The sequence below is a fragment of the Acidobacteriota bacterium genome, assembly GCA_039028635.1.
Lineage (GTDB): Bacteria > Acidobacteriota > Thermoanaerobaculia > Multivoradales > JBCCEF01 > JBCCEF01.
Map to the genome: position 1 here is coordinate 115343 of JBCCHV010000002.1, position 93807 is coordinate 209149.

The window sequence follows — 93807 nt, forward strand, 5'->3', positions numbered from 1 at the left end:
GCCTCGGCCACCGCCGGTGGCGCCACCGCGACCAGGAGAAAGAACGCTGCGAGGGTGTCGAGTCTTGGCAGTTTCATGGTCGTTGAGAGCTTCCTCGGGAGTCGCTGCGGTTGTCGTTCAGGGCGTGAAACCCACCGACCGGCGAATCCTTGCGGTGAGACCTGGAGAAAACTCGCCGGGAGGGTGGCGCCGGCACTGCTAGCATGACCGGCGAACCTGGGGGAAACGGAGCGGGATCCATGGAGCACGACGAGGCGGCGCGCCAAAACCTGATCGCGGGCAAGCTCAGCGGTCCGGCCTACTCGCAGGAGGCGATCGAGGAAGCCCTGCCGGTGGTCTACGGCGAGCTCAAGCGTCTCGCGGCCCACTTCTTGCGCGGCGAGAGGCGGGACAACTCGCTGGTCACCACCGAGCTGGTGCACGAGGCCTACATGCGCATCTTCACCGGCGAAGAGGTCTCCTTCACCGACCGCAAGCACTTCTTCTCCACTGCCGCCATGTCGATGCGGCGCATCCTGGTCGACCGGGCGCGGCGGCGCAGCGCCTCGAAGCGCATTCCCCGAGAGATGATCTCGCCGATCGACGCCGCCTTCGATGCCGCCGAGGAGCCGGACCTCGAGGTGCTGGCCCTCGACCGCGCCCTCGACCAGCTCGGCCGCATCGATCCGCGCCAAGCGCAGATCGTCGAGCTGCGCTACTTCGGCGGCCTGACCGAGAACGAAGTCTGCAAGATTCTCGATCTTTCCCGCGCCACCGTGTCGCGCCAGATGGTCGCTGCCAAGCTGTGGCTCAAACGACAGATGCGGGCGACCTGAGATGGACACCACCGAACCGGTCCCGTCGGCGGATCTCGCGCGCCACCGGCGCATCGCCCAGATCGTCGCCGAAGCCCTCGAGCGCCACGCCGACGAGCGCTACGCCTTTCTCGACCAGGCCTGCGGCGACGACCTCGAAATGCGCGCCGAGGTCGAGGATCTGCTCGATCAGGCCACCGAGGACCTCGAAGATCCCACCCAGTCGACGGACGTCTTCGCCTACCTCGAGCAGTCCTTCCAGGAGCCCGCCGACGCCTATCCCAGCGAGATCGGCAACTACCGCATCGTCGAGCCCTTGGGCAGCGGTGGCATGGGCGCGGTCTTCCTCGCCGAGCAATCGCAACCGGTCAAACGCCAGGTGGCCCTCAAGCTGATGCACGCCAGCCTGCGCAGCCCGCGCGCCCTCGGCCGCTTCGAGGCCGAGCGCAACGCCCTCGCCCGCATCGCCCACCCCAACGTGGCGCAGCTCTACGAAGCCGGGACCACCGACGATGGCTTCCCCTTCTTCGCCATGGAGCACATCCCCCAGGGCGAGCCGATCACACGCTTCTGCGACGCCGAGAAGCTCTCCATCGAAGACCGCCTCGAGCTCTTCATCGCCGTCTGCCGTGGAGTGCACAGCGCCCATCAGAAGGGCGTGCTGCACCGTGACCTCAAGCCCGGCAATGTCTTGGTGACCAAGCTCGAGGACGGCCGCGCCATTCCCAAGGTGATCGACTTCGGCCTCGCCAAGGCGATCGGCGACCTGCGGTTGACGGACGAGACTCAGCTCACCGCTCTCCACGCCATTGGAACACCCGCCTACATGAGCCCCGAGGCTCGCTTGGCGGTGCAGGATGTCGACACCCGCTCCGACGTCTATTCCCTCGGCGTCATGCTCTTCGAGCTCCTCACCGGCGTCCGCCCGAGCGATGGCGAGGGGGGTTCGCGGGAAGAATCGGTCAAGCAGCGCCGACCGAGCAACCGGGTGACCCGCCTCGATGGCGAGCAAAGCCGCGACATCGCCGCCGAGCGTCGGCTCGAGCAGCGCGAGCTGCCGAAGCGCCTGCGCGGCGACCTCGACTGGATTGTGGTCAAGGCGCTGGCCGACGAGCCGGAGCGCCGTTACGCTTCCGCCGCTGAGCTGGCGGCGGACCTGCAGCGTCATCTCGATGCCGAGCCCATCATCGCCCGGCCACCGAGCGCCGGCTACCGCTTCGGAAAGTTCTTCCAGCGACACAGAGTGGCGGCGGTGGCGGCGACGCTGGTGCTGGCCGCCCTGGTCGGCGGCTTCATCGCCACTTCCCTCGCCCTGGTGCGGGCGCGCCAAGCGGAGGCCGAGGCGCGGCGCTCGCAAACCGAATCTCAGCAAGTCTCCGAGTTCCTGACCGGGCTGTTCCAGGTCTCCGATCCGGGCCGCGAGCGTGGCAGTGAGGTGACCGCCCGGGAGCTCCTCGACGAAGGTGCCGCCCGGATTCGCGAAGATCTCGACGATCAGCCCTTGGTGCAGGCTCGGCTGATGCGCACCATCGGCGACGTCTACGTCCGCCTCGGCCTCTACGAACCCGCCAGCACCATCCTGACGGACGCCGTGGGCGTCCTCCGCAACCTGCCCGATCCGCCCCGCCTCGAGCTCGCCGAGACCCTCCAGTCGCTGGGCTACAGCCATGAGAAACAGGCCGACCTCGAAACCGCCGAGGCGGAGATTCGCAGGTCTCTCGAGATGCTCACCGGCGACGACCGCGACAGCGGACTGCTGCGCGCCGAGGGCCACCGCATCCTGGGAGTGATTTTCAACAGCGCCGGGCGCTACGAACAGGCGGTGGAGCAGTTCCGCCTGGCTCTCGACCTCTGGCGCCAGCTCGCCGTCGACGACCTCGAGATCGCCAAGGAGCTCTCGAACCTCGGTCTCGCCGAGCTTCGCCTCGGGCAGTACCCACAAGCCCAAAGTCGCCTCGAAGAGTCGGTGGCGCGCTGGCAAGCGAGCGGTGGAGACGAGTTTCTCTCCGCCAACGCCTGGACCAACCTGGGGCTCGCCCACTATCGCCAGCGCCACCTCGACGAGGCCCTCGCCGCCCATCGGCGAGCCCTCACCATCCGCGAGAAATGGCTCGAGGACGACCATCCCGACCTCGCCGGAAGCCTCTACAGCGTCGGCACCATGCTCGCCGAAACCGGCGACCACGCCGGCGCTCTGGATCACATCGGACGCGCCACCGGCATCCTCGAAGCCACCCTCGGTAGCCAGCATCCCAACGTCGCCGCCGCCTACGAGGGCATGGCGGTGATGAACCACTCCTACCTCGGCGACCTCGACGCCGCCGAGCGCCTCTACCGCAAGGTTCTGACCATTCGCGAAGCCATCGCTCCGGGCCACCCGGACCTCGCGGCCACTCTGCGGCGTCTGGGGGACGTCTACGTGCAACGCCAGAGCTACGGCCAGGCGCGGCCGATTCTCGAACGCTCCCTGCGCATCCGGCGTGCCGCCCTCGACGCCGACCATCCCCACATCGCCGAAAGCCTCGGCGCCCTCGGATCCCTCGACCTCGCCACCGGCCGCCTACCGCAAGCGGAGACCGCCCTGCGCCAGGCACTGGCCATCCACGAGGCCAAGTCGAGCCCCGAGGACCCGGAGTTCGGCTTGACGGTGCTCAACCTGGCGCGGGTCCTGACCCAGAATGGGACGCCCGGCGAGGCGCGTCCGCTCTACGACCGCGCCATCGAGATGATGGCCGACATCGAGCCACTGGAGGGCGAGCTGGCCGAAGCTCAACAAGAGCGCGAAGCCCTACGCTGAGCCGAACCAAGCCGGCAGATCGAAGAGAACGAAAGCCACCTGAGCGCAGGCATGCCTGCATTTGAGTGCTACCATGCCTGCATGGCTAGGCAACTCACCATTCGCAGGGTTCCCGACGAGGTCGCCGAGAGCCTCGCCACCCTCAGTCGGACGAAGGGCCAAAGCATCAACACCATCGTGCTGCAGATCCTGCAGGAAGCGGTGGGTCATGACGAGCGACGAAAGCGCTTGCTGCGCTACGCAACCTGGACCGAGGACGAGGCCGACGAGTTTGCGCAGCTTGTCGCGCACCAGCGCACTATCGAGAGCCGCGACTGGGAATGACACCGTGACTCTGATGCTCGACACTTCTGCCTACATCGGACTGCGCCGAGGTCACCCGCTCGTTCTCGATGCGATGGCAGAAGCATCGAACATTCTTCTGCCCACCACGGTGCTGGGCGAGCTCGAGGCAGGCTTCGAGCTCGCCGCCCGCTCGGCAGAGAATCGCGCCGCCCTCGAAGACTTCCTGGCGGAGCCCTTCGTTGCGATTCGACCGATCACTCGGCAGGTCGCTCAGCAGTACGGCAAGCTGTTCGCGGCCCTGCGGAGGGCCGGCACTCCGATTCCCCTCAACGACGTCTGGATCGCCGCCGCCAGCGTCGTGGCCGGCGCTCGGCTCCTCACCTTCGACCACCACTTCGAGAGGATTTCAGGTCTCGACCTGAGACGCCTGAAAGCGGACGAATAGTCGACCTCGTTGGAGGCTAATCAGTCCCCTTCGGCGGTCGTGCGCCTTCACGCTCCCTCGACCTCCTGGTCCGGCGTCTCGATGCCGAGGCGCGCGTCGTCCTTCGGCGGTGGGACCCAGCCGCGCTCGGTGGAATCGTGGCGCTCGGCGGCGCGATCCGCTTTCATGAGATCGAACAACTCACCGGCCCGCGCCCGGGCGACATCGATATAGCTTCGGTCGACACCGCCCTCGAGCCAGCGTTCGCGCAGCGACTCGAGCATGCCGCGATCGTGCTGGCGGAAGGAGCGTGCCTGGCGCTCGGCCTTGAAGGGATGGGTGCCGAGCTCGATCAGGGCAAGACGGCCGGCGGAGGTCGCGGCCTCGAAGAGCTCCTGCACGACCTGGTGCGCCCCGGCCTGCTCGAGCTCGTAGACGTGATGGCGATCCACCGCCCGGGCGATGATGCGGCAGTTTGGGTGGTGGCGGGCAACGTGCTCGACGAGCAGGGTCTGGCGCTCGCGGTCATCGAGGGCCGCCACGAACAGCCGCGCTTCGTCGGCACCGGCGGCGTGCAGCAGGTCGGGGCGGGTGGCGTCACCGTAGTAGGTCTTGAGACCGATCTGGCGCCACAGGTCGATCAGCGCCGGATCGTGGTCGAGAACCACCACCCGGTAGCCGTTGGTGATCAACATGCGGCTGACCACCTCGCCGAAGCGCCCGACGCCGGTGACGACGGCGGTTCCCTGCTCGTCGATCTCGTCCGCGTCCCGCTCCGTCTCGTCGTCGCTGCGCGGCGCGATCAGCTTCTCGTAGAGGATGAACAGCAGCGGCGTCAGCAGCATGGTGATCGCCACCACCAGAGTGAGAATCTGGGTCACCGCCGGCGCCAGCACCCCGGCCCCCTCGGCGAATCCGAACAGCACGAAGGCGAACTCGCCGGCCTGGGCCAAGGCGAGGGCGAAGAGCCAGCGCACCTTGCCGCGCAGCCCGAAGGAGCGCGCCAGCAGGAGCAGGATCACCAGCTTGACCACCATCAGAGCGAGGGCGGCACCGAAGATCCGAACCGGTTGCCCGAAGAGGAGCTCGAAATCGATGCCGGCACCGACGGAGATGAAGAACAAACCGAGGAGCAGCCCCTTGAAGGGCGCGATGTCGCTTTCGAGCTCGTGACGGTACTCGCTACCGGAGAGCACCACGCCGGCGAGGAAGGTGCCGAGGGCCGGCGACAGGCCGACCCGGTCCATCGCCAGGGCGATGCCCACCACCAGCAGCAGCGCCGCGGCGGTGAAGATCTCGCGCAGCCGCGATTCGGCGATGAAGCGGAAGGTCGGGCGCATCAGGAACCGCCCGGCGAGGATGATCGCCGCGATCACTCCGAGAATCGCCAGGGTCTGGAGCCACGCCGGCAGCCCCTCGAGCCCCCCACCATGGTGACCGGCGGCCTCGCCGTGGGCCCCACTGCCGACGGCGAGCAGCGGCATCAGGGCGAGCATCGGAATGACCGCGATGTCCTGGAACAGCAGCACCGAAAAGGCCGACTGCCCCGCCGGAGCCTTCATCCAGCCCTTTTCTTCGAGGGTCTGGAGCACGATGGCCGTCGAGGACAGGGCGAGAACCATCGCCACCGCCAAGGCGCTGCGCCACGGCAGCTCGAAGGCGAGGGCCACGCCAAACAGCAAAAGGGTCGTGCCCACCACCTGCAGGCCCCCCAATCCGAGGAGCTTGGTGCGCATGCGCCAGAGCATGGCGGGCCGCAGCTCGAGGCCCACCAGAAAGAGCATCATCACGACGCCGAACTCGGCGAAGTGCTTGACCTCCTTGGTTTCGGCTCCGACCAATCCGAGCACTGGCCCGATGACGATGCCGGCGAGCAGATAGCCGAGCACCGAGCCCAGGCCGAGACGCTTGGCGATCGGCACCGCCACCACCGCCGCCAGCAGGTAGAGAGAGGCGTCGCTGAGAAACTCCATCAGACGGCTCCCGCGGCCGGAGTGATGAGCTCGTCGAGGCCATCCGAGAGGGTCAAGCGGTCGGCAGCACCGGCGACATCGAGGCGATCGTCGGCCAGCGCATCGAGTAGTCGCTGGTAGTCGCGGACGTGCTCATCGAGGCGCTGTTCATCGCGCGCATGGCCGGCGGCGAAGAGAGCAAAGGGCGGCAGATAGCGCATCCGGCAGAGGTACATGGTCTGCTCGAAGGGCGCGAACAGCTCGCGCAGCTCGAAACGGTTGACGCCGGTGCGGCAGTACACCTCGCGCCGCCCGCCGGTGGTCACCGCGCTGACGAAGAGCTTGCCCTCGAGGGCCCGACCCTCGGATCCATAGGCGAAGCCGTACTCAAGCACCAGATCCTGCCACTCCTTGAGAATCGCCGGACTGGAGTACCAGTAGACCGGATGGTGAAAGACCAGGACGTCGTGCTCCCGCAGGCGTTCCTGCTCGCGCTCGACGTCGATCTCGAAGGTCGGATACTCGGCATAGAGGTCGACGAAGGTCACTGCCGGATGCCGCTGCGGAACCTCCGCCAGCACCACATTCGCCTCCGAGCGATCCGTCCGTGGGTGGGCAAACAACACCAGGATCTTCTTCATCCGCTCCTTCCCCAGCACCAGTCATCGAAGATTTCTAACGAAGCCCGACAACCGGCAGAGGGCAGAACGAATTCCAGCGACCGTCGAAAGACCGCTATCGACAAAGGTTATTGGCAGGCCTTCGCGGACGCCGGCCGAAGCGGAGTGGAGCCTCAGCCCCGGGTTCTCTGACCGCGACGCATCTGAGTCGCCGACCAGCCCCCGGTGTCGCCACTCTCGAAGCCGTCGGCGAAGATCACCGACATCCGCAGCTCGAAGAGGGTCGAGCCATCGGTCGCGAAGAGACGGCCTTCCCGGTCCTCCCCGAAGGCCTGCACACCGGACAAGCTGATCGGGAGCAGAGTGCTGCTCCAGGTGCCGCCGCCGTTGTCGGCGGCCCACAGATTTCCGCTGCAGAAGTCACCGTAGATGTAGCGCCCGACCAAGGGCGGAGCCGCCGGTCCGCGGTAGACATAGCCGCCGGTGATCGAGCAATCGCCGTTCGACTGGTCGTAGTCGAAGGCCGGCGCGGTGTAGGCGGAATCGAAACACGACGGCGTGGTGGCGGGGCAATCCGAGTTGATCGGGTCCGGATCGAAGCAGCTCAGCCCTTCCATCACTCGCCAACCATAGTTCTGTCCACCGCCGGCGGCCGCCGGCTGATAGTTGACCTCTTCGCGCTCGTTCTGCCCGACATCGGCGATGTAGAGGTCGCCGTTGGCGCGATCGAAGCTGAAGCGCCAGGGCTGTCGCAGCCCCAAGGCCCAGACCTCCGCCCGCGGCTCGTTGACGCCGCCAAAGGGATTGTCGACGGGAATCCCATGGTAGGGCGGCGTGTCGACGTTTTGATCGACATCGAGACGCAACAGCTTGCCCTGCAGGGTATCGGCGCGCTGCGCTTTGCATTCGGGATCGGTCTGCGGTCCACCGTCCCCCAGGCCGACGTAGAGGAAACCGTCCGGCCCGAAGCCAATCTGACCGCCGCGGTGGATGTCCGTCTCTTGATCGACGACCAACAGAATGCGACCGCTCGTGGGATCGGCGACATCCGGGTCGCCCACCGACACGCGATAGCGGGCGACCACCGAATCGTCGCCGGCATCGGAGTAGTGAACGAAGAAGAATCCCGGATTCGGGTAGTCCGGATGAAAGGCGATGCTCTTGATACCGCCCTCGAAGCCGCCACCCATCAAACCGCCGATGTCGAGAAAGGTGGTGGGCGCGCTGGCGCGATCCCATACCAGGATCCGCCCCCCCTGCTGGGCGAGAAAGAGGCGCTCGTCGCCGGCATGGACGATGTCCACGAGGACCGTCAACGAGGGCAAGACGGACACCAGCTCGAGGCTGCCGAAGCCCCCCGCCAGACCGAGGCCGGGAAGCCCGAGCAGCAGTGAGAAAACCAGTCCGGCGGCCAGCCCCGTCGAAATCTGCTTGCGCATCCCGTGCTCCCCCGAGAATCGGCCCCTTTTCTCAGCCTATCAAGGCATAGACATGCACCGATTCCTGGGCTGGTGTGATCCGCGCTGCCTCAGGACACCGTCGCCGGCACCCAAACCGAGACCACCGCACTGTGATGCCCGGTGTGATGGTTCGAGAAGGCGACGTGGGAGAGCAAAGCCCGCTCGAGCGAAACACCGTTCAAGGTGTCGCGAACGAAGTCGTAGAGGCCCTCGTAGTTGTCGCCGGTGTCCTGCGTGTGCCGCTGCCAGCCAGAGCCGTTTCCCGCCCGATCTGGCAGCTCACCGTCGTACCAGAAGAGCACGCCGCGGGCGCTGCCGTCCTCCTGGTTCGAGGTCGCCAGCTTGACGCTCGCCGTCCGACTCGCCGCGAGCTGATTGGCCTTTCCGTGGAGCTCGACCAGAACCGAGTCGAGGCTACTGTCGCCGAAGGCTTTGTAAGTCCATGGCATGTTCTTCTCTCCTCCGAAGCTAAGTTTCGAGCCAGCAGGATTGACCGTGACTGTCGGCAGTACAGGTCCAAACCGGCAAGCGGAACCAGCCCCCACGACGGGCCAGAACGTCCGACAGCTTGACCCCGATCTTGGGCAGTCGCTTGCACAGGCTGCCGTTGTAGGAGTTCCAGAAGTCGCTGTTCGGCGTGTAGCCGAGGCCGACTCCGTTTTCGCCGCAAGGTCCCCAGCTGACCTGCGTGAAGTTGATGATGGCGAAGATCGAGGGTGCCACCGCCTGATAGAGAGAAAGCTCATACTGGTCGGCAGCGATTTCCTTCTCCTTCGAGCTGACGCTGCCCGAGGCCTCACCGACCAGCCCATAGAAGGCCTCGAGCTTGCCCCAGTCCTTGGCGATCGGCAGGTAGAGATTGCTGCTCTCCTCGACGATCGAGTCGATGAAGTTCGACAGATCCGTCTCGAGCTCATCGAGCTCGCCGGAGACTCCACCCTGACCGAGATGCTGGGAGATGGCCATCATCATGCCGACGGTGACCCGCAAGACCGTGAACTCGGGTCCGGCGAAGATCAGCAGATTGGCCAGGGTCGAGATCAGCCAGCTATCGCCCGAGCCTTTGGACTCGAGAGTGTTCTTGGCGATGTCATAGCGCGACTGGAACTCGGCCGCGATCGAGTTGGCGTTGATGTGCGCCTGGGTCTGGTAGTTGAAGAGGTCGACCAGGTAAGAGAGCTCCTTCTTGATCTGGTTCTGAACCGCGTGCCAAGCGCTCTTCAGGCCAGCCGGCCATTCCTGCGGAGGCTTCAGACCGGAGACGAACACCAGCAGATTGGTCGGCGCGTACTTCGACGGGTCGAGATACGCCTCGCGCACCGGAACCTCCACCGCATACTTGGCCTGCAGCTGCTGGTTGAGGTTCTTGTAGGCCGTCGCCGAATCGCCGCTGAACGGTGGATAGGGCGCCATCGCCCCGGCGGTCACCAGCTCGTAGATCCGAGCGCCGGCGGAGGGAGCCTCCGCCGCCGGATGCCACACGGTGATGGCCGCCACCGGATCGGTGCTGACCTTGGTGTGGTAGTTGCTCATCGAAATGCGGGCATTGAGCGCCACCGGCAAGGGCAGGCCGTCCAGGTAATTCGCCACCTGGCCATAGATCTCGTCGGAGGACTCACCGGCCTGCCAGGTTTCCTGGATCCATCCGGAGCCAGTCGGCACTGCGGACGGAATCTCGCCGTCGTACCAGAGCACCACCCCGCGGGCGTCCCCGTCATGGGAATCGGAAGTCCCGAGCTTGGCGCTCGTCGACTGGGCCGATGACAGAGTCCTCATCGTCTGGTCGAGATCCTGCAGCACATCGCCGATCTCGCCGTGGGTCGAGCTGCGGAAGGTCCAGGCCATAGCATCCTCCTCACCAATGAAGTTTTCGATCGACCGCAGAGGTTGTCCGCGCGCAAGGGGGCGATTCGATGCCGCCCTCGCCCCGAAGTGACGACCTCGGGCGGGGCATTTCAAGGCCCCGGTGGAGCTTCAGCAGAATGGAATCAAAGCACTGAAATAAAGGGGCTTATCGATCTTCAAGACTACAGAATGCACTGCATCGACGAATCGCAGCTGGAGCCTTCTTGGCCCGCACCCTGCACCTCGACCGATCTGCTACGGCGGAGCCGAGGAATCGAGCAAGGCCTCGGGTCGAGCTCGCAGATCGAGGCCGCGGTGGGAGCCGCGCTCCCGACCACGAAAAAAAGCCCGCCGATGAGAGCGGGCTTTCGATCCTTCCGATATGGGCCTCGCGCCAGACCGATATCGGTCTCGCACGATGCCCCGAGAGCTTAGACGAGATCGAACCGGTCGAGGTGCATGACCTTCTCCCAGGCGGCGACGAAGTCGCCGACGAACTGCTCTTCCGAGTCGTCGCTGGCGTAGACCTCGGCCAGCCCGCGGAGCTGGGAGTTCGACCCGAAGAGCAAGTCGACGCGGGTTCCGGTCCAGCGGATCGCGCCACTGCTGCGGTCCTTGCCCTCGAAGACGCCCTCGGTCGGAGAGGGCTGCCAATCGATCCCCATGTCGAGCAGGTTGACGAAGAAGTCCCGGCTGAGGGTCTCGGGCCGATCGGTGAAGACGCCGTGGCGAGCCCGTCCGGTGTTGGCGTTCAGCGAGCGCAAACCGCCGACCAGGGCCGTCATCTCCGGCGCCGTCAGGTTGAGCATGAAAGCGCGCTCCACCAGCAGCTCCTCCGGCGACCGCCCGTGACCATTGGCGAGGTAGTTGCGGAAGCCATCCGCCGTCGGCTCGAGCACGGCGAAGGATTCGACATCGGTGTGGTCCTGGGAGGCGTCGGTGCGCCCCGGAGCGAAAGCCACCTTCACGGCGTGACCGGCCTTCTCGGCGGCGGCTTCGACGGCGGCACTGCCGCCGAGGACGATGATGTCGGCCAGCGAGACCCCCTTGCCGTTGCTCTGCGCGGCGTTGAAGTCGGATCGAATCCGCTCCAAGGTGGCGAGGACGCCGGTCAGCCTCGCCGGATCGTTGACCGCCCAGTCTTTTTGCGGCGCCAGGCGCAGACGGCCGCCATTGGCCCCACCGCGCTTGTCGGTACCGCGGAAGCTCGCCGCCGCCGCCCAGGCGGTGGACACGAGATCGGCGATCGAGAGTCCTGAAGCCAAGATCTTGGCCTTGAGGTCGGCAATGTCCTGGTCGCCGATCAGACTGTGGTCGATGGCCGGGATCGGGTCTTGCCAGAGCTGCGCCTCGCTCGGAACCTCGGGCCCCAAGTAGCGGGACTGCGGCCCCAGGTCGCGGTGGGTGAGCTTGAACCAGGCCTTGGCGAAGGCGTCGGCGAACTGGTCCGGGTTCTCGTGGAAACGCTTCGAAATCGGCCCGTAGATGGGGTCGAAGCGCAGCGCGAGATCGGTGGTCAGCATCATCGGTGCATGCTTTTTGGTGGGATCCTGGGCATCCGGCACGGTGCCGGCGCCACCGGCGTCCTTGGGCCGCCACTGAGTCGCTCCGGCCGGGCTCTGGTACTGCTCCCATTCGAACTCGAAAAGATTGTCGAAGAAAGCGTTGTCCCACTTCGCCGGGGCGTCGGTCCAGGCACCTTCGAGGCCGCTGGTGATGGTGTCGCTGCCGGCACCGCTGCCGAAGTTGTTCTTCCAACCCAGACCCTGTTCCTCGATGCTGCCACCCTCGGGCTCGGGACCGACATGATCGTCCGGGTTCGCCGCACCGTGAGCCTTGCCAAAGGTGTGGCCGCCGGCGATCAAGGCCACCGTTTCCTCGTCGTTCATCGCCATGCGGGCGAAGGTCTCGCGAATGTCGTGGGCCGCCGCGAGCGGGTCGGGATGGCCGTTGGGGCCCTCCGGGTTGACGTAGATCAAACCCATCTGAACCGCCGCCAGCGGCGTCTCGAGCTGGCGCTCGCCGCTGTAGCGCTCGTCTCCCAACCAGGTGCCCTCCGGTCCCCAGTAGATGCCGTCCTCGGGCTGCCAGACGTCGGCCCGGCCGCCGGCGAAGCCGAAGGTCTTGAAGCCCATCGATTCGAGGGCGCAGTTGCCGGTGAAAACCATCAAGTCGGCCCAGGAGATCTTGCGCCCGTACTTCTGCTTGATCGGCCACAGCAACCGTCGCGCCTTGTCGAGATTGGCGTTGTCCGGCCAGCTATTGAGGGGCGCGAAGCGCAGTGTGCCGGCGGAGGCGCCGCCGCGCCCATCGTGGATGCGATAGGTCCCGGCGCTGTGCCAAGCCATACGGATGAACAGCGGTCCATAGTGACCGTAGTCGGCCGGCCACCACTCCTGCGACGCCGTCATCAAGGCGAAGAGGTCTCGCCGCAGGGCCGCGAGGTCGAGGCTCTCGAACTCGGCGGCATAGTCGAACGCCTCTCCCATCGGGTCGGCCAGGGCAGAGCCCTGATGCAGGATGCTCAGGTCGACCTGGTTCGGCCACCACTCCTGATTGGACCAGGTCGGAACGACTTCGGGACGCTGCGATTCACCGGAAAAGGGACATCCACCGACAGCTTCAGCCATGGCTCTCTCCTACGGGGTTCGGTCGAGCCGATGCCGGGATCGGCTCGACCTCTTCCCGCTCGTCGTTAGTGCTTCAGAAAAGGAGCCGTCAGCTCCGAGGTGCCGGGCGCTTCAATCCGCAGTGGAAGTCGATCGGCACTCGGGGCAGCGACCCCAATAAATCACTTCGGCCTCGTCGATCTCGAAACCCGAGTCGTCGGCGGCGTGCAGGCACGGCGCGCTGCCGATGGCGCAGTCGACGTCCTCCACCCGGCCACAGGAGCGGCAGATCAGGTGGTGGTGGTTGTCACCCACCCGGTCTTCGTAGCGCGTCGGCGAGCCCGAGGGCTCGATTCGCCGCAGCAAACCCTTGTCCACCAACGCGCCGAGGGCGTTGTACACCGACTGTCGAGAAATCACCCCGATCTCGTCGCGCACGGCCCGGGCGATGTCGTCCGCCGTCCCATGGGGCCGTTTGACCACCGCCGCCAGCACCGCGAGGCGCTGAGCGGTGACCTGTAGACCGTGCTTTCGCAGGACAGTGGAGAAGTCTCGAGGCATGACCATAGACTAGAACAAATTATGGATACTGTCAAAAATAGGATCACATACATCCAACCTTGAAACCCCGGCCGGGGGCCCGCCCGCCGATCCCACCGCGCGGTGGTGAAAGTCGATCCGAAGCGGTATGGTGACGCCATCCCCGCCGCAGCAAGCCCCCGGGGTGCTCCTTGGTTGCATCGACCCACCGAATTTCGGCGAACTAGCTGTCAGCCATGAAAAAACTCTTGCGCACCGCCGCCTTTTTTCTCGTTCTGATGCTGCTCGCCCTCGCCGCCTGGCAGGTGCGCGGCTGGCTCGCCCGCCCCCCCGAGGTGGAGGTGGTCGACGTCGTAGAGCGGGATGTCCGCCGGGTGCTCGCCCTCACCGGCCGCATCCGGCCCGAGAAGAGCAACCAGATGATTCCGGCGGTGCGGGCGCGGCTGCTCGATCTCACCCGGGAAGAAGGCCAAGCGGTGCGCACCGGTGAAGTGCTGGCGCGCCTCGACGACCGCCAGGCCCGAGCCGACCTGGCCCAGGCGCAGTCGGTCCTGCGGCGCGACCAGGACGAGCTCGACCAGCGCCGCCGAGATCTCGAGCGGGCCACGGCGCTGGCCGGCGAGCATCTCCTGCCGACCAGCGACCTCGAAGCGGCCCGCCTGGCGGCGGCGCGCAGCCAGCGGCGGGTCGAAGAGGGCGGCGAGGTGCTCGCCGAGCTCACGGCGCGCCTCGACGACTACGTCCTCAGATCGCCCCTCGATGGCTTCGTTCTCGAGCGACCGGTCGACCCGGGCCAGGTGGTGGGCCCGACGGACGTCCTCTACGAGCTGGCCACGGCGAGCGATCCCGAGGTCGAAATGGAGGTCGACGAGCGCTACTTGGGAGAGATCGTGCTCGGACAGGCTGCCCTGGTGGCTCCCCTCGGCCGGCACAGCGAGCCCTGGCCGGCCGAGATCTCCTATATCGGTCGTCGTATCGACCGCCTGAGCGGCGCCGCCATCGTGCGCCTGAAGTTTGCCGGCGAGCCCCCCGACCTGCCGGTCGGGCTGACCCTCGACGCCAACCTCGCCATCGCTGAGCATCCAGGAGCTCTGACGGTGCCGCGAGCAGCGGTCTCGGGAATCGGTGGCGAGGCCTGGGTCTTGGTGGTCGAGGACGGCCAGACCCGCCGGCGAGCGGTCGAGGTGATCGATTGGCCCGCCCCCGAGATCGTGGTGCGGTCGGGCCTGCGATCCGGCGAGCGCATCGTGCTCGACCCCCGGCAGATCACCGCCGGGACCGAGGTGCGGGCCACCCTCGTGGATCCCAGCGCAGGCGCACCCGAAGCAGGATCCTGAAACCGTGCCCTTCGAGATCAAGGTCGCCGTTCGATACCTCGCCAGCAGCCGGCTCCAGACCCTCCTGATCCTCGCCGGCGTGGCTGTCGGCATCGTGGCCTTCACCTTCATGGCCGCCCTCATCAACGGCCTGGAGATCAGCCTGACCAACGACGTCATCGGCAATATCGCCCACGTCACCCTCGAGCCTCCGGAGGAGCAGCCAAGACAGTTGCAGAAGGCCGGTGATCTGCTCACCCTGCTCGCCGTCCAGCGCAGCAACGAGCGGCGCGCCAAGCTCGCCGGATGGCGGCCCCTGGTGGAGCGCATCGAGGCCCGGCCGGAAGTCCTGGCGGTGGCCCCCCAGGTCGAAGGCAACGGCTTTTTCCAACGCGGCGAGAAGGTCATGCCGGTCGGCATCAACGGCCTCGAGCCGGGCCGCGAGTCGGCGATCCTCGACCTCGAAGGCGGATTGGTCCGAGGCTCCCTGGCGTTGGCTCCCGGCGACGTGCTGATCGGCGTGGCGCTGGCGGAAGAGCTCGGCGTCACCACCGGCCAACGCCTGCGCCTGACCAGCGAGCGCGACCGCCAGCGCACCCTCACGGTGCGCGGCCTGTTCGATGTCGGCAGCGCCAGCGTCAACGAGCGCCTGGCCTTCGTCGAGCTGCGCACGGCGCAGAGCCTGCTCGAGCTCGAGGGCAACGTCACCGGCATCGCCCTCAAGATGCGCGACATCTATGGCGCTCCGGACCTCGCCCGTGAGCTGGCGGCGGCGACCGGTCTCGAAGCGCGCGACTGGATCGCCCAGAATCAACGTCTCCAAGGAGCCATCCGGTCGCAGGGCAGCACCGGCTCGATGATCAAGTTCTTCAGCCTCCTGACCATCCTCATCGGCATCGCCAGCGTGCTGTTGCTGGCCGCCGTCCGACGCCGCTCGGAGATCGGCATCCTGCGCAGCATGGGGGTCAGCCGAACCTCGATTCGGCGGATTTTTCAGCTCCAGGGCTTCCTCATCGGCCTGCTGGGATCCGGCATCGGTGCCGCCGGAGGCTGGCTGTTCTGCATCTTTCTGCTCACCATCAGCCGTCAGCCGGACGGTTCGACGACCTTCCCCGTCGACCCCGCCCTCGGCGAGTACGGCACCGCCATCACCCTGGCGACCCTGGCGGGCCTCTTCGCCGCCATCCTGCCGGCCCGCGCCGCCGCCAAGGTGGATCCGGTCGAGGTGATCCAGCAGTGAGCCGGGGCCCATCGGAGACGGCCGAGGGGCTCGTTCTGCGGGCCCGCGGGATCGAGAAGACCTTCGTCGACGGGGACGTCGAGACGCACGTGCTCCACGGCATCGACCTCGACCTCGAACGCGGCTCCTTCGTCGCTTTGATGGGCCCCAGCGGCAGCGGCAAGAGCACCCTGCTCTCGATCCTCGGCACGCTCCTCCAGCCCTCCGCCGGCCGCATCGAGATCGACCAGCAGAACGTCCTCGAGCTGTCCGAGAAGCGGCTCACCGAGTTCCGCAACCGCAGCCTCGGCTTCGTCTTTCAGTACCACCACCTGCTGCCCGACTTCACCGCCCTCGAGAACGTCGTCTTCCCCTCCTATGTCATCCACGGTCGGGAGACTCCCGCGGCCCGCCAACGGGGTCGTGAGCTGCTCGACCGGGTCGGCCTCAGCGAGCGCGCCACCTACCGCTCCACCAAGCTCTCCGGCGGCCAGAAACAGCGCGTCGCCATCGCCCGCGCCCTGATGAACCGGCCGCCCCTCATCCTCGCCGACGAGCCCACCGGCAACCTCGATCGCGAGACCACCTGGCAGATCGTCGCCCTGCTGCAGGAGATCGCCAGCGAAGAGCGCACCACCTTCCTGGTCAGCACCCACGACCCGGAGATCGCGGCGCGCTGCGACCGTACCGTCCAGGTGGTCGATGGTCTGATCGATGAAGGGTTGGTGGGCTAGCCCGAGCTTCAGGCGGGAGCTGCTTGATCCTCCGCCGCCTCGGGGGCGGACCCGTCACGGCGCAGGCGCGCCAATCCTTCGAGAGCCGCCGTGTAGGCGACCGGGATCAACACCAGGGTGACCAAGGTCGAAGCGAGCAGTCCGCCGATCACCACCCGCGCCAACGAGGCCTGGATCTCGCCGCCCACGCCGAGACCGAGGGACAGGGGAATCAGTCCGAGGACGGTGGTGGCGGTGGTCATCAGAATCGGCCGCAGGCGCAGGCGCCCGCCCTCGATCACCGCCTCGACCACCGCCAGGCGACGCTCGCGCCGCAACAGGTTGATGGTGTCCACCAGCACGATGGCGTTGTTGACCACGATGCCGATCAGCATCACCAGCCCCATCACGCTCTGCAGGTTGAGGGTGGTGCCGGTCAGCAACAGGGTCGGCACCACGCCGATCAACGCCACCGGCACGGCGAGCATGACGATCAGGGGATCGAGGAAGCGCTCGAACTGGGCGGCCATCAACATGTAGACCAGGGCCAGCGCCATCAGAATGGCGATCACGAAGTCGCGGCGAGCCGCCTGCTGCTCTTCGAACTGGCCACCGAAATAGAGAGAGAAACCACGCGGCAGGGCGAGATCCTCGAGCGCCCGCTGCACCCCCGCCATGGCGTCGCCCAGGGCGACCCCGCTTTCCAAACCCGCGGTCAGGTAGGTCACCCGCTGCCCGTCGACACGGTCGATCTCCACCGGCCCGCGGCCGCGCTCGCGACGCACCAAGGTGGAGAGCGGCACCATCGCGCCGCTCGGGCCGCGCAGGGCGACACCGGCGAGGTCATCCACCGCCAAGCGGTCCTGCGGCCGCAGCCGCACCGTGATCGGGAACTCGTCGCCCTGCTCGCGAAAGCGTCCGGCCTGAGCCCCGGCGACGCTCGCCAGCAGCACGCGGCCGACGTCGCGCACCGACAGGTCGAGCTGAGCAATGCGCTCGCGATCGAGGATCAGGCGCTCTTCGGGCTGGCCCTGGCGCCGACTGACCCGCACCCCGGAAAGACCGACGACGGACTCCAGGCGCCGCCGGATCTCGGCTGCCAGGCGATCCGCCCGCTCGAGATCCCAGCCGCGCAGCTCGAGCTCGATCGCCTCGCCACCACCCCCGGAGCTGAACACCCGGTTGAGCATCCACAGCCCCTGCTGCGCCTGGACATCGAGCTCACCGCCGGGCACCGTGCCCTCGACCTCCCGACGCACCCGATCCGCCAGCTCACTGCTCGAGATCGAGCGCTCCGACTGAGGCGCCAGCTTGAGCTCGACGGCGGCGTTGCCGCCCCGGATCTCAGTGGACGACAAATGCACCTCGCTCGCCGGCACCACCCGCCGCACGCGATCCTCCAGCTCGTCGACGTAAGAGCGCACCACGGCGATGTTGGTGCCGCGGGCCATTTCGATCTCGATGTCGAGCTCGTCGGCATCGGTCTGGGGCGCCAGCTCCACCGGAATCAGCGGCCAGCCGGCGAGGGCCAAGGCCAGCAGCCCAGCGGTGGCCCCGAAGACCAGGCGACGGCGCTCGATGGCACCCGCCAAGCGCGCCGTGTACCAGCCCTCCAGGCGCTGCAGAAAACCGGCGCGCCGCTTCGTCGCCCCCCGCCGCACCAAGCGCGAAGCCAGCACCGGTACCAGGGTCAGGGCGACGAGCAGGGAGCAGGCGAGGGCAAAGACCACCACCAGGGCGAGGGCCTGGAAAAGCGCCCCGCTGGTGGTGCGAGCAAACACCACCGGCAGAAAGATGACGCAGGTGGTCAGGGTCGAGGCAACGATGGCACCGGCCACCTCACGACTGCCCTGGCGGGCCGCCTCGGCGCCGGTGAGTCGCTCTTCCTCGCGCTTTCGCACGATGCTCTCGAGCACCACGATGGCGTTGTCGACGATCAGCCCGACACCCAGGGCGAGGCCGCCGAAGGTCATCTGGTTCAAGGACAGGCCGGCGAAGAACAGCAGGGCGAAGGTGGCGATCACCGAAATCGGAATCGACAGCGTGATGATCACCGTGCTCGAGCCGGAACGGAGGAAGAAGTAGAGCACCAGGACCGCCAGCAGCGAGCCCCACAGAGCCGAGCTCTGCACGTTGCCGATCGACTGGCGGATGAAGTCGCTCTGGTCCACCACCACCGTCAGGTGAACGTCGCCGCGGTCGCGGTTGATGCGCTCCACCTCGCGCCGGGCGACCGCCGCCACAGCCACCGTGTTGGCGCCACTCTGCTTCTGAATGCCGACGCTGATCGCCGGCACGCCGTTCATCTCCACCATGTAGCCGACGTCTTCGTAGCCGTCGGTCACCTGCGCCACATCGCGCACTCGCACCGGTCGACCCTGCGGCCGGGTGATCACCGTGCGGGCGATCTCTTCCAGGGACCGGTACTCCCCCAATGCCCGGATGTAGAGATCGTCGAAGCCGCTCTTCACCGTGCCGGTGGGAAAGGTGACGTTGTCCCGCGCCAGGGCGGCCTGCACATCGAGGGGCGTCAGTCCGGCGGCCCGCAGGCGATCGCGATCGAGCTCGACGCGGATCTCGCGATAAACGCCGCCGCGGAGCTGAATCGCACCGACCCCCGGAATCTGCTCGAAACGCCGCGCCAGGTCGTCCTCGATGATGCGCGTCAGGGCCTCGAGATCGCGGGTCGAGGTGACCGCCAGGCTAACCACCTCGACGCGATCGAGGTCGAGCTTGAAAATCTCCGGTGCCTCCGCCTCCACCGGCCAGTCCTCACGCAGGCCATCGAGGGCCGCCCGCAAATCGTTGGCCGCCTCGTCGAGGGAGGTGCCACGGGCGAACTCCAGCCGCACCCGCGATCGTCCCTCTTCCGACTGACTGGTGATGCGCTCCAGATTGGGAAGGCCGGCCACGGCGTTCTCGATCGGATCGGTGATGATCTGCTCGATCTCCTGGGGGCCGACATTTGGATAACCCACCCGCACCGTGAGTTGGGTGAACTCCACCTTCGGCAGCAGATCGAGCGGCAGGCTGCGGAAGGACACCAGGCCGAGCACGATGACGATCAAAAAGACCATCGCGGTGGCCACCGGACGCCGGATGCAGAGATCGCTGATCGCGGCCATCAGCGAGCCTTTCCGAGGCGCATCTCGCCGTCCTGGCCAGAATCCACCATCGGCCGAGTGGTCATCACCCGCTGGCTCCGGTGAATTTTCATGGCGCCGGACCGCCGGCGTTCGCGCCCGCCGAGGCACCGCTGCCGGCATCGGAGGGCTCCCCCGCCTTCAGAACGCGAATCACCTCGTCCTCGCTGGCAGGGATCTCGGCCCCCAGCGCCGCCGCGACCCGCTGCTGCTTGGCGAGAAAGTCCTCCAGCAAGTCTTCCCGCTGCAGCTCCTGGAGCTGGCGCACCCGCTGCCAGGAAGTGGGTCGAACCCGAGCCCGAGCCATCGCCGAGCCGGCTTCCCTCGCGGCCGAGCCTCCTTCTCCGACCTCGGCACCCTCACCGCCGGTGGCGTCTTCCGCCTGCTGCCACAGCATCTGCTGACCGAGGGTCACCACCCACTCGCCGGCGGCGAGACCCGCGACCCCCACCTCACCTCCACCCTCGGCCAGGACCCGGGCCGGCCGGAAGACCACTCGACGCACCCGCTCGTCGGGCTCCAGATCCGCCGGTGACACTCCCTCCGCAGGCGCCACCAGACCCTGCGATTCCAGCACCGAGAAGATGCCCTGCTGGCCCGATGCGGGCTCCTCCCACAGGGCGCTGGCCGGCACCAGCGTCGCCGGAGCGCTTTCGCCATAGAAGATCCGCACCGTCACGAACATGCCGGGTCGCAACCACGCCGGCGGATCGTCGAGATCGATCTCGCCGACGGTGGTGAAGCTCTCCTCGGCGAGGAACGGCGACACCCGCGACAGGCGCGCGGTCAACGGGCCGGTCCCGCTCGGCACTGCGTCCTCGTCCGTCACCACTTCGACCGGCATGCCAGCCTCCACCCGGCCGAGCATCGCCTCGGTGAGCGGCACCTCGACCCGCATCTCGTCGAGATTGCCGACCAAGAAGAGCACCGAGCCCGAATCCACCCGCTGCCCGACCTCGACCTGGCGCTGGCCGACGCGACCGGCCACCGGCGCCCGCACCACCGTCTTGGTGAGGGCGGAGCGACGCTCTTCGGCGGTGGCGCGCGCCTGATCGACCCGCGCTGCCGCCTGGGCGGCGCTCGCTTCGAGGGCGCCGAGCTGGGCCTCCGCCACCTCGAGGTTCTGAACGCTCACCAGGTCCTCGGCGGCCAGGGCCCGAGTGCGCCGCACCCGAGCCTCGATCTCCACCACCCGCGCCCGCGCCTCGGCCAGCGATGCCTCCGCCAGGCGCACGTCCGCTTCGGCCTGGCGCAAGCGCTCACGGAGCTCGTCGCCCTGCAGTCGAACCAGCGGCTGACCACGGCCCACGGAGTCCCCGCTGCGCACCAAGACCTCGACCACCGATCCGGCCACCTCGGGCCGAATCGCCACCTGGTTGTCTGCCCGCACCAACCCGTTCACCGTCGCCTGCAGAGGCAGTCGCCCCTGTCGGGCCTCCACCGCCTCCACCAACGGCGGCCGGCGCTCCGGCCGCGCCTCCGGAGCGGCTCCGCAGGCCGAGAGCAAAAGCAACGAGAGCAAACCGCCGCTGGCCGCGACAGCAAGGCGAAGCGGCCCAGCGGAGCGCACGAACGAAGGGGACGAGAACAGCCTCGAGGGAAGGGTTGGTCGCGACATCACCAGCAGCGTATCAACCGTCTTTGACGACGAGGTCACCGCCCCCCGCATCGCCAGCGACCACCTCCCTCACGCGCTCGTTCGCCACCGTCGAGCCCGCGACAGCGCGCCCGGCGGAGGCCGAACCGGGTCATTTCACCGAGCCCGACGGCCGACTCACCGAGTCCGCCAGAACGAAGATCGAGGGTCCGCGTAGGCCGAGAGCAAGGAGACCTCGAACGATGAAACGAAAAATCTGCTGGATCGCAGCACTCCTCGGCCTCGCCGCCGGTCACCTGCAGGCGGGCGAGTTTCTGATCGATGACTTCGTCGACGGCAACCTGGAGGCCCAGCCGGGACTCTCCTGGGTGGTGATCGCCGACGATGCGATTGGCGGCGGAAGCCAGGCCGAGCTCGCGGTCGTTCCCCGAGCTTCGGGCCATACCTTGAAGCTGGTCGGCAAGCTGGGCCAGCCGCCCAAGGGTTTCCCGGTGAGCTTCCTGGGACTGTGGACCGCCGTCGACGACGAGGGCCGGTCTTTCGACTTGTCGGCCTTTCAGGGGATTCGCATGCGCGCCCGGGGCCAAGGCGGCGGACTGACCGTGGGCGTCCGGGGCAGCGCCTCGCCGATGAACTACGTGGCCGCCGTCGAGATCGGCCCGGAGTGGACCGAGCTCGAGGTGCCGTTTTCGAAGCTTCGCGGCCAGATCCCGAGTGCTTCCGACGACGGCTGGACTCCCGAAGACATCGCCTGGGTCGGACTCTCCTTCCAAGGAGCGCCGGAAGCCGAGGTCCGCCTCGAGCTCGACCGCATCGCCTTCTACGCAGAGAGCAAGGCGGCGAAGCCGACTCCCTCACCGGCTCGTAGCGCCACCTCTGCGGTGGTCAAGACGAAGCTAGTCGAACCGGACTCCTTGCGCCGACTGGCCTGGAAGAGCCTGGCGCAGGAAGAGGCCGGTGACGATCTGCGCGGCGGCTCCCTCCCAGACGCCCGGGCCGTCGACTGGGCTCTCGACGGAGAAGAGCGACTCTGGATCCGCGTTCGCCTGGCCAACGCTCCGCCCCAGAACGCCTTCGGCGTCAACGTGGCCCTGGAGACCAGCGGCGACCCCGACGACGGCATGCCCTGGTGGGGCAGCAACAGCTCTTTTCGCTTCGATCACTTGGTGACGGCCTACCTCTCCCGCGGCGACGGCTACTGGCAAGGCGTCTGCGGCCTCTCGGGCTTCGCGCAGGTCCAGCAGGGCAACATGACCGCCGAGAGCTCCGCCGTCGTCGCCAGCGTCGACCGCGAGCACCCAGCGCTCCTGGTGGGCATTCCCCGCGCCGACCTGCCCAAGAACGACTCCTTGCGCCTGATCGTCACCGTCGGCTCGGCGATGGTCAACAACGACGACATCCCCAACCAGGGCTCTCTGCAACTCGACCTGGCCGCCGTTTCGAAGCCTTAGCGGATAATGGGCACCATGCCCGCGACTGCAGGCGCCCGCGGCACGCGTCACCTCTTCTGGCTCTACGGGCTCTCGTGGCTGCCGTTCTTGATCGCCTACGGAGTCGCCCTCGGGCTGTCGCTCGACGTCGACTTCGAGCTCGCGGCCCTCGGCGCGCTGGCCAACGGGCTGCCCCCAGCCCTCCTCGGCTGGCCCGCCCTCCGGGCCAGCCGCATGCTGTCGAGGCGACGGCCTCCCCCGGCCGTCGCCTTCGCTCGCCATGTGGTCGCCGGCAGCCTCTACGTACTGGCTTCCGGGGTCGGGACCTGGCTGGTCTTCAAGCTCGTCCACCGCCTCCAATCGGGCGCCTGGCATTGGGCCCTCGGCGACACCCGGCCACTCTTCTGGCAGATGCTGATCTGCTCCCTGCTCTACCTCGTCTTGGCGGGATTCGGCCGCACCTGGGCGCTGGCGGATCGCCTGCGGGAAGAAGCGCAGCGCAGTGCCCGGGCGCGGGAGCTCGCGGCGCGCTCGGAGCTCAGCGCCCTGCGCTCCCGTCTCGACCCCCACTTCCTGTTCAACACCCTGCACTCGCTGCTCGCCCTGGTGCGCAGCGATCCGACGGCGGCGGAGGAAGCCCTCGAACGCTTCGGCGATCTCCTCCGCTACGTCCTGGCGACGCGAAGTCCCGAAGCCGAAGAGGTCCGCCTGGCGGAGGAGAAGGACTTCCTCGGCGATTACCTCGAGCTCGAGCGCCTGCGTCTCGGCGATCGCCTGCGCGTCGACGAGCACTTCGAGACCGCGGCCCTCGGCTGCCGGCTCCCCGCCTTCACCCTGCAACCGCTGGTCGAGAACGCAGTGCGCTACGCGGTGGCAGCGCGCAGCGAGGGTGGCAGGATCGAGATCCGCGCCGATCTCGCCGACTCCTGTCTGCGTCTCGAAGTGCGGGACGACGGACCCGGGGCACGGCCGGAGGCGGTCGCCGATGGCGGCCTGGGCATCGCCCTCGTCCGCGATCGACTGCAGGCTCTACACGGCGACGCAGCGGGACTCGAAGTCGAGACCGAGCCGGGAGCGGGTTTCCTGGTGCGGATTTGGTTGCCGAAGGTTGGCGACGAGGAGGTCGCCGGGCCATGAGGGTGGTGGTCGTCGAAGACGAGGTCCTCGCCCGCGAAGCCCTACGAGATCTCCTCGCCGAGCATGGCATCGCGCCCCTCGCCGAGGCCACCGATGGCCGCTCCGCCCTCGCAGCCATCGCTCGCTGGGCGCCGGACGTCGTCTTTCTCGACATTCGGCTGCCGGAGCTTTCCGGCCTCGAGGTCTTGGAAGGCGTCGAACCAGCGCAACGCCCACTGGTGGTTTTCACCACCGCCTATGATCGCTACGCGGTCACCGCCTTCGAGCTCGAAGCGGTGGACTACCTGGTCAAGCCCTTCGGCCGCAAGCGCTTCGCGGCAACCCTCGCCCGAGTCCGCGAGAAGCTGCGCCAAGGCAAGCCGACGGACCTCTCCGCAACCCTTCGCGAGGATCTCTTCGAGCGCCCCCGAAAACGCCTCTTCGCCCGCAAAGGCCGCGCCATCGTGCCGGTACCGGTCGACCAGATCGAGCTCATCTCCGGAGCCGACGACTACAGCCGCCTGTGCTGTGGCGATGAGAGTTACCTGGTGGCCCTCCGGCTGCGCGACCTCGAAGCGCAGCTCGATCCCGACCGCTTCCTGCGCATCCACCGCTCCCACCTGATCAACCTGGACCGAGTGGCCGAGATCCGACCCCGCGACTCTCATCGACTCGAGGTCATCCTGAGGTCCGGAGCCCGCGTCCCGGCCAGCCGCCAGGGCTCGGCCCGTCTGCGCGGCCGAATGCTCACCTAGCCCAGAGGCTCGTGACCTTTCTTGACAGTGAGAGAACTCACAATGCACACTGACCGCCAGGTGATTATGTGAGTCGATTGAGAACGTGTCGCTCTCGAGCATGGGCCGTGCGGTGGCTGTTCACCGCCGCGGCGGTACTTCCGCTCTTGGGCTTACTCTTCGCGGCCGGGCACGGACACGACCTCGCCCAGGGCGATGAAGAGCACTGCGCCGACTGCCACCTTCAGCAGGCCAAATGGCTGCCCGAAATCGGCACACCAGAGCTCGCCCTCGACAGCGCCTCTCAATCCCGTAGCACCGCAACCCACGAGCGAATCGCCCGCGACAGCCGGCACCTCCTCGAGCCGCTCCGCGGCCCTCCGACGCCCGCCTGAGCCAGAGCCCGTCCTCGATCGAACGCGTCCGACCAGGCACGGTTCCGCCGCCGCAGGCGAATCGCGCTTTCGCCATAGCGGTTGAGCCGATCCAGGCATCGGAGCTCGTCCGACCCGTAGAGAAATCGCGCCCGTAGTCAGTTCTGGGTTCGCACTCCGAACCGCCGGCACTGTTCTCCGGACCCTTGACGAGCAAGGTGGATCGCCTGTTTTTTCAGGTCCCCTTGACCAACCACATGAATGAGCTGCAATGGGGGAGTCTATGGAGCTGCCTCGATTTCCTGACCGCAACTACAGCACTGTCCTGCTCGCGCTGGTGCTGGGGATTTTCACCTTCGGATGCGAGCGCCAGATCCAGCCGCCGGCGGACGGGCTTCCGACGGTCGCCGGCGTGCCAACGAGCAACCTCGAAGCGGCCGCTGTCGCGGACTACGACCCGCAGGTCGACTACTTTCCGGACAAGGCGGTGTTCCGCCACGCGACTCAGATCGAGATCGAGTACCACCGCCATTACAAGGTCGCCAAGGCCGAGACCCTCGGCACCGGCGAGGAGTTCGAGTTCGTTCTCGTCCAGCGCGGAACCCCGATCCCCGACACCCGCCGGGACGTTCTGGTGGTGCAGGTTCCGGTGACTCGGTTCAGCCTGGGGACGTTCCGCTACGGTCGCGCCGCCGAGCTGCTCGCCGTCGTCGATCGCCTGGTGGGTTTCGGGAATCACACCCATGCGAGCGTCCCCGCCATCCTCGAGCTCTTCGAGTCCGGCAAGCTGAAGCGGAACTTCAATCTCGAGGCCATTGCCGAGCGCGGCACGGAGGCACACTTCGAGTGGTACTTCCCGGCCAGCCTGAGCCGCTCGGCGACCCACCGGCGGCTCGGAATCCCAGGCATCCCCATGGCGGAGCATCTCGAACCCACTCCCCTCGCTCGCGCCGAGTGGCTCAAGTTCTTCGCCCTGTTCTTCAACCAGGAGAAGGCGGCCGAGAAGGCCTTCGACGACATCGAACAGGCCTACGAGCAGGCGCGCCGAGCGCTCGCCCAGGTCGCTTCGAGACCCAAGGTTTTGGTCGGCGCCCCGGAGGACGATGGTTGGAGTCTCTACGGTGGCCGCAATCTCGCCGCCAAGATGATCGAGGATGCAGGCGGCCAGTACCTGGATGCGGACAACGATAGTGCTGAAACCAGCATCACCGTGCCGTTCGAAGCGGCGCTCGAGGGAGCGCGCGAAGCGGACGTCTGGCTTCTCGGGCCCGAGTTCTCGTTCGGCAACCGCCTCGAAGAGAAAACTCTGGACGACCCGCGGTTCGCCTTTGTGCCTGCCGTGCGCTCCGGGAGGGTCTTCGTGGGACACGCCGGCTACCCCGACGGCATCAATCCTTGGTGGGACTACGCCCTGGTGGAGCCCCATCTCGAGCTCTTGGACCTGATGGCGATCTTCCACCCCGAGACGCATGGGAATCGAGAGCTGCACTTCTATCGCAGGTTGGAGAGCAGCGAGGCAGGAGGAGGAGCGATCCGTGAGTGAGCAATCTTCGTCCGCTTCCACCCTCGCTCCCGCGACCCTCCGTCCCGAGAGGACGAGGCTCCTGCCATGGATGATCTTGCTCGGCGGGCTGACGCTCATTTTCTTTCTCGAGCTCGCCCTGGGTGTCGTCTGGATCCCCCTACGCGATGTCTTTTCAGTGCTCCTGGGCTTCGATGCCTCGGTGGATCGTTGGCATCGCATCGTGCTCGATTTCCGCCTGCCCCGAACTCTCACCGCCCTGACCGCCGGCTCCGCGCTGGGAGTGTGCGGTCTGCTCCTGCAGACGACCTTTCGCAATCCGCTCGCCGATCCCTGGTTTTTCGGTCTGGTCCACAGTGCCCGCCTGGGCGTCGCCCTGTTCGTGGTGATCTCGGGGTCCTTCGGCGGCACCGTGCTGGCGAGCCTCGGCTTGCTGTCGAACCTGGGGCTCGCCCTCTCGGCGGGCTTGGGCGCTCTGGCGATGACCTCTCTCCTGCTGGCTCTGGCTCCCCGAGTCGGCGCCGTAACCCTGCTGCTCAGCGGACTCATGCTGGGCCAGGCGGCCAGTGGCCTGGTCAGCGTTGTTCTGCACTTCACGTCGGAAGCTCAGTCGCGCGCCTTCACGCAGTGGAATGATGGCACCTTCGTGCACGTCGGGTTCTCACAGTGGAGTCTCCTGGCGTCGATCGTCGCCCTCGGCTTCGCCTGCACCGTCTTGCTCTCCAAACCACTGAACATCCTCCTGCTCGGGGAGAGCTATGCCCAGACCCTCGGCCTGGCGGTGGAGCGGATCCGGCGCGCCACGGTCGCCGTCGCGGCGGTTCTCGCCGGCGCGGTGACGGCATTCTGTGGTCCGGTGGCCTTCCTGGGGATTCTGGCGCCGCACCTCGCTCGGGTGCTCTTCCGAAGCGCGGATCATCGCGTCCTCCTACCGGCCTGCGCCTTGCTCGGCGCTGCCCTGGCAGCGCTGGCCGACCTCATCGTCCATCTGCCCTGGAGCCGACACTTTCTGCATCTCAATGCCATGCTGGGCCTGGTGGGCGGTCCGACCGTCGTGCTCCTCCTGCTTCGCGGCTACGGCCTGCGGGAGGCCTCATGAGCCGCGATGCGATCGCCCTCGACCGGCTGACCATCGGCTACCGCCTACCGCGGAACCAGGAGAAGCGAATCGCCTCGGATCTGGGACTGCGGGTGCCCGAAGGGCAGTTCACGGTCCTTCTGGGACCCAACGGCGCCGGCAAGTCGACGCTCTTGCGAACGGTGTGCGGGTTGCAGGAGCCGCTCGCAGGTCGCGTGCTCTTGGGGGGACGAGATCTCGCCGCCATCTCTCCTCGCCAGCGAGCCCGGACCCTCGGGGTCGTGCTCACGGAACGGGTCGATACCTGGGGATTGACGGTCTGGGATCTGGTCGCCCTCGGGCGGGCGCCGCATACTCGCTGGTCGGGCCGACTCGCGGACGACGATCACGCCGCGGTCACCAGAGCGCTGGTCGAAACGGACACCGACCAGTTCGCCCGGCGCAGGGTCTCTGAGCTCAGCGATGGTGAGAAACAGCGGGTGCTGGTCGCCCGAGCCCTCGCCCAAGAGCCGGCGGTGCTGGTGCTCGACGAGGTGACGGCGTTTCTCGATCTGGCTCGACGGGTCGAGATCATGCAGCTCCTGAGGAAGCTGGCACACTCCAGCGGCAAAACCCTTCTTCTCTCGACCCACGACCTCGACCTCGCGCTGCGCACGGCCGACCGCCTGTGGATGATCGATCGCCAGGGCCGAGTGCACGAGGGGTGCCCCGAAGATCTCGTGCTGGCCGGCTCCGTGGCGGAGGTGTTTCGGCACGAGGGGCTCGAGTACGACCCCGCCCTGGGCCGCTTCGAACTCGATCAAGGCAGCGGTGAGTGGATTCGCCTGGCGGGCGACGGCGTGGCCGCGCAATGGACCCAACACGCCCTCGAGCGCCGCGGTTTTCAGGTCGACCGCGAGGGCAGGAGCGATGCGGCTGCAGCCGTCGAGGTCACCCGAGAAGAGCCGCGCTGGCGCCTGACCTGTCGAGACCGAGTGTCCCGCCATTCAACCTTGGAGGAGCTGACATCCGAGCTCGAGGCCCAACTCGAGGCGGTGGTCGCTTGACGGAACCGCCGGCCGGGGACCGATCAGTGACGAGCCGGGGCCGTGCGTAGCGCTTCGAGCTCGAAGGCTTCGATAATCCTGGTCGCCGGGCCACTGCTCTTTTGATTGCCACCGATCACGAGCACGCGGTCTTCGACGAGGACAGCATCGGAATGACGCCGCGGAGTGATCTCGAGATCGAGTAGCTCGAGGCTTCCCGTGACGGTGTCGTAGCGGTGAACCGAGCTCATTTGCTGGTAGTCCCCGAAGATGTAGACCTCGGTTCCGACCGCGACGGCAGAGAAGGCGCTGAGGGCATAGGGGAGATCCTCGCGGCGCTGCCAGATTCCGCTTGCCGTGTCGAACACCAAGACGGAACGCAGAGCCGAGCCGTTGTAGCCGCCGATGGCGAAGAGCCGCTGTCCGACACTCACCACTTGCCCCTCACGGGGGAAGGGCATGTCCGCGAGTGATTCCCAGGCGGCCTCGCCCTGTCCGAGCTTGAAGGCCACCGCGGAGTAGGTACCCTGTTCCGTGAGCCCCCCAATCGCGTAGATGTCGCCCGCGACCTCGGTCATGCCGAGGGTCCGCAACGGCTCCGGAAGCGCCGGCATCTCCCGGAAGATTCCGCTCTCGAGGTCGAGCGTCTCGCAGGACGCCACTCGGAAACGCGACAGCCCGACCTGGGTTCGGCCTCCGCAGCTGACGAGAGAGCCCTCGAGCAGGACGGAGCCGTGATTCGCCCGCCGGTGCAGGCCGCTGGAGAAGTAGCTGGACTCGAGGGAAGTCGGGTCGACGCGCTCGATCAGGGACAACACCCCCGGATGCATGAAGTCCGGACCATTGCGACTCCCATTCGGCGCGCCGCCATGGACGTAGACCCAGCGACCGTCGGTGGCCGCACTGAGCCCGTAGCGCGGCACGAGCAGCTCGCCTCGTCCCACCGCCGAGCCTTCGGAAGAGTCCTTAGCCGCGGGAGAGTCGGCAGCTCCTGGCGAATCCGGAGAGGCTGCGCGAGCGAGCCAGGACTCGAGCTCGGTGCGGAGTGCTCGAGCTTTCCCCAAGAGGGCATGTCCACCGCTCTCGAAGACGACGACCCGGGCCTTTCGCCCGGCTTCGGTCCAGCGGGTCGCAAACTCGAGCGAGGCCGAAGGATGGACCCGCTCATCGTCCGCCCCATGCAGCAGGAGAACCGGAACCTCTGCCAGGCGCTCGACTACATTGACCGGCGATCGCGAGAAAAGAGCGGCCTCCCGATCCTGGGAGTAACCGGGGACCGACCGCGAGTAGATCTCCGAGTCCATTGCCGGACGGCGCGACGCGGTATCCGCCAGATCGAGGTCGCCGGCGATCAGGACCGCTGAGCGAAAAGGCGTCGGCGGTTCGAGTGCCCAGGCAGCGACGAGACCTCCCCGACTGAAACCGACGACATCGATGTGGTCGGCATCGACGAACGGCTGCGCCGCGAGCACCGCGGCCGCGGAACGCAGGTCCGATACATCGCCGGCACCGAGCTCTGGCTCACCCTCACTACCGCCCTCGCCGCGATACTCGAGGGCCAGAACAACCCGCCCGGCCTCGGCCATCATGAGCATGCGGATCGTGTCCAGAAAGCGCAGCTGACCCCACTGCCGATTTCCTCCCCGAGCGTAGACCACCGCCGGAAACGGCCCGGCCCCGGAAGGCCGAACGAGAAGTCCCCGCAGCCGCAGCGACTGAGAACGAAACTGCACCCGCTCGATGGATCCGCGTTGCCCCGAAAGCCAGCCGTCGAACTCCTCTTCGCTCCAAGCATTGGCCAGCTCTGCAGTCTCGTGGGGAGATGTCCCCGAGGCCATGAACTCGAGCCAGTCGGAACGACTTTCGAAAGGAGACTTCCAAGCCTCGCAGGATTCGAAGACCGGATCGCCTCCCTCGCTGGGCTGACAGGCACTGTCCGCGCTCACCGGCCGGACGCTGGCAGCCATCACAAGGGCGACAGCAATAGCCATGGTCAAAGAAAATCCAGGCCGCAAAGTTCCTGAAGATCGCAGGGCCGAATGGCTCCAAGCTTCCATGCTCCCCTCCTGCTCGCGTTTCGACCACGGTGCCGAGGCGACGAGCGAACGATCGCAGCGGCTGGTGGTCTTCCTTTCGGATGGTCTGCGAGAGACGAGAGCTCTGTCAACCGGTGCTGCCGATTCTCCTAGACCTCTTCGCGGCCCGCGATGTCTTCGTCCCAGAGGGCCGGGTTCTCGCCGATGAAGCGCGCCATGAGGTCCCGGCAGGCGGGGTCATCGAGGAGCACGACCTCGACGCCGTGCTGGCGCAGGAAGTCGAGGTTGCCCGGGAAGCTGTGGTCCTCCCCCACCACCACCCGCGGCACCCCGAACTGCACGATCGTCCCCGCACACATCATGCAGGGGCTGAGGGTGGTGTAGAGGGTCACTCCGTCGTAGCGCGCTCGCCGGCCGGCACTGCGAAAGCAATCCATCTCGCCGTGGGCCGTCGGGTCCCCGCGCTGCACCCGCTGGTTGTGACCGCGGGCGATGATCCGCCCCTCCTCCACCATCACCGCCCCGATCGGCAGGCCACCCTCGTCGTAGGACTTCTGCGCCTGCTCGAGGGCGGCCTGCATTCGTTCGTGGTCGAGTTGCTTCATCGTTCTTCGCGTCCAGAGTGATCGCTCTACCGCCACCGCAGAGGTGGCCCCTCTCGAAGTTCACGGCGCCAGCTTGCGCAGCTCGATGGCGCCGCTGAAGAATTCGAGATCGAGAGTACCTGCTCCGGAGCCGATCTGAAATCGGAAGCTCTTTTCGGTCCAATCCACCACACCGAAATCAAGAGCAAGCCGCTGGACCCAACGGAGCATCTCTTTCCTCGACCGGGAAGAGAGCCACCGAGGCGGCGAGCGGAGGCCAACTCCTCGCGCCAGCCTCTACAGGCTGAGCCCGTCCTTCGAGAGGCGTCTCCGCCGGCTCGATGGCCGAGTGAATCTCGGACCACAGATCGGTCTTCGGCTAGCCCGCCCTTCTCACGAGGTTTTCTGGCGAGAGGCCGTAGGTTCTTGAAGATGCAAGACATCCGTCGCTGCCACGACGACGCCGTACTCGACGTACTGCGAGGAGAGCAGGCGACGGATAACGCAGCAGATTCAGGGACATACGGACTCGCAGCGCAAAGCTGGTGAGAAGGGCGGGCTAGCGGTTCGGCAGAGACTCCAGAGTCTCGACGAGGTCGCGCAGAGACTGCAACCGCCGCCCACAGTCGGAGCACTCGGCCAGATGGCTCGCGACTTGGTCGCGGCTCGCCGTATCGAGGTCCCCTTCGAGGAACGCAGAGAGCAGCTCGACGCGGGGATGGATCATGGTTTCGGTCCTCCTCGCCCGGGCGTTCAAGCATCGTCGCAGCAGCGCTCGAGATCGGTGAAGCTGGAACTTCGAGATCCCCACCGAATAATCGAGCAGACGGGCGATCTCGCCATCGGAGGGCGGAAAGGGTTGGAAGCGAAACCGCAGGCGGGCCTCGAGGCCGCATCGCTCCCGAGGCCTTGCCGCGACCTCGGGAGCCGGAGACCTTAGTCGATCACTCGCACGACATCCAGCCACATGAAGGCGTTGTGGCTGCGGTAGACCCGGAAGTCCGACCCCCGGTTCTGACGGTTTCCGAAGTAGGCGTCGTTGACCGTGAAGGTGTGAGTCTTCCAGGTGTTGGTTCCCGTCATCGAAACGATGCCGCCGTTGCTGTAGGCACCGCCCGAGCCGTCATATTGCAGAAAGATGATGCCCGTCGCGTTGTCGAAGTAGGTGACCTCGATATCCACCGTCGGTCGGCTACCGCGCAGAGCGAAGGAGTCGTCGACTCGGAAGTACATGTAACGGTCACCAACGGCCGGATTGCGGATGCGACGGCAGTTACGTCCGCCCTTGTTGGCGCTCACGGTGTCGCCATCGGTGGGCTCCGGAGACGGCCGGCGGAGCTTGTCGATGACATCGTTGGTCCCCAGATTGAGGGTCGCGGTGGCGGGAGGAGAGGTCGAGCCCGAAACCGTGATCGTCTTGACCAAGGGCTCTCCGAACCAGGCCACGAACTCGCGGACCATCTGGAACTGCACCGAGTAGGTGCCCGGCGCCGAAGGGGCGGTCAGATTGAAGGTGAAGGTCTTCGGCCGGCTGCGGAAGATTCCGCCAAAGCGCGGGATCTCGTCGAGGCCGTCGTTGATCAGCACCCGAGTTGGCGAGAAGGGCGTCGTAAAGCCGTTGGGTTTGCGAATGCCGAGCTTGTAGTCCTTCGACGCTCGCCATTCGTCGGTGCCTTCATTGCGCACGATGACCGTGACACTGAAGGTCTGATTGGGACTGACCGTGGTCGGGACATTGCTCCACAGGATCTTCGCATCCCTTTCCGGGAGCCCCGTGAACTGACGTGCTCGGGTGGCGGTGCGGTCGATGTATTCGCGGGGATTGTTGCTGCTCGACCAGGAGTCCGTATTCGTTCCCGGGTTCGTGCCTTCGGGAGGCGAATGGATGAACGGCGGTCCCGGGTCCCCTTCGTACAGCCCCGTGCTCTCGCTGTACTCGTTCCAAGACTCGATCACCACGCGACGGATCGGGGGCGATCCGTTCATCGTATTGATCAACTGATTCCAGGCATTGTTGTAAGAGCTACCACCGTTGCGCGGCAAGAAGGTGGCATTGGGCGGCGGAATGTAGTTCTCGTTCCAGAATCCGGGCTTCAACATCGCCGTTTTCTTTCCCTGCCAGGTGATGGTGGCGAAGTGATTGTTGTTCGAGAACTGATGGAAGCGCTCATCGGTCCAACTCTGCATCTCGTCGTCCCAATGGGCCGTGTTGATCCAGTAAACCCCATTGTTGAAAACGGGATGAGCAGCACCATAGGCAGCCCGCAGGCGACTCTCGACGTCGTTGCGGGTCAGGCTGGTGGCGTTCTGGACACCGTGGTACTGAATCAAGTGCCAGTTGTTGATGATCAGCCGGCCATCGATCTGGGCGAGATAGGAGTCCGCGTGGGGGTCGGTGTTCTCGGCGAAGTACTGGTCATAGAAACGCTTGTAGTGATCGACCAGGGCGTTCTTGCCGCTGGCGGTGGCGAAGTTGATCGTCGCGCTCTTGAATCCCCAAGTCATGAAGCCGTCGAGGAAGACGGCGATCTTCGGGGGGTCGTAGCCTTCGGCCCGCAACTGAGCGTAGGCCCGGAACAGGTTGATCCTCTGCTGCTCGACCTCTGGAACGTCCATCAGCTCCACGTAGATGACGTCGAGGTTGGCATCCATCATGTCTTTGATTTGGCGCTTGAAGAAGGCGACGGAGCCATCCCAGTTCTGCCTTCCTTCGAGGGGCTGCCAAGCGCCGTTGGCTTGCCAATCGCCGGGCTGGGTATTGAACGGGGTGTACCAATGAAAGACGTGCGCGCCAATGAAGCGATCCGTCGAAGAGAAGGTCCTGCCCTGGGAGTAGAGATTCCCCTGGGCCTCGACTGACGGAACGACCAGCAGAACCAACAGCGCGACGAGCACTGCGAGGACGGCAGAGACGAAACCCAACTTGGCTTCCCGAGGCCTTCTTCGGCCGATCGCTGGAGTAGGTCCTGGGAAGGTGAGGCGATGGAGCTGATCCGTCATGGATCCACAGGTGGACATAACTTGCCTCCTACAATGTTTTGCGAACACTTGAGGTTGGCCAATGGCCGAACGAAGTGGGAACCAGCGTTACCCCTGACCCCCTGACAAGAAGATTTCCGAAGGCCGCCCCGACCGAAGTAGACGAGGGCGGAGAGTGGGTGGGTTTTCGACTCGCGAGCTCGAGCACGCCGAGCGATCCCAGCCGGCGCTGTTGGCAGGGCAGCAGCTTCACTGCCCCCCGAATCGCCCGGGCGGCATCGGAGCGGCCGGCGAGGACAACCCGCCGCCCCGATGCCGCCCACGTCGCTATCTGAGCGCGATTTCGCCGAAGGAGCGAATCAAGCGATCCCGCATGTCTCGCTGCTGCTGGAGAACACCTTGCTGCCGCTTGAGCCTCTCCCCCTGGGCCGCGCCGCGCGATCGCGCCTCGGCCGCCGTGGACGAGATCGGCAGGCCCGTGAATGCCCCTCGCACCCTCGGGTCGGCGGAATTCGGCTTGACGCCCTGCTCGGTGGCGGTCAGGAACCTCTCCTCGGCGGCGTGGAATCGCTGCAGTTTGGTGGCATCGTCGATCGACTGCTGGGTCTCACCGATCGCTTGATCGATCACGGTCAGCGAGTCTTTGGACACGTCGGCGAGATCGTCGACCGTCATCCCATCTCCGACGAGCTTCTGGATTCCAGAGTTGATCTTGAGGGCACGCTTCGAGAGCTTCAAGGCAACGCCAATAGGAGAGTTCTTGGGCACCAGCTTGATCGCCACGTCGATTGCGCCTTCCGCCAGTTGCTCCGGCGATGGCGTGGCAGCGAGGCCGTCGGGATCGACGAAACGGATCGGATTGTTGCTGGCATAGGAATACAAGTTCCATTCGCTCCGCGCCGGATCGACGTTGGCGAAGCGGCCCCAGCTGTGGACATAGCCCCGCGCCAGCATGTAGTGGCTGGCCCCGTGGAGGTCCTCCTCGTGGCCGGCGAATCGCGAGTGGAGATTCTGGGCGCCGGACTGGTTGGCCACGGAACCGTAGGGGTAGTAGTCCACAGCCCCGATCTGCTGCCCGATGACGTTGGTGAGGATGCGCGGCGTGCCCACGTGGTCTTGGTGGAAGAAGGTCTGAACTCCGCCGCGCTTGCGGGTGGCGATCAGGCCATTGGGGCCGTGGACGAAGTCCTCGACGAACTCCACGATCTCCCCGGGGTCGCTCGGCCCTCGGTAGGGACCGTAGCCAGTCGCTCGGTGCTCGCGAAGGATCGAGCCGTCCGTGTCACGAAGGGTCCAGAAGCGCTCGCCAGCCGTCACGTCCAGGCTCAGAATCCGAAAGTTCCCCGGACCATAGCCATAGAGAAACTCGGCGCCATCGGCGTGACGGTAGAAGCGGGTGACCATGTTGAGGCCATCATGGTCGAGGTCGAAGAATGGCGCCTCCGCCGGCCCCACCCGGTCGACATTCCCGGCCGCGTCGTAGAAGGTGTCTCGCGGCTCACCAACATTGCCGACCCGCCGATTCTTGCCGTCGATGTTGTGGTGGACGACGAAGCCGTCCCCGCGCTGGAGGCGGACCAGGTTGTCCTTGGCGTCGTACTGATACGCCTCCCAACGGGCAGCACTGCGGGCCGTGCCTCGGACCAACCGGCTGGCGGCGTCGTAGACATAGCGGTCGACACCGATCTTCCAAGTGTTGCCGGCGCCATCGTAGCCGTAGCTCCCGCTGTCGAAGCGCAGCGAACCACCGGCTCCATAGAAGCGAATCCTCCCCGGCCGCCGCATGCCATTGGTTCCCTGGTCGAGCAGGGTGTAGGCGTTGTTCGAGTAGTCGATGCGATCGAGCTGGAAGTTCGGGTGGTAGGTGTAGTCCGCCGAGATCCCAAGGCTGGAGCTGACCTGGACCGGAAGACGGTGATTCATCGTCCGGCTGACGGTGTGGGCCGGTGCCTGAATATCGGAGGGATCGTTGCAGTACCGAAGACCGTTCTGCGGCGTCGTGATGCACCTCGGATAGGTCTGGGAAATCACCTCGCCGAGGACGTTGTAGCTCCAGTCCTGCTCGAAGGTGTGCGCATAGCGTCCGAAGGGATTCTCAACGTGGAGCCACTGCAACTGCGTCGTGCGGCGGCTCAGGTTGCCGACCTTGCCGCGGTACTCATAGGTTTCGGAGATCGCCCAGTCGGTGGTGCCGAAATAGTTGTGGCGGATGGCCTCGACCATCTTGCCTTTCCGGAAGTTGGTCCCCTGGTTGGTGTCGGCCCAGACGAACTCCTCCCAAACCCGGGAGCCCTCGCGCTTGGAGAGCAGCCGGCCGTTGCCGTCGTAGTCATGGGTGATGGTGCGCAGGCCATCGAAGACCTGCCGAGGGTTGCCCAGGGCATCGGGCTGGAACGACAGAGTGCCAGCCGCCGCCGAGCCACCGATCTCGGGATGACGCTCCCAAGCCAGCAGCCCGCGGTCGTCCCAGCCGTACTGGCGCTCCTGGACGACGACGCCTGCGCTGTTCCTGCGCTTGGCCTTGAGCAGTTTGCCGTTGGGGTCGTAGAGGTTGATGACGGCGTAGCTCGGGTTCGAGACTCGGGTCGTACGGCCAAGGGCGTCGTAGCGGGTGGTGGTCGTCACCTCGCTGGAGCCGATCTGCGAGGTGCGAACCTCGACCGTCGAATCGATCTCGCGATTGCCGCGATACACCAGCACCTCTTCGCTACCGTCAGGACGCTGAATACGCCCCGGCCGACCGAAAGCGTCGTAATCCAGGTATTCGGTCGACTTCGCATCGTTGACATTCCCGGCCACCTGCACCGTCGACACCGAAGTGACCCGTCCGAGGACGTCGTACTGGGTCAGGCGCTCGGAATCGACATGGGTCGAAGCGCCCGTCGGACGGCTCTGGAACTCCCGTTTCAGGCGTCCGAAGAAATCGAAGACGAGCTTCTCGTCGGCGTAGGTGACACCGGCGAACCTGCGCGAAATGGTGACGTTGGCTTCACCACCGGCGGGATTGGCGTAGACGAAGACGGTGGCCGCCTCGCCCAGCGACGCCGCCGGCGCGATCCGAGTCGTCCTGCCGAGATTGTCGTAGAACCGGAAGGTAGCCTGGTCTGACGGGTTGTAGGTCGCCGTCGGCAGGCCGGTGTTGCGATCGATGTCCGCCCGGTAGCGGTACGGATAACCGCCGATGCGAGTCGACTTACGCTGCAAGTAGTCGTAACCGTGGGTGAACACGAACCGGTTGGTGCCATTGGTCCCATTGGTATTGCAGGTACCGGATCCGAGCGCGCCGTTCTCGCCGCCGGCGACGACCTCGAGGACCGGCAGGCCGGCGTCCTTGCCCTCGACCGTGCCGCGAATGTACTTGGTCACCAGATCGAAGCTGCCATTGGCCTGGGAGCTTTTGCGACGGCGAGTGCACTCGATGCTGCCCTGGTCGTCGAACTTGAATCGGGTGTTGTACGTCAAGCCACCGTCGGTGCGAATCTTGGAAGTGTAGGGAGTGAGGATCCAAGGCGAGTCGGGATCCGGAAGGTAGCTCGACGGTGTGCCGACATCGAGGTAGCCGGTCGTCGGGCTCTCGGACAGGGTGGTGCCGGTGACGCTGTAGCCGGTGTAGTGATCGACCTCCCGGACACCGCCATTGAAATCGTCGAGGATCTCGACGCGACGCGTGTGGCCCGCGCCATCGTGCCCGGTGCGCCGCTCCTCGCGGTAGCGGTTGCCGTCATCGAGGTAGATCGTCCGTTCGCGAACCCTCACCGGATTGATCTGGAAGCACTGGGACGGATCGCGCTGGATCAGAAGGGTCGAGCAGGTGCGCCACTCCATGGCGTAGCGAACGTACTTCTCCCGAACCCTGGTGCAGCTTCCACCGCAGTCGAAGACCTGTTCGGAAAGGAACAGATAGTCGCTGTCGCTGCTGCCGATCCTGGTGCTCTTGGTAAATGGAAGCCCGGAATCCGTGACCTGCCAAGAGCCGATCGGGTCGAGCGAACCCGGAATCTTGGGACCAATCGTCACCGAGTGAAAGAACCGGTTCTTGGTGTAGCGCTCGGCAACCGTTGGAGCGGTGACATCGGTCTGCCGGTAGTCGGCGCGCCGGCAGTTTGGCCCGGAGTACTGGCTCGCTGGAATCAGTGGATGGAGCGAGCTCGAATACCTCCAGGTGGCGATCCTCGAGTTGTTTGGGCGCAGGTGCCGTTTCACGGTCAACCCGGTTCGGGTGTAGTGCGGCTCCGCCGTCGGATCATTGGACCAGACACACTCGGTGGGATGGCGCCAAGCGCCGTAGTCGTACTCGTACTTGCCTTGGGTGGGGAACTGAATACGCCGAACCCTGCCGCTGCGCAAGAAGTCCGAGTAGTAGCTGACGAAGTAGTCCTTGGAGCTAGGCACATTGATCCAGGTCAGCAGCGGCACCCGGATGTTCTCGGCAACGGAGCCCCAAACGCCGAGCGGATCGTGCGGCCGAGTTCGGGCGATGGTCTGGATCGAATAGTTGAAATCGTAGACCGCGGCGTTGCCGCCCCAGGCGGCGACGCGAACCTTGTCGACCAGCCGTCGCAGGTCGCCGAGCTCGTCGCCGTTGGGCAGAGTGAGCGGATTGGAAGGAGCCGCATCCCCACCGGCCCGCTGACCGTTTCCGAGATGGAAGTCGATGCGGTGGCCGCGGCCGGTGCTATCCGAAATATGCCACTGCTCGGTATTGCCGCTCTGCGAGTAGCTCACCTCGACCCGATTGTCGTAGTAGTCCCGCATCTCCTTGAAGCGCCAGCAGCCGGTCACCCCGCCACCGCAAGCCAGGGTTCCGAGAGCGCTGTTGGTCTTCTCGAACTCGGAGATCAGGCCCTCGGGATGGTCGACGAAGATGGTGTCGGCATCGATCTGCCGCAGCCTGAGGTGGCTCGAGTCCTTGCTGTAGCGAACCGGCCGGCTGACGGTGCCGGGATCTCGCCCAGCGAGCTTGTAGAGATAGTGCGACCCGCCGTCCGGCGACACGTAGAGCCAGCGCTCCCCGCCATCGAGGGCCGGATGTTGGCGGTTGGGCCAGGTGGCCTTCTCGAGATCGCTCAGGCCGTCCGGAGGATCGGGTGCGAAGAGCTTTCCGAAATGGACCTCCCATCCGACGCCCGCGTTGCTGCTGCGTTGCGGTAGCGAAGCGAGGACCTGCTGCTGGGTCACCGGCGCGTGATCCCAACCGTCCGAGTTGTGCGTCGCGCGCAGCTGATAGCGGATGTGAGGGCCGACGGTGAACACCTGCCCCAGCGGGATGCTGAGCATCACATTGCCATTGGCGGTGTTGATCGACTCCACGTCGCCGTCGGAGAGGAAGGTCTGCTCCGGCAAGGAGCCGCGCAACGAGGGGATCGTCTCGCCGGCGAGACCTCCAGCATCCGGCGGATCGGGTTGTGCCAACGCCGCTTCGATAGTTAGAGCCATCAGCAGAGAGGTGAACAGGACGTGGTGTAACGGGGCTCGGAACGACGACATGGAATCCTCCAAGTTTTCTTCGAAATCGAGTGACTCCCGTACGTATAAGAGCAAGGGAAGTGCCACCGACTGGAGACCAAAAACACCGAGTCCGGGCCTGTACCGCGACTCAAGAGTGAACGAAATCGTTCATTTCCCGATCGAAACCGTGCACACAGAACGATTTCGTGCACAATTTCGGCACGACAGTCTGCAGAGAACGAATTCGATCAGACATGGGGGCTGACCTCAGAAAGGCCGACGGCGATGAGTGAGACTCCGAGCTTCGACCACACCGAGACCGTGCCGCCGCCGGACTCGGAGCGAACCACACCGCACTCCGATGGACGCGAGGTGATTCGCGCCGCCATGGTGGATCGCTACGCCGTCCTCTCGCACCTCGGCAGTGGCGGCATGGGCTCGGTCTATGCCGCCTACGACCCCGATCTCGACCGCAAGGTGGCACTCAAGCTGGTGCGACGCGACCGCGGTAGCCATCGAGACCAGGAGCGCTTGCTGAGCGAAGCCCGCGCCCTGGCCCGGATGACCCATCCCAACGTCGTCCAGGTCTATGACGTCGGACTCCACGGCGACAGCGTCTTCTTCGCCATGGAGTTCGTCTCGGGCCTCAACCTGCGCCGCTGGCTGGCGGCCGAGACTCCCGGCTGGCGCCGGGTGGTGTCCCTCTTCCAGGGTGCCGGCCGCGGTCTCGCCGTCGCCCACGGGCGCGGCCTGATCCACCGCGATCTCAAGCCGGAAAACATCCTCGTAGGCGAGGACGGAGCGGCTCGAATCGCCGACTTCGGCCTGGTCAAGTGGACGGAGGAAGCGGGCACCGGCGTCGACACCGCGGCCGCCGCGGTGGACCCGAGGGGCAGCACCGAGCCGATGGGAACTCCGGGATACATGGCCCCCGAGGTCGCCGCCGGCGAGACCGCATCCGAGCTCTCCGACCAGTACGGCTTCTGTGTCGCCTTCCACGTGGCGCTCTACGGCGAGTATCCCAGCGCGCATCTCTCCGACGGCTCCACAGGACGAGCCTCGAAGCCTGCCCGCGGACTCGGTGCTCCTGCAGCAGCCGCGGTTCCAGCCGCCCTGAGAAAGATCCTGCGTCGTGGCCTGCAGACCGATCCCAGGGACCGCTACCCTTCAATGGACGCGCTCTTGCACGATCTGTCGCGGCTGGCGGGACGGCGGCGAAAAGCCCTGACCGCAGCCGGCATCGTCGTCTTGATCGGCCTGGCGGTGACCCCATGGCTGACCAGTGGGCCCCATCCGGCCGCGGCCTGCGAAGGTGGCGAGCAGAGATTCGCCGAAGTCTGGAACGGCGAGCGCCGGAGCGCTCTCGGCAAGACCTTCGAGGCCAGCACATCCTCCTTCGCCAGCGAGGCTTTCGACGGCGTCGTGAGGATCCTCGACGACTACCGATCGGAGTGGGTCGCCTCTTACCGCGACACCTGCCTCGCCACCCGGGCTCGCGGCGAGCAGTCGGAGCGCATGCTCGACCTTCGGATGCTCTGCCTCGAGCAGCGTCGCGAGGAGGTCGGCGCCCTGGTCGACCTGCTCCAGGCCGGCGGCGCCGACCTGGTCCCGGCGGCGGTCAAAGGCGGTGAGTCTCTACCGCACGTCGGCGCATGCGATGCCAATCCCGAGCTCGCCCTGCTCACTCCACTTCCCGAGGACGCGGAGCTACTGCACGAAATCGAGCAGTTCCAGCCGCGCCTGGCGCAACAGGAACTGCGTCAATCCATTGGTCGTCCGGTCGACCTGGAGGAGCTCGAGAGCCTCGCCGAGATTGCCGGCGACATCGGCTACCGACCGCTCCAGGCCCAAACGCGCAAGGCACTCGCCATTTCCCTGGCACAGCAGAAGGGGGACGTCGACGCCGCGGTCGAAACCCTCGAGCTGGCGCTCACCGACGCCATCGGAGGGGGCGACCGAGCCACCGCTGCGGTCCTCTACGGCCATCTCGCCGAGTACACCGGATACAACCAAGGAAACCCCGAGCGGGGCGAGTGGTGGGGCCGATTCGCCGACGAATCCCTGGCCGGACTGACGCCGGGGCACCAAAGCGAGCGCTTCAGCGTGCACTCCAGCCTCGGCCTGCTCGCCTGGACCCGCGGAGAGATGGCCCAGGCGCGCGGCCACTGGCGCCGGGCCCTCGACCACGGCGGAGAGGCCTACGGAGCGGACAGCCCACTGCTGGCCCAAACCCTCAACAATCTCGCCCTGGCGGCGGAGCAAGACGACGAGGCGATTCGCTATCTCGAGCGCGCTCTCGCCATCAAAGAGCAAGCCTACGGCAGCGAAATCCCGCTCCTCGCCAACACCCTCGTCAACCTCGGCGCCTGGAAAGCCCGCTCCGGGAGATACCGCGAGGTGCTTCCTCACACCACCAGAGCCATCTCGATCCTGGCCAAGGCCCACGGCCCGGACCACCCCAGCCTCGCCTATCCCCTGATCCTCGAAGGAGAGCTGCTCAACATCCTCGAACGGTACGACGAAGCAGTGGCTAAGCTCGAACGCGCTCGCCCCCTCGCCCACGGCTTCGGAGAGTCCCACCCGATGGCGATCCAGATCGACCTCGACCTCGCCGCCGCCAGCCTCGGCCAGCTTCGCCCAGAGCGGGCCCAGAAACACCTCGACCGGGCCGACGCCCTGACCAAGGACTTCCCGGACAGCAGCCCGATTCGCCTTGCCATCCCCCTACTCCAGGGGCAAACCGACCTGCTCCGCGGCAACTACGAGGCAGCCCTCACCGCCCTCGAGCAAGCCTGGTCCCTGGCGCATCAGCACGCCCACATGCGGCCACCGCTCTACGAAAGCATCCGCCTCCGCCTCGCCCTCGCCGAGTGCCACCTCGTCCTCGGCCAGCCCGACCGGGCACGCCCCCTCCTCGAGCAAGCCCTCGATCTCAGCACCCCCAATGGGCAGCTCAAAACCCTCACCGCCAAGGCCCGCTCCCTCCTCGCCCAGGCGGTTGAAGCGGCAAGCCCCAGCGCGCCCTCAAGCTAGCCCGCCAAGCTACCGAGGCAAGGCAGCCCACCCGCAAGAAACTCGGCTCGCAGATTGACGCCTGGCGCTCCAAGCACGTCGACGACTGACGGGAACGTCAGCCGACCGGCGGCCCACAACCGGCCGGATGAAAAGCCCTCCGACCACACAAACCTCCACACTTCTCAGCCGCGGCCGCGGCGCACCGAGTCAAGGAACTCGAAAGTACCAAGTCGGAATTCAGGTCGGCGGTCGCGGTTGATTCGAAGATCACATTCAGACCGGATCCATCGGCACGCCGACGTGCCGCGATCTGCCAATACGCGGCACGCGCCCACGAGATCCCAGTCCACGAGAGCGAACTCCGGCGACCGGAATCAGTGAGCCCTAGAAGCTGACCCTCAAGAAACTTCTCAAGCTCGGTTCCCCAAAATCTGTACTGCCGGTGTCTACCTCTTCAGTACCGATGAAATCTCGGCTCGCGGGACCTGTGCAGCGGTATCCCGCAATGCACACAACCGAAGCCGGCAAGACCCGAAGATCAGATCGCTCACTCTCTGAGCGCGCCCTCTACCTGCTCCATCGAGATCCCTGGCCATACCGATGACAAGAAAAATTCCAAGCCGAAGCCGGTCACCCCGAACGACCAGCATCGAGATTTCTTCGCGGGCGCATAAAGCCAACATGAAGATCATCGTTTTTTTGAATCGCTACGGCCACGCCACTTGGAGAGCTCCCGGCAACGGAAGATTCCTGTACGAATATTCCGTCCCTCTGCGGCGCCTGGAACTCGACCCAACACGCTCAAGGCTCCCGGCCGACATCGTTTTCCGCTTCGATGAGTCGAATCCCAACTCGATGATCCGAGAGATCAGCAATCCGGCGACCCTGACCATCTGCCTGGCGGACTCTGGCTTCGAGATGACCTCGCAGTGGTTTACAGACCAATGCCAGCAGGCCATCGAGGAACACGGCGGTGACATCGAACCCAACCTCCAGGGGGATCTGATCGGTCGCCAACTCTTCCTGGGCCTCTTGCAGTTCCTCGAACATCTCGGATCAATGACCCCGGATCTGGTCGATGGCCTGCTGCCATCGCTCCCCCAGCGCCAGTTTCAAATCGGACCCGCCACGCTCCCGCTCGACGACTTGCCACGAGCCGCGAACCTGCTCCATCGGTGGTGGGTCTTCGCGGACCAGATCTGTCGAGCTCTGCGGCACTCTTCTCTCGAGCTCGGCGGCCTCAGGCCGTGGCCGTCGCGAAAGTCCGACCAGCCTGCCGAAGAGATCCGTGGCAACCTCCTCAAGCTTCGAGCCCACTTGGCCGCCTCCATTCTCGAATGTCGGCCGACAAAATACTGGCAGGGCAGTTCCGAGCGACAATCTGTCCTCGACTATCACCAGAGCATCGCCCAGTGGGTCTACTACAACCTGGAGATGCGACCCTCTACCGAAGAGCTCCTCCACCTCAAGACGCCCTATCGAGAGGTTGGTGACCTCCTCTTCCGCTGTGAGGAGCCCAAGTCCTGGCGCCCTCGGCTCAGGCCATCGGTCGAGCCCTCCCGCTCCGACTGGGCACGAACTCGTTGCTTCAAGACCCGCCCAGCCTTCCTCCGGGCCGCCGCCGCCTTTCGCCAGAAAGACTCGAAAGAGCGCAGCAAGTTGCGCCGAATCCTCGGAGAGCAGTGGCGACTATTTCGGGACGCCGAGAGCTTCTTCCTCAAGAAGTTCGAGCTCCGGGAGTTCATGATCCTCAGCCGAGCCGCCGCCGAAGTCTCGCGTCAGCAGGCTTCCCTCCGCTCCGCGGCGATCAACGCACCGGCCATCGGCTTCATTCTGAGACACCTCCCATGGCCCTACTTGGGATTCTTGATCCTTGCCTTCCTATCGTGGGGAACTCTGGGGACAGCGCGACTCCTCGAACGCACTTCGACCACATCTGGAGCGGGCCTGGCCCTCGACATCGCCGAGGCGCTTTTTCTCATGCAGTACCTGGTGGTCTACGGCGGATTATCTGTCGTCACGGTAATGACATTTCGAAGATTCCGTCGCATCCACAGCCTATTCGAGCAAGCGCTACCCAATATCTTCGGCGGCATTTTGGTCGGCTACGTCCCCCTCTGCCTGACTGAAGAGATGTCGCGCATGCCCTTGACCATGAGCTGGCCGAAAATCCTATCCATCACGGCGATTCTGATCCTCCTGGCCTGCATGTATTTCATCGTCGAGGTTGCCAGTCAGGTCCGCCGACGGGGAGAGATGCTCCGCAAAGCAATGGCCTTATCGCTAATCGCCCTCGCCCAATCCTACGGCCTCGGCCTCATCGTCACCAGCACCTTGGGATCCGAGTACGTGATTCAATCCAACGATCTCAGCACTCAGAGCACTCCGCCTGCTCCATCCGAATACTCGAACATCAACTGCGATGGTCCGCTCGACTCCGTCGAGTGCATGGAGGAAGCGAATATTCTGCATCGCCTCCGGGTCATGACCCTGGGAAATCTCGAGATGGAGTTCATGCTGTTTCCCAAACTTCTATTGCTCTGGTTCAGCCTTGCTCTGTTCGTCGGCATCTTTGTCGAGTCCATGTCCAATCAACCGCGCCCAGCCCCCGAACGGTACTAGCGAGAGAAAGGGGAGATTTTGTCACTGCATCCGTCACTCCAGGACGCCGACTCACCCACGTCTCCGCGAACAGCTGCTACGGACAACCTCGCCTGGGTCTACGCGATGACTCCCCAGTGGCTGGCACAAGCCATGGCGTCAATTCGGGATGGCTCGCGCCAAGACGCATCAGCCGTCCGCAGTGAGCTGGCCGCCATCTGCCGCCTCTATGCCCAGCTCTTTCGCCTCAGCTCCGACTCGCTGGAGGCACTCGAAGAGAAGAAACGCCTCTTGGGGCTAGAGCTCTGTCTTGGCGAGGTCGCGGAGATCCACTTTCTGCCCCTAGGGGCGCGGAACCAGTTGGGATTCTCCTATCTCCGAACCACCCCCGGGGCATCCGCCCACCTCTTCTCATTCGAAACCTCGCAACTCCTGCCCGACCACCCTTGGCCAGCCATCGGCAACCAGCATCTTTCTCGCAGCGATGAAAAGCAAGCCACGAACAAGGAAGGCTCGGCACCGCCTCCGGTTCGTTGCCGCATCCTCGAGCGAGGACGCGAGGACTTCCACATCTTCGAGGCGCTACGTAACTCACTTCGACAGTTCGCCGACGAGCCGGACCGTCGACTCCGCAGCGAATCCGAAGCCGGCCCAGGAGAGCTCGTCACCATCGAACAACGAGTCGAGGACAGCCCCGACTGCATGATTTTGCTGGTGCGTGAGCCCTCGTCCGAGCCACTCTCGGAGCAAGAGGTGCAGCGTATTGAGGCCGCTACCCGACTCTTCTTCGAAAGCTACCGAGTCCTTCGACTGCAGTCGATCAACGAGTCTTATCGCAGCCTGGTGAACGACCGCCTGTTGCTCGAAGACTTCACCGCCGGCCTGCAGAAGGTTCGCGGCCAAGCGGCGCCAAACACTGATTGGTCCGAGGACAGCACCGCGAGATTCCTCCATTTCTTTCTCACAACTCTCGCCGACGCCGACGCTTTGCCAGAAATGGACAACGCGTATTTCTTCCCCCTGGTTGGCGCGAAATCCTATCTCTTTCAGGCACCACCGCCCCGCGAACGAGAGCAGCGAGTATCTGTCCTCGTCCCAAGAGAAATCGGAGTTCTCCCCATCCAGAGACCACAGAGCCTGACCGACACTCGGCCTGAAGGCCTCCCGGACGCCGGTGCTCGACTCTGCTGGGATCTCTACTCCAAACGCCTGAGACTGCTGGCCACGGCCCAGGAGGATTCGTCAAACGAGGTCCTTCAACCCCGACTGGAAGAGTTGGCCGAGGCCATTCGGCAAGCCACCGACTCTCCCTTAGGTCACGAAACTCAATCCCAAACCAGCGGCGGCTCGACCCTTATCGGCGTGGTCCATGGGGCACTGTTCGGCTCGACCCACTGGGCCGAGTGGATGTTCGGCGAGATAGAACCCGACTTCTTGCAGTTTCGCGCCTCACGCAACACCGCCCGAGACTTCGAGGTTTTTGGCTCCAGCGGCAGCCTGATTGCCCTTCTCGTCCTCTTCGACCACCTGCCTCCGGGAGTGCTCTTTCTCAATTCGTCTCAGCCCTTTGTCTTCACTGAAGAAGATCTCATCGACGTCAGTGGCATTGCCAAGGCCTACTTCCAGACCTTCCAGCTCAAGAGACTCAGTCAGATCGTTGGGAACTATCAGGATCTAGAAAGCCAGTTAACCGTCGGCCGAACCCTACAAACCTCTACCGGCTCCCTCAACGATTGGGAATTCTCCTCCGCCCTGCGCGCCTTCCTCGGAGAGCTCTTCGCCAGCTTCGAAACCACGAGGTTCGCCGTCTGGCTACCTCTGGACCGCGATGACGCCCTGCTCGGACGGTCGACCAGGGACCGCCAGGTCATCTTTGAGCACTTCTCAATTCGAGAGGCGATCGAGGAGACCCTTGCCGCGACTGCCTCGAGCCAACAGCAGCTGCAGCTACTCGAGTTCCCTGAGCCTTCTGATGAAGGCAGCAAAACCCTTAGCTGGCTGTATCGCTGGAGCATGGCGCAGATCGTCGGTCGGCAGAGCTCGGCCAACCTACCGACCCTCGAAGAGATCGCCGCGCTCCTGCCGAAGGACGAAGGCCAAAGCCCTCTCGACGCGCTGATCCTCGCGGCCTGCTTCTCAGCTTGCCTTTTCGATCTGGAATTTCCTTTCTTACGCAGCCTACTCAGGAGAGTCGGAGGCTGGCAAGCGGAGCTCCCAACCACCGGCTCTGCCATGGGCGTGGGAATCTTCTGCGACGGACTACCCAAGGGCCTTCTCGTGATGCTGTCGGCCGATGAGCTGAGCTTCACACCTGCGATCGAGCTGAGAGATCTGAAGCTGGCCGTCCGCACATTCGTCCTCCCAGCCCAGCTCGCCTCCCGAGATCTGGTGGTGGGCGAGTATCAGAGGCTACTGCTGGAAAGAGAGGAAAAGGACCGGTTCGACTTTAATAGTCAGCTCGAGGCATTCCTCAAGCGGATGGGCACAGCCCTCGCCACTCTGGAGAGCGCTTTCTTTCTTCCCCTGAGCTCCGAGAGCTTTCGCGGCCTGAAGAGCCAACGCAGCCTCTCCTGGAACTGCAAAGATCTCACGGTCTTTGGCAGCAACGATCCGGCAATCCTCGCCAGCGTCAATTCCCGGCTGGCGCAGTACGAAAAGAGCCTCGAGAACCCCCATGAGGAGTTGCTGGAAGGTGCCGGAGACTGCGCCCTCCAGCGACTCTACCTGCGCTGCCTCAGAGACCTCCTCGAAGGTCGACATCAACCCGAGGGCTATGCCCTCGATGAGTTGGTCGCGGACTTCTTCGTCGATCAGCACGCATCCAACAGCGACGGCAGCCTTCGTACATTGGTCCGAGCATACTGCTGGCCGACCTGCCAGCCGGACCAGGTATTTCCGTATCTCAACAAACTCGTCGAGCTCAGGCCAGCACCAAACCGACACGACGGCATCACCAGCCTCGGCACCTCCTGGAGCTCCGAGGGATCCCTCCTAGTGGCGCTTTTGCTCGTCGAAGGTCTTCCTCACGGCCTCATCTTTCTCTCCTCACCAATTCGAGGCTCGTTCAGCGACCAGGAACGTCAAGACGTGGAGGCGGCGACCAAGGTCGTCTTCGAGGACGGCCAAACCCATTATCGCGAGAAGGTCATCACCGCGTACCGGAGAGTGGTAGGAGAAATCCTCTCCGAAGACTCCCTTTCGCAACTAGCAGCCCGCCAGGCCGGCTCCAGCTCCCCCAACGTGCAATTGGCACGCGACGATGAGTTCGGAACCTATATGGCCGGATTCATGAAGACTCTCTTTCAAGCCTATTCGGAGCAAGAGGCCCTTCACCTCGTCTACATCCCTTTCGAGGGCACGCGGCTCTACTACTCCAATTGTCCGAATGACCAGATGGTTCTTGACAGCATCGACCTCTCGCAACTTCAGCCACCGCCGATCGGTTGGCCCCAGCACTGCCATCAGTGGTTAGAGAGTACTGTCGACAAACTAAGTCGCCGTAGCGGAGACCTCTCCAAAACCGGCGCCGAAGGCGTAAACCCAGACCGCGGGCATACGGACCACTGCCTGGGCACAATGCTCCTTCCCGGACATCGCTTCAACCAGCCCACGGAGCAGGGGCAACCAGCCTTTCTGAAGCCGTTTCTCGAACCCCTCTCTCACCACGGAGTCCCCTGGCAGGACTGGCAATCGGGATCAACGCTCCTTACAGCGATCCTGTACCGAGACCTGCCCTCGTCCGGAGTCCTTCTGATGACGTCTCCCATCCCCTGGTGGTTCACCGAGCACGACCGAAAGGACGTCGAAGCCATCGCCAAAGCCTACTTTCTCACCTACCGTTCCATCTCACTCAAGGTGAAGGCCGCCCGAGCAGCCAGACTGAGCGGCATGCAGCAAGTACTCCTCGGCGTCACCCATCGCTTGAAGAACGGCCTGCAACCGACTTACAACGTCATCAAGGAATTACGCGCAATCCTCAAGAAGGATCCTAGCGAAATTGGGCCTGCGATCTGCGAACTCGACCGCATCGGCCAAATCGAAGGAGGAGCGCACGGCATTGAGCAGGTCCAGAAAAAGTTCGCGATGCTCAGATCGATCGTCACAGGGGCTCGGCAGCCCAAGAAGCCGCGCTCACTCTCGGACTTGATCGAGACCTACACCGGGCTCATCTCGGGACATGACATGACCACCAACAACCGCAGTCAAGCGGATAGCCAGGGGATCAGTCTTCATCTGAACACGCTCCCCGAGCCCCTAGCCGAAGTCCTGCCTGAGCTGAATGTGGACAACCTGCTGAACAAAGATTCAGAAATATGGATCGACATCACGGAAGGGATTGAAGAAGTCCTATCAATCTACGCCGAGAATACCGTCAAGGCCGTCCAGGAAGCTCGCCTTGGCGAGATATTTCTAATTCTTATCCAACCCCCTGACAACTCCGACTCGATCGAGGTCTTGATCTTCGACGAGGTCCTAATACCGACCGAGAAACTCAAGTACATCGAAACCGGCGAGGTCATTCCAACAGAGATCGGCGGTGGCAGCGGAACCGGGTTCTACAACGCTCGGAACCTCCTCGAGCTCAATGCTGACGGTAGACAACAGGTGCTTTCGAGCCCGGAGTTGGGCGGAACACTGATTCGCCTCGAACTACCAGTCCTCTTGACGAACCCAATCCCAGTGGGCGTCGCCGAAGTGGAGGCCAATCTGCGCAACACCGTGCAGACACTGGCCGACCTGCAGCAGGACAAGATGCCGCGAACCCCTTGGACTTACGAGACCATTGGTCGCACCCAGGCGCAGGTCGAGCTCTACAACGGTTCGTACTGCTGGGACAGAGAGCTCTTCAACCTGACAGCCCAGGTCTTTCTGCAGCGGCATGCCAACCGCATCGAAAGGTCGAAAGACCGCGAAGATCTCGGCCTCCCGGCCTTGGAGGATGACTATCACGTCAAAGCGCGCTTTCTCCCTGAGGACTCATCGAGTGTCTCGGTAGAGATCGCGGATTCGGTGCAAGGCGCCTTCTACGAAGGCTATGGTGGCGAGGATCACGGGCTCGATCAGTTCGCCCGCAATCACAATCGCCCCAGCCTCTTGGGCCCACAAGGAGCCGTCGGCGAGTTGTTCCTGGCCATGAAGGAGAGAGTCGAGCGGGACTCCAGCATCACCATCTCTCTCGCCCCTAATGAAGACGGATTCACCACCATAAAAATCACAATTCCCGCAAGGAGGTTCTCGCAGTGATCCGCGTACTGATGGTCGAAGACCAGCCGGTGGTTCTCAATTTCTGGCAGTACGAGTTCTCGAAGCATAAGGGTGAGTTCGAGCTACTCGTCGCCACTTCCGCCGCGGCGGCTCGTAAGATCGTCTCAGAGCAAGAGATCGACGTCGCCATCGTCGACATGGGAATCCCGATCGACCCGGACTCCCCTGACCCGAAAGAGCGCGAAGAGCATCCCCGAAACGGCCTTCTACTGCTCGAAGAGCTGAAGTCACGGCATCAGGTCAAGACCTTCGCCTTGAGCGGCACCCTCAATCCCAGTCTCCAGCGACACATCGATTGCCCACTCATCACCAAACCGGTCAAGGACTTCGAAGAGCAAGTTTTCACATTACTGAGAACAACGAATCCTGGAATCTGATCTGTATCGCGCAAAGACAAGGAGGAAAGGACGTTGGCAGTCGAGCCCAATCCAACAGCAATCGACGAGGCTCTCCAGAGGATGAACCGAAGCTCCGAGGAACCTGGAAGTCGGTACACCCTCTTCGTCGGAGAGCAACTTGCCGATCTCCGATCATCATACCAACGCATCTCTGACCATCGGACCGTCGCCGCTGAATCGATCGAGGAGGGTCGCTCACGCCTCAAAGAGCAGCGGAATGAGAGTCAATCGTTCCTCATCGTGCTGGAGGCGCCTCCTGGCAGCGACAACCTCGGACGGCAACTGCGGTCTCTCGTCGAGCCCCTCGATGGAGCCTCACAGAGCCCCCGGACGGTGCTCTACGGCCAAACCTCCGTCGAGAGCTTCCGCACTATCCAGGACTGCCTCTACTGCCATGTCGTGGACTGGATTTCGGCGGCGACAGTCACGGAGGAAGCCCTAGAGCGGATCGAGGCCGCCTGGGGGAAGTCCAGCCTTCGGCTACTGGTCTTCGGCATGGGACTCCTGACCGGAGCCCCCTTGCACGCCTGGACACATCAAGCAACGCGCATGGAGCACCTGATTAAGCCCCTCGGGCTCGATCAGCTGGATAATGATCCGGCTTTCCTGTCGGCCTTCAGACTCGATGAGTCAGAGTTTCCGATCTCCGACTCGATGAAGCGCTTTCTCTTCGAGTTCGAGCTCAGGCAGCAAGTCGAGAAGGAGCGCTGGAATCGTCTCGGCATCGGAGGCCAAGAAATGCAACACCTCCTCGACACCACAACGGACATTACAATCCGGCGGGTGGTCCTTCTGAAGTGCTGGGCGGCCTATCTTTCAGAGGTTGTCACCGGGATCGCCCGCATCACTCGCGTCGACCGGCGAGAGCTGGAAGAGTTTCTCGAGAACATCAGCCGTGACTTCCTTCCGAGAGAGCGGACCGATGACTGACACCGCCCAAGAGGAGAAGTTCGTCCTCATTATCGACGACGACTCCGAATTCGTCATCGCCTGCATGCGCGAGTTGAGCCTCCAGTTCAGGAAGCTCGAGAATCCACACCTGGACATTCCGACCTTTCTGAAAATCACCAACGTCGAGCAGCTGGAGAAAGCCCTCAGCCATCAGTCTGCGCATGGCGAGATCCAGTCCATCGCCTATGCCCTCGTCGACTATCGTCTGCCGACCACCGCATGGAGCGAAGACACCACCAAAGAGATGGAAGAGAACGGTAAGAAAGTGCTTCATATGCTGGAGGAGCTACAGGTCCCGGTTCTGCTGATGTCCATCGCGGACAGGGAGCTGGTTGACGATCAAGTTCTGCATCACAAGGATGTCTGGTTTGTCCCGAAGAAGAGCTTTACCGAAGAGGCGCCAGACATCGCCCGGCGGTTGCTGGCAAATCTCGAGGGCGCGAACGAGGTCAAGAGGCGAAAGGCGCGCCTGAGGGTCATCCGTTGCCCCAATGGCAAGCGATGCCAGACCCGAATTCTCCCCCTGGCTTTCGAGTCCAAGTCCATGACGGACATCGTCAACGCCATCCAGCGTGGGACCTTCCATCAAGCAGCCGCCACTCTCCTGGTCGGCGAAGAAGGAGTTGAGTTCGAGCAGGTCGCCTGGCTTCTCTTCGAGTCCTTGAGCAAGAAAGAGCTGGGATCAAATCGCTCGATGCGGTTCGAGATTCTCAATGGCCGGGGTATGCCGGAGATGGAAGACGTGATTAACCGCCTGGAGGAGGCACTAGATGCGGATTCTCACGAGCCTCTCTTCGTCTTCTTGGAGAACACGCAGGCCCTCAGCGGCTGGGCCGTCACGCGGCTGGTGCACCACCTGGAGAATGCCATCTCGCTCGGCCCGGGCAAGGTGCGATTAGCCCTCATGGGATCTCGCATCGAAATTGATGAGCGCATCCAAGACCTCTTCGCCCTCGCCGGAAGCCCCGATTTCTTCACCATCGAGATTCCACCGCTGAGTCGACGCCGCGAGGACATTTCCCCCTATCTGGACTACTACCTGGAAGAGCGCAACCGCGGAGAATCGACCAGCTACCTCAAATGGGGGTCTCGCACTCACAACGTGCTTGCACAGCTCCAGTTCCACCGCAACTTCAAGGATCTTGCAATTCAACTTGAGGCCCTCTTCAGGAACAGCAGAAAAGGCGTCATCACAATCCCCGACATTCGGAGGATCATCGAAGAAAGCGATTTCTTCAGCACGATTTCTCAGCAGGTCGTCGAACGGATTTTGCGCTCAGAGGAAGTCTTCGCAAGGCTCGAAGAGGAAGGCGAGTTGGCCCACGAAGCGATGCGAGAGGACGCCGAACAACTCAAGAGTCTCTGCGCACAGATGATCTCAGCCCGCAAGCGAATGTCGGAAGAGATGACCGACGAGGACGACCGAATGCATCAAGACCTGAAGCGGATCTACGAGACCATTGCCACCATCGAAGGCCTGAGCAGCGACCCTTCCGTGCTCTCGGGACTCGAGCAGCTCGATCGCTTCTGGCCCCTTGAGAGGTACCCCTTCTGTTCGAGCCTGTTGAAGGAGCTCGAGAAGAACGGTTACACCGTCGGCATCCGCCCCTTGCGCACTCGGCTACCAGAAGGTGTCGACCTGCAAAGCCGGACGAGCCATTTCTGACATGAAGAGTCGCGGCCTCGTGTTGATCGTCGATGACGACGCGTCCCTCCACCTCGAGAGCTATCTTTCTTCGACTCCCTACGAGATCCGGAGAGCCTTCGACTGCGAGTCGGCCTTGAGGCACTTGATGGACTGGGTCGGGCAAGAGAAGGAGGCGCCCTGCCTGGCTTTGGTGGACATCGTGCTACCAATCACCGCAACGGACCGCAGGACGGACCCCCGGGGCGGGCTCAAGCTGATGCCGGAGCTCAAGCGCATCGCCCCACAAGTTCAGCTCATCCCTATTACCGGCAAGGGTTGGGGTAGCGAGAGCACAGACCAAAAGGACATTCTCGACGAGGCTCGCCAGATCGGAATTCGGGACTACATCTCCAAGCCGATCACCCGAAACGAGGTCCTGGCGGTCGTGGAGAAGGCTTTCGGCCTGCGTCAAGGTCGGAGCACCGTCCAGAGCGACATCAAGCGCTATCCGGTGGACTTCGGCGATGGCGATCGGCGATACATCGTGAGTGTCGACAAGACCATGCAGGACCAGGTGATCGGCCGCATCGTGATGGAAGCATCGAACGACCGCCCGGTGATCATCCTCGGCGAGACCGGCACCGGCAAAGAGCTGGTGGCGCGAGCGGTTCACGGCGCCTCGCGGCGAACCCGGTTCCTCTCGGTCAACTGCGCCGCAATCCCGGAGTCTCTGATCGAAAGCGAGCTCTTCGGCTACGAACGGGGCGCCTTCTCGGGCGCCGTTCGCCGCAAGAAAGGCAAGTTCGAGCTTGCCCACGGCGGCACGCTTTTCCTCGATGAGGTCGGCGACCTCAGCCTCACGGCGCAAGCCAAGCTCTTGCGCGTCCTCCAGGAGCAGCAACTCGAGCGAGTCGGGGGGACGGAGACCCTGCAGGTGGACGTCCGCATTGTTGCCGCAACCAACCAGGATCTCGAAGAGAAGATCGACAGCGGAAAATTTCGCGCCGACCTCTACTACCGCCTCGAAGGGCTCGTCATCGAGATCCCGCCCCTGCGCCAACGGCGCGACGACATTGAGCTGATTGCCCGATACCACCTCGAAGCCCTCAACGAGAGGCACGGCTGCCAGAAGAACTTCGACGACCAAGCCCTGGTAGCACTCGTCGAATACAACTGGCCCGGGAATGTCCGCGAGCTTCAAAACGTCGTCAACCATCTCTACTACGCCTCCCGCGGCAGCACCTTCCTGGTCACAACGGACCTGCCCAAGCGGTTGCGTGCTCGTCGCTGCCGAGTGACCCAAACGCTCGACCAGCTTGCGGCCGAGGTCTTACAGGACTCTCGCCTGTCGCTCGACGTTCTATCGATGCTGCTCGCTGAGAGGGTCTATCGCAAGGCAGGCAAGGATCATCGCAGAGCCAGTCAAGCCCTCGAGATCTCAGCCAATACTCTCTACAAATACAAACGATCTCTCGAAGAGATCACGACAGCTCTGATCGACACCAATTTCGACGAGAAAGCCGCTGCGCGCCGCCTGCCCGACTTTGGCTCCGCCACCTTTCTTCGCAAGCGGGTGCGATCACTCCTCTATGGGAAGACCAAACAAGATATTCAGGCGGAGGGAAAGCGGGCAGGCTACCCCACCGAATGGACTTCCTACATGACGAACGCCATTGCATCGCAGATCACCGGAGAAAGCCCTCAGTAGACCGCCCCCTCCGCGAGGCAATAACTCACCAAAGGAGACACAAACCGTGGGATATAAAAAGGTTGGTCAAATCGATGTCCTCAAAAAGGAAAACTCTGGATGTGGCTGTCTGGCCGTGATCGGCATCCTCTTTCTCCTCTGGCTCGCGGGCGAAGACGCAAACGGCAGCCAAACAGACCTCTCCCTCCACCCCGCTCTATGGGAGGTCCAGTACACATCGACTCCGCGGTAGCGAATCCGAACGACAACATCCCAGGCCGACGAGGAGGTGGCAAGCTGGCCACCTCCTCGCCTCGGGCTCTCACCTACTTCTCCGAACAGACTCCGGCACCTCCAGAAGCCCAAAAGACCATTCGATAAACGGACGGACTTTGCCAACCCTCCTCACCGGCGTCTCGGCGAATCGGTGGAAGTCCTTGGACACCCAAACCCAAGGTTTCCCTTGCCAGAGCGAGAAGCTTGTACTGTTCGCAGATTCCGACGGCGGGGCTGCGGCGAGAAGAGCGGGCTAAGAGCGTAATCCACGCAGGCTCGCCAGCGTCTCGTCCAGGCGCTGATGCAGGGTTCGAGACAACTCCAGCTCTTGCTCCCACAAGGCCCTGCAGGAGCACGCGAGAGTACGCAGTCGGTCGGCCCGCTGCGAAAGATTGAAGTCCTGCAGCACCGAACGAAATTGTTGGGAGCACGACGAACAGTTACCGGCGCAGTGCTCCGCCGACGGATAGACCACCAGCCCTCCGACCCTCACTCGGCCATGCGGGGCAAGGTGCCGCAGAACCTCCACCACACTCCAAAGCCAAGGAGGTCGGTGGAGCTTCTCGACCCATAGAAGGTGAGCCAAGGTTCCGGGCTGCACCGCCAGTGGTTCGAGGGAGACCGAGCTCGCCCCGAGGTCGAAAGCATAAAGGCCGGTGCTCACCGCACTTTCGATGGCCGGAGACTCATCGAGGAACGGAGGCTTCAACACTGCATAGGTCAGGAGCCTCGCCCCTTCGCCGACAACGCAGCGTGCTGCCGTCTCGAAGTGTTCGCGGGTCGAGTGCTTGTTGAGACAAAGAGCCCGCACTGAAGGGTCAACGGAATCCAATCCGATTCCGACTTCGAGCTCGACGCCTTCCAGCAACCGTACCGCCTCGGCAATCAGCCCGGGCCGCAGAAACTCCGGGCGCGTCTCCACCACCAGCCGACGGACCCGGGCTCGGCGAGCCACGGCGGCCAAGACTTTACGCCGCTGAGCGTCGCTGATCTCACGGCGATCGAAGAAGGAACCGGCGACATACAAGCAGAGGATCCGAACCTCTTTCTGACACATGCGATCGAGCTGTGCCTCCAGTTCCTGCAAGGCCACCGATTCATCGAGGCCCGGGTCCCACAATCCGTCCTGAACCAGCCCGCAATGAGAACATCCACGCCCCTTGCCCCCGAACCAAAGACAACCACGCGTTCTCAAGGCAAGGACGGCTCGCTGCGTACGCTCGCCAGCGAGCACTGCTGGTAGAATCTCGAACGAACGCAGACTCGACTGCTGGGGGGCCTTTGAGCGCGAAATCCGCTGGCGAGCCATCTCGATCAGTTCACGCACACGCTTCTGCCGGGAATCACCAGCCATTCAGCCACCTCTCAGTTCCAGCATCCGCTCAATTCGAGGGAAGCTTCGCAAGCTCGGCCATGAAGTATGTTTTCTCCTCCAGAAGGCGCTCGAAGATGAGCTCGAACTTTTGCCTTCGGCCAGCGTCTAAAAGGGCGATCTCAGATCGAGCCCGCTCCATCTCGGCCTCGACGAAATCGTTGAGGATCTTTGCTCCTCCGAGCATGTCTCCACCCAGTTTCTGGAGGCAGATCACCGTGTTGAAGTTCGCGATCTCCAGATCCTCGAAGTAATCTCGAATATCATCGAAGGTCTCGCGAATCTTGTCGATGCGCCGAAAGATCGCCATTTCACTCTCCCGGCATTCAAGATCGGCGACCCGCAGATAGATACGCCTGAGGAGGCCGAGGTCCGCTGACTTCAGATCCAGAATCGCGAAGATCTCCTCCCGGGAATATTGGATCTTGTCGTGCAGCTCATCGCGTTCCTTTCGGAGGTACTGGATGACATCCCGAAGACATTGGCGAATCCGGACATCCGAGAGGTCGTGTTCCTCGAGGAATTCTTCAATTCCCGCCCCGACCTCGGCCAGGCGCATCGCTGATCGGCGGTTGGCCCCGGCCCCTTCCTGCTCCGTATTGATGTCGAGCTCGTAGATGATCGTCTGGACATAGGTCAACCACACCAGCGACTGGATGTACTCGTCGACCGGCTGCTCGTGAAACTCCAAGGCGAACTCCCGCAGGTCGAAAGCCCAGGTGTGGAAGATCTTGCGCAGCAGGAAGAAGTACTCCCCCAGATAGGCTTCGTGGTACCTACGAAAAGCCTCCGCCTGAACGGGATCCTGCGCTGTCACCAACGCTGGGAAGGATTCCTCTTTGCGATCGATGAGGGCCGCCTCGCCCTTACCGAAGACTAGTCGGCTCGTCATGAGTCCTGTCCTTTCCACTCTTCCAGCGCTTGATTTCGAAAAAGTCCGTGGATCTTTCCCTCGAGCTGACGGAATGGCACCGAAGTCTTGATGGCCGAGGGACGAGGGCGACCAAAAGGAACATCGACCACGTCACAGCAGCGACTCGGGCGAGCCGTCGAGATATAGATTCGATCGCCCAGAAAGATCGCCTCTTCGATGTCATGGGTCACAAAAAGAACCGTGGTCCTGGTTTCCCGCCAGACCTCAAGCAGAAGCTCTTGCATCTGCCAACGGGTCTCCACGTCGAGGGCACCGAAGGGCTCATCCATCAGAAGAATGTCCGGTGAATTCGCCATCGTCCGGGCGATCGCAACCCGCTGTTTCATTCCACCGGAAAGTTCTTTCGGGTAGGCATGGCGGAATTCCGCAAGCCCCGTCACCTCGAGAAAATGAGCCACGACCCTCTGCTGCTCTTCGACCTTCACGCCACGCAGCTCGAGGCCGAAACCGACATTCTCCTCGACTGTCAGCCAGGGGAACGAGGTATATGCTTGAAAGACTAGGCCACGGTCTCTTCCGGGACCATCCACCGCCCGGCCATCGACCAACACTTGGCCAGCCGAGGGGAGCTCCAGCCCAGAGACCATCCGCAGAATGGTGCTCTTGCCGCATCCCGAAGGGCCGAGCAGCACAAAGAACTCAGCCTCCGCAACTTGAAAGCTAGCCTCGGCGACCGCGACAACCGGCTCGGCGTTGACCTCGCGATAGGTTTTGACCAGGCTCTCGACCTGCACTTTCGGCGTCACTGCGGGCAGCACCGGTCCTACTCCTCCCATGAGGTCAACCACGCGGAGACAACCTTGAAGAGGAGATCGGTCAGCACTCCGATTGCACCGATGACCACGATCCCGGCGATGACTCGATCGGTCCTCAAGAAGCGCTGTGCTTCGCTGATGCGAAAACCAATCCCAGTTTGAGCGGCCACCAACTCTGCGACGATCAGATAAGTCCACGCCGCTCCCACCATGGCCCGAAGCGACTTGAGGACCCCGGGAAGCGCGGCCGGAGCAATCACGCGACGAAGAATCTGCCACCTGGAGGCCCCTAACGTGTAAGCGGTTTCGATCAGATCTTTCTTTACTTGATCCGCCTCCCCGGCAATCAAGATCAGCATGTAGAAAAACACTCCGAGAAAAATCACCGAAATCTTCTGCCCATGACCGATCCCCAGCCAAAGTATGATCAACGGGATGAAAGCCGCTGCAGGCATGTAGCGCACGAATGCACAGAACGGACTCACGATGGCCTCGAGCGGCCGAAAAGTCCCCATCAGGATCCCCAGAGGGGTCGCGAGCAGAGCTGCCAGTCCGAAGCCGGCCAGAACCCGGAAGACACTCATCAGGATGTCGTAGGCGAAGTCCTCGGCCGTAAAGAGCTGAACGAGATCGGCGACCACCGCCGTTGGCGTCGGCAAGAAGAGCGGTTTGACGATTCCCCCGTAGGTTAGGAAACACCACAGCATGAGGGCCCCGAGAAACGCGCCGGCGCCCAGGAGAATCGACCAGAGTTTCGGCAAAGACCTCTTGAATTCGAAGGCCTCGTGCAATCTCCGTCGCAGTCCAGTCGGCTGCTCAGGGGATTCGGGCTTCGGTCCTCTTGGGGCAGGAGATGTCCCGACACCGGCGAAGGACATTCCAGGCAACGGCCTCATTGCTTCTCTTCCGAAGCCAGCTGGACCAAGGGGGACACCTCGGCAAACCCGGCCGACGGCCGTGCATCTCTCACCAGACCAGCAACCTCCCAAGCTCTTCCAGCGGCCTCGAAGGTAAGGTCGAACGCGCTTCCCCCACCCTCACCGACTCCGAAGTAGGCGAGGTTCTCCTCGAGATCGGCGTACTTGATCCCGGCGACCATGGCCGCAAAGTCATCCTCGGCCAATCCGAGCGCCGCCGCCATCGAGCGATTGGAGGCGCTCTCCTCCTGCTGCCACAGCTCCACGGCACGGAACCAGCCAGACAATAGTTTGACCAGGTCCGCCGGGCGCTCGAAAAGAACGTCTCGACGCACCACCAATATGTCCGAGATCAAACCGGGATACTCACGGGTCGTCGCCAGGACATGGCCGCCCTCCCGATCAGAGGCCTGGCTCAACCAGGGCTCCCAGGTCACAGCAGCATCTACCTTTCCCGCCACAAAAGCTCCCCCGGCCTCACCCGCCTCCATAAAGCGAGGCTTGACCTCGGAGATTGCCAGACCGTTCCTCTCAGCGACGTTGAGCAGAAAGAAATGAGACGGCATACCCTGCGGAAAGGCAATCGTCTTTCCGGCGAGCTCGGCAACACTGCGAATCTCTGAGCCGGCAACGATTCCATCCGCCCCCAAGGAGTCGTCGGTCTTCAGGACAGCAACGGCAGGCACTCCGGCAGCGGCGGCATTGGCAAAATCATCGACCGTTGCCAGCATGGCATCCAGGGCACCGCTCGCCAAGGCAGACCGCCTGCCCGCTGCATCATCGAGAACCTCGAGCTCGACCTCGAGACCATCGAAGAAATCTCGCTCCTCGGCCAGATAGAAGGGACCACTCCCAACCCAAGTCACCAAGCCGACTTTCAGCGGCCGCCCGGTGTCTCCACAAGCATTGAACAAGACCAACAGAGCCACCCACGAAAGCAGGGAAACCCAGGTCCTTTCATGAATTCTCATCTCGAGATTCTCCTTTTATATTCGCGTTATCCGATCTTCCTGCAACGGCCATGAGTAGCAGAATTCATGCCGATTGCGCGCCAGCGCTTCAATATGGGGAAAGACCTATTAATTTCAATGACTCCAAGAGGTCGACTCTCAAGAATCAAGAGCGTGAATCAGCCCGGCTTCTGTAACGACCCGCTCAACATCTGTAACAAAACAAGGCGAGCAGTAACGGCTCTACAACCACCAAGGTGAGAACAGACGCCCAAGCCGACCCCACGCCCCTGGCCCTAATCCTGCATTGACTCCACTCCGAGCAATCCTCAATCCCACCCATCGGAGGCGGCCATGAAATACTTTGATTTCATCCTCGAGCTCGACCAGATGAAAGGAGATGACCTCGTAATCCGTGCCCATACCGACTCCTACGGCTTGACCACCGCAACGGAGATCATGGATACGGGATTCGACCCGGAAGAGCTTCGGGAGCAGATGCAGGATTATGACTTTCGCACCCGCGCCCTATTCAAGAGCGACCACCCAGGGGCGGAGCGTGAGCAGGCCCTAAGTGGGCTTCAAGGAGATCTCGGCAGCCGCCTCTTTCAGGCTTTCTCAAAAGGAGATATCGGCACTGCTTTTCAGCGCTGCCTAAGTCGATTGGACAGTGATCGCAATGTCGGACTGAGGGTGCGGATCGCGTGGTCACCCAACAAAAGCAGTCTCAACGCAATCGCGGCAGCCCCCTGGGAGCTGATCCGCCGACCGCAAAGCGGCGACTTTCTTTCGCGCCGCAGCCGATTCCCGGTCTCACGCTTTCTTCAGGGCATGACGCCAATCACGCAATTGAAGGTGAATGGCCCCTTGAAGATCTTGATCGTCACCTCACAGCCGACTGACATTTCGCCAGTCGACGCCAAGCAGGAGGAGCTCGACATTCACCGGGCGTTCCGCAAGCGCCACGATGTCGAAGTGACCTCGGAATCACCGATTCTCGAACGGGTCCGGGACCGAATAGCTGACGACGGCATCAATGTCCTGCACTTCATCGGCCACGGCAACTTCGATCCATCGACGTCCGAAGGCACAGTCGTCTTCACCAATAAGAAAGGCCTCGCGACCCGCTGGGCGGGAGACATGTTCGCGGAATACGTGACGGATCTTCCGAGCCTGCGCATGGTGGTGCTGTCGAGCTGCTACGGAGCCGCCCTGCCTCGACTCAACGGCCAAGACCCCTTCCTGACCATCGCCCCCAGCCTTCTTCAGAGAGCTGAGATACCTGCGGTAGTTGCCATGCAGTTTCCGCTGTCGAATCTCGCGGCGACAACCTTCGCCCGGCGCTTCTATCAGCGCATCGCCGTCGGTACGCCGGTTGACGTCGCGGCCTGCGAGGGCCGCCTTGCCATCCACGCCCTTCGCTCCACACCCTCGCGCCTCGAATGGCCACTGCCGGTGGTGTTCATGCGAGTGGAGGACGGGCACATTCTCCAGCCTTCCGGGGCTACAGACTCGGAAGCCCGAACCAACGCCACCGTGACCAATGAGGATTCAGCTTTAGATTCCCGCCAAGAGGTCGGCCGTGGACTTCGCAGCAGCCCGCCCCGCAGCGCCGCGATCAAGGTAGGAATTCGCCTCTCTTCGAACGCCGTGGAATTCCCTCCACAGAGCCGTTTTGATCACATCTTCGAATTCGACGAGCCTTCCCCGAAGAGGGGCGATGCAGCGCCCCCCCTCGGGAACCTGACCGCCATCGCTCAACAGGCGGAAGTCTGCCTTGCCCCCCTGGCGATCAACCAACGGCCGATCGCCTTAGAGATACAGGCCCCCTGGAGCGTCGCCTTCTCCGCCGGCTGGGCTCTGCGAGCCAAGAGTGCCGTGGACCTGCGTGTCCACTCCCAACGACCCGACGGCACCAAGGTCTGGTTCGCCCTCGATACTCCGCCACCGGAGGGCTCCCTCTGGGAGCTCGACAGCAGGACTCTCGAGCGAGGAGTGCCGGACGTCGCCCTGGTAGCCAGTGTCAGCGAGAATGTCAGCGAAAACGTGGAGTACTTTCTCGAAACGACCGGAGCACCATCCGTAGGGCGCCTGATCTATGCCAACTGCCATCCCGTTCCGGGGCCAGAGGCCCTGCGCAGTGGCGCCCACGCCCGGCGCCTCGCCCAACAGCTCGCCCAAGTTATTCGGCAAAGAACCCCGGCCGAAACCCACGGATGGCTCCATCTCTTCGTCGCTGCGCCGGCGGCCTTCTCCCTATTCCTCGGACAGCTCGCCCCTTCCTTCGGACCGCTACGGCTCTACCGTCAACGGAGAATCCCAGGAAGAGCCGAATTCGACTTCGAAGCCCATGTCGATCTTCGACCGTAGGACAGCCTTAGGCCCGAACTTCAAGTCGGACAGGTCAGAGCCCACTGTCCGGCGCAGGTTCGGGCAAAGGTCGCCAATCGCCGACCAGAGCGAAGGCTCCCCAGTAAAAGGGGGAGCCCCGACCTTCCCGATCGGCGAGTTGAAGCTGTGCCCTCCGCAAGGCGGCAGCCGGCGCCAGGCGATCCCGCAAGATTCCTTCGTAGAAGTAGTGCATCAACTCTGCCGTCGCATCATCGTCGACTTCCCAGAGGCTGACGACCAAGCGCGACGCTCCAGCCGTCAGGAAACCCTGCGTGAGACCCACCAGACCTTCACCCCGGATTTCCCGTCCGAGCGCCGTACGACAAGCGCTCAAGACCACCAGATCGGCTGGCAAGGTCAGATCTTGAATCTCGTGCGGCCGCAACAGGCCGTTGATCGGAGCACCTCGTCGATCGCGGAGCGAAAAGACCAACCCCGAAAGTTCCGGCTGCCGACCATCGACCAGACCATGGGTTGCGAAGTGCAGGATCCGGTACTTCGCCAAGTCGCCACCAAGAACCAACCCTCGAGTGGCCTCGAATCCGTCCGCCAGCAAGACGTCTCGATCATCCGCCAAGAGGTCGAGAATCTGCGAGGCTTCTAGACTGGAACCCTGCAACCGTCCAAAGGGACCGCGTCGCGCAGAGCGAGCCACCGCCAGCTCGAGGCCCTTCGGCCCTGCCCCGGCAGGCTGACCCGAAAACTGCAGGCGCGGGTCATCCTCCTCGAAAACGGCATCTGCCAGAATCGCCATGAGCTTCGGGGCCGGCGCGCGCCAGCTTCGCCGGCGAAGCTGGACCAAAACCGAGGCGGACGGCAGGCGAACCACCTCCACTCGCTGCAATAGAGGAACTCGCGACTCATCGGCATCGCCGGAAGCGACCGGCAAGACTGCGAAGGGGATGTAATGCAATGAGCCGTCGCCGACGACAACAACGCGCCCTTGTCTCAACTCTCGAGCCACAGGCCCCAAGACAGCATCGCTCAGCTCTATCAGGGCCTGTCTCGACGCCGTTCGATACCCCCGGCGATAGCTTAGAGGCAGAAGGCGGTGGGCCTTCTCTGTCAGTTGGTCGATCTCGGACCTCGGCGGCAGCTCGAAGATTCGTACTTCCGTCGCATCGACCAACCACAGCCAGCTTCGTTCCTCACCGAGGAGATACGAAAGCAGCTTGGTGTCGCTCCCCAATTCTCTCTGAATGGCCCGCCCGGAAGCCGGCCGAACAACTGTCGGCAGGGATCCGGTAGAACGCCGGATCGCTTCCTCCGTCGCCTCGATCTCCCGCCACAGGCGCTTTGCCCGGCGTGCCAGGACCTGGGTTGGGGCTCCTTGCTGAAGTGCTTGCAGGTGTTGCCGATGCAGAGTGTCGATCCGCGCCTTCAAGACCCCCTCGCGCCGGGCCAGCTCCGGCGGCACCGACTCGACGCGCTGCTCTCGACTCGAGATTTCGAGGCTCTCCAAAAGGGAACGGGCCTTCGCCTCCTCGGTCGTGTCGAAGCTCTCGAGTGCGACACCAGCGTCCCCGCCGCCGAGCGCCGTCTCGGCCAGCAGGTCCGCGAGCTCGATGTGAATCTCTTGATGACTGCCGAAGTACGTCTGCCGAAAGGAAGGGAGAAATAGGCTTTGCCGCGCGGCCTCGATGCCGGCGACGGCGGCTTCCATCTCGCGTCGCGCCCGCTGACGGTCGCCAAGAGCCCGGAAACTCCGACCGAGCTCCGCATGAGCGACGACCTGCATGTGACTGACACCCAAATCGTCGAACGTGTCCAGCGCACCCTGGAGATCTTCGAGGGCCTCTCGTGGCTGGCCAAGGGCCAGCGTCGCAACGCCAAGGCCGAGCTGAAGAAAGGCCCTCGTCAGCTCATCCTCGCCACTCAGTGGCATCGAGCGACGAAAGTCCCTCACGGCCTCCACGGGGCGCCCGAGTCGGAGCAACGAGAAGGCCCGATGCTCCAATGTCAGAGCTTGGTCGCGCCGGGCTCCGGTCGCCTGGAAGATCTCCAGAGCACGACCGAATGCCTCGAAGGCTTCGTCCGTGTTCCCGGCCAAGCTCAGCCCCCAAGCCAGGGCACTGAGGGTGCGAGCCTTGGCCAGTTCCTGGTTCAACTCCTCGCGTAGCACGAGGGCTGCCCGCAGACTGGCGATGCCATCGTCGACACGGCCCAAGCTGAGGTAGTAGACGCCCAAGTTGTGAAGAATGTTGCCCTCAGAAGAGGTCACTCCCTGCCGGCGCCAGGTAGCCAGAGCCTGGTTGTAGGCGGCAAAGGCTGGTGTCAGCTCGCCCCTCGAGGCATAGAGCACTCCTAGATTGTTCCAAGCGACCGCCACTGCAAAGGGATTGTCCACCGCAAGCGATCTCGCGAGACCTTCCTCCAGAACCTCTTCAGCAGCCGACGCCATGCTGCGACCGAGATAGACACCCCCAAGGTCGTTCAACAGGGGACCGAGCTCCCAATCGTTGGAGTGCTCCATGAAGGACTGGCGCGCTGCCTCGAGCTCCTTCGCGGACCGTTCGAGCTCGCCCAGATCCTTCAAGGCCAGTCCGAGGCGATGGCGGAACCGACCCCTGAGCAGGGGCGGAGCGGAAGCGGGAAGTAAGACGAGAGCCTCTTCGAGAAGGACACAGGCTCGAAGCTGAGAGTCCGCTGACGGGGAAACGGCAATCTCGACCGCCCGATCGAAGGAAGCCAGCGCAGCCAAGAGGGCTCGATCCCGCCTTGTCGGCCGGTCCGTCACTGCGACCTGCAGCCAATAGGAGCCAGAACCGAAGTGTGCTTCGACGTGCAGCTCGAAGACGCCGGTCGACTGCGGAGACAATGCTAGAAATTCTAGGCCATCCGGACCATTGGGACCATCCACAGAACCGATCTCGTTGCCGCCACCATCGACGAGCGCAACCGAAACATCGACCCCCTGCTGAATCAGAGCAACCTGTAGAAATTGACCTGGGCCGAGCTCGATCGGAAAGGAATGCCTGATGCCAACAGCGATCTCTCGCCTCTGCTCAATGGCGCCGGCAACAAAAGATTCGCTCTCGGCAGATTCATCGATGAACGGAGCCGGGACAATGTCGCAGCCAACGAGCGCAGTCAGGAGACCCACCAGGACGAACCCAGAGCAAGCTCTCCAGCCAACGACCCTCACCGACATATCTCGCCGAACGCGAGACCAGACCAGAGCTCGGACACCCTACCCCCCGACGCTTTCCAGCGGAAGCAGCGTCAACCTGTAGCGCACGACTCGGCCGGTCACGCCATGGCTCAGGTCAAGCCAGAATTCTCTCCCTTTAAGGATTTCTCGAGGCAGAACAACCGTGACCACCCCTGCCGAATCCGCCACCAGCTCCTCCGCCACTTCGATTGCTCGAGAATCCTCACCGGTCACCTTCAAGCCATAGCGAGCTCCCGGCAGAAGCTCGGAGCCGGCGAGAGCCAACGTCACACCGCTTGCATACTCGGGAAAAACAGTCGACGAATCTCCGCGGGTGCGGGAATGCCCCTCGGGCAAGAGCTCGACAATGGGGGTATTGGCTTGCACTCCTAAGACCGAAGGCGGAGGAGTCGTCGGCCCGGAAGGACCGAGTTGCCCAATGAAAAGGGCCGCCACTGCGCCAATCAGAAAGGATGCAGCGAGTGATGGCCAGCGGCCCTGCCACAACCCTCCGGACGCTTTGGAGGTCGCTGTGAAGATGCGGCCGCGAAAGTCCTGCCAAAGCTCTCCCCGACGGGATTCGCTCAGAAATTCTTCGTCCGATAAAGGCTCAAAGTCAGGGAATCGTTGCAAATCGAGGAGCAGCCGAGAGAGCTGCGGATCGACAGCGGCTCTGTCGAGCAGCTCGGCGCGCTCCTCTTCGGAGAGACGCCCTTCCAGAAATCCGATCAGCACCTCAACAGGAGGTGCATCGCCGAGGCGCGCCCGCCGCTCGGCGATTACAGCCTCGAACGCAGCATTCCACTCGGACATCGCGACCTCCTCAGAGCATCACCAGAAAGCACAGAAGGCCGAAGAGCTCAACGCCAGCACCGAGGAGTGGCCTCATTCTGCTCCGCGCCAGTTTCAGCTGTCGCTTGACGGTATCAATAGCGACCCCTTGAATCTCAGCGATTTCCCGATACTTATACCCCTGATAACGAAGAAAGATGCACTGCCGCATTCTTGGAGGCAAGGCGCCGAGCGCAGCGCCAAGGCGCCCTCGGCGTTCGGCGTCGATCGTCGTCTCCAAGGGACCAGCCGATGGATCCGCCGACTCCACGATCACCGCACCTTCCCCGGAAGGCTCTTCCGGAAGCTGGACTTCGACCCGCACTTTCTGCGAGTGCGAGTGACGGAGCCAATTTCGATACACATTCAGCATGATTTGAGCGACCCACGTATCGAAGGAAGACCGGAATTGATAGCCTTCAATACCTCTATAGACCCGCAGCATCACTTCTTGGGCTAGATCGTCCGCCTCCTGAGCCAGCCCACGACGAACGAAGAAGTGCCGACAGGCGGGCAGAAATCTCCGATAGAGGCCTTCGAAGTGCTGCTCGACGTTGCTTCCGGCCTGAATCTGGCGCAACGCTTCTTCCACCGAAGCCCGCACCGCTCCTTTGCGGAAAGACGCCCCTCGAGACCACTCGGTGTCAGCCTCGCCAGAGGTCATAGATCTTTCTCGACGAAGCACTCGCCTGTCGGATGCGAGACGACCCACGGCGCTGAGTACCCCAGAAACCGGAGTCGAGGTGTCTGAAAAAGAAGACCCCGGGCTCTCGGCACGAAGCCAGAGCTCTTATCACTCTGAAAAGGAGATTTCACAATGAAGACCAAGAGCCACGGCTCCAAGAACGATTCTTCCGCATGCCGTGATCACTCCAAGCAGGAGAAGGAAACCACCCAAACAGCCGTCAAGGCTGAAGCAGAGAAGAGGGTCGGAGGGAGCGGAGCGGACAAGCCCACCATTCAACGCAATGCGTGAGGTAAGCCAACCCTTCAAAGCGGTCGTCACGACCAAGGCTCCGGCGAGGCATCTGTAGCATTCCCCTCATATCGGCAGGCGACCAAAGGACCGCGTCGCCTGCCACCCAGGCTCTCACACCCAACCCCACGGCTTGCAAACAAACTCAAATCAGCCCACTTGAACCTCAGTTAATTCGCATTTATAGCATATGAATCGGAGGATCAGCCGCGGCTGAACAGGTGCAGCGGCGGGACCCGTCACCCAGCATCAGACCCGTCGAGAGCGGAACCACCAAGGCTCCGACGCCATGAAGGGAAGATTCGATCGAACCAGCGCAGTCGGATCATCGAAAACCCAACGGACCGGTTGAGACCCGCTACTTCGGCCAACCGGAGAAGCTCCACGCCACGACGGCTTCAGCCGTCGTGGAGTCACCGAGTCCCGATCGGATCCACCGAATAACCGACTGACTGATAAGGAAGGAGGGGATTTGGTGGAGCCGATCGGGATCGAACCGACGACCTCTTGAATGCCATTCAAGCGCTCTCCCAACTGAGCTACGGCCCCACGCAAGGTGCGCTAGTCTATTGGGCCCCTTTCGGGCTTGTCAACGACCCTCTTCGGAGCCCCCGGGAAGACCCTCGACGACCGCCTCGGCCGGCGCCACCACGGGCTCGGGCCAGGCGCTGGGAACCGGCTGGCCGAGGAGCTCGGCACGCTTCAGGATCTCTTCTTTGAGGACGTCGAGACCCTCGCCGCTCAGGGCCGAGACCCAGACGCCTTCGTTGTCGACGGGCGCCGGCCAGGAAGCGCCCTCGGCGAAGAGGCGGTCGGCCTTGTTGTAGACCCGCATCAGGCGCTCGGGCTCGACGCCGAGCTCGGCGAGAACGTCCTCGGCGACGTTGGCCTGGTCTTCCCAGATCGGATGGCTGCGGTCGATGACGTGCAGCACCAGATCGGCGGCGGTGGCTTCTTCGAGGGTGCTGCGGAAGGACGACACGAGGTGATGCGGCAGCTTGCGAATGAAGCCGACGGTGTCGGCGAAAACGGCGATCCGGCCGGGCGCCAAGGCGCCTTTCCGCAGGCGCGCATCGAGGGTGGCGAAGAGCAGGTTCTGGGCCTTTTCGCCGGCGCCGGTGAGACGGTTGAAGAGGGTGGTCTTGCCGGCGTTGGTGTAGCCCGCCAGCGCCACCGAGAGGGTGCCCCGGCGGCCCCGGCGCTGCACCGAACGGGTGCGCTCGATCTTCTTGAGCTGCTTCTCGAGACGGCCGATCTGGTTGCGCAGGATACGGCGGTCGGCCTCGATCTGCTTTTCGCCCTCACCACCACGGATACCGACGCCACCGCCCTGCCGGGAAAGGTGCTTCCACATGCGGGTGAGGCGCGGCAGCACGTAGCGCAGACGGGCCAGCTCGACCTGGGTGCGGGCCTCGCGAGTCCTCGCCCGCTGGCTGAAGATCTCGAGGATCAAGCCGCTGCGGTCCATCACCTGCAGCTCGACGATCTTCTCGAGGTTCTTCACCTGCGAGGGCGACAGGTCGTCGTCGAAGAGCAGTAAGTCGGCGCCGAGCTCCTTCGCCGCCTGCCCCGCCTCTTCGGCCTTGCCGCGACCCACGAAGGTCGCGGGATGGGGGGTGGCGCGGCGCTGGATGGCGTTGCCGGCGACCTCGACGCCGGCACTCCGCGCCAGCTCGGCGAGCTCGTCGAGATGCTCCTCCACCAGATGGCCGGGCTGGCCCTGCTGGATGAGCCCCAGAAGGAAGGCTCGCCGTGGCAGGTCTTGGGATGCTTCGTCGCGGTTGTAGAATGACACGTGCTGGAACCTCGTCTTCCGGTGATTTTAGCTCGGGCTCGCCCGTCCGCTCTCTAACCTCTGGTGCGAACGAATATTCCCGATGAGCGAATCGACAGCAGCCTCTCAACCCCAACCTCTGGGCGCCCAGGCGCGCTGGGTGGTGATCGCCCTGGCGGTGGTGGCCGCGGTGGCGCTGTTCTGGCCGCGCGGTGACGGCAGCTTCGATGCCCCGGGCGGCTTCCTCGTCGACGGCCACGGCCGCCCCGAAAAGCTCGCCCCCCGCATGGCGCCGGTCACTCTGGTGCACTTCTGGGCCACCTGGTGCCCGCCCTGCATCACCGAGCTCCCGGCCATCGACCGGCTCTCCGCCGACCTCGACGACGAGCCCGACTTCGACCTGGTGATGATCGCTGTCGACGATACGCTCGAGAAGGTCAAGCCTTTCGTCGGCCGCCGTGCCGAGATGATGCTCTACGACCCCAACTGGGACGTCGCCCACCGCTACGGCACCCGCAAACTGCCCGAAACCTATCTGGTGGTGGACGGCAAAGTGGTCCACAAGTGGGAAGGTGCCGTCGACTGGGACCAGCCCGAAGAGCGCGCCCGCATCGAAGAACAGCTCACCGCCCAGCGAGGCAGCTGAGGGAAGGCTCCGACCCGACATCGGAAGCAAGAAAGCAGTCGAGCAGGGCGAGGCGGAGGAAGCCGACGAGGACGGGGGCACCAGGATAAAGGGTGAGGCCGCGTAGGCCGAGGCCATCCACCAACCAGCACCCGAAGCAAGAAAGCTGGATGCTAGACAGCATCCAGCCTCCGAGCCCGACCAGGGCGAGGCGGCGGCAACGCCGCCGAGGACGGGGCCGCCCTGGATTGGGAGTGAGGCCGCACGACCTGTGCGGGCTGGCGGGCCGCGCAGGCCCGAGGGGGGCGCCTTTAGCCCTCCTTAAAAGCTGTAACTCAATCCGCCATGGCCGATGGCGAAGAACTGCGTGTCGTCGAAGTCGGCGAAGTGGCCCGAGAGCTCGACCAGGAAGGCGAGGCGCCGGGTGATCGGAAAGTTGCCGGTGAAGCCGAGGACGGCGCCGAAGGCGGTGTCGTCGACCTCGGAGCCGGCAAAGTTGGTGCCCTCGAGGCGGTAACCACCGATCCCGAGGTAGACCCCGGAGTCGTAGACCCCTTCGTTATAGCGGTACTCGCCGGCCAAGGTGAGATAGGTCAGCTCCGGACCGAAGGTCGACTCGAGGGGCTCGTCGTCATCGAAGTCGATGCGCCCGAGACGCACACCGACCAGGGTCCGCGGCTCGGTGACGAAGGAGAAGCCGACCTGGAGGGCGGTGTTCTCGATGCCATCACCGGAGTCGGCATCGAGCGAACCACCGAGACCCGCCGCCAGGCTGACGGAGTAGGAGTTGTAGTCCTGAGCGGCAACCGCTCCAGGCAGAACGAACAGACCTGCAACGAGCAGGACGAACAGCGGATTTCGAAGCAGGCGGCTCACGGCGTCTCCCCTTCACACGAGCTGGTCGGTCATGGACCCCACGCGGCTCCGGCACGACAGGCGCCGAGCGCGCGGGGAGTATAGCGCTGTTCTTTGGCGTCCTCCGGTCGGAAAGAAGCACTCTTCCGGAGGATCCGATCCATGACCGAGCGACGCCTGCGCAGCACCTTACTCTCTAGCTCCTACGATTCTCCCGCCGGAACCGTCACGCCGGCTCCGCGAGCCGCCTGGGATCGACTGCTGCACCTGCTTTTTCCGGCTCCCTGTCTGAGCTGCGAGAGGCCGCTGCCGACGGGCCGAAGAGCGCTCGCCCTCTGCCTGCCTTGTCGCGGACGGCTGCTGCGCTGCCGAGCCTGCCATTGCGCCGGCTGCGGCCTGAGTCTCGCTCCGTCGCCCGGCACCGCCCGCTACCAGCTCTGCACCGCCTGCTCACTGCGCCCCCCCGCCTGTCGGCGAATCTGGACACCCTGGATCTACGGTCCGCCCCTCGCCGAAGTCCTCCAGGCCTTCAAGTTCGGTCGCCTCGACTACCTCGGCCGCGATCTCGCCGAGAGTGCCCTCGAAGAGATCGGCTGCGTGCTCGAAGAAGCGGAGGTAGTCGTACCGGTACCGCTCCATTGGCGACGACGAATGGAGCGCAGGTTCAACCAGGCCGAAGCCATCGCCCAGCCGCTGGCTCGGGCCCTCCGGCGTCCCATGGTCCAGGCCCTGAGACGCCGCCAGGCGACCCGGCCCCAAACCTCCCTGCCGAGACGAGAACGCCTCCGCAACCCGCGCCGCGCCTTCGTGGCACGGCGACGCCAAGGCCAGCGAGTCGCCGGCCGTCGAGTCCTCCTGGTCGACGACGTCTTGACCACCGGCGCCACCCTCGAAGCGGCAGCCCGCAGCCTGCAGCGGGCCGGTGCCCGGGAGGTGTTGGGCTTGGCAATTGCCCGTAGCTTGCCCCTGCCGGAGCCGGGCGCAGTGAATCCAGGAGCCGAAACACCGCGGAAATAGTTCAGGAGGCAAAGTATTCCGAAGATCCAGGGCGTCGACAGAGGGGTCGAAAAATGTACTCCCCTACTGCCCTACGCGCTGCCCCTTCGATTGACATCAAGCATCAGCGAGACCTATACTTTCGCTTCATAGGCACGTCGAGATTCAGCTCCATGAAAAGACTCCAACACCTCCCGATCGCCTCCTTAGCGCTCCTTGCAGCCTTCGGAGCTCTCCTCCTCGCAGGGTCCAATCCGGCCCTCGCCGAGGCGGCTGATTCGGGAGCTTCCGGTGCCCTGGCGGTTCAGCCGGGGATCGGCGGCCAGGTGTTCGGAGCGACGGCCCCCTTGGTGGCCGCCACGGTGTACGCCTACGATCTCGCCGAAGCCAAGATCCACAAAGTCTCGACGGACAGCGATGGCCGCTTTCTGTTCAGCGCCATTCCCGCCGGCCTCTACAAGGTGATCGCCCACAAGCCGGGATTCGTCCCGGGGGTGCTCAAGATCACCCGCATCACGGCCGACATGGACCAGTTCCTCGAGCTTCGCCTCGATGAGGTTCGCACCAGCTTCGGCGAGCCGGTCAACGACTACTGGAAGGCCCGCGCCGAAGTGCCGTCGGACGTCCTGCGCGATATCGAGATGACGGAGATCGCGCAAGCGGCTGCGGCAGATGCCAGCCGACTGTCGCGCCTGGCGGCGATTCCGACCCGCTTCCAGACCTCGATGGCCGTCCACTCCGGCGTCGACGAGGTCTCCGCCGGCGACAGCCAGGTGATGGGCGGCAAGGTCGGCATCCACGGCCGCGTCGGCGAAATGCGCGTCGGCCTGGCCGGCGACTTCTTGCAGCTCGAGCCGGCCACCTACTCGGCGACCCAGCCGGGGAGCTCCATGGTCGGCGAGACCAGCGCCCTGTCGCTGCAGATGGCCAATGACCGCGGCATGGAGCTGCAGGTCAGCTCGCGCAGCAACCGCCTGGCCGGCGATGGTGCTCCGGTGGACCTCCAGCACTACCGCATCAACGTGTCGAGCGACATCGGCGAGCACGGACACTCCAGCCTCACCGCCGGCTACACCAGCGAGAACAACTTTCACCGTCGCGGCTTCAGCGATCCCATGGCTGTCCCGGAGGCTTCCCGCTCCTGGCACCTGGCGGGCTCCTACGAAACTCACCTGACGGAGCGTGCCAGCCTGCAAACCGGCATCCGCTACCGCGAGCTCGAAGCCGGATCGAGCAGCGATCCGCTCTTCGGAGGCTCTGCCGAAGAGCGCTTCGACGTCTTCGGTCTCGGCTCGCAGCGTTTGCTGCCGACGATGCTGGTGAAGTACGGCATCTACGCCTCGATGGTCAACGGCAACATGTCGTTGATCCCGCAGGGCGGCGTGGTGGTCCAGCTCACTCCCAAGTGGCAGGCCTCGGCCCTCGCCAGTCAGAAGGTCGACAGCGATCGCGAGGCCTACAATCAGCCGCGCGCCTTCCTGCCGGTCTATTTCGGAGAGACCGGCGGCTGCGACCAGAACCTTCAGTCCTGCTACCAGGTGACCGTCAGCCACCTGAAGAGCGATGAAGAGAACCTCTCTCTCGGCGCCATCCACCGCGAGTACGACGAGATCGAGAAGCTCTACTTCGACGAAGACTTCTTCAACCGCTTCGAGAGCCTCTACCTGGTCCCCGGCGACCAGCTCCCGGAGCTGCAGTTCGCGATCAGTCGGCGGCTGAGCCCGAACATTCACACCCGCCTCGAGTCGAGCGTCGCGCAGGGCGGTGGGGGCACCTTCCAGGCCGCCGACCGCACCACCTGGGAAAACGACGTGCGCTACGTGGTGACCTCCCTGGACACCCAGTTCCAGGCCACCGCCACCGGCGTCTACCTGGCCTTCCACCACCTCAACCAGAGTCTCGAGTCGGACAACGTGGCGGCATCGGCCGAAGAGGCCTTCGCCGTCGAGCGCCTGCAGGTGCGACTGACCCAGGACCTCAATTTCCTGCGCGCCCTCGCCGCCGATTGGGCTCTCAACTTCAACATGGAGCTCAGCCGCGGCTCATCGCCCTACGTCACGACGGCGGAAGAGGACAACATCCGCAAGCGCTTGCTCGGTGGCATCGCGGTTTCTTTCTAGCCTCCCCCACGAACGATTGAATCCAACCCTCTGGATTCCGTTCAATGCATTGAAGGAAAAGCAGGAAATTCCCTTCTACGAAGGCCATTTGGGGCCTAATCAAATTTTTGGTCGGTGGCACGGATTCTGCTTCAGTAGGTTGGACTGAAGTCCTCTCGGGTCCGGGATGAAGAACGTCGGGTCGATGACCGAAATCGAGTTCTCGCCTGGAGAGTGCCCGCACCGTCGCGCGACACGCCCTGGAGGATTCACGAGAATCCGATGAACGCGCCTCGAGCCCGCCGCACCGCCGTCCTCTTCGCCGCCCTGCTGTTGGCCGCGACGGTGGTGGTCCTGGGCGGAGCCAGCATTCAGCTCAAGGTGGCGTCCTTCCAGCCCTTTGGCTTCGAAGTCTCGGAAGTCCACGGATCCGGAACTATCGGGATCGTCGTCAAGAGCGCCTCCGCCGCCTCCGGTCTCGAAGTCAACGATCGCATTCTCGACGTCTCGAGCGTCACTCCGGCCGGCGCCGCCGACCTCTTCGAGCGCCTGCGCCAGGCCCCCGAGTCGACGATCCTGGTGCAGCGGGCCGGGGATCTCGTTCCGATCGCCTACGAACGGCCGCCGCTGCGCATCGACTTCCCCTACCTGGTGCTGGCAGTCATCGGCATCGGCTACCTGTTGATCGGCCTCTACGCCCTGCTGCGCGATACCCGCAGCCGCACCGGGCTCTTCTTCCTCTGGTGCGCCGTGTCGGCGGCCTTCTACCTGGTGACCCCGGGCACCCTGCAGCAGCGCCCGGAGGGCATGGTCCAGATCCTGTTCGCGGCCGATCAGCTCGCCCGCATCATCCTGCCGGCGCTGACGCTGCACTTGTTCCTGGTCTTCCCCTCGTCCCTCGGGCCGAATCGCCTCGGGCGCTGGACCCCCTTCCTGTACCTGCCGGTGGCGGTGCAGGCGCTGCTCCATGGCGACCTGATGCTGGCCGGCGGACGCTTCTTCTTCGGCGGCGACATCGTCGCCGGCGTGCGCCGCGTCGACCAGCTCGAGATGGCGCTCCTGGTGATCTTCTTCCTCGCCGCCGCCGCGGTCCTGGCTTGGCGGCTGCGGCGTGAGCGTGGTTGGGAGCAGGTCAGTCAGGTGCGCTGGATCGCCCTCGGCATCGCCGGCGGATACCTGCCCTTCGCGCTGATTTACGGCCTGCCGAGCCTGTTCCGCCAGCCGCCCTCGATGCTCTGGACGACGTTGGCGGTCGCCCCCCTCGGACTGGTGCCGTTGACCTTCGCCTGGGCGATCCTGCGCTACAAGCTGTGGGACATCGACGTCATCGTGCGCAACGCCATCTCCGGCACCCTCACCTTGATGCTCGGCGTGCTCGGCTTCTCCCTCGCCAACCTGGCGATCGATCAGGGCATCGGCGACACCCTCGGCACGGCCCGCAATCTGGCCTCCTTCGCCGCCGGCCTGGCGATCGCCGGTCTGATGATTCCCGCCCGCCGCGGCATCGCCTCGGGCCTCGAGCGGTTCCAGTACCGCCAGACCTGGGGCAAGCGTCGAGCCTTGACCGAGTACGGCCACGAGCTGCTCCACGAACGCGACCTGGGCCGGCTCTGCGGCGGCCTCCTCGAGCGCCTCGAAGATGCGGTCCAGCTCGAGCGGGTCAATCTCTATCTCGACGTCGGCGACCAGCTGCGCTTGGCTCGGCCGGAAGACCGGACGCCCCCCGAGCTGCCGAAGGACGCCCTCGGTGACGAGCTCTGGGAGCGCGACATGGAGGCCCTCTCCGGCGTCGCCCTGCCGGGAGGCAAGGCGCCGATGGCGCTGCGCCTGTTCAAGGCCGGCTATCGCTACGTCTTTCCGCTGACCGTCTCGAACAGCCGCGTCGGCCTGGCCGTCACCGGCTACCGCGAAGGCCAGCAGCCGCTCAACAGCGACGACCTCGACCTCATCCGGCAGCTCCTCGACCAGACCGCCCTGGCGATCGAGAACGCTCACCTGCTCACCCGGGTGAGCGACCAGCTCGAAGAGGTCAGCCTGCTGCAGAGCTACACGGAAGGCATTCTCGAGTCTTCGCCGGCGGGCATCGCCGTGATCGCCGAGGGGCAGCGCATCGTGTCCGCCAACGGCGCCTTCGCCGAGCTCGTCGGCCGCGACCGCGAGGCCCTCGCCGGCCAGCGCCTCGAAGACTACCTGCCGATCCGACCGCTGCCGACGCCTAGCGATGGCCTAGTCGAGGTCGCCTACTGCGAAGCCGCGGGGGCCGAGCGGCACCTGCGCATCTCGACGGCGGAGTTCCAGGACCATCGCCCCGAAGCCGGCCCCCGGCGCGATCTCGAGATCCTGGTGGTGCACGACGTCACCGAGCGCATCGCCCTCGAGTCGGCGCTGCGCGACAAGGAGCGCTTGGCGGCCCTTGGAGCCCTGGCGGCGGGCGTCGCCCACGAGGTCAACACGCCGATCACCGGCATCTCGAGCTACGCCCAGATGCTGCTCGCCGACCTCGACGAATCGGATCCCAACTACGGCATCCTGAAGAAGGTCGAGAAGCAGACCTTCCGGGCCTCCCAGATCGTCAACAGCCTGCTCGAGTTCGCCCGCAACCGCGAGCACGAGCTGGCGCCGGTGAATCTCGGCTCGCTGGTCGACGACTGCCTCGACCTGCTGCGGCCGCGCCTCGCCAAGCGCCAGGTGCGAGCCCGCTGGCAGGCGCCGCCAGCGCCGATCGCGGTGCAGGGCAACGAGGGCGAGCTGCAGCAGGTGCTGACCAACCTGCTGGTCAATGCCTCCGACGCCCTCGCCAACGGCGGTGGTGAGATCGCGCTGAGCCTCGAGACCCACGGCGACCGCGCCGCGCTGCGCGTCCAGGACAACGGTCCAGGAATCGCCCCGCAGCAGCTCGAGCGCATCTTCGAGCCCTTCTTCACCACCAAGCACGGCCGTGGCGGCACCGGCCTCGGGCTGGCGATCAGCTATGAGATCATCCAACGGCACGGCGGCGACCTGACCGCCGCCTCGGTGCTCGGTGAAGGCACCTGCTTCACCCTCGAGCTACCCTGGCTGAGAGACGAGTCCGAGTCCCAACCCGCATGAATATCTTGGTCATCGACGACGAGGAGGTCCTCCAGGACGTCCTCACGGCGTTGATTCAGAGGGAGGGGCACACCACTTTCACGGCCCGCAGCGGCGAGGAAGGGCTCGCCACCCTGCAGCGGGAAGAGATCGACCTGGTCATCCTCGACCTCATGCTGCCGGGGATGTCCGGGCACGAGGTGCTGGCCCAGATCCGCGCCAGCGATCCGGAGCAGGTGGTGGTGGTGATCACCGCCTTCTCGTCGATCGAGGGCGCCATCGAGGCGATGCGCAACGGCGCCTTCCACTACATCCCCAAGCCGTTCAAGAACGAGGAAGTGCTCCTCACCCTGCGCAAGGGGCTCGAGCAGCGCCGCCTGGCCTCCGAGAACCGCGACCTCAAGGAGCAGCTCAAGCAGCGCTACGGCTTCGACCAGATCATCGGCAAGTCGAAACCCATGCAGCAGGTCTTCGAGCTGATTCGGCTGGCCGCGCCGTCGAAGAGCAACATCCTGGTGCTCGGCGAGAGCGGCACCGGCAAGGAGCTGGTGGCCAAGGCCATCCATCACCACTCGCGACGCGCCAGCGGGCCCTTCATCACGGTCAACTCGGGATCGATGCCCTCGGACCTCCTCGAGAGCAACCTCTTCGGCCACGTCAAGGGTGCTTTCACCGGCGCCATCTCCAACAAAAAGGGCCTCTTCGAGGCCGCCGGCGATGGCTCGATCTTCTTCGACGAGATCGGCAACATTCCACTCGAGACCCAGGCCAAGCTGCTGCGGGTGATCCAGGAGAAGGAGTTCATGCGCCTCGGCGGCGTCGACAACATCAAGGCCGACGTCCGGATCATCGCCGCCACCAACGCCGACCTCGAAGAGGAGGTGCAGAAGGGCACCTTCCGCGAGGACCTCTACTACCGGCTGCACGTCATCACCCTCAACCTGCCGCCGCTGCGCAAGCGCACCGAGGACATTCCCCTGCTGGCGCGCCATTTCCTCGACCGCTACTCGCAAGAGAACGACAAGCGCCTTCGCGAGATCGCGCCGGCCGCCATGGAGCTGTTGATGGACCACCACTGGCCGGGCAACGTGCGCGAGCTCGAGAACGTCATCGAACGCGCCGTCGTGCTGTCGACCAGCGAAGTGCTCGACATCGACCTACTCCCCATGTCGGTGCGTCAGCCGAGCGCCATCGCCCTGCCGGCCGCTTCCTTGCCGACCCAGGGGGTTTCGCTCAAGGAAGCGGTCAGCGAGTACGAGCGGCAGCTCATCATCAAGGCCCTGCAGATCACCGGCGGCGTGCAGAAACGGGCCGCCGAGATGCTGCACGTCAAGCCCACCACGCTGCACGAGATGATGAAGCGACTCAACATCTCCGCAGACAGCGTCGCCCTCGGCTGAGCTCCGCCGGAGGGCCTCCGGGCCGGATACAATCACCTCTTCGATCCGACCGCCGACGGCTCGTCGGCAGGCCTCCCGTTCGAACTTCTGATCAGAAAGAAGCGCGCCCGTGAATCTCGTGAAGCCCTCGTCTGAAGCTCTCGTCGTAGGATGGTTGGCCCTCTTCTTCGCTGCCGGCCTGCAGGGCAGCGCCGGAGCCCAGGAACCGGCCTGGCTCGGCGAGCGCTCCGACCGGGCCGAGCTCGCCCTGCCGACGGTCAACGCGAAGCTACCCTCACCGGCCGAGTTCCTGGGCTATCGCCTCGGCGAGCGCTTCACCCGCAGCCACGAAGTGCGGGCCTACTTCGAGAAGCTCGCCGCTGTCTCGCCGCGGCTCGAGCTCTTCGAGTACGGCCACTCCTACGAAGATCGGCCCCTGCTGCTCGCCGCCATCTCGAGCCCGGAGAATCTCGCCCGCCTCGCCGCGATTCGCGATCGGCAGCAGCTCCTCGCCAACGAACCCGCCGGCATCGAGGATGAGGAGCGCCAAGCGCTGGTCGAGGAGCAGCCGGCCATCCTCTGGTTGGGCTACGGCGTCCATGGCGACGAGTCGTCCTCCCCCGAAGCCGCCCTCGCCACCGCCTATCTCCTCGCCGGCGGCCAGGGCGAGGTCGAAGGCTGGCTCGACGAAACCGTCGTGCTGATCGATCCGGTGTCGAATCCCGACGGTCGCGAGCGCTACATCGGCGACTTCGAGCAGCAGCGCGGACGCCTCGCGAGCAGCTGGCGCTCCTCGGCAGAGCATCGCCAACGCTGGCCCGGTGGACGCTTCAACCACTACCTGATCGACCTCAACCGCGACTGGAGCTGGGCGACCCAGATCGAGACCCGCCACCGCATCGCCGCCTACCGCCAGTGGGAACCGGTGGTGCACGTCGACCTGCACGAGATGGACGAGGAGTCGAGCTACTTCTTTCCTCCCTCCGCGGCACCCCTCAACCCCTTCATCGACCAGCGGGTCGAGTACTGGCTCGATATCTTTGGTCGCGGCAACGCGCAGGCCTTCGACGACCTCGGCTGGCTCTACTTCAAGGCCGAAGACTTCGATCTCTTCTACCCCGGCTACGGCGACTCCTATCCCAGCCTGCGGGGCGCCGTCGGCATGACCTACGAGATGGCCGGAGGCGGTTCGGCGGGCACCCGAGTGGTGCTCTCGGACGGTTCCACGCTGACTCTGGCGGACCGCGTCGCCCGCCACCTGGTCACCTCCCTCGCCACCCTCGAGACCACCGCCACCAAGCGCCTTCGGCTGGTCTCCGACTTCGTCGCCAGCCGCCTCGAGAACCAGCGCGAAAAAAGCCCCCGCACCTACCTGTGGGAGGCCGGCTGGGCCGAGGCCGAGGCCCTCGCTCGGCTGCTCTCGCTGCACGGCATCGCCGTCGAGCGACTGGGCCGGCGCAGCGACCTCGAGGTGCGCCCGACGACCAGCGCGGTGCCGCGCAAGCATCGCTTCCAAAGCGGCGCCTACGCCGTCTCCTCGGCTCAACCCCTCGGCGACCTGGCCCGCACCCTGCTCGAAACCAACACGTCGATGCCCTCGCGCTTCCTCCTCGAGCAACGCCAGCGCCTCGAGCAGAACCTCGAAACCGAGTTCTACGACATCACCGCCTGGGCCTTGCCGCTGGCCTTTCAGGTCCCGGTGTGGAGTAGCGATCAGCCGGTCCCAGACCTCAAGGCCTATGCCCCCGGCGCCAACGGCTTCGACGAAGCGATCGAGCTGCCAGCGGCCCGCGGTGCCATCGAAGGCGCCGGTCGCGTCGGCTACCTGGTGCCCTGGGGCGGCCTCGCCGGCTACCGCGCCGCCGCCAGGCTGCAGTCCGCCGGGGTGCGCTATCGCCTCGCCCTCACCGGCTTCCAGATCGAGAAGCAGCCCTACGGCCCGGGCTCCCTTTTCGTCCCCCGCACGGGCAATCCGGAAAACCTCGATGAGCTGATTCGCGACATCGCCCACAGCACTGGCCTGACCATCGAGCGGGTCGGCACTTCCTTCTCCACCTACGGCATCTCCCTCGGCTCCGACAAAGCTCAGCGGGTGCGCCCGGTGCGCATCGGTCTGCTCGGCGGCCGCGGCATTCAAGCCACCAGCTTCGGGGCCCTCTGGCACCTTCTCGACCGCGTCGTCGAAGCGCCGGTGACGCGCCTGCCAATGAGCGGTCTGCGGGATCAGGATCTGGCGGGACTCGATGTCGTCGTCCTGCCGGACGGCCGCTTCGGCAACGGCGAAGGTCCCCTTGGCGACGCCGCCAGCGGCGCCCTCGAGCGCTGGCTGCGCTCCGGAGGCCTGTTGATCGCCGTCGGCCGCTCCCTCGACTGGTTACAGCATCGCGAGCTCACCGACCTCGCGTGGCGCGAAGAGGAGTCGAAGCCGGTGCCGTCGACCCCCGGAGCCGCGGTCTCGACGCTGTTGAACGGCAACAGCCCGCTGACCGCCGGCTTGACCGCCGCTCCCGCCGTGCTGATCCAGGGCAGCCGCCTGGTGAAACCCCTCGAAGACCGCCACGGCAACCTCCTGCGGGTGGCCGAGAGCGACCCGGTGGTCGCCGGCATGATGTGGCAGGAAGCGCGCGAAGCGGTCGCCGGAACGCTGCTCGTCGGCAGCGAGCGGGTCGACCGCGGTCGGCTGGTCTATTTCGCCCAGGATCCGGCCTTCCGGGTGTTCTGGCGCAGCACCATGCCGATCCTCCTCAACGCCGCCCTGCACGGACCGAGCTGGGGTGTCGACCGCTTGCCTTAGACGCTGACCCGTCCTTCTCACCGGATCTCGCTAGCCCGAAATTCGTTCCGCTGCGGCGAGAACGCGCAGGAAGTTCTCCCCCGCAATCCCCCGAATCGCTGCCGGCGGCAGGCCACGTTGGCGCAGAGCCGTCATCAGGTCCGGGAAGCGACGCACGTCCTCGAAACCCTCGAGGGTCTCGCTGATGCCGTCGAAGTCGGTCCCCAGGCCGACGTGCTCTTCGCCCACCACCTCGACCCAGTGGAGGATGTGATCGACGTAGGACGAGAGCGGCACGGCGGGCAGTGGATCGGCCTCGAGAACCTCAGCGACCCGGGCCTCGAGCTCCGCCGGCGAGAGGTCCTCGGAAAGCCACGGGGTCACCTTCGCCAGCCGGCGGCGGTAGACCTCGGCGGCCGACGCCGACACGAAGGCGGGATAGGAGTTCACCATCACCACACCTCCCCAGCGAGCGATGTCGCGCCCCAAGCTGTCGCTCAGGTTGCGCGGCAGGTCGCAGAGGCTGCGAGCACAACTGTGGCTGGCGATGATCGGTGAGCGCAGGGCGTCGAGGGCGTGCAAGACGGCATCGTCGGAAGCGTGGGAAACATCGAGCAGAACGCCCCGGCGCTTCATCTCCCGCACCAGGCGCACGCCGCCATCGGAAAGGCCACGATGGATCTCGTCGGCACCGGCCGCGTCGCACCACTCGTGGCTTTCGAGATGGGTCGCGGTGACGTAGCGCACGCCCCAGCCGACCACTTTCTCGAGCACCCCCGACAAGCCAAGAGGACGGCCGTTCTCCACCGCCCACAGCACCCCGACAGCGCCGATGGACACCACCCGCCGCACCTGCTCCGCGGTCACCACCTCCTCGAGCCCGCCGGGCTCGAGATACCGCCTCAGGCCCTCGTACTGGGTGACCAGCCGCTCGGCCCCCGCTTCCGGGGTCAGGGACGAAGGCACGTAGAGGGCAGCCACGAAGGCCGACACTCCTCCCTCCCGCAATCGCGGCAGATCGAGGTGCCCATCCTCGAGCCGCTGACGAGGATCCGCCGGGGAATTCAACAGCCGCGACGGCAGGTCCGTGTGACCGTCGACGATGTAGAGATCAGAGCGAGACGCCATCGCTGCAGTCTAGCGCGACGTTCTCACCAGATCTCTTGGCGAAAAGGTCGAAGGTTGCGGAAGATGCAAGGCATCGGCCGGTGCCGCGACGACGCCGTACTGCGAGGAGTGCAGCCGGCCGATAACGCAGCAGATTCTGTGACCTACGGCCTTGTAGCCGAGTGCTGGTGAGAAGCTCGGACGGGCTGGCGGAGGGAGAGAGGGTAATAACCCGGGCGGAACAGTCGAGGGGCCATTCGACTCATTCCGCCCGGGTCTCCGGGACACAGAGTCCCCGAGGTCTGGCGCGCCCGCTGGGCGCCGGGCACTCGACGGAAAATCGGTCAATAACCCGGGCGGAACGGTCGAGGGGCCATTCGACCGCTACCGCCCGGGTCTCCGGGACACAAAGCCCCCGAGATTTAATTCGTGTTCTCGGCGAAGTATTCGTGGCGGTTGGCGTTTTGGATCGCCCACCCGAATGCGGTCTTCGCCGAAACATTGCACGCCATCACGCCGAAGGCCGCATCGCCGCTGCCCGCGACGACATCGAAACGGCCCAGCTGTTGATCGAAGGTCACCACCGGACTGTCGCTCCCGACCCGCGGCGCGCTCCGACTCACGCAGCGGATGATCGACAGCGAGGGGCGGTGGGAATTCCTCAGCATGCTCATAGCCTCATCGGAGTACTTTCTCAGTGATGCGACTCGCGTCTGGATGAGGCTCTTCGAGGAAAGCCGAATCGCGAATGCTGCGGGGTCTCTGAACGGCGCCGCTCACGGAGTGACTACCCTAAAGACTCTAGCGAACCCTTTCACCAGATCCAACATGCATAGTGATCGATTTATCCCCTGAAATCCGCGAATTGCGCCAGTTCCTTGGGCAGATCGTCCGATCACGGCTATACGTACCTCGGTCATATGAGCTACGCTGGAGCCTCTCTTGAAGGCTGTAGGACTTCACTCGACGGCGCTCGCAGACCCCGAGCTCGGGATCCACGAACGTTGGTCGGGAAGTGGCCCCCGGGCCTGAATCTGGTTCAGACCGTACCCGGCGAGGAGGACCTATGCGCAAGGAGCACCGCGAGCTGCTGAGGGAGCTGGAAACGAACGCCCGCCAGTCCACCGCCGAGCTCGCCCGCAAGCTCAAAGTGTCGCGATCGACGGTCCAGAACCGCCTCGAGCGTCTCGAAGAGAGCGGCATCATCGCCGGCTACACCATCCGCTACGGCCCGGAAGCGGACCGCGACGGCCTGCGGGCCCACGTCATGGTGCGGGTCAATCCCAATCTGTCGCTGCCGATTCGCGAAACCCTGCGCAAGCGCACGGAGATTCGCGCCCTCTACAGCATCAGCGGCGAGTACGATCTGATCGCGGTGGTCGAGGCCAGCAGTCCCGATGCGTTGCTCCAGCTCCTCGACTGCATTCGGGGTCTCGACGGCGTGCTGGAGACCAACACGTCGGTGCTCCTCTCGGCCCTGCTCAATCGCTGATCGGCATGAGCCCTTCGCGGCAGCCGAGGGAATTTCTCCTCGCCCGCGGCCGTTGATCAGAAGCCCGGCGTTGCTTGCCAAGCGCGCCGAGATCAGCTAGCGTTGACAGTTCGCGCGGGTCTCGCGCAACGATACACAAAACTCAGGAAGGACCGAGACCGTGAAAGCCAAAATTCATCCTTCGATGCACCTCGTCACCGTGTCCTGCGCCTGCGGCAACACCTTCGAGACGCACTCCACCAAGGAAGACCTCCGCCTCGAGATCTGCAGCGCCTGCCATCCGTTCTTCACCGGCAAGCAGAAGCTGGTCGACTCGGCCGGTCGTGTGGAGCGCTTCCAGCGGCGTTACGGCAAGCGCAAGGCCTCCTGAGGCCCGCTGACCGGCCGCCTTCCTCGCGGCCGGTCGCCGCTCGCCCCCACCCCGCCGCCCGCCCGCCCGGAATCCGCCGATGCTCGAAAAGCTCGCCCATCTCGAGGACACTCATCAAGAGCTGACCCGCAAACTGGCGGATCCGGAAGTTCTGGGTAACCCCAAGGAGTACACCGAGGCCTCCAAGGCCTTGGCCGAGATCACTCCGGTGATCGAGCTTTTCCGGCAGTATCGGGAAGCAGAACATCAGCTGTCCGAAACCCGCGACATGCTCACGACCCTCGACAAGGGCGACGAGCTCTGGGCGATGGCCCAGGAAGAGCAGGAGAGCCTCGCCACCCAGGTCTCGGAGCTCGAGGACCGACTGCGCCTCGAGCTGATGCCGAAGGACCCCAACGACCAGCGCAACGTGGTGCTGGAGATTCGCGCCGGCACTGGCGGTGACGAAGCCACCCTCTTCGCCTCCGAGCTGTTCCGCATGTACGGCCGCTACGCCGAAGAGCAGGGCTGGAAGGTGCAGGTGATCGACCTTTCCGACTCGGCCGTCGGCGGCATCAAAGAGATCTCCGCCATCATCGAAGGCAAAGGGGCCTACAGCCGGCTGAAGTACGAAGCCGGCGTGCACCGCGTGCAGCGCGTTCCGCAGACCGAGGCCTCGGGCCGGATCCACACCTCGGCGGTGACCGTCGCGGTGCTACCGGAGGCCGACGACGTCGAGATCGAAGTCTCCGAGAAGGACCTGCGGGTGGATCGTTTCTGCGCGTCCGGACCCGGTGGCCAGGGGGTCAACACCACCTACTCGGCGGTGCGCCTGACCCACCTCCCGACGGGCCTGGTGGTGTCCTGCCAGGACGAGCGCAGCCAGATCAAGAACAAGGCCAAGGCGCTGCGCGTGCTCAAGGCGCGCCTGCTCGAGATCGAGCAGGAGAAGAGCGACTCGGAGCAGAGCGAAGAGCGCCGCAAGATGGTCGGCAGCGGCGACCGCTCAGAAAAGATCCGGACCTACAACTTCAAAGAAAACCGGGTCACGGACCACCGCATCGGCCTCACCCTGCACCAGCTTCCGACAGTCCTCGAAGGCCAGATCGATCCGCTGATCGACCCCCTGATCAGCCACGATCAAGCGGCCCGCATCGAGCGCGACTCTAAAGAGATTCCTTAGGCCGCAACAGCGCCGCGAGCCCCACCAGGGTCAGCACCGCCGCCGACAGCAGGGCCACCGCCACCAGCAGGCCGAGGCGGGCGTTGGCGGGCACCTGGGAAAGCCCCAGCAGGCCGAAGCCCAAGCAAATGGCGAGGCTGTCGGAGATGATCGCCGGCCCGGTCTCGGCCACGGCTTCGCCGATCTGCCGCGAGCGGCGGAAGCTCTCCAAAAAGTGAATCGCGTAGTCGACGCCGATGCCGAGAGTGACGGCACAAAACATCGAGGTGGCGACGCCGAGGGGTATCGCCAACCAGCCCATCAGCCCGAACACCCAGGCGACGGCAACGGCCGAAGGCAAGATCGCCAGGGCGCCCCAGCGCGCCGAGCGGTAGAGCAGGCTGACCACCACCCAAGCCCCCAAGAGGGCGAGTAGCAGCGACGACACCTGGGTCCGCACGATGGCCGGGATCATCGCCTGGCTGACGGCGACATCGCCGGCCAGCTCGAGGCGGCCACCGTGAGGCCCGAAGAATCGCTCGGCCCCCGCTTCGAGGCGCTCGATGAGGGCCGCCGTGTCGCGGAAGTTGGCATCCTCGAGGAAAATCGTCACCACCCCGCCGGTGAGGGAGTCGTCGAGCACTTCGCGGCGCTTGTGCTTGCCGCGTGCCATATCGAAGCGGTCGAGCAGGCGACCGAGCTGGTAGGGCGAATCGGGCAGCTTGCGGCCGCCTTCCTGGCGCCCCATCCAGAGGTAGGAGACGGTGACCAGCTGGCTGTAGGGACCGAGCACGCCACCGACTCCCGGCTGTCGACGCAAGAAGTCCTCGAACTCGCCGAAGGCCTCCAGGGTCTCAAGCCGAAATAGCGGACCGGACCACGAGGTCAACCCCGGCAGCTTGCGACCGGGATCGTCCTCCCGCGGATCGAACTCGAGATGGGCCAACAGCACATGAGTGCCGAAGAAGCGCTCATCGACGCGCTCGGTGGCGACACGAAAGGGACTGCCGTCGGCGAACCCGTCGATCCAACTGTCCTGCACGAAGAGGCGCGGAATACCCGCCGCCAGGACCAGGGTGACGGTCGCAAGGAGAGCCAAAACCGGCCCTCGGGTGGTCGCTCGAGGCGCCAGCCCGGTCAAGGAGCGCCCCCAGCCTTCGGCGCTGCCGCGCGGCCGGCGCAGGCGCTCGGGGCCGAGGAGGCTCAGGATGGCCGGCACCACCGCCAGCGACCACGACATGCAGAACAAAATGCCGACGGCGGCGAAGATGCCGAAGAACCTCACCGGCGGAATCTCCGACACCAGGAAGGAGAGAAAGGCCAGAGTGGTGGTCATGGAGGTCAAGGCCACCGGCCGCACCAGCTCGGCGAAGGTCTGCTCCACGGGGCGATCGGCCCCCGCCGCCAAATGTTTCTGGTAACGCCACAGGATGTGGATCTCGTCTGCCAGGCCGAGGGTGGTGAGAATCACCGGCAGAATCGCGGTGGTGAGATAGACCGGCACCCCGAGCCAACCCATCACCCCGAAAGTGAAGAGCAGGCTGGCGCCGACCTCCCCGAGGGCCAGTCCGACTCCCCAAAGGCGGCGGCAACCGAGCCAAACCACCAGCGCGATGACCGCCATCGCCAACGGCAGGAGGAAGGCGAGATCCTCCAGGATATGGAGCCCGAGCAGCCCCTCGGCCACCGGGGCACCCACCACCAAGACGCGATCGGGCGCCGCATCGAAGGCCTCCACCTCGCGCCGCACCGCCTCGAAGAGGCGCCGCCGCTCGTCCGCCTCGGGCCCCTCGCCGTGCACCGCCGGCACGCCCACCAGAAGGGTCGTCGCCCGCCCGTCGAGGGCCACCAGGGTGCCGTCGAGAATCTGGGTGGCCTCGAGGTCACCGACCAGGATTTCCATCTCCTGATCGTTCTCCGGCACCGGTTCGAGGAAGGGCCGGAAACGCAGCGAACCGGTGTAGACGCGGTCCCGCTTCTCCGTCGCCAGGCTCGAGACGTAGGTGTCCCCGAGACCTTCGAGGGCCACCAGGCGGTCGCTGAGCTGGCGGACTCGCCGCAGGGTGTCGCGATTGAAGATGCCGTCCGGGTGGTCGGTCTCCACCACCACCGCAATCGGGTCGCGCAGGTCGTAGCGCTGACGCACCTCGGCATCGAGGAGCACCGCCGGGTCCGCCGGCGGCACCAGAGCGTGGCCATTGGTGCGCAGCTCGAGGCGCAGCAGGCCCGGCAGGGCGGCCGCCACCACCAGCAGCGCCAGCGCCACGGTCGCCCGCGGGGCGCGAAGCCCAACCGCCGGCAAACGCTTCAGAACTCGATCGATCAGCGGAACGCTCCTCGCCTGATGCTCAACATCGTCTCCAAGGGCGACGGTTCGCGAAACCACCCTCTTCAGGTCGCGCGCGAACGCCATCGCCGACCGCATGGTGTCACGCAGGATCTTCGTCCCGACGATCGACCGGGCTCGGACCTCCGTCCTATGCCAAAGTGCGCCAGCCCCCAGCTCGAGGGACCGCCCTTCACCTGGGGAAGCGGATTTTCTGCCGTCAGTTGCTCATTCCGAGCTCGAGAATAACGAGCTCCGAGGGGTCTCGGCACCACCTCCGGGCGGGATAAGCTGCCGACTATGGGGATCGACCTCGGCAGCCTCGTCGCCGACGCCAAAGGGCGTCTCCGGGCTGCTCCCTTCGCGCCGCCGGCGCGCGAGGCCCTGCTGCTGGCGGGATATGTGCTGGGCCTGAGCGAGGCTCAGGTCCTGGCCTTTCCAGAGCGCCTGGTGCCGCCCGATGACGCCACGCGATTCGCTCGGTTGCTCGAGCGACGCCTGGCGGGAGAGCCCTTCGCCTACCTGACCGGCGAGAAGGAGTTCTTCGGTCGCCCCTTCGCGGTCGATCGCCGGGTGCTGATTCCGCGTCCGGAGACGGAGCACCTGGTGAGCACCGCCCTCGAGCTGACGCTGCCGAACCGGCCGCGCATCCTCGACGTCGGCACCGGCTCCGGCTGCCTCGCCGTCACCCTCGCCCTCGAGCTGCCCAAGGCGCAGGTGGTGGCAACGGACCTTTCCCTCTCGGCCCTCGCCGTCGCCCACCGCAACATCGTCCGCCATCGAGTCAGTGCCCGCGTGACGACCCTCGCCGCAGACCGCTTTTCCGCCCTCGACCCGGCAACCTTCGACCTCATCGTGTCCAACCCTCCCTACATCGGTCGCCAGGACGAACACCTGCTCTCTTCGGAGATCCTCGACCACGAGCCCCACAGCGCACTGTTCTCTACTCGCCGCGGCCGCGCCATGGTGGAAGATCTGATAGAAGGGGCCGTAGGGATGAATCCCGGCACCTCACTCCTGCTCGAGATCGGCCATGATCAGATCGTCATGATTCGCCGCCACGCCGCCGCCTGGAATTGGAACCTGGTGGCCACAATTCCGGACTACGCTGGGATTCCGCGGGTCGTTCGCCTCGATCGACCCTGAAGACGGCTCAGAAAGCAGGTCGACGACCACTCACCTGCGGGCCGTTTGATGACAGACTTCCGGCTTTCCCGGAGACTGTCGTGATCCTCCCCGAGGGCTGCGACAGCGCCTGACACGAGAGCCAAGAACGACAAGGAGCACAGACCCGACGTGGAGAGATTTCGCATCGTCGGTCCCACCCGACTGGAAGGCACGATTCGGGCCAGCGGAGCCAAGAATGCCGCCCTGCCGGCGCTCGCCGCGACCCTGCTCTCGGACGAGCCCATCGAGCTCGCCAACGTTCCCGCGGTGCGCGATCTGCGCACCATGCAGCGCCTCCTCGAGCATCTCGGCATGGCGATCGAGGAGCTCGACGACGACGTCTTGCGCTTTCGCCGCGCCGGCGACTACAGCAGCCCCGACGAGGCGCCCTATGAGCTGGTCAAGACCATGCGGGCGAGCGTCCTGGTGTTGGGTCCGCTGGTCGCCCGCCAGGGTCATGCCCGAGTTTCCCTCCCCGGCGGCTGCGCCATCGGGGTGCGGCCGATCGATCAACACCTCAAGGGACTGGAAGCCCTCGGTGCAGAGATCGAGCTCGACCACGGCTATGTCACGGTGACCGCCGAAAAACTGCGGGGAGCGCGCTTTCGCTTCACCACGCTGACCGTCGGAGGCACCGAGAATCTGCTCATGGCGGCGGTGCTCGCCGAAGGCACCACGGTGCTCGAAAACTGTGCCCGGGAGCCCGAGATCATCGATCTCGCCCGCTTGCTCCAGGCGATGGGCGCAGAGATCGTCGGCGCCGGCGAGAGCACCATCACGATCCACGGCGTGCGCCAGCTCGGCACGGCCCGCCACGACATCATTCCGGACCGCATCGAGGCCGGCACCTATCTGATCGGCGCCGCCCTCACCTCCGGCGACGTCCGGGTCGAAGGCGCCCGAACCGCCGATCTGGCGCCGCTGATGGAAAAACTGGCCGAGGCCGGCGCCACCGTCGAGGGCGACGCCGGCGGCATCCGAGTGCGCGGTAACGGCGGCCTCCACCCCACCACCGTCGAAACCGAGCCCCATCCCGGCTTTCCGACCGACCTCCAGGCCCAGTACATGGCGCTGCTCACCCGCACCGAGGGCGTTTCCCGGGTTCGCGAGCTGGTCTTCGAGAATCGCTTTCAGCACGTCCCGGAGCTCAATCGCATGGGCGCGGACATCCGGGTGGAAGGCAACACGGCGAGCGTTCACGGTCCAACCCCGTTGACCGGAGCCCACGTCATGGCCACCGACCTGCGGGCCTCGGCGAGCCTGGTGCTGGCCGGAGTCGCCGCCGAGGGCGAAACCGAGGTGCACCGCATCTACCACCTCGATCGCGGCTACTCGCGCATGGAATCGAAGTTGCAGGCTCTTGGAGCCCAGGTGGAGCGCTTCGACGTTCCGATGGGCCAGTAGAGCCCGGCACTCCACCGCCTACGGAGCGGAGGGGACCTTGCAGTCATCGGGTTTCGATTCTTGGCAGGAAACGCTGTCGGCCTACCGATCGGTCATCGCGACCGGTCTCTGGCTGGCGCTGACGGTGGCGGCACCGAGCGGCCCCGTCGGCGCCAATCCGTCTCCCGGCGACCCTCGACCGGCCCTCGTCGAGCTACAAATCGATGGCCGCTACGAAGAGGCCCTCGAAGTCACCTCGATCACCCTGCGGGAAGACCCCCGCAACAGCCACCGGCTGGGCCTCGACTATCTGCGCGGCCATCTCCTCGACCGCCTCTGCCGCACCCCGCTGGCGGCGGAAGCCTTCGCCCAGGCGATGTCCAACTCGCCCCACCTCGAGATGTACAGTCGCTTCCGACTGGCCCGGGCCCAGGAGCAGTCGGGCCATCCGGAGGTCGCCGCCGGCCTCATCGCCTCGGTGGTGGCGGCGGCTCCGGCGACCCTGGTCGAGCCGGCCGTCGACCTGCTCCACCGCACGGTCTTGACCGGCGGCGATTGCCGCCTGCTGCGCGGTATCGGGCGTCAGCGGCTGCCCGAGCGCAGCCGGCGCCAGCTCACCGTCACCGACGGCCGCTGCGCCGAACGTCGCGGCGACGAAGCCGCCGCCCTCGAGCTCTATCAAGGATTGCTGCGCGAAAAGCGCGACGACGACCCGGCCCGCCAGGCGGCTCAACGGCTGCAGGATCTCCTCCCGAAGCCCCCGGCCTCGGATCTCGCCCTGGTGCTCGGCAAGACCTTCCACTGGCATCGCCACTTCGACCAGGCGATCGAGCTGCTCGCGCCGGTGGTGCGAGAGTTCGCCCAAAACCTCTCGGTCGACCAGTTCGAGACCGGCTACACCCACATCCGCAGCTACTTCTGGCAGGAAAACTATCGTTCCGCCGCCAACGGTTTCGGCGCTCTGGCGGAGCGCATCGCGGTGCCCGTGCGCCGGGCCCAGGCGCTCTACCAACAGGGCCGCTCCCTCGAGCTGCGCGGCCAGTGGTCGGCCGCCAGCCGCACCTATCGCCAGGCCTACCGCGCCGATCCCACCGGCCGATGGTCCGCCGCCGCCCTGATCGGCGCCCTGCGCCTGGAATGGCGCGGCGGCCGCGAGGAGTCGAGCCTCGATCTCCTCGACCTGCTCGCCTCGCGCCGCCAGTGGACTCGGGTGATGGCCCGCGCCGGCGTTTTCCTGGCCGCTTCCGATCTGGTGCGAGGACGCCGCGACCGCGCCGGCCACTGGCTCGACCTGGCGGAACGGGACGCCGCCCGCAACGCCGTCGAGATCGCCTACTGGCGAGGCCGACTCGCCGAGCTCGACGGCGATCTGCCGGCGGCGGTGCGACGCTACCTGCGCGCCCAAGAGCTCGACCTCTACCATCCGATCGCACAAGAAGCCCGCAAGCGCCTGCGCTCGAACGCCCTGGCCGCGGCCAGCCAGGCCGCCGGCCGCACCCTCGCCGCCTCCGACCGCAGCGACGACCTGTTCGCCGCCTGGCTCCTGCTCGGCAACGACGGCCTCGGGGGAGAGGCCCGCCAGCGCCTGATGGCTCGCTACGCCAAGGACCGCATCGCCGCGCCGATCCTGGCGGTCGCCGAGCAGCCGGTGCGTCGCTGGCCGCTCTGGCAGGGTTCCATGCGGACCTCCGAAAACCAGCTCCTCGCCCTCGGTATCTGGCAGGAAGGTCGGGCCGCCATCGATGAGCACTTCCCGACCAGCGATCCGAGCCTGGCCTTCACCGGCGCCGTGCTGCTGAACCGAGCCGGACGCACCGACCGCGCCATCGTGCGCGCCGACCACCTGCGGCGGCGAGTCTCCGATCGGGTGCCGGAGGTCTTTCTGCCGGAGCGCTTGCGGCGGCTCCTCTACCCCTTTGCCCACGGTGACCTCCTCGCCACCCAGGGCAAGAAGTTCGGTGTCGACCCCTATTTGCTGGCGGCCGTGATCCGCGAAGAGAGCCGCTTCGATCCGCAAGCTCTGTCCGCCGCCTCGGCCCGTGGGTTGACCCAGTTCGTCGCCCCAACGGCGCGTCGCATCGGTGAGGACATCGGCCTCGGTCCGCTGCAGCCGGACGACCTCTATCGCCCCGACATCGCCATCCCCCTGGGTGCCGCTTACCTCCAGGGACTGCTCGACCGCGCCCGCGGCGCCACCCACATCGCGGTGGCGTCCTACAACGCCGGCGAGCCGCAGGCGCGCCTGTGGCGCAGCTACTGCTACAGCCCCGAGCCGGCCGAGTATTTTTCGAAGGTGAGCTTTCGGGAAACGCGCGGCTACCTGCGCAAGGTGTTGAGTAGCTGGGCGCAGTACCGCGAAATCTACCGCGCCGATCTCGCCGGCTCCTGAAGCCTGAGCGCCCACCCCGTCGGCCGCGCGGCGGAAGAGATCTCTAGCAGGCTGCTGAAAAACTCGTCGGCAACCTGCGACCGGGCCCGAGAGGGCCCAGCGGCGAAGCCGTGAGACGGGGCCGCCCTGGACGGGGTGAGCCCCTACGCGGGCCGCCGAAAATCGCACTTTTTCGGGCCGGGCCGCGCAGGCGAGGGGGCGCTCATGGAGTTGCCCCGATTTTGTGGACAGAAACCGTGCTTAGGAGAATAGGCCGGGAGGAGTTCACAAAATGGTTGAGAAGCGTCGTCGTTTCAGTGAGGAGTTCAAGCGCGAGGCCGTGCGTCTGGCGTACGAGAGCGGTTGTCGTTTGAAGGACGTGGCGAAGGAGCTGGATGTTCGTCCGGATCTGATCCGCCGTTGGCGTCACGCCTTGAGTGGCGGGGAGCCTGGGAAGCCGGCTTCGGCAGAGGCGCAAGAGATCCGTCGTTTGCAGCGCCAGCTTTCGCGGATGCGGGAAGAGCGCGACATCCTAAAAAAAGCCTTGGCGATCTTCTCGGATCGGCCGCAGTGAGGCTGGACCTGGTGGAGCGGTTTCAGGCGGCCCATCCGGTGGGCCGCCTCTGCCAGGCGCTCGAGGTCTCGCGCAGCGGTCACTATGCCCGGCGGCATCGCGGCGAGTCTCGTCGTCGCCGAGAAGATCGCGTGCTCAAGCAGGAGATCCTCTCGGTCCACGGCAAGGCTCGCGGCTGCTACGGCACGCCTCGGATCGAGCAGGCGCTTCGCCGTCAGGGCATTCAGACCTCGCGCAAGCGCGTCTCACGGCTACGCCGAGAGCTAGGTCTTCGGGCCAAAGGCCGTCGCCGTTTCCACGCAACGACGGATTCGAAGCACAGCTACGCGGTGGCCCCGAATCGTCTGAACCGTCGCTTCGTGGCGGCCCGCCCGGACGAGATTTGGGTCGGGGATGTGACCTACCTGCGTCGAGGACCGGACTGGCTCTATCTGGCCTTCCTGCTCGATGTGCACTCGCGTCGGATCGTGGGGTGGTCGGTGCGAAACCGGCTCGATGAGCACCTGACCCTCGAGGCCCTCCGGCGGGCGGTGGAGTCTCGTCGCCCGTCCGCGGGCCTCATCCATCACACA

The 93807-nt window shown here is 64.9% G+C and carries 66 protein-coding genes and 1 tRNA gene (1 of these 67 running past the window's edge); 37 read left to right on the forward strand and 30 right to left on the reverse strand.

Translation table 11 applies throughout. The features are described 5' to 3' along the window. On the reverse strand, positions 1-77 hold the 5' portion of the coding sequence (locus tag AAF604_01650; protein MEM7048326.1) for a DUF1800 domain-containing protein. Its footprint begins 1879 nt before the window's first position; 77 of the gene's 1956 nt are visible here — the first part of the coding sequence; its start codon is at positions 75-77; its stop codon lies beyond the left edge, outside the window. Positions 78-239: 162 nt separating this feature from the next. On the opposite strand from AAF604_01650, the gene AAF604_01655 reads away from it, so the two are divergent. From AAF604_01655 to AAF604_01670, 4 genes are all read left to right on the forward strand, one after another. Beyond that, complete coding sequence (locus AAF604_01655) at positions 240-815, forward strand: ECF-type sigma factor (protein MEM7048327.1); 576 nt, start codon at positions 240-242, stop codon at positions 813-815. Position 816: 1 nt separating this feature from the next. After that, positions 817-3591: a tetratricopeptide repeat protein gene (locus tag AAF604_01660; protein MEM7048328.1), complete on the forward strand. Its 2775-nt coding sequence runs from the start codon at positions 817-819 to the stop codon at positions 3589-3591. A gap of 81 nt (positions 3592-3672) precedes the next feature. After that, positions 3673-3915, forward strand: a complete 243-nt coding sequence (locus AAF604_01665) for an Arc family DNA-binding protein (protein MEM7048329.1) — start codon at positions 3673-3675, stop codon at positions 3913-3915. A gap of 13 nt (positions 3916-3928) precedes the next feature. Further along, positions 3929-4321 carry a type II toxin-antitoxin system VapC family toxin gene (locus tag AAF604_01670; protein ID MEM7048330.1) on the forward strand — a complete coding sequence of 131 codons (393 nt, stop codon included), beginning with the start codon at positions 3929-3931 and terminating at the stop codon, positions 4319-4321. Between the two features lie 47 nt (positions 4322-4368). Here the strand turns inward: AAF604_01670 and AAF604_01675 are convergent, their stop codons facing one another. The 7 genes from AAF604_01675 to AAF604_01705 form a co-directional block, all read right to left on the reverse strand. After that, positions 4369-6273 (reverse strand): monovalent cation:proton antiporter-2 (CPA2) family protein, encoded by a 1905-nt coding sequence (locus AAF604_01675; protein MEM7048331.1) that lies wholly within the window; start codon positions 6271-6273, stop codon positions 4369-4371. Continuing rightward, positions 6273-6893 (reverse strand): NAD(P)H-dependent oxidoreductase, encoded by a 621-nt coding sequence (locus AAF604_01680; protein ID MEM7048332.1) that lies wholly within the window; start codon positions 6891-6893, stop codon positions 6273-6275. Before AAF604_01680 ends, AAF604_01675 begins: the two co-directional genes overlap by 1 nt. A gap of 152 nt (positions 6894-7045) precedes the next feature. Further along, on the reverse strand, positions 7046-8311 hold the full coding sequence (locus tag AAF604_01685; protein MEM7048333.1) for a PQQ-dependent sugar dehydrogenase: 1266 nt from the start codon (positions 8309-8311) through the stop codon (positions 7046-7048). Between the two features lie 89 nt (positions 8312-8400). Then, complete coding sequence (locus AAF604_01690) at positions 8401-8781, reverse strand: hypothetical protein (protein MEM7048334.1); 381 nt, start codon at positions 8779-8781, stop codon at positions 8401-8403. 19 nt (positions 8782-8800) lie between these two features. Then, positions 8801-10177 (reverse strand): hypothetical protein, encoded by a 1377-nt coding sequence (locus AAF604_01695; protein ID MEM7048335.1) that lies wholly within the window; start codon positions 10175-10177, stop codon positions 8801-8803. A 431-nt stretch (positions 10178-10608) separates the two neighbouring features. Continuing rightward, a complete protein-coding gene (gene katG / locus AAF604_01700; protein ID MEM7048336.1) occupies positions 10609-12807 on the reverse strand; it encodes a catalase/peroxidase HPI in 2199 nt (732 codons plus the stop codon). 111 nt (positions 12808-12918) lie between these two features. Continuing rightward, entirely contained in the window at positions 12919-13353 is a 435-nt protein-coding gene (locus AAF604_01705) for a Fur family transcriptional regulator (protein MEM7048337.1), read from the reverse strand. A 209-nt stretch (positions 13354-13562) separates the two neighbouring features. Here AAF604_01705 and AAF604_01710 point away from each other — a divergent pair, with 209 nt between their 5' ends. The 3 genes from AAF604_01710 to AAF604_01720 are packed head-to-tail and all read left to right on the forward strand — an operon-like array spanning position 13563 to position 16595. Further along, positions 13563-14663 carry an efflux RND transporter periplasmic adaptor subunit gene (locus tag AAF604_01710; GenBank protein MEM7048338.1) on the forward strand — a complete coding sequence of 367 codons (1101 nt, stop codon included), beginning with the start codon at positions 13563-13565 and terminating at the stop codon, positions 14661-14663. 4 nt (positions 14664-14667) lie between these two features. Then, positions 14668-15882 carry an ABC transporter permease gene (locus tag AAF604_01715; GenBank protein ID MEM7048339.1) on the forward strand — a complete coding sequence of 405 codons (1215 nt, stop codon included), beginning with the start codon at positions 14668-14670 and terminating at the stop codon, positions 15880-15882. Next, on the forward strand, positions 15879-16595 hold the full coding sequence (locus tag AAF604_01720) for an ABC transporter ATP-binding protein (protein ID MEM7048340.1): 717 nt from the start codon (positions 15879-15881) through the stop codon (positions 16593-16595). Before AAF604_01715 ends, AAF604_01720 begins: the two co-directional genes overlap by 4 nt. 8 nt (positions 16596-16603) lie before the next feature. On the opposite strand, the gene AAF604_01725 is transcribed toward AAF604_01720, so the two are convergent. Further along, positions 16604-19699, reverse strand: coding sequence for an efflux RND transporter permease subunit (locus AAF604_01725; protein ID MEM7048341.1), 3096 nt, complete (start codon positions 19697-19699; stop codon positions 16604-16606). A gap of 88 nt (positions 19700-19787) precedes the next feature. Continuing rightward, the gene (locus AAF604_01730; protein ID MEM7048342.1) at positions 19788-21230 is read right to left on the reverse strand and encodes an efflux RND transporter periplasmic adaptor subunit; all 1443 of its coding nucleotides are present in this window, start codon (positions 21228-21230) and stop codon (positions 19788-19790) included. Between the two features lie 326 nt (positions 21231-21556). On the opposite strand from AAF604_01730, the gene AAF604_01735 reads away from it, so the two are divergent. From AAF604_01735 to AAF604_01765, 7 genes are all read left to right on the forward strand, one after another. Further along, positions 21557-22765, forward strand: a complete 1209-nt coding sequence (locus AAF604_01735; GenBank protein ID MEM7048343.1) for a CIA30 family protein — start codon at positions 21557-21559, stop codon at positions 22763-22765. 15 nt (positions 22766-22780) lie between these two features. After that, positions 22781-23881, forward strand: coding sequence for a histidine kinase (locus tag AAF604_01740; GenBank protein ID MEM7048344.1), 1101 nt, complete (start codon positions 22781-22783; stop codon positions 23879-23881). After that, complete coding sequence (locus AAF604_01745; GenBank protein ID MEM7048345.1) at positions 23878-24615, forward strand: LytTR family transcriptional regulator DNA-binding domain-containing protein; 738 nt, start codon at positions 23878-23880, stop codon at positions 24613-24615. The genes AAF604_01740 and AAF604_01745 overlap by 4 nt, the downstream gene beginning before the upstream one ends. 107 nt (positions 24616-24722) lie before the next feature. Beyond that, complete coding sequence (locus tag AAF604_01750) at positions 24723-24989, forward strand: hypothetical protein (GenBank protein MEM7048346.1); 267 nt, start codon at positions 24723-24725, stop codon at positions 24987-24989. Positions 24990-25251: 262 nt separating this feature from the next. Then, positions 25252-26511 (forward strand): ABC transporter substrate-binding protein, encoded by a 1260-nt coding sequence (locus AAF604_01755; GenBank protein MEM7048347.1) that lies wholly within the window; start codon positions 25252-25254, stop codon positions 26509-26511. A 70-nt stretch (positions 26512-26581) separates the two neighbouring features. Then, positions 26582-27589 carry an iron ABC transporter permease gene (locus AAF604_01760; GenBank protein MEM7048348.1) on the forward strand — a complete coding sequence of 336 codons (1008 nt, stop codon included), beginning with the start codon at positions 26582-26584 and terminating at the stop codon, positions 27587-27589. Next, the gene (locus AAF604_01765) at positions 27586-28614 is read left to right on the forward strand and encodes an ABC transporter ATP-binding protein (GenBank protein ID MEM7048349.1); all 1029 of its coding nucleotides are present in this window, start codon (positions 27586-27588) and stop codon (positions 28612-28614) included. Before AAF604_01760 ends, AAF604_01765 begins: the two co-directional genes overlap by 4 nt. A 23-nt stretch (positions 28615-28637) precedes the next feature. On the opposite strand, the gene AAF604_01770 is transcribed toward AAF604_01765, so the two are convergent. The 6 genes from AAF604_01770 to AAF604_01795 form a co-directional block, all read right to left on the reverse strand. Then, a complete protein-coding gene (locus AAF604_01770) occupies positions 28638-30584 on the reverse strand; it encodes a prolyl oligopeptidase family serine peptidase (GenBank protein ID MEM7048350.1) in 1947 nt (648 codons plus the stop codon). A 194-nt stretch (positions 30585-30778) separates the two neighbouring features. Then, positions 30779-31234 carry a nucleoside deaminase gene (locus AAF604_01775; protein ID MEM7048351.1) on the reverse strand — a complete coding sequence of 152 codons (456 nt, stop codon included), beginning with the start codon at positions 31232-31234 and terminating at the stop codon, positions 30779-30781. Positions 31235-31294: 60 nt separating this feature from the next. Then, the gene (locus tag AAF604_01780) at positions 31295-31444 is read right to left on the reverse strand and encodes a hypothetical protein (protein ID MEM7048352.1); all 150 of its coding nucleotides are present in this window, start codon (positions 31442-31444) and stop codon (positions 31295-31297) included. A gap of 328 nt (positions 31445-31772) precedes the next feature. Next, positions 31773-31940, reverse strand: coding sequence for a zf-HC2 domain-containing protein (locus AAF604_01785; GenBank protein MEM7048353.1), 168 nt, complete (start codon positions 31938-31940; stop codon positions 31773-31775). 209 nt (positions 31941-32149) lie between these two features. Then, a complete protein-coding gene (locus AAF604_01790) occupies positions 32150-34135 on the reverse strand; it encodes a hypothetical protein (protein ID MEM7048354.1) in 1986 nt (661 codons plus the stop codon). 384 nt (positions 34136-34519) lie between these two features. Next, positions 34520-39679 (reverse strand): RHS repeat-associated core domain-containing protein, encoded by a 5160-nt coding sequence (locus AAF604_01795; protein ID MEM7048355.1) that lies wholly within the window; start codon positions 39677-39679, stop codon positions 34520-34522. Between the two features lie 246 nt (positions 39680-39925). Here AAF604_01795 and AAF604_01800 point away from each other — a divergent pair, with 246 nt between their 5' ends. The 7 genes from AAF604_01800 to AAF604_01830 all read left to right on the forward strand — a co-directional run bounded on the left by AAF604_01800 (position 39926) and on the right by AAF604_01830 (position 55205). Next, positions 39926-42673, forward strand: coding sequence for a tetratricopeptide repeat protein (locus AAF604_01800; GenBank protein ID MEM7048356.1), 2748 nt, complete (start codon positions 39926-39928; stop codon positions 42671-42673). 837 nt (positions 42674-43510) lie between these two features. Beyond that, a complete protein-coding gene (locus tag AAF604_01805) occupies positions 43511-45277 on the forward strand; it encodes a hypothetical protein (GenBank protein MEM7048357.1) in 1767 nt (588 codons plus the stop codon). 105 nt (positions 45278-45382) lie between these two features. Further along, the gene (locus tag AAF604_01810) at positions 45383-50500 is read left to right on the forward strand and encodes a hypothetical protein (protein ID MEM7048358.1); all 5118 of its coding nucleotides are present in this window, start codon (positions 45383-45385) and stop codon (positions 50498-50500) included. Continuing rightward, complete coding sequence (locus AAF604_01815) at positions 50497-50898, forward strand: hypothetical protein (protein ID MEM7048359.1); 402 nt, start codon at positions 50497-50499, stop codon at positions 50896-50898. The genes AAF604_01810 and AAF604_01815 overlap by 4 nt, the downstream gene beginning before the upstream one ends. A gap of 33 nt (positions 50899-50931) precedes the next feature. Further along, on the forward strand, positions 50932-51849 hold the full coding sequence (locus AAF604_01820) for a hypothetical protein (GenBank protein MEM7048360.1): 918 nt from the start codon (positions 50932-50934) through the stop codon (positions 51847-51849). After that, positions 51842-53536, forward strand: a complete 1695-nt coding sequence (locus AAF604_01825) for a hypothetical protein (GenBank protein ID MEM7048361.1) — start codon at positions 51842-51844, stop codon at positions 53534-53536. Before AAF604_01820 ends, AAF604_01825 begins: the two co-directional genes overlap by 8 nt. Before the next feature lies 1 nt (position 53537). After that, positions 53538-55205: a sigma-54 dependent transcriptional regulator gene (locus AAF604_01830; protein ID MEM7048362.1), complete on the forward strand. Its 1668-nt coding sequence runs from the start codon at positions 53538-53540 to the stop codon at positions 55203-55205. A gap of 508 nt (positions 55206-55713) precedes the next feature. Here AAF604_01830 and AAF604_01835 read toward each other — a convergent pair. From AAF604_01835 to AAF604_01855, 5 genes are all read right to left on the reverse strand, one after another. After that, positions 55714-56553 (reverse strand): hypothetical protein, encoded by an 840-nt coding sequence (locus AAF604_01835; protein ID MEM7048363.1) that lies wholly within the window; start codon positions 56551-56553, stop codon positions 55714-55716. Positions 56554-56842: 289 nt separating this feature from the next. Then, positions 56843-57523, reverse strand: coding sequence for a hypothetical protein (locus AAF604_01840; GenBank protein ID MEM7048364.1), 681 nt, complete (start codon positions 57521-57523; stop codon positions 56843-56845). Positions 57524-57720: 197 nt separating this feature from the next. Beyond that, entirely contained in the window at positions 57721-58524 is an 804-nt protein-coding gene (locus AAF604_01845) for an ABC transporter ATP-binding protein (GenBank protein ID MEM7048365.1), read from the reverse strand. Positions 58525-58529: 5 nt separating this feature from the next. Further along, positions 58530-59282, reverse strand: a complete 753-nt coding sequence (locus tag AAF604_01850) for an ABC transporter permease (GenBank protein ID MEM7048366.1) — start codon at positions 59280-59282, stop codon at positions 58530-58532. A 131-nt stretch (positions 59283-59413) separates the two neighbouring features. Beyond that, positions 59414-60409: an ABC transporter substrate-binding protein gene (locus AAF604_01855; GenBank protein MEM7048367.1), complete on the reverse strand. Its 996-nt coding sequence runs from the start codon at positions 60407-60409 to the stop codon at positions 59414-59416. 477 nt (positions 60410-60886) lie between these two features. On the opposite strand from AAF604_01855, the gene AAF604_01860 reads away from it, so the two are divergent. After that, positions 60887-62758 carry an SAVED domain-containing protein gene (locus AAF604_01860; GenBank protein MEM7048368.1) on the forward strand — a complete coding sequence of 624 codons (1872 nt, stop codon included), beginning with the start codon at positions 60887-60889 and terminating at the stop codon, positions 62756-62758. A 34-nt stretch (positions 62759-62792) separates the two neighbouring features. On the opposite strand, the gene AAF604_01865 is transcribed toward AAF604_01860, so the two are convergent. The 3 genes from AAF604_01865 to AAF604_01875 all read right to left on the reverse strand — a co-directional run bounded on the left by AAF604_01865 (position 62793) and on the right by AAF604_01875 (position 67425). Further along, positions 62793-65597: a CHAT domain-containing tetratricopeptide repeat protein gene (locus AAF604_01865; GenBank protein ID MEM7048369.1), complete on the reverse strand. Its 2805-nt coding sequence runs from the start codon at positions 65595-65597 to the stop codon at positions 62793-62795. A 372-nt stretch (positions 65598-65969) separates the two neighbouring features. Further along, a complete protein-coding gene (locus AAF604_01870; GenBank protein ID MEM7048370.1) occupies positions 65970-66743 on the reverse strand; it encodes a hypothetical protein in 774 nt (257 codons plus the stop codon). A 10-nt stretch (positions 66744-66753) separates the two neighbouring features. Next, the gene (locus AAF604_01875; protein MEM7048371.1) at positions 66754-67425 is read right to left on the reverse strand and encodes an RNA polymerase sigma factor; all 672 of its coding nucleotides are present in this window, start codon (positions 67423-67425) and stop codon (positions 66754-66756) included. 153 nt (positions 67426-67578) lie between these two features. Here AAF604_01875 and AAF604_01880 point away from each other — a divergent pair, with 153 nt between their 5' ends. Further along, on the forward strand, positions 67579-67737 hold the full coding sequence (locus tag AAF604_01880; protein ID MEM7048372.1) for a hypothetical protein: 159 nt from the start codon (positions 67579-67581) through the stop codon (positions 67735-67737). A 473-nt stretch (positions 67738-68210) separates the two neighbouring features. Here AAF604_01880 and AAF604_01885 read toward each other — a convergent pair. Further along, positions 68211-68286 (reverse strand) — tRNA-Ala (locus AAF604_01885). Between the two features lie 40 nt (positions 68287-68326). Next, complete coding sequence (hflX, locus tag AAF604_01890; GenBank protein ID MEM7048373.1) at positions 68327-69532, reverse strand: GTPase HflX; 1206 nt, start codon at positions 69530-69532, stop codon at positions 68327-68329. Positions 69533-69614: 82 nt separating this feature from the next. Here hflX and AAF604_01895 point away from each other — a divergent pair, with 82 nt between their 5' ends. Next, positions 69615-70157, forward strand: coding sequence for a TlpA disulfide reductase family protein (locus AAF604_01895; GenBank protein MEM7048374.1), 543 nt, complete (start codon positions 69615-69617; stop codon positions 70155-70157). Positions 70158-70457: 300 nt separating this feature from the next. Here the strand turns inward: AAF604_01895 and AAF604_01900 are convergent, their stop codons facing one another. Then, positions 70458-71012, reverse strand: coding sequence for a hypothetical protein (locus tag AAF604_01900; protein ID MEM7048375.1), 555 nt, complete (start codon positions 71010-71012; stop codon positions 70458-70460). A 141-nt stretch (positions 71013-71153) separates the two neighbouring features. Between AAF604_01900 and AAF604_01905 the strand changes: the two genes are divergently transcribed. The 5 genes from AAF604_01905 to AAF604_01925 all read left to right on the forward strand — a co-directional run bounded on the left by AAF604_01905 (position 71154) and on the right by AAF604_01925 (position 81328). Next, on the forward strand, positions 71154-72008 hold the full coding sequence (locus tag AAF604_01905; protein MEM7048376.1) for a ComF family protein: 855 nt from the start codon (positions 71154-71156) through the stop codon (positions 72006-72008). A gap of 152 nt (positions 72009-72160) precedes the next feature. Beyond that, entirely contained in the window at positions 72161-74107 is a 1947-nt protein-coding gene (locus tag AAF604_01910) for a carboxypeptidase-like regulatory domain-containing protein (protein MEM7048377.1), read from the forward strand. Positions 74108-74368: 261 nt separating this feature from the next. After that, positions 74369-77176 carry an ATP-binding protein gene (locus tag AAF604_01915; GenBank protein MEM7048378.1) on the forward strand — a complete coding sequence of 936 codons (2808 nt, stop codon included), beginning with the start codon at positions 74369-74371 and terminating at the stop codon, positions 77174-77176. Beyond that, positions 77173-78555, forward strand: a complete 1383-nt coding sequence (locus tag AAF604_01920) for a sigma-54 dependent transcriptional regulator (GenBank protein MEM7048379.1) — start codon at positions 77173-77175, stop codon at positions 78553-78555. Before AAF604_01915 ends, AAF604_01920 begins: the two co-directional genes overlap by 4 nt. A 109-nt stretch (positions 78556-78664) precedes the next feature. Beyond that, on the forward strand, positions 78665-81328 hold the full coding sequence (locus tag AAF604_01925) for a M14 family zinc carboxypeptidase (GenBank protein MEM7048380.1): 2664 nt from the start codon (positions 78665-78667) through the stop codon (positions 81326-81328). Between the two features lie 30 nt (positions 81329-81358). Here the strand turns inward: AAF604_01925 and AAF604_01930 are convergent, their stop codons facing one another. After that, positions 81359-82435, reverse strand: a complete 1077-nt coding sequence (locus AAF604_01930) for a membrane dipeptidase (protein ID MEM7048381.1) — start codon at positions 82433-82435, stop codon at positions 81359-81361. 401 nt (positions 82436-82836) lie between these two features. Continuing rightward, positions 82837-82998 carry a hypothetical protein gene (locus AAF604_01935; GenBank protein ID MEM7048382.1) on the reverse strand — a complete coding sequence of 54 codons (162 nt, stop codon included), beginning with the start codon at positions 82996-82998 and terminating at the stop codon, positions 82837-82839. Between the two features lie 482 nt (positions 82999-83480). On the opposite strand from AAF604_01935, the gene AAF604_01940 reads away from it, so the two are divergent. The 3 genes from AAF604_01940 to prfA all read left to right on the forward strand — a co-directional run bounded on the left by AAF604_01940 (position 83481) and on the right by prfA (position 85438). After that, entirely contained in the window at positions 83481-83906 is a 426-nt protein-coding gene (locus AAF604_01940; protein MEM7048383.1) for an Lrp/AsnC family transcriptional regulator, read from the forward strand. 160 nt (positions 83907-84066) lie between these two features. After that, positions 84067-84276 carry a 50S ribosomal protein L31 gene (gene rpmE / locus AAF604_01945; GenBank protein MEM7048384.1) on the forward strand — a complete coding sequence of 70 codons (210 nt, stop codon included), beginning with the start codon at positions 84067-84069 and terminating at the stop codon, positions 84274-84276. Between the two features lie 79 nt (positions 84277-84355). Continuing rightward, the gene (gene prfA, locus AAF604_01950) at positions 84356-85438 is read left to right on the forward strand and encodes a peptide chain release factor 1 (GenBank protein MEM7048385.1); all 1083 of its coding nucleotides are present in this window, start codon (positions 84356-84358) and stop codon (positions 85436-85438) included. Here prfA and AAF604_01955 read toward each other — a convergent pair. Continuing rightward, on the reverse strand, positions 85422-87830 hold the full coding sequence (locus tag AAF604_01955; GenBank protein ID MEM7048386.1) for an MMPL family transporter: 2409 nt from the start codon (positions 87828-87830) through the stop codon (positions 85422-85424). The two genes, prfA and AAF604_01955, sit on opposite strands and share 17 nt — an antisense overlap. A gap of 213 nt (positions 87831-88043) precedes the next feature. Between AAF604_01955 and prmC the strand changes: the two genes are divergently transcribed. The 5 genes from prmC to AAF604_01980 all read left to right on the forward strand — a co-directional run. Further along, a complete protein-coding gene (prmC, locus tag AAF604_01960; GenBank protein ID MEM7048387.1) occupies positions 88044-88889 on the forward strand; it encodes a peptide chain release factor N(5)-glutamine methyltransferase in 846 nt (281 codons plus the stop codon). A 150-nt stretch (positions 88890-89039) separates the two neighbouring features. Next, a complete protein-coding gene (gene murA / locus AAF604_01965; protein MEM7048388.1) occupies positions 89040-90314 on the forward strand; it encodes a UDP-N-acetylglucosamine 1-carboxyvinyltransferase in 1275 nt (424 codons plus the stop codon). A gap of 37 nt (positions 90315-90351) precedes the next feature. Continuing rightward, positions 90352-92682: a lytic transglycosylase domain-containing protein gene (locus tag AAF604_01970; protein ID MEM7048389.1), complete on the forward strand. Its 2331-nt coding sequence runs from the start codon at positions 90352-90354 to the stop codon at positions 92680-92682. Between the two features lie 271 nt (positions 92683-92953). Next, a complete protein-coding gene (locus AAF604_01975) occupies positions 92954-93235 on the forward strand; it encodes a transposase (protein MEM7048390.1) in 282 nt (93 codons plus the stop codon). 11 nt (positions 93236-93246) lie between these two features. Then, positions 93247-93807: IS3 family transposase (locus AAF604_01980; protein ID MEM7048391.1), on the forward strand; the 561-nt coding region annotated here is incomplete at its 3' end.

Excerpts from the sequence above, each read along its gene's own strand:
- AAF604_01655 (MEM7048327.1), top strand. The coding sequence starts at position 240 with ATGGAGCACGACGAGGCGGCGCGCCAAAACCTGATCGCGGGCAAGCTC.
- AAF604_01660 (MEM7048328.1), top strand. The coding sequence starts at position 817 with ATGGACACCACCGAACCGGTCCCGTCGGCGGATCTCGCGCGCCACCGG.
- AAF604_01665 (MEM7048329.1), top strand. The coding sequence starts at position 3,673 with ATGGCTAGGCAACTCACCATTCGCAGGGTTCCCGACGAGGTCGCCGAG.
- AAF604_01670 (MEM7048330.1), top strand. The coding sequence starts at position 3,929 with ATGCTCGACACTTCTGCCTACATCGGACTGCGCCGAGGTCACCCGCTC.
- AAF604_01675 (MEM7048331.1), bottom strand. The coding sequence starts at position 6,273 with ATGGAGTTTCTCAGCGACGCCTCTCTCTACCTGCTGGCGGCGGTGGTG.
- AAF604_01680 (MEM7048332.1), bottom strand. The coding sequence starts at position 6,893 with ATGAAGAAGATCCTGGTGTTGTTTGCCCACCCACGGACGGATCGCTCG.
- AAF604_01685 (MEM7048333.1), bottom strand. The coding sequence starts at position 8,311 with ATGCGCAAGCAGATTTCGACGGGGCTGGCCGCCGGACTGGTTTTCTCA.
- AAF604_01690 (MEM7048334.1), bottom strand. The coding sequence starts at position 8,781 with ATGCCATGGACTTACAAAGCCTTCGGCGACAGTAGCCTCGACTCGGTT.
- AAF604_01695 (MEM7048335.1), bottom strand. The coding sequence starts at position 10,177 with ATGGCCTGGACCTTCCGCAGCTCGACCCACGGCGAGATCGGCGATGTG.
- katG (MEM7048336.1), bottom strand. The coding sequence starts at position 12,807 with ATGGCTGAAGCTGTCGGTGGATGTCCCTTTTCCGGTGAATCGCAGCGT.
- AAF604_01705 (MEM7048337.1), bottom strand. The coding sequence starts at position 13,353 with ATGGTCATGCCTCGAGACTTCTCCACTGTCCTGCGAAAGCACGGTCTA.
- AAF604_01710 (MEM7048338.1), top strand. The coding sequence starts at position 13,563 with ATGAAAAAACTCTTGCGCACCGCCGCCTTTTTTCTCGTTCTGATGCTG.
- AAF604_01725 (MEM7048341.1), bottom strand. The coding sequence starts at position 19,699 with ATGGCCGCGATCAGCGATCTCTGCATCCGGCGTCCGGTGGCCACCGCG.
- AAF604_01735 (MEM7048343.1), top strand. The coding sequence starts at position 21,557 with ATGAAACGAAAAATCTGCTGGATCGCAGCACTCCTCGGCCTCGCCGCC.
- AAF604_01740 (MEM7048344.1), top strand. The coding sequence starts at position 22,781 with ATGCCCGCGACTGCAGGCGCCCGCGGCACGCGTCACCTCTTCTGGCTC.
- AAF604_01745 (MEM7048345.1), top strand. The coding sequence starts at position 23,878 with ATGAGGGTGGTGGTCGTCGAAGACGAGGTCCTCGCCCGCGAAGCCCTA.
- AAF604_01755 (MEM7048347.1), top strand. The coding sequence starts at position 25,252 with ATGGAGCTGCCTCGATTTCCTGACCGCAACTACAGCACTGTCCTGCTC.
- AAF604_01760 (MEM7048348.1), top strand. The coding sequence starts at position 26,582 with ATGATCTTGCTCGGCGGGCTGACGCTCATTTTCTTTCTCGAGCTCGCC.
- AAF604_01765 (MEM7048349.1), top strand. The coding sequence starts at position 27,586 with ATGAGCCGCGATGCGATCGCCCTCGACCGGCTGACCATCGGCTACCGC.
- AAF604_01770 (MEM7048350.1), bottom strand. The coding sequence starts at position 30,584 with ATGGCTATTGCTGTCGCCCTTGTGATGGCTGCCAGCGTCCGGCCGGTG.
- AAF604_01775 (MEM7048351.1), bottom strand. The coding sequence starts at position 31,234 with ATGAAGCAACTCGACCACGAACGAATGCAGGCCGCCCTCGAGCAGGCG.
- AAF604_01780 (MEM7048352.1), bottom strand. The coding sequence starts at position 31,444 with ATGCTCCGTTGGGTCCAGCGGCTTGCTCTTGATTTCGGTGTGGTGGAT.
- AAF604_01785 (MEM7048353.1), bottom strand. The coding sequence starts at position 31,940 with ATGATCCATCCCCGCGTCGAGCTGCTCTCTGCGTTCCTCGAAGGGGAC.
- AAF604_01795 (MEM7048355.1), bottom strand. The coding sequence starts at position 39,679 with ATGTCGTCGTTCCGAGCCCCGTTACACCACGTCCTGTTCACCTCTCTG.
- AAF604_01800 (MEM7048356.1), top strand. The coding sequence starts at position 39,926 with ATGAGTGAGACTCCGAGCTTCGACCACACCGAGACCGTGCCGCCGCCG.
- AAF604_01805 (MEM7048357.1), top strand. The coding sequence starts at position 43,511 with ATGATCCGAGAGATCAGCAATCCGGCGACCCTGACCATCTGCCTGGCG.
- AAF604_01810 (MEM7048358.1), top strand. The coding sequence starts at position 45,383 with ATGACTCCCCAGTGGCTGGCACAAGCCATGGCGTCAATTCGGGATGGC.
- AAF604_01825 (MEM7048361.1), top strand. The coding sequence starts at position 51,842 with ATGACTGACACCGCCCAAGAGGAGAAGTTCGTCCTCATTATCGACGAC.
- AAF604_01830 (MEM7048362.1), top strand. The coding sequence starts at position 53,538 with ATGAAGAGTCGCGGCCTCGTGTTGATCGTCGATGACGACGCGTCCCTC.
- AAF604_01855 (MEM7048367.1), bottom strand. The coding sequence starts at position 60,409 with ATGAGAATTCATGAAAGGACCTGGGTTTCCCTGCTTTCGTGGGTGGCT.
- AAF604_01860 (MEM7048368.1), top strand. The coding sequence starts at position 60,887 with ATGCAGGATTATGACTTTCGCACCCGCGCCCTATTCAAGAGCGACCAC.
- AAF604_01870 (MEM7048370.1), bottom strand. The coding sequence starts at position 66,743 with ATGTCCGAGTGGAATGCTGCGTTCGAGGCTGTAATCGCCGAGCGGCGG.
- AAF604_01875 (MEM7048371.1), bottom strand. The coding sequence starts at position 67,425 with ATGACCTCTGGCGAGGCTGACACCGAGTGGTCTCGAGGGGCGTCTTTC.
- AAF604_01880 (MEM7048372.1), top strand. The coding sequence starts at position 67,579 with ATGAAGACCAAGAGCCACGGCTCCAAGAACGATTCTTCCGCATGCCGT.
- AAF604_01895 (MEM7048374.1), top strand. The coding sequence starts at position 69,615 with ATGAGCGAATCGACAGCAGCCTCTCAACCCCAACCTCTGGGCGCCCAG.
- AAF604_01905 (MEM7048376.1), top strand. The coding sequence starts at position 71,154 with ATGACCGAGCGACGCCTGCGCAGCACCTTACTCTCTAGCTCCTACGAT.
- AAF604_01910 (MEM7048377.1), top strand. The coding sequence starts at position 72,161 with ATGAAAAGACTCCAACACCTCCCGATCGCCTCCTTAGCGCTCCTTGCA.
- AAF604_01915 (MEM7048378.1), top strand. The coding sequence starts at position 74,369 with ATGAACGCGCCTCGAGCCCGCCGCACCGCCGTCCTCTTCGCCGCCCTG.
- AAF604_01920 (MEM7048379.1), top strand. The coding sequence starts at position 77,173 with ATGAATATCTTGGTCATCGACGACGAGGAGGTCCTCCAGGACGTCCTC.
- AAF604_01930 (MEM7048381.1), bottom strand. The coding sequence starts at position 82,435 with ATGGCGTCTCGCTCTGATCTCTACATCGTCGACGGTCACACGGACCTG.
- AAF604_01940 (MEM7048383.1), top strand. The coding sequence starts at position 83,481 with ATGCGCAAGGAGCACCGCGAGCTGCTGAGGGAGCTGGAAACGAACGCC.
- prfA (MEM7048385.1), top strand. The coding sequence starts at position 84,356 with ATGCTCGAAAAGCTCGCCCATCTCGAGGACACTCATCAAGAGCTGACC.
- AAF604_01955 (MEM7048386.1), bottom strand. The coding sequence starts at position 87,830 with ATGGCGTTCGCGCGCGACCTGAAGAGGGTGGTTTCGCGAACCGTCGCC.
- prmC (MEM7048387.1), top strand. The coding sequence starts at position 88,044 with ATGGGGATCGACCTCGGCAGCCTCGTCGCCGACGCCAAAGGGCGTCTC.
- AAF604_01975 (MEM7048390.1), top strand. The coding sequence starts at position 92,954 with ATGGTTGAGAAGCGTCGTCGTTTCAGTGAGGAGTTCAAGCGCGAGGCC.